Annotated in this window: 82 protein-coding genes and 1 pseudogene; 51 read left to right on the top strand and 32 right to left on the bottom strand. The window is 69.5% G+C overall.

Translation table 11 applies throughout. The features are described from left to right. The first annotated feature begins 256 nt into the window (after positions 1–256). Positions 257–1471 carry an IS110 family transposase gene (locus tag ACIBCM_RS32305; protein ID WP_399249512.1) on the top strand — a complete coding sequence of 405 codons (1215 nt, stop codon included), beginning with the start codon at positions 257–259 and terminating at the stop codon, positions 1469–1471. Positions 1472–2137: 666 nt separating this feature from the next. Further along, positions 2138–2977, top strand: coding sequence for an IS5 family transposase (locus tag ACIBCM_RS32300; protein ID WP_399249510.1), 840 nt, complete (start codon positions 2138–2140; stop codon positions 2975–2977). A gap of 84 nt (positions 2978–3061) precedes the next feature. On the opposite strand, the gene ACIBCM_RS32295 is transcribed toward ACIBCM_RS32300, so the two are convergent. After that, positions 3062–3235: a hypothetical protein gene (locus ACIBCM_RS32295; RefSeq protein ID WP_399249509.1), complete on the bottom strand. Its 174-nt coding sequence runs from the start codon at positions 3233–3235 to the stop codon at positions 3062–3064. A gap of 144 nt (positions 3236–3379) precedes the next feature. Here ACIBCM_RS32295 and ACIBCM_RS32290 point away from each other — a divergent pair, with 144 nt between their 5' ends. After that, positions 3380–4222, top strand: a complete 843-nt coding sequence (locus ACIBCM_RS32290; RefSeq protein ID WP_399249507.1) for a hypothetical protein — start codon at positions 3380–3382, stop codon at positions 4220–4222. A gap of 1306 nt (positions 4223–5528) precedes the next feature. Here the strand turns inward: ACIBCM_RS32290 and ACIBCM_RS32285 are convergent. From ACIBCM_RS32285 to ACIBCM_RS32275, 3 genes are all read right to left on the bottom strand, one after another. Next, positions 5529–6311, bottom strand: coding sequence for an IS630 family transposase (locus ACIBCM_RS32285; RefSeq protein WP_399249521.1), 783 nt, complete (start codon positions 6309–6311; stop codon positions 5529–5531). Then, positions 6200–6640 carry a helix-turn-helix domain-containing protein gene (locus tag ACIBCM_RS32280; protein ID WP_399249505.1) on the bottom strand — a complete coding sequence of 147 codons (441 nt, stop codon included), beginning with the start codon at positions 6638–6640 and terminating at the stop codon, positions 6200–6202. The genes ACIBCM_RS32285 and ACIBCM_RS32280 overlap by 112 nt, the downstream gene beginning before the upstream one ends. Positions 6641–6761: 121 nt before the next feature. After that, positions 6762–9377, bottom strand: coding sequence for a DEAD/DEAH box helicase (locus ACIBCM_RS32275; RefSeq protein WP_399249503.1), 2616 nt, complete (start codon positions 9375–9377; stop codon positions 6762–6764). Between the two features lie 332 nt (positions 9378–9709). On the opposite strand from ACIBCM_RS32275, the gene ACIBCM_RS32270 reads away from it, so the two are divergent. Together ACIBCM_RS32270 and ACIBCM_RS32265 are read left to right on the top strand one after the other, a co-directional pair. Further along, positions 9710–10834 carry an ImmA/IrrE family metallo-endopeptidase gene (locus ACIBCM_RS32270; RefSeq protein WP_399249501.1) on the top strand — a complete coding sequence of 375 codons (1125 nt, stop codon included), beginning with the start codon at positions 9710–9712 and terminating at the stop codon, positions 10832–10834. Between the two features lie 9 nt (positions 10835–10843). Then, positions 10844–11995 carry a hypothetical protein gene (locus ACIBCM_RS32265; RefSeq protein WP_399249499.1) on the top strand — a complete coding sequence of 384 codons (1152 nt, stop codon included), beginning with the start codon at positions 10844–10846 and terminating at the stop codon, positions 11993–11995. A 54-nt stretch (positions 11996–12049) separates the two neighbouring features. Here the strand turns inward: ACIBCM_RS32265 and ACIBCM_RS32260 are convergent, their stop codons facing one another. From ACIBCM_RS32260 to ACIBCM_RS32175, 18 genes are all read right to left on the bottom strand, one after another. Next, positions 12050–12637, bottom strand: coding sequence for a hypothetical protein (locus tag ACIBCM_RS32260; RefSeq protein WP_399249497.1), 588 nt, complete (start codon positions 12635–12637; stop codon positions 12050–12052). Between the two features lie 730 nt (positions 12638–13367). Next, positions 13368–13979 carry a hypothetical protein gene (locus ACIBCM_RS32255; RefSeq protein WP_399249495.1) on the bottom strand — a complete coding sequence of 204 codons (612 nt, stop codon included), beginning with the start codon at positions 13977–13979 and terminating at the stop codon, positions 13368–13370. Continuing rightward, positions 13969–14448 carry a hypothetical protein gene (locus tag ACIBCM_RS32250; RefSeq protein WP_399249493.1) on the bottom strand — a complete coding sequence of 160 codons (480 nt, stop codon included), beginning with the start codon at positions 14446–14448 and terminating at the stop codon, positions 13969–13971. The genes ACIBCM_RS32255 and ACIBCM_RS32250 overlap by 11 nt, the downstream gene beginning before the upstream one ends. 34 nt (positions 14449–14482) lie before the next feature. Beyond that, positions 14483–15328 carry a DUF317 domain-containing protein gene (locus tag ACIBCM_RS32245; protein ID WP_399249491.1) on the bottom strand — a complete coding sequence of 282 codons (846 nt, stop codon included), beginning with the start codon at positions 15326–15328 and terminating at the stop codon, positions 14483–14485. Positions 15329–15377: 49 nt separating this feature from the next. Continuing rightward, positions 15378–15848, bottom strand: coding sequence for a hypothetical protein (locus ACIBCM_RS32240; RefSeq protein WP_399249489.1), 471 nt, complete (start codon positions 15846–15848; stop codon positions 15378–15380). Further along, on the bottom strand, positions 15845–16684 hold the full coding sequence (locus ACIBCM_RS32235) for a winged helix-turn-helix transcriptional regulator (protein ID WP_399249487.1): 840 nt from the start codon (positions 16682–16684) through the stop codon (positions 15845–15847). Before ACIBCM_RS32235 ends, ACIBCM_RS32240 begins: the two co-directional genes overlap by 4 nt. Positions 16685–16718: 34 nt before the next feature. Then, positions 16719–17132 carry a hypothetical protein gene (locus tag ACIBCM_RS32230; protein WP_399249519.1) on the bottom strand — a complete coding sequence of 138 codons (414 nt, stop codon included), beginning with the start codon at positions 17130–17132 and terminating at the stop codon, positions 16719–16721. A 2-nt stretch (positions 17133–17134) separates the two neighbouring features. After that, a complete protein-coding gene (locus ACIBCM_RS32225; RefSeq protein WP_399249485.1) occupies positions 17135–17584 on the bottom strand; it encodes a hypothetical protein in 450 nt (149 codons plus the stop codon). Beyond that, entirely contained in the window at positions 17581–18051 is a 471-nt protein-coding gene (locus ACIBCM_RS32220; RefSeq protein WP_399249483.1) for a hypothetical protein, read from the bottom strand. The genes ACIBCM_RS32225 and ACIBCM_RS32220 overlap by 4 nt, the downstream gene beginning before the upstream one ends. 63 nt (positions 18052–18114) lie before the next feature. Then, entirely contained in the window at positions 18115–18456 is a 342-nt protein-coding gene (locus tag ACIBCM_RS32215) for an SH3 domain-containing protein (RefSeq protein WP_399249481.1), read from the bottom strand. 166 nt (positions 18457–18622) lie between these two features. Beyond that, positions 18623–19345, bottom strand: coding sequence for a hypothetical protein (locus ACIBCM_RS32210; RefSeq protein ID WP_399249480.1), 723 nt, complete (start codon positions 19343–19345; stop codon positions 18623–18625). Positions 19346–19436: 91 nt separating this feature from the next. Then, positions 19437–20765, bottom strand: coding sequence for an IS110 family transposase (locus ACIBCM_RS32205; protein ID WP_399249478.1), 1329 nt, complete (start codon positions 20763–20765; stop codon positions 19437–19439). 237 nt (positions 20766–21002) lie between these two features. After that, positions 21003–22067, bottom strand: a complete 1065-nt coding sequence (locus tag ACIBCM_RS32200; RefSeq protein ID WP_399249476.1) for an IS110 family transposase — start codon at positions 22065–22067, stop codon at positions 21003–21005. A gap of 232 nt (positions 22068–22299) precedes the next feature. Then, positions 22300–22974 (bottom strand): hypothetical protein, encoded by a 675-nt coding sequence (locus ACIBCM_RS32195; protein WP_399249474.1) that lies wholly within the window; start codon positions 22972–22974, stop codon positions 22300–22302. A 41-nt stretch (positions 22975–23015) separates the two neighbouring features. Beyond that, the gene (locus ACIBCM_RS32190; protein ID WP_399249473.1) at positions 23016–23639 is read right to left on the bottom strand and encodes a DUF3631 domain-containing protein; all 624 of its coding nucleotides are present in this window, start codon (positions 23637–23639) and stop codon (positions 23016–23018) included. Continuing rightward, positions 23636–24106 (bottom strand): hypothetical protein, encoded by a 471-nt coding sequence (locus tag ACIBCM_RS32185; protein WP_399249471.1) that lies wholly within the window; start codon positions 24104–24106, stop codon positions 23636–23638. The genes ACIBCM_RS32190 and ACIBCM_RS32185 overlap by 4 nt, the downstream gene beginning before the upstream one ends. Then, a complete protein-coding gene (locus ACIBCM_RS32180; protein ID WP_399249518.1) occupies positions 24103–24741 on the bottom strand; it encodes a DUF4913 domain-containing protein in 639 nt (212 codons plus the stop codon). Before ACIBCM_RS32180 ends, ACIBCM_RS32185 begins: the two co-directional genes overlap by 4 nt. Positions 24742–24944: 203 nt before the next feature. Next, positions 24945–25700: a DNA-methyltransferase gene (locus tag ACIBCM_RS32175; protein WP_399249469.1), complete on the bottom strand. Its 756-nt coding sequence runs from the start codon at positions 25698–25700 to the stop codon at positions 24945–24947. A gap of 540 nt (positions 25701–26240) precedes the next feature. On the opposite strand from ACIBCM_RS32175, the gene ACIBCM_RS32170 reads away from it, so the two are divergent. From ACIBCM_RS32170 to ACIBCM_RS32095, 16 genes are all read left to right on the top strand, one after another. Further along, positions 26241–27347, top strand: coding sequence for a C40 family peptidase (locus ACIBCM_RS32170; RefSeq protein ID WP_399249468.1), 1107 nt, complete (start codon positions 26241–26243; stop codon positions 27345–27347). 109 nt (positions 27348–27456) lie between these two features. Then, positions 27457–27756, top strand: coding sequence for a DUF6112 family protein (locus ACIBCM_RS32165; RefSeq protein WP_389269035.1), 300 nt, complete (start codon positions 27457–27459; stop codon positions 27754–27756). A 1-nt stretch (position 27757) separates the two neighbouring features. Continuing rightward, complete coding sequence (locus ACIBCM_RS32160) at positions 27758–28450, top strand: hypothetical protein (protein WP_399249466.1); 693 nt, start codon at positions 27758–27760, stop codon at positions 28448–28450. Between the two features lie 35 nt (positions 28451–28485). Beyond that, on the top strand, positions 28486–29922 hold the full coding sequence (locus ACIBCM_RS32155) for an ATP-binding protein (protein WP_399249465.1): 1437 nt from the start codon (positions 28486–28488) through the stop codon (positions 29920–29922). 105 nt (positions 29923–30027) lie between these two features. Further along, complete coding sequence (locus tag ACIBCM_RS32150; protein ID WP_399249463.1) at positions 30028–31491, top strand: SCO6880 family protein; 1464 nt, start codon at positions 30028–30030, stop codon at positions 31489–31491. Positions 31492–31860: 369 nt separating this feature from the next. Next, complete coding sequence (locus ACIBCM_RS32145; RefSeq protein WP_399249461.1) at positions 31861–32277, top strand: DUF6238 family protein; 417 nt, start codon at positions 31861–31863, stop codon at positions 32275–32277. A gap of 29 nt (positions 32278–32306) precedes the next feature. Continuing rightward, positions 32307–33821: an ATP-binding protein gene (locus ACIBCM_RS32140; RefSeq protein WP_399249459.1), complete on the top strand. Its 1515-nt coding sequence runs from the start codon at positions 32307–32309 to the stop codon at positions 33819–33821. Between the two features lie 15 nt (positions 33822–33836). Next, positions 33837–34385, top strand: coding sequence for a hypothetical protein (locus ACIBCM_RS32135; RefSeq protein WP_399249458.1), 549 nt, complete (start codon positions 33837–33839; stop codon positions 34383–34385). Between the two features lie 216 nt (positions 34386–34601). After that, complete coding sequence (locus ACIBCM_RS32130) at positions 34602–34841, top strand: hypothetical protein (RefSeq protein ID WP_399249456.1); 240 nt, start codon at positions 34602–34604, stop codon at positions 34839–34841. Next, on the top strand, positions 34838–35041 hold the full coding sequence (locus ACIBCM_RS32125) for a hypothetical protein (protein WP_399249454.1): 204 nt from the start codon (positions 34838–34840) through the stop codon (positions 35039–35041). Before ACIBCM_RS32130 ends, ACIBCM_RS32125 begins: the two co-directional genes overlap by 4 nt. A 43-nt stretch (positions 35042–35084) precedes the next feature. Then, positions 35085–35864 carry a hypothetical protein gene (locus tag ACIBCM_RS32120; protein WP_399249452.1) on the top strand — a complete coding sequence of 260 codons (780 nt, stop codon included), beginning with the start codon at positions 35085–35087 and terminating at the stop codon, positions 35862–35864. 10 nt (positions 35865–35874) lie between these two features. Beyond that, positions 35875–37014, top strand: a complete 1140-nt coding sequence (locus ACIBCM_RS32115; RefSeq protein ID WP_399249450.1) for a hypothetical protein — start codon at positions 35875–35877, stop codon at positions 37012–37014. A 131-nt stretch (positions 37015–37145) separates the two neighbouring features. After that, a complete protein-coding gene (locus ACIBCM_RS32110) occupies positions 37146–37448 on the top strand; it encodes a hypothetical protein (protein ID WP_399249449.1) in 303 nt (100 codons plus the stop codon). 172 nt (positions 37449–37620) lie between these two features. Continuing rightward, a complete protein-coding gene (locus ACIBCM_RS32105; RefSeq protein WP_399249447.1) occupies positions 37621–38829 on the top strand; it encodes an MFS transporter in 1209 nt (402 codons plus the stop codon). Between the two features lie 33 nt (positions 38830–38862). Further along, positions 38863–39327, top strand: coding sequence for a hypothetical protein (locus tag ACIBCM_RS32100; protein ID WP_399249445.1), 465 nt, complete (start codon positions 38863–38865; stop codon positions 39325–39327). Positions 39328–39363: 36 nt separating this feature from the next. Beyond that, a complete protein-coding gene (locus ACIBCM_RS32095; RefSeq protein WP_399249443.1) occupies positions 39364–39861 on the top strand; it encodes a hypothetical protein in 498 nt (165 codons plus the stop codon). Positions 39862–39912: 51 nt separating this feature from the next. Here the strand turns inward: ACIBCM_RS32095 and ACIBCM_RS32090 are convergent, their stop codons facing one another. Beyond that, positions 39913–40482 carry an HNH endonuclease gene (locus tag ACIBCM_RS32090; RefSeq protein WP_399249441.1) on the bottom strand — a complete coding sequence of 190 codons (570 nt, stop codon included), beginning with the start codon at positions 40480–40482 and terminating at the stop codon, positions 39913–39915. A 215-nt stretch (positions 40483–40697) separates the two neighbouring features. On the opposite strand from ACIBCM_RS32090, the gene ACIBCM_RS32085 reads away from it, so the two are divergent. The 28 genes and pseudogenes from ACIBCM_RS32085 to ACIBCM_RS31950 all read left to right on the top strand — a co-directional run bounded on the left by ACIBCM_RS32085 (position 40698) and on the right by ACIBCM_RS31950 (position 74770). Further along, positions 40698–41120 (top strand): hypothetical protein, encoded by a 423-nt coding sequence (locus tag ACIBCM_RS32085; RefSeq protein WP_399249440.1) that lies wholly within the window; start codon positions 40698–40700, stop codon positions 41118–41120. An 8-nt stretch (positions 41121–41128) separates the two neighbouring features. Next, positions 41129–41704, top strand: coding sequence for a hypothetical protein (locus ACIBCM_RS32080; RefSeq protein ID WP_399249438.1), 576 nt, complete (start codon positions 41129–41131; stop codon positions 41702–41704). Between the two features lie 744 nt (positions 41705–42448). Then, positions 42449–43183 carry a hypothetical protein gene (locus ACIBCM_RS32075; RefSeq protein WP_399249436.1) on the top strand — a complete coding sequence of 245 codons (735 nt, stop codon included), beginning with the start codon at positions 42449–42451 and terminating at the stop codon, positions 43181–43183. Next, a complete protein-coding gene (locus ACIBCM_RS32070) occupies positions 43180–43440 on the top strand; it encodes a hypothetical protein (protein ID WP_399249434.1) in 261 nt (86 codons plus the stop codon). The genes ACIBCM_RS32075 and ACIBCM_RS32070 overlap by 4 nt, the downstream gene beginning before the upstream one ends. Before the next feature lie 27 nt (positions 43441–43467). Then, the gene (locus ACIBCM_RS32065) at positions 43468–43881 is read left to right on the top strand and encodes a hypothetical protein (RefSeq protein ID WP_399249432.1); all 414 of its coding nucleotides are present in this window, start codon (positions 43468–43470) and stop codon (positions 43879–43881) included. A gap of 290 nt (positions 43882–44171) precedes the next feature. Further along, a complete protein-coding gene (locus ACIBCM_RS32060; protein ID WP_399249431.1) occupies positions 44172–44561 on the top strand; it encodes a hypothetical protein in 390 nt (129 codons plus the stop codon). Next, entirely contained in the window at positions 44558–45361 is an 804-nt protein-coding gene (locus tag ACIBCM_RS32055) for a DUF317 domain-containing protein (protein ID WP_399249429.1), read from the top strand. Before ACIBCM_RS32060 ends, ACIBCM_RS32055 begins: the two co-directional genes overlap by 4 nt. Before the next feature lie 10 nt (positions 45362–45371). Then, on the top strand, positions 45372–45998 hold the full coding sequence (locus tag ACIBCM_RS32050; RefSeq protein ID WP_399249427.1) for a hypothetical protein: 627 nt from the start codon (positions 45372–45374) through the stop codon (positions 45996–45998). A gap of 28 nt (positions 45999–46026) precedes the next feature. Then, on the top strand, positions 46027–46857 hold the full coding sequence (locus tag ACIBCM_RS32045) for a DUF317 domain-containing protein (protein ID WP_399249425.1): 831 nt from the start codon (positions 46027–46029) through the stop codon (positions 46855–46857). Between the two features lie 206 nt (positions 46858–47063). Beyond that, positions 47064–47444 (top strand): hypothetical protein, encoded by a 381-nt coding sequence (locus tag ACIBCM_RS32040; protein WP_399249423.1) that lies wholly within the window; start codon positions 47064–47066, stop codon positions 47442–47444. Continuing rightward, complete coding sequence (locus tag ACIBCM_RS32035) at positions 47441–48205, top strand: DUF317 domain-containing protein (protein WP_399249421.1); 765 nt, start codon at positions 47441–47443, stop codon at positions 48203–48205. Before ACIBCM_RS32040 ends, ACIBCM_RS32035 begins: the two co-directional genes overlap by 4 nt. A gap of 31 nt (positions 48206–48236) precedes the next feature. After that, positions 48237–50033, top strand: a complete 1797-nt coding sequence (locus ACIBCM_RS32030; protein ID WP_399249419.1) for a TraM recognition domain-containing protein — start codon at positions 48237–48239, stop codon at positions 50031–50033. Between the two features lie 34 nt (positions 50034–50067). After that, positions 50068–50661 (top strand): hypothetical protein, encoded by a 594-nt coding sequence (locus tag ACIBCM_RS32025; RefSeq protein WP_399249417.1) that lies wholly within the window; start codon positions 50068–50070, stop codon positions 50659–50661. Between the two features lie 301 nt (positions 50662–50962). Next, the gene (locus ACIBCM_RS32020) at positions 50963–51826 is read left to right on the top strand and encodes a hypothetical protein (RefSeq protein WP_399249416.1); all 864 of its coding nucleotides are present in this window, start codon (positions 50963–50965) and stop codon (positions 51824–51826) included. Positions 51827–51831: 5 nt separating this feature from the next. Then, complete coding sequence (locus ACIBCM_RS32015; protein WP_399249516.1) at positions 51832–53103, top strand: DNA cytosine methyltransferase; 1272 nt, start codon at positions 51832–51834, stop codon at positions 53101–53103. Then, entirely contained in the window at positions 53103–54215 is a 1113-nt protein-coding gene (locus ACIBCM_RS32010; protein ID WP_399249414.1) for a DnaB-like helicase N-terminal domain-containing protein, read from the top strand. Before ACIBCM_RS32015 ends, ACIBCM_RS32010 begins: the two co-directional genes overlap by 1 nt. Then, on the top strand, positions 54212–55609 hold the full coding sequence (locus ACIBCM_RS32005; protein ID WP_399249412.1) for a DUF317 domain-containing protein: 1398 nt from the start codon (positions 54212–54214) through the stop codon (positions 55607–55609). Before ACIBCM_RS32010 ends, ACIBCM_RS32005 begins: the two co-directional genes overlap by 4 nt. A 1010-nt stretch (positions 55610–56619) precedes the next feature. Next, on the top strand, positions 56620–57924 hold the full coding sequence (locus tag ACIBCM_RS32000) for a helix-turn-helix domain-containing protein (RefSeq protein ID WP_399249410.1): 1305 nt from the start codon (positions 56620–56622) through the stop codon (positions 57922–57924). 9 nt (positions 57925–57933) lie between these two features. After that, on the top strand, positions 57934–59181 hold the full coding sequence (locus ACIBCM_RS31995) for a hypothetical protein (protein ID WP_399249408.1): 1248 nt from the start codon (positions 57934–57936) through the stop codon (positions 59179–59181). Continuing rightward, a complete protein-coding gene (locus ACIBCM_RS31990) occupies positions 59178–62489 on the top strand; it encodes a hypothetical protein (protein ID WP_399249406.1) in 3312 nt (1103 codons plus the stop codon). The genes ACIBCM_RS31995 and ACIBCM_RS31990 overlap by 4 nt, the downstream gene beginning before the upstream one ends. 39 nt (positions 62490–62528) lie before the next feature. Next, positions 62529–65669, top strand: a complete 3141-nt coding sequence (locus ACIBCM_RS31985) for an RNaseH domain-containing protein (protein ID WP_399249404.1) — start codon at positions 62529–62531, stop codon at positions 65667–65669. 137 nt (positions 65670–65806) lie between these two features. Further along, positions 65807–67051, top strand: coding sequence for a gamma-glutamyltransferase (locus tag ACIBCM_RS31980; RefSeq protein WP_399249402.1), 1245 nt, complete (start codon positions 65807–65809; stop codon positions 67049–67051). A gap of 891 nt (positions 67052–67942) precedes the next feature. Beyond that, positions 67943–68590, top strand: a complete 648-nt coding sequence (locus ACIBCM_RS31975; RefSeq protein WP_399249400.1) for a DUF4352 domain-containing protein — start codon at positions 67943–67945, stop codon at positions 68588–68590. Between the two features lie 684 nt (positions 68591–69274). Beyond that, complete coding sequence (locus tag ACIBCM_RS31970) at positions 69275–70519, top strand: cytochrome P450 (RefSeq protein WP_399249398.1); 1245 nt, start codon at positions 69275–69277, stop codon at positions 70517–70519. Between the two features lie 172 nt (positions 70520–70691). Then, positions 70692–71522: an SAM-dependent methyltransferase gene (locus ACIBCM_RS31965; protein WP_399249397.1), complete on the top strand. Its 831-nt coding sequence runs from the start codon at positions 70692–70694 to the stop codon at positions 71520–71522. A gap of 156 nt (positions 71523–71678) precedes the next feature. Continuing rightward, a pseudogene (locus ACIBCM_RS31960) lies at positions 71679–72439 on the top strand (ABC transporter ATP-binding protein); the annotation flags it as partial. Next, a complete protein-coding gene (locus ACIBCM_RS31955; protein ID WP_399249514.1) occupies positions 72425–74602 on the top strand; it encodes an ABC transporter permease in 2178 nt (725 codons plus the stop codon). The pseudogene ACIBCM_RS31960 and the gene ACIBCM_RS31955, both read left to right, overlap by 15 nt. Next, complete coding sequence (locus ACIBCM_RS31950; RefSeq protein WP_399249395.1) at positions 74603–74770, top strand: hypothetical protein; 168 nt, start codon at positions 74603–74605, stop codon at positions 74768–74770. It abuts the gene before it with no gap. A 25-nt stretch (positions 74771–74795) separates the two neighbouring features. Here the strand turns inward: ACIBCM_RS31950 and ACIBCM_RS31945 are convergent, their stop codons facing one another. From ACIBCM_RS31945 to ACIBCM_RS31935, 3 genes are all read right to left on the bottom strand, one after another. Further along, positions 74796–76016, bottom strand: coding sequence for an RNA-guided endonuclease InsQ/TnpB family protein (locus ACIBCM_RS31945; protein ID WP_399249394.1), 1221 nt, complete (start codon positions 76014–76016; stop codon positions 74796–74798). Beyond that, positions 76013–76447 carry an IS200/IS605 family transposase gene (gene tnpA / locus ACIBCM_RS31940; RefSeq protein WP_399249392.1) on the bottom strand — a complete coding sequence of 145 codons (435 nt, stop codon included), beginning with the start codon at positions 76445–76447 and terminating at the stop codon, positions 76013–76015. The genes ACIBCM_RS31945 and tnpA overlap by 4 nt, the downstream gene beginning before the upstream one ends. Positions 76448–76586: 139 nt before the next feature. Beyond that, positions 76587–77243 carry a sensor domain-containing protein gene (locus ACIBCM_RS31935; protein ID WP_399249390.1) on the bottom strand — a complete coding sequence of 219 codons (657 nt, stop codon included), beginning with the start codon at positions 77241–77243 and terminating at the stop codon, positions 76587–76589. Between the two features lie 171 nt (positions 77244–77414). Here ACIBCM_RS31935 and ACIBCM_RS31930 point away from each other — a divergent pair, with 171 nt between their 5' ends. Next, a complete protein-coding gene (locus ACIBCM_RS31930; protein WP_399249388.1) occupies positions 77415–77579 on the top strand; it encodes a hypothetical protein in 165 nt (54 codons plus the stop codon). A 190-nt stretch (positions 77580–77769) separates the two neighbouring features. Next, the gene (locus ACIBCM_RS31925) at positions 77770–78780 is read left to right on the top strand and encodes an acyltransferase domain-containing protein (RefSeq protein ID WP_399249386.1); all 1011 of its coding nucleotides are present in this window, start codon (positions 77770–77772) and stop codon (positions 78778–78780) included. 156 nt (positions 78781–78936) lie between these two features. Here ACIBCM_RS31925 and ACIBCM_RS31920 read toward each other — a convergent pair whose 3' ends face one another. The 6 genes from ACIBCM_RS31920 to ACIBCM_RS31895 all read right to left on the bottom strand — a co-directional run bounded on the left by ACIBCM_RS31920 (position 78937) and on the right by ACIBCM_RS31895 (position 85430). After that, on the bottom strand, positions 78937–79377 hold the full coding sequence (locus tag ACIBCM_RS31920) for a hypothetical protein (protein ID WP_399249384.1): 441 nt from the start codon (positions 79375–79377) through the stop codon (positions 78937–78939). 255 nt (positions 79378–79632) lie between these two features. Then, positions 79633–80076, bottom strand: a complete 444-nt coding sequence (locus ACIBCM_RS31915; RefSeq protein ID WP_399249382.1) for a hypothetical protein — start codon at positions 80074–80076, stop codon at positions 79633–79635. Then, the gene (locus ACIBCM_RS31910) at positions 80073–82181 is read right to left on the bottom strand and encodes a SulP family inorganic anion transporter (protein WP_399249380.1); all 2109 of its coding nucleotides are present in this window, start codon (positions 82179–82181) and stop codon (positions 80073–80075) included. The genes ACIBCM_RS31915 and ACIBCM_RS31910 overlap by 4 nt, the downstream gene beginning before the upstream one ends. Before the next feature lie 235 nt (positions 82182–82416). Beyond that, entirely contained in the window at positions 82417–83019 is a 603-nt protein-coding gene (locus tag ACIBCM_RS31905) for a carbonic anhydrase (RefSeq protein WP_399249378.1), read from the bottom strand. A 355-nt stretch (positions 83020–83374) separates the two neighbouring features. Beyond that, positions 83375–84034 carry a response regulator transcription factor gene (locus tag ACIBCM_RS31900; protein ID WP_361534497.1) on the bottom strand — a complete coding sequence of 220 codons (660 nt, stop codon included), beginning with the start codon at positions 84032–84034 and terminating at the stop codon, positions 83375–83377. Beyond that, a complete protein-coding gene (locus ACIBCM_RS31895) occupies positions 83937–85430 on the bottom strand; it encodes an ATP-binding protein (protein ID WP_399249376.1) in 1494 nt (497 codons plus the stop codon). Before ACIBCM_RS31895 ends, ACIBCM_RS31900 begins: the two co-directional genes overlap by 98 nt. Positions 85431–86690 lie beyond the last annotated feature (1260 nt).

The raw sequence follows: 86690 nt of genomic DNA, 5'->3' as shown, positions 1-86690 counted from the left end.
CCGTTGCGTCGTAAGGCGCACGGCGGGTTCGGCGAGCGGCCTGGGAAAACGGACCGGGAGCAATCCCGGCACCGCGTCCCAGGCCGACTCAACCCGGGTCCGGGGGTGTTCGTCGGAGACGCTGATCAGAGGTCCGGCCACCGTCCGGTCCGGCGCAATGCCGGGCGGTTCGCGGGCGGCAGGTCTGCATAACGTGGATGCGCGAGCACGACACCCGAGCCGAGGCCGGCACCATCAACACCCTGGAAAGAGCGCGATGCTCGAGATCGAAGACGTGGGCGTGTTCCTCGGCCTGGACGTCGGCAAGTCCGCCCACCACGGGCACGGGCTCACCCCGGCCGGGAAGAAGGTCTTCGACAAACCGCTGCCCAACAGTGAGCCGAAGCTGCGGGCCGTGTTCGACAAGCTGACCGCGAAGTTCGGCACCGTCCTGGTCATCGTGGACCAGCCCGCCTCGATCGGCGCCCTGCCGCTGGCCGTCGCCCGCGATGCGGGCTGCCGCGTCGCCTACCTGCCCGGCCTGTCCATGCGACGAATCGCCGACCTCTACCCCGGCGAGGCCAAGACCGACGCCAAGGACGCGGCCGTCATCGCCGACGCCGCACGGACGATGCCGCACACCCTGCGCTCACTCGAACCGACCGACGAGATCACCGCCGAGCTGACCGTGCTGACCGGCTTCGACCAGGATCTGGCCGCCGAAGCCACCCGCACCAGCAACCGCATACGCGGCCTGCTCACCCAGTTCCACCCCAGCCTGGAACGCGTCCTGGGACCGCGTCTCGACCACCGGGCCGTGACCTGGCTCCTGGAGCGCTACGGCTCCCCGTCCGCCCTGCGCAAGGCCGGCCGCCGCCGACTCGTGGAGCTGATCCGCCCGAAGGCCCCGCGCATGGCCGCCCGACTGATCGACGAGGTCTTCGACGCCCTCGACGAACAGACCGTCGTCGTCCCAGGCACCGGCACCCTCGACATCGTCATCCCCTCCCTGGCCGCCTCGCTCACAGCGGTCCATGACCAGCGCCGAGCGATGGAAGCCCAGATCAACGCCCTGCTGGAGGCCCACCCTCTTTCGAAGGTCCTGACCTCGATGCCCGGAGTCGGCGTCAGGACCGCCGCCGTCCTGCTGGTCACCGTCGGCGACGGCACCGGCTTCCCCACCGCCGCCCACCTCGCCTCCTACGCCGGACTCGCCCCGACGACAAAGTCGTCGGGCACCTCGATCCACGGCGAACACGCACCCCGAGGCGGCAACCGGCAGCTCAAACGCGCGATGTTCCTCTCCGCGTTCGCCTGCATGAACGCCGATCCCGCATCCCGCGCCTACTACGACAGGCAACGCGCCCGCGGCAAAACCCACACCCAAGCCCTCCTCCGCCTCGCCCGCCAGCGCATCAGCGTCCTGTTCGCCATGCTCCGCGACGGCACCTTCTACGAGTCCCGAACCCCAGACGTCACCCTCGCCGCATGACCAAGGCAAACAGCCTCAAACCCGGCACCGCGTGCTTGACGAAGGACATAGAGGCACCCCCCCGGCGGTCCAGGTCCCCTACTCCTTCAACTGGCCCACCCGTGTCTGATTCCCCAAATGCCGCTCCAGAAGCGGCGAACACGGCGTTCACCCCGCCACGTCGCCTTATGCCCGCGGTGATTCGGCGGGCAGGGCTGGGTGCCCCTCGCCGCAGAGGCCGAGGGACTGTAAAACGTTTGACAGACCCCCGACGCCGCCTGGCGCGAGCTCGACAGCGTCAGCGACCCGATCCTGCGACGACACATCGCCGAGGCCCTCGTCAACGCCGACTGCGACGCCGCGATGAACGGCCAGCTCCCCCTCGCCGACCCCTGGTCTCTCACGGGCGAGTGAGGGACTGGACCGGAGCGAGTCTTCTACTTCCAGCACCGTGGGCCCTCTGAGAGGGCGTTTGCATAGCTTTAGCCAGAAGAGTGGCTTTCATGAGTGCCCGCATTTGCTCCTATTCAAGCTTTATGCGAACTTCTTTACCTCTCCCTGCCTCAAGCCTGCTTCCCGTTTCGCTGGCTTCTGCTACTGGAAGTCCGTCTGGTTTGAAGATGTGGCAGAACCGCCTGATGGCCAGCGGAACGCCGTCTTCCATCTTTCCCGTGCCAACGCTACGGCGTGAGTCAGCGGAAGCCGTACCCCAGCGACCTGTCCGACGCCCGTTGGGCCCTGATCGAGCCGACCTTGACGGCCTGGCGAAAAGCCCGGCTCGACCGCAGGCCCACCGGCCAGCCGGCCAGGGTCGAACTTCGCGACGTGTTCAACGCCATTCTCTACGTGAACCGCACCGGAATCCCCTGGAAATACCTCCCGCACGACTTCCCGAACCACGGGACCGTATACGCCTACTACGCAGCCTGGCGCGACGAGGGAATCTTCGCCCGGCTCAACTACGACCTGACCGGACTCGCGCGCGTGAAGGAGGGGCGAAGGCCCGAGCCGACCGCCTCGGTGATGGACACCCAGAGCATCAAGACCTCCACCAACGTGCCCGTGACCAGCCAGGGAACGGATGTCGCGAAGAAGATCGTCGGCCGGAAACGCGGCATCCTCACCGATACGATCGGACTCGTCCTCGCCGTAACCGTCACCGCCGCCGGTCTGTCGGAAAACGCCCTGGGCATCCGCCTCCTCGACCAGGCGAAGGAAACGTACCCCACCATCTCCAAGAGCTGGGTCGACACCGGCTTCAAGAATGCCGTCGTCGAGCACGGAGCCACCCTCGGAATCGACGTCGAAGTCGTCAACCGAAATCCGGAGACCCGCGGCTTTGAGGTCGTGAAAAGGCGCTGGGTGGTCGAGCGGAGTATCGGTTGGATCATGATGCACCGCCGTCTCGCACGCGACTACGAGACCCTCACCGTCAGCTCCGAGGCCATGATCCACATCGCCTCGATCGACAACCTCGCCAAGCACATAACGGACGAGACGACACCCACCTGGCGAGGAACGTACTAGAACGTAAACGGCAATCTGCCCACTTCAAACGCCCTCTGAGACTCATCAGAGGGCCCACGGTGCTGCGCAGCCGGCGCGGACGGTCTACGAGCGCATGACCAGATGAAGGAACCCTGCCAGCCCAATCGCGACCGCCACGCCGGCCCCCAGCCCCTCCACGCGGCCGACTGCCACCCCGCCGATCAAGCTCGCCAGCAGGATGACCACCCACCGCAGCGGCAGCCCTTCGCTGCCGGAGCCACCTTCCCCTGCACTCACGCTGCTGTCCTTCCCTGGAACGCCATCGGCCTGGCCTCCGAACTGCCTGTTCAGGAGGTGCCCTTGTGCTTCCAAGCCTTCACGCTGCGGCCGCCAAACACTAGGCTTTGACGGCGACAACACGGAGGGGGGGTTATCACTATCGTGGACGACGAGCCCACTGAAGCGATGTCCATCGCCGGGGACGGAACCTGGGGATGGGTTTACGCCTTCGCCAACGGCTCAGAGGCTGTCGATGTCACCTACTCCGACATCCCAGGCCCCTGGGTCTACTACGTCGAAGGACGGATGGTGGCCGGGAAGCCGGCCATCACCAGGCTGTCGATCGTGCCCCGAGACCCAGAGAAGCCTGAGGCGATCACCCGGGAGACCGTCCGTCGCGCGCCGACAGGAACCATCCTGGGGAGGGTCAAGAGCGCTCTACGGACCAAGTGGAACAACAAGGTCGGCGACCTCTACGCCCAAGCCCGCATTCAGTCGGTGAAGGTCGGTCGATCCTGGCCCGCGGGACACTTCGTCCAGGTCGCGTGGTTCGCCGTCGACGCGGAATTGACGGGTCGGCCTCCTCGGCAGGTCATCCAGGACACGTGGGGAGTCAGCGGGATCACCGCCAGCCGTTGGCTCGCGCGGGCTCGCACCCTGGGATACCTGCCGGACTACCCGCTCACGCCACTTGAGGGCCAGCCGCACGGATACGACTACGTGGCCGCAACGCGGATCCTCGAGGAACAGATCGTCCAGAAGGTGCTCCGCGAGGGACTTAGCCACACCTCCGACCCGGCCACGGTGAGGAGCGAACTCTGGGAAGTCCTCCACCGCGCGGTCCTCGACAACTCAAAGGAGGCCATGCGGCTTCGGACCGAGATCTTCGCCGACATCTTGGCCCAACTGGCCGAGGGCGGCCCTGACGAGCAGATCCAAAAGGCAGCGCAACACCTCCACAACCTCCTGGCAGCACCCGGTGAGGACCGAGTTGAGCGCTTGTAAAGTTCTGTCAACTTGCGTCCACTGTCGTTCATCGGGCGGAAGGCGCCATCGAGGATGAATGCATGGACGGTGATCAGGACCACGAGCCAGAAATCACTTCCCAGGAGCGGAAGGGGTGCTCAGCCTCCGTCACAGCTGCCATCGCTGTGGCCTCGGCCATCGCAGGAGGGGTGGCTCAAGCAGTAGCGGAGAAACTTTTGGGATCGTGATACGACTCACGACAAGTAAGGGGGAAAATTGAGCGGGGGACGACGCAGGAGAATCTCGATGCCAACGGATTCGGTACTGCCACCCGGTAGACATCGCAGCCTGCTCCAAGCGGTTCATGAGGCGTATCAAATGGCGGGATGCCCGGGGACTCGAAAGATCAGCGCGGCAGCCGCAGAGGCATCGTTTGCCGCAGACGTCATTTCGCACCAGGCGGTCGCAAATATCCTGAATGGCAAGAATTTCCCAGTCTGGGTAAAACTACAGGCACTCGTAGCTGCTCTTCTGATTCTTGGCCGAGTCGAATCCATCAGCCCTGAGCTGGACAGGTTTCGCTCGCTGTGGGTGGACGCGCACCTTGGCGATACTGCCTCTGAGGGCGAGTCGATAAACCAACCCCGGCCCGATCGCTCGGATAGTACAGCTACCGAGAGCCCCGCGCCTCCGAAACATGAGCCGCCAAAGTTCGGTACGCCACCAACGGCTCCATACGTTCACGCTGGAGACGCATCATACCCATCGACAGCGACCCCGAGGGACTCCTCGGACGACGGTCGCTTCGCGGAGCAGGAATTCGCGGCCGTGTTCATACAGGCAGCCTGGCCTGGCCCTGACATTTTCACCTCTGAGCACATCGCTGGCAGGCTCGCCGTAAGGCTGAACGTCGCGCACCCCATGGGGGGATCCATCGCAGAAGCCATGGACCGGGATGAGGAGACGGCCCGAATGCTGTGGCTACTACTCCTTTCCTGGGCGCGCATGGAGGATGAAATTCCGTCTGCCAAACAGAGGAGCAGGACTGAAGACATGCGACGCGACTGGGGTCGATACGCAGGTTTCTTTATGGGGACGGCCGACGAAGCAGGTTAAGGAAAACCCGACGTCCAGTCCGGCCGCCCCGAAGCGCTGATCAGCCAGAGGCAAAACTCAAGGGCTTCCGATCGCCGCGCTGCAATGGCCTTGACGGTCGGGAGAGCGCGGGCGGCCGCGGCTGTCGCCCGGTGTAGCACCAGCCCGCGTCGCTGCCGTGAGCAAGGCCTGATGCGGCACCGAACGATGCCAAATCGCGGTATGTGTCGTGGCTAGTAGACTGTCGCGGTTAATGTTTGGGGTAGAGGTGGCGCAGTTTGATGCGTGCGTCGTGGGTGGTGAACTGCCAGTTCACCTGACGTTGGTCGGTGTTGGTGGCGTTCTGCCAGGCCGAGAGTTCGGTGTTGAGGATGTCGAGGTCGCCGATCCGGCGGTCGAGGCATTGTCGGGTCAGCGCGGAGAGTTCGATCTCGGCGATGTTGAGCCATGACCCGTGCTTGGGCGTGTAGTGGATCTCGAGGCGTTGGGCCAGGGCGAAGGCTTCCTCAGGTGCGAATGCCTCGTACAGCGAGGCGATGCCGTGGGTGTTGAGGTTGTCCATCACCAGCACCACGGTCTCGGCGTCGGGGTAGTCCACGCTCAGCAACTGCTCGACCTGGCCGGCCCAGTCGGTCCGGGTCCGCCGGGACAGCGCCTGAACGCGGCACCATCCGCGCAGGGGCTCGGCCCACACGAAGATCGAGCACGTGCCGCAGCGGATGTACTCGCTGTCCTGGCAGGCGTCGTGACCAGGGCGGGCCGGGAGTGGGTCGCGGGCGTGGGCGAGGAGCTGGTAGGGCTTCTCGTCCATGCACACCACCGGACGTGCCGGGTCGTAGGGCCGGGCGTAGACGGCCAGGACGTCTTCCATCCGGGCCGCGAACTCGGCGTTCGCCCGCGGCGGGATGTTCCAGTACTTCTTCAGGTGAGGGCGCAGTTCCGTTTTTTTAGGACCCGTCCGATGGTGGAGTGGTCCAGATCGGGGATGTCCCCGACCAGCGCGACGTGCTTCTCCAGCAGCCGCAGGGACCACCGGGTACAGCCCTGGGGTGGCTGTGAGCACGCCATCGCGATCAGCCGGGCTTCGACCTCACCGGTCACCGGTGAGGGCACGGGCGGGAGGGCGCGCTTCTTCCGTGCGATCGTGGCGTGCACATCGCCACCGGTCTCGGCGAAACGCTTGGCTACCAGCCGCAACGTCTCACCCGAGACCCCGAGCCGAGCTGCGATCACCTCTTTCGGATCAGCCTCACCCACCGAAATATCCAGCGCCAGCAGCACCCGGGCCCGCCTGATCATCGACGCCGGACGCACCCCCGTCGTGGTCACCCGTACCAACTCCTCACGATCTGCCGCGGTCAACGTGACCGGACGCTTCTTCTGCGAAGGCACAACAGTCATCCTGTCCGGCAGAGGGATAGAAGATCCGCCAGACATCAACCTCCCCCAACCCGACACACCGAAACTAAGCTGCGACAATCTACTAGTCTTCCGGCGTACGCCACAGAGGATGTTGTCGGAGCGTGAGGAGCCACTGAGAGGGCAGCGCTTGGTGCTCCCGGAACACCGCCGCTAGTTCGGTGGCACTCGTCATGCCCAGGCCACGGGCCCGCGCATCCTGCCAGGCACGCGTGAGCGTGTCGAACAGCGCAAGAACTTGAGGCGGCCGTACCCAGTAGAGGTTCTCTTCGGCAACGTTGTACGCGCCGTCGTGCACCTTCTTCTTGGGGGAGGCTAGGACGCAGATGGAGTCTCCTGGCGCCACGGCGCCTTCTCTCTTCTCCGTGGTTCGTCGGTGGCCGCCAGCTTGCCGAGCCTGGTCGGCACCGATCTCGCCGGTTTCCATTGCTTGGTTCTTCGCTTCCCAGACGACCCACCGGGCACTGTCAAAGACCCACACGGCATCCGGCTTGGCGGCACTGCCGTCGCGAGGATCTCCATAGCTCTTACTGGCGCCAGCAAGGCGCCCGAGGTAGACCAGGCCGTCCTCGTACGGGTCCGGCTCAGTCTGCTGGAGTCCCGCTCTGCTCGATAGTGCCGCTTGGAAGGCTTCAGGAAGCCACAGGTCCTTCGCAGCCAGGATGGTGTTCATGGCTGCTTCGTCCGTCGGATCGAGTCCTTCCACCGCAGCCGCGAGAGGGGCGGCGACTGGCGCGACGCGGTCGAACCACGTTGCGCCGATGCTGTTCCGCCGCGCTTCTCTGAAGTAGCTGGCTGCAGTCTGCTGGAACTGCGCCTCCCCGGTGGTCTCAGCCAGACGGTGGGCCACGCAGAAACCTAGGTAGCTCCACAGCGAGCTGTACCGCTTCGGCGTCTGAGCGTTGCGCAGCTGGTCAGTCACGCTCTTGATCGAGGCGAGCGCGAACTGGTGGTCTTTGGACCAGAGTGCGTTAGCAGCCGCGACCTCGCTACGGACTGCTTTCTGGAGGGCTGCGGCACCTGGCCCGTCCTGCCGGTCATAGGTTTCTCGGTTTCGGACGATGTCCTCTTCGACCCCCTGCCAATCAGGGCCCTGGTCGTTGAAGATCGCCAGGTTGCTCCACACGTCGTCCGAGGACTGGCCGAGTGATGCATCGACTCCGACCTCCAGCTCAGCATGGATTTCGGGGTGCATCGATGCCTGGATGTCCTGGCGGGCTAGATAAGACGTCAGGCTGCGGCCGAGAACGAGAACTGCAGCGTGATCGCGAAGGTTGCGTGTCGCCCGGCCGGCACCTTGCTGGATGCGTGCACGGATGCGTTCGCGGAGCACTTCATCGGCGCCGACAGACTCATGGAGGAAGCGCTCCTGAAGGTCGCCCTTGGCCGGCAGGCCATTGAACACCACCAGTCGGCAGTCGTCATCCGGGAGGTCTACTCCGTCGTAGCGGTTCGTCAGAACGAGCGCGGCCGCAGGTTGCGAGGTGAAGGCGCCGAGGTCGTCCTCGACCTGCTGCGCGGTGAAGGTGCGGTAGTTCTCCGGCAGGTATTGCTCGCAGAACTTGTCGGCCACTCGGGTCTCAGGGGTCAGTACGACGGCGCGTCCCGCCTGTTTGATGACTCGCCGAACGAACGGCGCGACTGCCGCCGGATCCGAGGCCAGGTCCCGGGCGATCTCCGGGAAGACGAAGAACCTCCGCCCGGTGCCTTCCTTGTCCCAGCCTGCAGGCACCGGAATGCGATGGATCCTAGGCCGCCCGAATGCGCGCTCGAGCTCTCCACCGGCCCCCAACGTGGCGCTCATATAGATGCGCTGCTTTGGACTGTTGAATGCCTCGTGCTGGAACGTAGGGGCGATGAGTGGGCGGATGAGGATCTCGCGGTACGACACGTACGCCATGCAGTCGGCCATGTGAGTCTCGAGAAACTTCCAGGCGTACGTGGCGTCGTCGCTGACCTTGCGGTGAGCAACAGCATCCCGGATGACTGATTCCACGTGGTTAGCCTGGGCAGCCACGGCCACGGGAGAGGCCAGGTAGATCCCCGCTCGGTAGTGGTCCCCGGGATTCTCGGACCGCAGGTGCGGTAGCAGGAGAGGGTCCAGGGCGGAGCTCAGAGCTGCAAGCACATCCTTGTACGCGCTCGCGTGGGAGCGTCGGCTGATCCGCAGGCTCCACGGCTTGGCAACGTAGCCCTCGGCCGCATGGGCATCGTCAAGGATCAATACGTCGGCGGCATCGATCCTCGGCCGCGAGTTGAAGACGTGGCTGTAAGTGCTAACGGCGATCGAGCCCCCGGCCTGAAAGCGCGTGAGGTCGACTTGGTCCCAGTCCTTCGACTGGCCGATCAGAAGCGACGACGGGATACCGTAGTCGTCCAGCTTCCGCGCCGTCTGTACAGCCAGCTGCCGCGTGGGACACAGGTATGCGACTCGCCGCCCTTCCGCCCGTCGCAGATACTCGGAGATCAGACCGCCGACAAGGGTCTTGCCCGCGCCGGTCGGTAGCTCAAGCGCGACGTCACTCTTGTCGCGGAACTCCTTGTGCCAGTGCTCCATGACCTTCGACTGGTGCCCCCAGACAGACGCCGGTCCACGGTTCCCCCGTGCCAGCAGCCGGTACAGCTGCTCCGGATCGCTCGGAACGCCGACCGAGTCCGACTGCCCTCGCTTAAATGCCACGCCACCCCTCCGCCCCGTGATCTTGTCGGGAGATCAGACTCCCGCTTCACCGCGGCCAATTCATAGCACTTCGCACGGCTTACGCATGCGGGGCTTGTAGATCTCCCACTCATCGGGGCACCACGGGCCACAGGAGTGCGGTCGGAGCATGCCTGCTCCGCCTGGGTGCACAGCACCTGTCGACTAGTGGTCCCACTCTGTCCTGCGCCATCGGGACGAGCCACCATCGCGCTGCCACTGTGTCAGGCACTCACGCACTGCATCGAGTTCGGAATATTTTGGAGCACTAGGACGAGGAATGATCGTGTGTATACTGGGCGAGGAGCCTGAGGATGGGAGGGTGGCCGATGGAAGCTCACGAGGACCTGGTGGCCGTACCCGCCATGCTTGCTCTGGCTCGGGAGTCCCGAGGGATGACGCAAGCAGACCTTGCAGCAGCGATGTCGCGACTTGATGGCGCCAACCGGGTCTCCCAGGGGTACGTGAGCCGAGCCGAAGCTGGCCGCCTGCAGGTGAAAGACGATCGCCTCGCTCTGTACGCGGAAGCTCTCGGATACACGCCTGAAATGCTATGCCGCACCACTGACACTCACGGCGTAGGCGTTGGGTTGGTCCATCACCGGAAGCGCGCCTCGATGGGGGCCACGAGCCTCCGCCGCATCCACGCGACACTGGCGTTGACCCGCCTGCAGGTTGAGTCACTCACGGCGCGGCTCACGGACCTCGGCAACCACGGGTTCCGGCATATCGAGGTTGACGACCTGGACACCCCCGAGGATGCGGCTGCCACACTGCGTGAAGAGTGGGACATCAGCGGCGGGCCCATCGACGACCTCGTGTCGGTGATAGAGGCCGCCGGCGCGTCGGTGGTCGTCCGGGACTTGGGAACGGCAGATCTCGATGCCGTCAGCCAGTGGCCGGCTGGTAGCCCACCACTCTTCCTGCTCAACTCGACTGCGCCAGGTGACCGCTTCCGCTTCAGCCTGGCGCACGAGCTTGGGCACGTCACGATGCACAGGGAACCCGGAGAGGGGCGCCTCCAGGAACAGCAGGCCGACCGCTTTGCGGCCGAGTTCCTCATGCCACATGACGCGATCCTCCCCGAGCTGAAGCCGGGCGTTGACTTGCAGAGACTGATGGAGCTGAAGGCCAGGTGGGGCGTTTCCATGGCCGCGCTCATCAGGCGGGCACTCTCTCTCGGAGTCGTCAGCGAGTGGCAGTACCGCAACCTTATGGTCGAAATGTCGGCGCTCGGCTACCGCACCGTCGAACCCGTCACTGTTCAGCGCGAGACCCCGCACTACATCGCTCAGGTCGTAACCCGGCTCGAGCAACAGCACCACCTCGATCCGACCCATGCAGCTCAACTGGCAGGCCTGGGTCACGAGGAGTTCCACGAGATCTACTTGTGCGCTTCCTCTTCGTCCGGGGCCGTTGCGACTCCGGCCCACCTGTGAGGTGAACTCTTGAGCAACCCCGCACCCTTCGGACAGCGCCCGCCTGCTCTGCGGGTACTCGATGCCAGCGTCCCTGCAACTCCGATCCTGGCGGGGCGCGTGTTGCTGCACGAGCACTCACGCTTCATCCCGCGCCAGCGCAACGCAATCGACAACGACCTCGGTGGCGTAGTGATGACTGGAGACAACGCCGAGACCCGCGCCTTCAAGCTTCGGACCGAGGCGGGCTTCACCGGCACCATGCTGATCGACAGCGCCCCGTACACGACCCACACGGCGACCGAGGACGAGCCGTTCCTCCTGCCGCAAGACCAGATGTTCGCGACCCTCGATGACACGCTCGGCTTCCAAAAGGCAGCAGGGGCAAGCGCCGCCCTGACACCCACGGGGTACATCGCACCCGGGGCCTCCAAGCCGCTGAAAGCGGTGATCCGCGCCGCACAACGCATCGAGCGCGTCGACACGGTCGTGACTGTACCTGTCGACGTCACGTGGCTCAGCAATGAGCGCGTCGGCCAGCTCATCGCCGCGTGCCAGCGCATCAACCAGCCAAAGGCCCTCGTACTGGTCGGCCAGTTCGATCCGCTGCAGCACGCCAAGGTCATCCCCGCAAACCTCCGCCGCGTGATCTCCGAGGTCGAGGGCATGATGCTGCTGCGGACAGACCTGGCAGCCCTCGATGCGATGGTCCACGGTGCCCTCTGCGCCGGCATCGGCGTCACAAGCTCCGTGCGACACAGCGTGGCACCCGGCGAGCGAGCCAAGGTCAGCAAGCCAAACGGCCCCGTGTACCCAAGCGTCTTGATGCCGGAGCTCATGTGCTTCAAAGGTGCCGAGTCGCTCGCGAACCGCTACGCGAACGCGGAGCCGGCGACGTGCCTCTGCGAGGTCTGCAACGGGCGTGGACTCGACCGCTTCTTCAAGACCGATGGCGAGACACGCGTCGAGGCTGAGGACCACAACATCCTGACCTGGAGCACGTGGGTCGGCGAGATGGCCAGCCACGAAGCCGGTCCAAAGCGGAAGACCTGGTGGCAGGAGAAGTGTGCAGCTGCCATCAACCGCTACCCGCTCGAGAACCAGCGCATCGGGCTCTCTGCGAAGAGGGGCTTCCAGCCTCCGCCGCCCCTGTCGGCATGGGCGACGCTGCCTGCTTCCTAGCGTGGCCGCTCGGGCCACTTACCAGAGACGTTTTCACGCGGCCGCCACGCTTCACTACGCCAGCTGGGCGTACAAGTCTTCGAGGAATTTCCAGCCAGCAACAGTGTGGCGGCGCTTCACGAAAGGCCGGGGCGGAACCAGGACGTCCAGCTCATTGCCAACCAGAACCAAGAGGCCGATGCCGTAGAAGTCCGCCTGCAGCATCGCGTCATCCTTGCGACGCAAGGGGCGTTCGACAAGTACCGCACGCGCACAGAACGGGGTAAAGAACTCCGCCTTCTCCATTGCCGACTCCCACCCCCTGCCGGGCACGATGGCAAGATCAACCCGCAGGGGCTGGACAGCCTGCCTAGTTACGGTCCGGTTGCTTTGGATGACCGCGCCCTTTGGTGCCGCCTTGAGCGCACGCCGCTCAGGCCCGCTCAAAGCACTGATAGGAACAGCCTCACCCTCGGGTAGCCCCATGAGGAGATCCAGCACATCTGGCCGGGTCAGCGGAGACATACCTGCAACTGCGCGCCTCTGGCACTCGACCGCATCGCGTCGATAGGCGACGACGGCCTGCACGCCGAAGGCGTTCACAGCCTGCAACTTTGACTCTTGCGGAATCAGCGTGCCCGACGGGACCGACTTCGAGAGCACATCGACTGGTCCTCGCGCCGCAACCGCCATGACTCAATCCCGTCCTCACCCGTAGACCTGCCCCGCGAGGGGCCCTAACTCGCGCCAGAGGCACGTCACCACCCTCAGGCGCGACTGCACCTCCCCGCCCTCCGAGAAGCCCCGTCTAGGTCGTTCGGCAACATAGGCCTTAACCGAGCCACCCTGTGCGAGGACACGGAAAATCACACAGCAGCCCTCACGATTGGGCTAGAGCCGAGGGGCTCTCATCAGACCAAGATCGCTGCAACGACCCTAGTGCGGCCGGGAGCAGCACCGCAATGCTCGGGCTTGATGGGCTGCCGACCCGATGGCGCCGCATCCGATCGTAAGGCATCCTATCGAGATTCACTCACATGTTCGATTAGATCGGATAAACCCCGCTCCGGCTCCCGCCGGCTCGCTCTCGCTCGAGCCCCCCTCAAAGCCCCGCGACACGCTGGCGCAACAGCCCTCAGAAGGGGGACATGCCTGAACAGATGAACTTGACGGGGAACTGTAGCCGGGTCCGAACCGGTCGGCCGCGACGGCGGGGGTGCCGGTGGCGAGGGTTCCGGCGACGGCGGCGGCGACCGCCACGGCGAGAGGTCGGCGGACGCCGCAGGTGAGGGGTGCGTGCAAAGGGAGGGTGCTCCTCATCAGGGAAAAGTTGGTGGTGCGGTTCGACGGCGGACGCAGGGGACCGAGCTCGGCCCGTGTCCGGTCATCGAGGTCACCTGGGGCCGGGTGCGGATCTGACCTCGGCCGCGGTCCTCGGCGGTACCTGGGCCGGGCCAGTGGATGTCTGCGGGGTCTTGGGGGTCGTGGTGCGGACGATGGCCGTGATGACGGCGTGGGCCTCGATGTCGGTGAGCTGGTGGATCCGCAGGATGCACGGAGCATCCATGGACGGCGCGGCCAGCTCGACGAGCGCCCAGGCGGAGCCGGACCAGCAGGTGGACAGCTCGCGGGTGTACCACGCGGGGTCCGCGTCGTTCTCCGTGCCGGGAACGGGCCACTTGCTGACCATCCCTATGGCGTCGCCCATCTGCCCGGCGAGCCACCGCGCGGCCTCGCCCTCGTAGTCCTCCGGCAGCCCCGGGAAGGGCAGCAGTCCGGGATCTGGGGTGACGCCGACGGCGTTCAGGGCTGCCGGGACATGTCGTACGGGGAGCTGGTGCATCTCCACCGTGGTGTGGGCGGGCATGTGGTGGTCGAACAGGCGGACCGCGACGTGGCCGAGGGTGAAGGTGGCCTGTGTCCAGGGTGGTGTGCCGGGGCGGTGGCCGGTGACGTGGGGCCGGATACCGTGCGCGTGGAGCTCGCGGAGGGAGCTATCGAGCACGGGCTGCGCTTCCCCGGACCCGTGAGGCGGCGGGGGCTGGCGCCGTGGCGCGCGGGGCCTTGCGGCCGGCGGGGGCGGGGATGCCCCAGATGCGGGCGTAGCGGTGGACCGCGTCGGCGAGGGTGGTGAAGTCGCCGCCCTGCCAGGGGCGGTGTTCTTCGTCGTGGGGGAAGTCGCGGATCGTGGCGTATCCGCTGGTGCCGGGCCGGGTGCCGGTGCGGAGGTCGCGGGCGCGGAAGGTGCCGTGGTCGGCGAAGGACAGGGTGACGGCGTCGAGCTGCCCCTGGTCGGGGTGGATCGCCGAGAGTCGCAGGCCGCCGTAGGTGTGCTGGTGGATCGTCTCGTAGAAGTCGATCCGGAGCCGGATCCCCTGGTCAGGGACCTGAGCGTAGAACGCTTCCCCAATGACGGATCCGTCGAGCTGGTGAGGAAGGACGCTGGTGAAGAACTGCTCGGCGTGCAGGGGCAAGGATGAACTCCAGGACGGGTGGCGAGGGACGGGGTCAGCGTCGGGATGCGGGCCGAAAGGGGCCGGGCAGGGGAGCGGAGGGGGTGCTGGTGGTCCACCGGGGAACGCTGACCGTCTGCAGGGTGGGGGCGGGTCGGCGAGAGCGGGCCATGTCCAGCGGGGTGGGCGCCGGAGGGCGCACTGGTGTGATGGTCGCGCGTTCTCGGGTCATTCGGGAGAGTTCTCCGGGCCAGCGCAGGACGGGTGCCGGGTCGGCGACCGCCGCGGCGGTGGCGGTGATGAGCCGGGTGGGGGTGTGGGTGGAGAAGACGGCGTGCCAGCGGGCTCGGGGTGGGCCGCCCCACATTCCCCAGCGCGTCGTGTTGGTGGTCAGTTCGTCGTCGGGGTCAAGGTTGCCGCGGTCGAACCAGGCTCCCGCGAGGCCGTCGGGCGCGCGTAGCTCCGGACGCGTGGGGTGGAAGTTCGTGGCCAGGGTCCACCCGGCGTCCAGGAGGGGCTGCAGCACGGTTGAGACGGGGTGGAGCCGATAGCCGATGCCGCCGGTGAGGAACTTGTCCCCTTCGGGTTCGTGGAGGGGGACGAGTTCGGTGGTGAAGGCGGTGACGAACTCGGTGGGGCAGTCCGAGCTGAAGGCCGCGGCCCATCGGGGCTTGGCGAACGGCTGCTGGTAGGCGGCGATCTTCCACAGGGCGTCGTCGTCGCCTTCGGGCAGGTAGCCGATGCGGATCCGCTGGTCCGGGGACGGCAGGTAGGCGTTGCCGGCATCGTCGTGGCTGATGGTCCAGCCGGCGTCGAGGGCGGGCTGGAGGCCCGGATCGCCGATGGCGGTCGATCCGGCGAGGTGGCGAGGGCTGACGTACACCTCGTCGTAGTCGGTCATGGGCACATCCGGGCTGAGGAAGGGCGTCTGCGGACTTCGGGGCAGAGGGTCACGCGGCCTCGGGCAGCGACGGGGTGGCGGAGCACGGGTTCGTCCGGGCCAACCGAAGCAGGGCGTCCAGGAGGGGACCGGTCCCGGATGCCGCTGTCTCGCCGTTGCGGGCAATCTGGGCGAGGTAGTCGAGGGTGCTCTGGACGCGGGTGACGAAGGAGGAGTCGCGGGCGGGGTAGTCGTGGGCGCGGGCCCAGCGGGCTGCCTGGTCGTACAGCTCCGCAAGGTCGGTGCCGCGGTCGGTCAGCCGGTAGGTGTGGTGGTCGGTGTTGATGAGTCCGAGGTCGCGGGCGGTGTCGCGGGCGTGGCGGAGCTGGTGGCGGGGCAGGTCCGGGAAGGCCCGGACGAGGGCGGTTGGAACGGGTCCGTGGTCGTCGATTTCGGTGATCAGCCGGATCAGGCCCGGGTGGGACAGGAGTGCGGCGGTGCGGGCGGGCTGTTCGCGGTCCAGGGTGTGGGTGGTGGTCATCGGCGCGGGCCTCCTGCCGGTGCGCCCGCGAGCGCGCGGGCAGGGAGCTTGTGGGAGAAGAGTTCGCCGGCGCGCCATGTGGTCGGGATGGCGGGGGCCGAGAGCCGGGTCTGGGTGCTGGCCCAGGTGCCGGACTGCTGGGACGGGGCCGGGGGCTGTCCCCAGAGCGGATGGGCGGCGGCCTCGGCGAGGGGGCGTCCGGCCGCCCACGCGGTGATCGCTCCGTAGACCGGGGCGAGGGCGCGCCCTGATGCGGTGAGCTGGTAGGAGGAGGTTCCGTCGGCGACGTCGACGAGTCCGTCGGCGACGAGCTGCCGGAGCTTGGGGTAGACGGAGCTGAGGCCGTAGCCGGGCATCGCCTCGCCGGCCACCGTGGTGACAGTGGCGGTGCCGCAGACCTGGAGGGTCCACAGAATCGGGGTGGCGTGCCGGGCAGCGATCAGCACGAGCGTGTCCTCGACGTCACGGGCCCGTCGGAACGCCTCCGACCCGGAAGCGGATACGGGTTCCTTCTCCAGGTGGGTGTCGGCCCAGGTAGCGATGGCGGTCAGGACCGGTATCAGGTCGGTCCCGCGGCTGGTCAGCCCGTAGGTGACGTGACGGACACCGTGCTCGGTGCGGGCGACCAGACCGGTATCGGTGAGCTGGCGGAGCTTGGGGTGGAGCTGGCCGTCGGCCAGCCACGGCATCCGCTGCTTGATCTCCGTGTAGCGCAGCGGCTTGTCCGAGAGGACGAGGAGGAGCTGGACGTTCCAGCGCGGGGTGAGCATGGACAGGGACTCGGTGACGCGCGCCAGATCGGTGCGAACAGCGGGGGACAGACCGGTAGAGGCCAAGGCGGGTTACTCCAGGAACAAGAGGGGGCGGGGATCAGCGCGTCGGCGCGGAGGGAACGGGCAGTGGCGGTGGAGCCGGTACTGCGGGTGGTGTTTCCGTCGCCGGGGCGGGGACGCGGTGCAGGCTCTGCAGGGCGGCGCTGAGGGTCTTGGCGAGGGCGTCGCGTACGGCGACGGCTTCGCTGATGCGGCGGGCATTGTCGAGCAGGTGGCCTGCGTCGAAGCAGCCGATCGAGCGCTCAGGATGCGCAAGCTGCAGCAGGCGGTCGCGGTGGAAGGTGATGCTGCGCTCGGCGAGCTGGAGATCGGTCAGACTGCCGATGAGCGCGGTCAGCATGCTGTTGTGAGGGGCGGCGGCGGAGTGGGCTTCGAGCACGCCGAGCGGCTGCCCGTACAGGTCCTCGATGCGGGCGGCGATGGTGGCGGCGGTCGGATCGGGCTCGTGCATCTTCACGGCCGGCCCGCCGTCGCTTCATCGCTTCGTGCGGGTGCCGGGGCTGCGGGCGGCAGGGCCATAATGATCCGCGGCTGGTTGAACTGAACCTTCTTTACCTCGGCCGCCGGGCCGGGCTGGGGCATGGCGCGCAGCAGGCTGTCCAGGGCGGTGCGGTAGCCGGCGCGGGCCTCCACGGCGGCCTGGAGCCACTCGGCCTCTCTCCGGAGTACGTCCGCGGACAGAGTGTCTTGGTGGAGGCCGGGGTCGGTGGCCGCATGGACACGGTCGCGGACCCAGGCCACCTGCTCCTCCGCCACGACCAGAAACGACCGCAGTTCCAGGGCCCGCCGCAGTGCGGCGGACGCACCGGGCCCGGTGGCGGTGGCGTAGAGCTGGTGGACCGGTGCTCCGAATGCGGCTTCGAGCGCCGGGTGCTGGCTGCTGGGCCGCTCGGTCACGCTCATCGGGCCGCCCCTCGCCTCGCCGGTGCCGACGGCGCTGAGGGAAGACCCGGGGCGGCGGTCGGGAGCGCGGGCTTGCCCTGGCGGTGCGCGGGAACGGCACCGCGCCAGACCGTGGGGTCGGACCCGCTCGGCGCGTTGGGATCGAGGAGGAAGGTCAGGACCTTCGCGCGGCCGTCCCGGATCTGGACGGCTTCGTTGACCCGGTTGGCGAAGAACATGATGCGGTCGTGGTCCTCCGAAAGGTCACCGGGCGCGGTGTCGAGAACGCCGACGAGCGCGTCCTCGGCCCGCTCCAGCGCGCTCTGCGCGGTGGTCAGGAGGCCGTGCCAGCGCACGACCTCTACCGCCGACGGGCTGGCGTGCGGTGCGAAGGCGACCGCGCGCCGCAGCGAGGGCACACTCATTCCGAAGCGTTCCTCGATCTGCCCGGTGAGGACGCGCATCACGTCGTCGTGTTCATCGGACACGAAGTTCCTCTCCAAATAGTTCCGGTGGAAGGAGGACGGGCGGAATTCGCGGTGGGACAGGGGTCAGTTGAGGCACATGCGGACGTCGCGGTAGACGTATGTCCCGCTCACCCAGCCCTTGACACCGGTGGCCTTGTTGGTGATCTGGTGCCAATTCCCGCTGGTTTTGTGGACCGTGAATCGCTGCCCGTTGTAGAGGATTCCGAGAGCCGTCGACTTGGTGGTGGCCTTGGATCGGATGGTGACTGCCTTCGTGCCGATCACCCACGGTCCGGGCCGTTCACAGGGCCGTGAAGCGGTGGGAGCCGTTGAGGGGGCTGCGGCCTGGGCGGCAGGGACGGAAGGCAGTGGCAGGGCGAGGGCGCCGATGACGGCGGCGGTGACGGTGATGTGTCGTGTTCGCATGGGGAATTTGCCCTCCGGCCTGGACGAGTACATAGGGAAAGCGGCCCTTACGGGATGCTGTTCGGGCAATCTCAAGAGTCCGGAGAATCCCCGGTTTCACGAACCGGGAAAGTGCTGCTACCTTGCGCCCACCCGTGGGCGGTGCAGGACGAACAGGCGGGCGTGGTCAGTGGATTCGGCCCGGGGGCGGCGCGGCCGGCGTCGGGACGGCGGGCAGAGCCCCGAGGCTGCTGAGCCTGGTGGGGAGAGCGGGAAGTGCCGGTGCTTCTCCGTCCCAGTGGGCCTCCCACCAGGCGGTGGCGTCCTCGAAAGTGCTGAAGCCGCCTTCGCGGAGGGTGTGCGTCCAGGCCGTGGTGTCGACGCGCTCCAGCAGGACCCGGAACGGCAACGGCTCGCTCTCGTCGACCGCACGGAGCAGCACGGTGATCTCCGGGGTGTCGGAGGTGTCGTGGGTGTAGCTGGCGAGGAGGGCAAAGTGGTCTCCATCGGCCATGAGGCGCTCCTCCAGGGCGCGGGTGGTGTCGTCAGCAGACGCCGCCCCGGTGTCCGGGGGACGGCGGATGCGCTCCTTGGGGCAGCCGCGGGCGATCAGCCAGGACTGCGCCATCGCGGGCAGCGGCACGGTCGTGTGCTGGAAGCGGAAGACCTTCGCGTCGGTGTCCCGCTGGATGTGCAGGGCGACGATCTGTGGCTCGCCGGGGATGCCCCAGGTGACGGAGCCGTCATGGAGGACGTAGTAGCTGTGCTGTCCGTCCTCGGTGTGATGCTCGGCAAGCCCGGTGAAGTCGGTTTCGTGAATGTCGATGTGCTTCCAGAAGGCTTCATCGACCTGATCGGTGGCCGCCTCGAAGTCGTCGAGGCGGAAGTCAACGGCGTGGGGAATGGGCATTCCAGGTGAAGCTGAACGGAAAATCCACCTGCGGATGGGCAGGCGGCAGCATCCGGTCCGCTTGCGGACCGGATGTCGGTGGGTTGGGCGGTCAGGCTGATGTTGGGGTGAGGGCGACCTGGTGGCCGAGGGCCTGGAGCTGGCGGACGAGGTCGCGGGTCTTGCGGGCGGGGTCGAGATGGCGCCGGTGCCAGTCGGAGCCGAGCTCCTGGTAGGAGGCGGCGGGGTCGTTGATCAGGTGCCAGGCGATGACGAGTATCGAGCGGGCGACGGCGACCAGGGCTTTGGCGTGGCCGCGGCGTTTGACGATGCGGCGGTAGCGTGCGCCCAGGAAGGTGTCGGTGCGGGCGGCAGCGTTGGCGGCCTCGCCGAGGGCGCCCTTGAGCCAGGGGTTGCCCTTCCCGGCCGGGCCCGCGGTGTTCTTCGCCCCGGACTGGATGGCGCGGGGACATAGCTTCGCCCACGAGACCAGGTGTTCGGGGGTGGGGAAGCGGCTCATGTCCGCGCCGATCTCGGCGAGGATGATCTGCGCGGTGGTCGGTCCGATGCCCGGAACGGCGTCCAGGCGCTCGGCCAGGACCTGTGCGCTTACCGCGGTGGCCGGCTTGCCCTCGGTGCCCGTGGCGCCTGGCGGTGTGGTGATCTCCTCCAATGTCTCGGCGATGAGCTGGTCGAGTTCGCGGATCTGGGCGGTCAGATGGTCGACGCTGGCCAGCAGCACCCCGAGCAGCCGTGCGTGATGGTCCTCGAACTGCCCCGTCAGAGCCTCGGCCAGGGCCGTCTTCTTCTTGACGAGACTGCCCCGGGCGAGCTCGGCGAGGGCACGGGGGTTGCGTTCGCCGGCGACCATCGCGTCCATCATGGCCCGCCCCGACAGGCCGAACAGGTCCGAGACGGCCCCGGACAGTTTGATCTGCGCGTCCTGCAGAGCCTTGTCCACGCGGTGCTTGTGCCGGGTGCGTTCCTGGACGAACACGGTGCGGGTGCGGGTGAAGTCCCGCAGATGCCGGACCGGCTTGGGTGGCACGAACGAGGCACGGACCATGCCGCGTTCGCCGAGCTTGGCCAGCCAGACCGCATCGAGCTTGTCGGTCTTGGGACGTCCGGGGACGTTCTTCACATCCCGCGCGTTCACGAGCCAGCAGTCCAGGCCGCGGGCTTCCAACAGGTAGAAGAACGGGCGCCAGTAGTTGCCCGTCGCCTCCATCACCACCCGCTCGACGCCCTGGCAGACCAGCCGGTCTCCGAGTTCCAGGATCGCGGTGGTGGTCGAGGCGACATTCCAGACCTGCTGGATGCGCCGGCCCTCGACGGTGTCGTGCGGGACACGCAGGCAGACCATCCCGGACGCCTTCGCGATGTCGATCGCCGCGACCCTGGCGACCGTTCCGTCGTCGTGGTCCTCTCTCAACTCCTCCATGACGTACCCCTCTGTTGCGCTGGCGCGGGCGGGGGCTGCCCGGGGAGCCTGAGGGGAACGGAAAGGCTGATCGGCGTGCTCAAGGCGACAGTGTGCGGCCCCTCGGACGACTCCCTCACCAGACTCCTATGCGGGCTCACAGCCCAAACATCGATCGGCGTCGGCGGACAGCCCCCGTACCGATTTTCACGCCCGCGAGGCGTCATCCGCAGGTGAACGGCTGACTCCTATAGATCGTCAAGCGGTCTGAAGGAGTGGTTTCGGTGTGGTGGATTGGCGGGCGAGGTGCTTGTAGACCTCGCGGGCGATGAAGCGTTTGAGGCAGCGCAGGATGTCCTTCTTGGACATGCCTTGGGCGGTGCGCCGGGCGACGTAGTCCTGGGTGCGGGCGTCGTAGCGCATGCGCACAAGTGCGATCATGTGGAGCGCGTTGTTGGCCTGGCGGTCGCCGCCGCGGTTGAGACGGTGCCGGTTCGTGCGGCCCGAGCTGGCCTGGACCGGGGCTGCCGCGCACAGGTGTGCGAAGGACCCCTCGGACTTCAGCCGGTCGGGGTTGTCGCCGGCGGTGATGAGGAGCTGGGCCGCGGTCTCGGTGCCGACTCCGGGCAGCGCGACCAGCTCGGGCGCTGCCTGGGCGACCAGTGGTCCGAGCTCGGCGTTCGCATCGGTGATCTCCCCGGTGAGGTACTGGTGACGGCGGGCGAGGCGGCGAAGGGCGGTCCTGACCGCGTTGGCGGGGTCGGAGGCATCTGTGCCCGGTCGGGAGCGTGCGAGGTGTGTGATCAGCTGGGAGGCGGACAGTTCCCGCAGTCGTTCGCGGACATCGCTCGGCGCGGTGATGATCAGGCCCCGGATCTGGTTCATCGTCTGGGTGCGGGACTTGACGGCTGACCGGCGCACGACCCGCAGGCAGCGGATGGCTTCCACGATGCCGTCGCGGGTCTTCGGTGTTCCACCGGCGCGGCCTGAGAGCACTGCGGTCGCGGCGGCGTAGGCGTCGACGGGGTCGGACTTGCCGTTGGCCCTGCGGGCCCGGCGGTCGGGACGGTCGACGTCGACCACGGTGACCTGGTTCGTCCGCAGGAAGCGGGCGAGTTCGGCACCGTAGGCTCCGGTGCCCTCGACACCGACCGCCATGACGTCGCCGTGCGAGCGCAGCCAGTCGAACAGCCGCTGGTAGCCGTTGGGTGTGGTGGGGAACGACTCGGTGGCCAGGTGCCGGCCGATGGAGTCGATCACGGCGGCCTGGTGGAAGTCGGTGTGGGTGTTGACGCCGCCGACCACCGCTATCTCGTCTGTCATGCTGGTTGCTGCTGCCCTTCGGTGTGACATGCCGGGGTGGCACACGCCGGTCGGGCAGCAGGACAAGACAGTGACGGGACCTTTGGCCGGGCTCCTATGAGGTCACAAGCTCCCGACCGGCGCAGTGCGTAGTGGCACCGCCCGGACGGTCGACGGTTCATCCGAAGGACAGCCGGAGCGTCAGTCAGTGGCCGGGTCAGACCCCCAAGCGGTGCCATCTACATCCTCACTGTCAGTGGCGGGAGCGGGACGCCGGGGTGGGCCAGGCGCCCGCCCGCTGGGCGTACGCCGTGGACGGCACCACCCGGGGGCGAGGGGCGGACAGGGCCGCGCGGCCAGCGCCGGTGAGGGAGACGGGCTGTCCGGCGTGGAGCGGGTGGGAGGTGTCGCGCTCGACGAAACCGTCCGCTTCCAGGCGCCGGAAGGTCTCGGATCCGATCCGGGTGCCGGACGCCGTGACCACCGACACCCGCTGAGTCAGGAGATGCTCGCGGAGCCTGGCGCCCTGGGCGATGGCCAGCAGCGCGGCCTGGTCCTGCGGCGACAGCTCCACCGCGGTGACGGACGGCGTCGTGCGGGCGGCGGCTTCGACGGTCTCCAGCGCGGCCAGCACCGTCGTCCGCAGACCGTCGCGCTGGGCGACCGCCTTCTCCAGTTGGCCGACGGTGCGGTCGATGCGTTCCAGCAGTGCTCCGTCGACCGGGTACTCACCGCTCGCCAGCCGGTGCAGCAGCACACGGTAGAAGGTGACGCCGGTCACGGCCTGGGCGAGGGCACGATGGGCGTCCACCAGGGCGGCGAGCGGCTCGTCGAGCAGGCTGCGGTCCCGCTGGTCCCACAGGGTGTCGACGCTGCGGCCCGTAGCGGCTTCGATCCGGTGGTCGAGATCGGTGAGGGCCCTCTTCACCGTGGTACAGGCAGAGGTCCTCGTGCCGGGATCGTTGCGGGTCACCGGTCTGCGGCGGCCAGGAGCGCCGACAGCCGGTAGGACTTGCGGCGGCGGCCGTCGGGGAGGGTGATATCGCGGGACTGGACCTCGTACGGGGCAAGGAGCCGAGCAAGTCGGGCGGGGGTCAACTCGGCGTAGCGCCAGCGGCCCTCGGCGGTGCCGGGCAGGGTGCGCAGTGCGGCCACCAGGTCGGCGGAGGCGAGGGCATCGGGATCTCCGAACTCGGCGAAGATCCCGAGCACCGCGTGTAGGACCCCGGGGGGCGGCACCCGGCTGCCGGAGACGAACGCGAACTCCGTCCCCTGAAGCCGCTCGTCGGAACGGTCACCGGTGCCGATGTCGGTCGGGCACGTGCAGGCGCAGGAGCCGGCGGAGAGCAGGCGGGCCAGTTCACGCCCTGCGGTGAGCCGTTCGGCAAGGAGGTCGGTGAGCCGCTTGATCTGCTGGTCGACGGTGAGGCTGTCGTCCAGGGCGGGGCTGTCGGGACCGAAGATCAGCGCGTCCATCTGCTGAACATCGAGGTGGGTGTCGAGGATCGCCCGGTGGCGGGGCAGCTCCGGAGGGAGCTCGGTCTCCAGCAGGACGGCTGCGGCACGGTCGAAATCGGTGGGGAAGGTCGTCAACGAAGGGGTCCCTTCGGGGAGGGGGCGGGTTGGGGAAGTCCCGGCCGCGCCAGAGAGACAGGGCGCGGAGGGAGCACCAGGTGCTGCTGGCTTGGGAGTTGGGGGGAGGAGCTCCGGGAGGCGTGGGCCATGGCGCTGACCGGGCGGGTGAGACCGAGCCGGGCGCGGGCCGTTTCGTGCAGATGGGGTCCGCTAGGCCGTACGGCCACCACATGGACCTCGGTGCGGTGAACCGCGGCGGGCGGCGCCGGACGCTGGGCGTAGACGAGACGCCACGGGGCGCCGTCGCCCAGGGGCAGTTCGCGGAAACCGGCCAGCTCGCCGGGAAGAGAAGTACCGCCGGGCAGCGCCACGGTGGTCAGCTCCGTCAACCGGGTGAGCGCCCGATCGCGCACGGCATCGGAGGCGGCCAGCAGGTCCGCCAGTACTCGGGGGTCGAGGCTGAGCCCGGACGGCGACCCGGTCACGAATCGTCCCCTGGCTCACCCGATGGCCCGGGGACAGACCGCGGGGTGCGGGCGGAGGGCTTCGGGCCGGGCAGCAGCCGGTGTGAGGGCCGGTCCGGATCCGTCATGCAGGCCGACAGCGGCCCGCCGGGCGCCCGTACGGCGGCCATGGCGTGGGTGAGGAAATCCCGGTGCCACACCAGCATCCCGGACAGTCCGGCTTCGGCGTCCTTGTGCTGCTGGTAGGCCATCCACAGGGCATGCAGCCAGGCGGTAACGTCCTGGTGCTCCTGCCACCGCTCGCACCACGGCGCGGCGGTGGTGACCTCCGCCCCGTAGGCGGGCAGGAGGAACCCATCGACCCAGTCGGTCAAGGCATCCAGCTCGTCTTCGAGAGCCTCGCCGCCCAGCTCCAGGATCGGCTTGGGGTCCGGGGGCGGGGGTGGCGGCGGGGGCATGCCGGGCATCCCCGGAAAGCCGGCGGGCAGGCCAAACCCGGCGAACGGCGACGGGCCGCGGCCAAGGACGGGGTCGCCAACGGGGCCGGCGGAGAGGCTGTCGAGCTGCTTCGCCTGCTCAGCGGTGCGGTCCAGGAGTTTCCGGACGCTCGCCTCGATGCTCTCCATGCCGGTATCTGGGAGCCGTATCGGCTCCATCTCTCCCTCATCGAGGGGATCTATGGGGTCAGACAAGAATTCAGGTCTCCTTGACACCGCAAACACTGGGAAGAGAATGCGGTTTCAACGGTCCGGGGAATCCCCGATTTCGCCAGCCGGGGATCGGCTGCTATAAGGCCGACGCGTGCGGCACGGGCAGACCCCAGTGAGGGCAGGCCGGCCCGTGCCGTACGGCCGGCCTGTCAGGCAGAGAGGACGAATTCGTCCTGGGCACGGGTCTGCACCAGGGTCTCGGTGAGCCGGTCGGAAGCGATCTGCGCGTAGTGCTTCGTCTTCTCGACACCAATGAAGTCGCGGCCCTCCAGCAGGGCCGCGACCCCCGTGGAGCCGGAACCGGCGCAGAAGTCGAGCACCGTCCCGCCGTCCGGGCAGATTTGCACCAGCTCACGCATCACCGAAACGGGCTTCTGCGTGATGTGCTTGCGGTCCTTGCCCGACGGCTGCGATGCCGAGTACAGGCCAGGGAGGTAGACGGGGTTCCGGGCAGCGTCGATCGCGCCGTTGCTGGCCCAGATGATGAACTCGCAGTTCTGGGTGAAGCGACCCTTCTGGGGCCTGGCCTGCGGCTTGTGCCAGGCCAGGACACCGCGCCACAGCCAGCCGGCCGCCTGAATCGCGTCCGTCGTGACCGGCATCTGACGCCAGTCGGTGAACAGCAGCGCCGTGCCGCCGACCTTCGTGAGGCGGTGGGCCTCGGTCATGATCTGCGTGAGCCAGAAGCCGTAGCTGCGTTGGTCCATGTTCTCGCCGGTGAAGTCCGGCAGGCTGTGCCCGGCGTCAGCGGAGGTGTACTTCTGGCGCGCGGTGCGGGACGTGCGTTCCTTCGCGGTGCGCCCGCCGGAGTTGTACGGCGGGTCGGTGATGACGGAGTCGACGCAGTCGTCCGGCAGGCCGGAGAGGACGGTCAGGGCGTCGCCCTGGTGGAGGGAAAAAGGCAAAAGGGGACCCCGGATTCGGTCGGGAACAGGTTTGGGGGAATCCGCCTCGGCATCGCAAAGGAGTCCACGGGCGATGTATCGGCAGGGTGAAGCCCGCAGAGCCCGTGGAGGTGGACGTGCGAGGGGAGTACCAAAAACTCTAGGGCACGATCCCCGGTTGACCGCTATCGCCGCTGAACCGGATCCATCGTCGGCGGGCTCGGTGGAGGAACTATTTCGCCAACCGGGGATCGGCGTTTACTGTTTTGGAACCGGGCCGGCGAACACCGCTGCTGCCCCACCCCACCCCTTTCCCTGTCCACGGAGGCTTCGTGTCCCCACACGTCTGATCCCCGCCTCGGCGGGGGCTGCGAGCGGCAACTCGCACCGTCCGTGCAAGCCCCGATTTCGCCCATCACCGGCCGCCTCCCCCTTCCCACCGCTGACGCGGGCACGAGACGGCCGGACCTCACCTGAAGGACCATCCGTGACACACCCATGCCCTGAACCGCCGGGCATCCGGCCACCGGCGACCGACCGCTCCACGGGAGGCGGCACCGGGTGAAGGGCGCAGCCGCCGCCATCGGCGTCTTCTGCCTCTCCCCTCTCCTGATCGCCGGTGTCGCCGTCGTCGCCGCGGCCGGCAGCGGCGCCGCCCTCAACGCCGCCTCCTGCGTACCCGGTTCGGATGTCGACACCGCCGCGGTGGCCCAGCAGGTCGCCGCGATCCTCAACGGTGAGGGCGCCGACGCCGACATCCGCATCGAGGGCCTGGAACTGCCCGACGAGCAGATCCCCCACGCCAAGACCATCGTCGCCACCGGCATCTCCATGAAGGTGCCCGAGCGAGGGCAAGTCGTCGCGCTGGCCACCGCACTCCAGGAGTCCCGCCTCCGGAATTTGAACTACGGCGACCGCGATTCGCTCGGCCTGTTCCAGCAGCGTCCAAGTCAGGGCTGGGGCACGCCCGAGCAGGTCCGCGACCCCGTCTACGCGTCGACGAAGTTCTACGAGGGGCTGCTGAAGGTGCCGGGGTGGGAGTCGATGACGATCACCCAGGCCGCCCAGGCCGTCCAGCTCTCCGGCTTCCCGGACGCCTACGCGCAGTGGGAGCCGCTCTCCCGCGCCCTGCAGACGGCGATCGTCGCCATCCTGCCCGAGGGCGCAACCGCGCCGGACGGGGACAGCCCCGCTTCCGGATGCGTGCCCGGCGAGGACGGGGCCGAGTTCGGGCAGATCCCGCCCGGCACGGTGCCGGCGGGGTATGAGATCCCGAAGGACGCCGATCCGCGGGTGCAGAAGGCGATCCGCTGGGCGATGGGCCAGCTCGGCACCCCCTACCAGTGGGGCGGGACCTGCACGGACCCGCGCGGCCCGGACCCGATGGGCCGATGCGACTGCTCCAGCCTCACCCAGCAGGCGTACGCCGCCGCCGACATCACCCTGACCCGCACCACATACACGCAGGTCAAGGAGGGCAAGGCGGTCTCCGCGAAGGCGCTGAAGCCCGGTGACCTGATCTTCTCCCGCGGCACGGCCGCCGTGCCCGAGCACGTCAGCCTCTACATGGGCTCCGGACTGCTGATCAACGCCCCGCGCACCGGGACCGTGGTCCGCATCGAGCCGGTGAAGGACACCAAGGTCCTCGCCGTGCGCCGCGTCCTCTGACGCCCTCTCCCCCTCTTCGGCCCCTCGGCTGATCCCCCGTTCCGCTCTGCCTTTTCCCGTATTTCCGCAGGCCCGCGCGCCTGTGTACGCAAGGAGTTCCACCACGCCCATGGACCGTACCCACCTCCTCGCCTTCGACCCCGGCATCACCCCCAAGGGCGGCGGCCTGCCCGGTCTCGACGTCCTCCGCGACGTCGTGAGCAGCATCAACATGTTCGGCATCATCGCCGTCGTCGGCGCCCTGGCCGTCTCCCTCGGAGTGTGGGCCTGGGGCCACCACTCCGGCGGCCACCAGGCCGAGGCCAACGGCAAGAAGGGCGCCCTCGTGAGCGCCGGCGCGGCGCTCGGCCTCGGCGCCGCCAACGGCATCGTCCAGTTCTTCAGCGCGCTGGGGACGCAGGTCAACTGACATGAAACGTTCCCGCACCTCCGCGCTCCACCGCCATACCGCCGACTGGTCGGCCAACCGGCGCATCGCCGCCGTCACCATCGTGATCACGCTGCTGGTCGCGGTCGCCGGCCTCGTCGCCTGGGCCACCGGTGACCGGGACCAGCGCCGTACCAACGCCCCCGCCGCTCCAGCGAGCAGTGCCCCGGCCGCGAAGGACCGCCTGGGCACGACCCCGTCGTCGCCGGGGACGGGATCGGTGGCCAAGCCGCCCCGGCTCGATGATCCGCTCGCGTACGGCAAGGCCGCCGCGGCGATGCTCTGGTCATACGACGCCCGGTCCACCGGCCGGGACCAGCAGCTCGCCGGGATGCACGCCTGGATGTCCCCGGAGACGAAGTACACCGACTGGACCGCGGTGCAATCGCAGGTTCCGGATCCGGTGCTGTGGTCTCGGATGCGGGACAACGCCCAGCACGCCACCGCCACCGTCACGGACGCGAAGTTCCCGTCGGCGTTCAAGCAGGCGCTGGCCGAGGACCCGGCCGCGCTGACCGAGGCGTACATCTACGCCGTCACCGTCACCGGCAAGCAGACGATCCGCTGGAAGGACGGCGGGGGCGGCGCGGAGGACCGCGCGGTCACCCTCGCCGTCCAGTGCCGGCCCTCCACGATCTGCGGCCTCGTGTCGATGGCTCCCCGCGTCGCCCCCTAGCCACTGACCTGCATAGATAAGGAGGTCCCGGTTCAGTGGACTTCTGCTCCATCCCCGTCGCGGGCAAAATCTGCGACGCCGCCGACGCGATCGACTTCGTCGCTGACCCCGGCAAAGCCATCACCGAAGGTATCGGCAACTGGATCGCCAAGAGCTCCGGTGAACTCGCCGCCGCCGCTGCCGAACTCGCGGCCGACGCGGTCAACGCCACCACCTCGATCGACCTGAATGCCGGTTGGTTCCGCGACAACTACGAACTGTTGCTGCCCATCGGCCTGGTCGTACTGGTCGGCACTTTCTGCGCCCAGCTCGTCCGGGCCGCGATGAAGCGCGACGGCCAGGCCCTCAGCCAAGCATTCACCGGCACGGCCAGCGGCGTGCTCTTCGCGTTCGTCGCCATCGCCCTGACCACAGTCGCCATCGAAGTCGTCGACGCGCTGAGCGACGGATTGTTCAAGGCAGCGAACACCTCGGTCGAGGACTCCGTCCGCCGCATGGTCAAGGTCAGCCAAATCGGAGCACTGTCCGGACTCGGCTGGCTCGTTCCGACCTTCGCCGCGCTCGGGGCCGCCATCGGAGCGTTCCTGTACTGGTGCGTCATGATGGTCCGCAAGGTCGGCATCCTCGTCCTCGTAACCCTGGCCGTGTTCGCGGCGGCCGGCGGCGGCTGGGAGGCGACCCGCAGGTGGCGCCGCGGCTGGATCGAGGCCACCGCCACCCTCATCGTCTCCAAGCTGCTGATGACGGTGATCTTCCTCCTCGGCGCTTCCGCCATGGGCAACCCCGACCCCGAGGACGGCATCGCCGCCCTCGCCGATGTCATGGCCGGCATCGTCATCATGGCCCTCGTTCTGCTCAGCCCGTACGCGACGTTCAAGTTTGTGCACTGGGCAGCCGAGGGCACGGACGGCGAGTCCATCCACCGCGCCGGTGGAGCCGGCGCCCAGGTCGCCCGCCAGCATGCCGAGCAGGCTGCGCGGAAGGCAGCAGCCGCAGCGTCCGGCGGAGCCGGAGCAGCGGCTGGCGGGGCGGGAGCCGGGGGTGCCGCTCCGCAGGGTCCGGAGGCCGTACCCGGGCAGTTCCCAGGTGACATCGCCTCCTCCTCCGTGTCCACTAGCGGCAAGCCCGGTGGTGGAGACAACCGCAGGCAGGACGGCGGCGGTCACGGTGGAACCGGTGTGTCGCCGGTGGCCGACGCCGCGGTCCAGAGCCTGGAGAAGTCCGTGCGGTCCGCCACCAGCGAGAGCGGGCAGGACGGGACCGGCGGCTCCAATCCGCCCGGCCCGCAGTCCGCTGCCGGATCGGCTGAATCCGCCCCGGACCCGCGCATCGGCTGGTCGACCCTGCCCCCCGCGGGGTCCGCGCCGCCCCCGCAGGGCGCTCCGCCCGCACCGGACGGCGCCGCCCGCCCGGTATCCGGCACCAGCCCCGCGCCCTCTGGTCCCAGCGGGCCGTCGCCCACCGGCGACTGACCCTGCCCCCTCCGTGCCGGGCAGGACACCACCCCTGGCGGTGTCCTGCCCGGCCCGCCACCCCACTCCCGACACCCACCCCGCGCTTCCGGAACGGTCTCCCTCTTGTCTGACACCATCACCCCGCTCACGGTCAAGTTTCCACACCGGTCCAGGCGCGGGATCCTCCTCGGCCTGTCCCTCCCCCAGCTCCTGCTCACCTCCGCCGCGCTCGCCCTGCTCATGGTCACCGTGGTGACCACCGGCCTGACCGGCGCCGCAGCCCTCGCCCCGCTGTGGGCAGCGGTCGCCACCCTCGTCCTGCTCCGCCGCCGCGGACGGTCCCTGATCGACTGGGCGCCGATCGTCCTGCGCTACGCCCACCGGCGCCGCAGCGGCCAGACCCTGTGGCTCGCCAAGCCCGTTTCGCGCCCCCGCCAGGACGGCATCCTCCACCTCCCCGGCACCAGCGCCAGCCTGCGCGTCGTCACCCCGCACGGGTCCAAGGCGGCGGCCGTCTACGACCCGCACCGCCGCACCCTCACCGCCATCGCCCGCGTCTCCAGCCGGGCCTTCGCCCTCCTCGACCCCGCCACCCAGAACGCCAACGTCACCGGCTGGGGACGAGCGCTCGCCAGCATCTCCCGCAACGGACACATCTCGGCGATCCAGGTCCTGGAGCGCACCGTCCCCGACTCCGGCGACACCCTCACCCGCCACTGGACCCAGCACGGCCACCCCGACACCCCCGTCGCCGGGCAGGTGTACGCGGACCTCGTCGCAGCCGCCGGACCGGCCGCCGCCCCGCACGAGGCGTACCTCGCGATCTCCCTCGACCTCCGCGCTGCCAGGCGCCTCATCTCGCAGGCGGGCGGGGGCCTTCCGGGGGCGTTCACCGTGCTGGAGCAGACCACGGCCTCCGTCGCCCAGGCCGTGCGGTCCGCCGGGCTGACCGTGAGCGGCTGGCTCACCGCAAACGAGATCGCCGCCGTGATCCGCACCACCTACGACCCCGCCGCGCTCTCCCGGCTGCAGCAGTGGTCGGAGTCCGGGAAGGCCGAGGCCGACCCGGCTGCCGCCGGGCCCGTCGTCCAGGTCGAGGAACACGACCGCGTGATCACCGACAGCGCCCGGCACGCCACCTACTGGATCGAGAACTGGCCCCGCACCGAGACCTCCCCCGGGTTCCTGCACGGGCTGATGTTCTCCGCCGGTGTGCGCCGGTCCCTCTCCCTTATATACGTGCCGCAGAAGTTGGAGGCCGCGCTGCGTGACGTCCAGCGCACCAAGGCCACGATCATCGCCGACGCGAACGAGCGACGTCGGCGGGGCATGGTCGACTCCGAGGCCGACAGCGTCGAATACGCCGACGCCAAGGCCCGCGAGCGGCAGCTCATCGCCGGGCACGCCGATGTCGACCTGACCGGCCTGCTCACCGTCTCCGCCGAGACCGACGCCCTGCTCGACGCGGCGTGCGCGCAGATCGAAACCGCGGCCGGATCCGCCCAGGTCGACCTGCGGCGCCTGGACTACCAGCAGCCCGACGCCCTGACCACCGGCGCCCTCCCCCTTGCCCGGATCGCTCTGTGACCCCGCCGGACAACCTGCTGGCCGCCGAGATCCGCAACCTGACCGGCCAGCTCCAGGAGATGAGCCGCCGCCACCAGGCACGCTTACCGATCTCGTCGGCACGAAGCTGCCCAAACTGTCGCACTCATAGGCATTTTCAATGACGTCTCACACTACGGGCCCGACATCGTGGTCGTGCCCGAGGCGAGCCACCCCGCACTTCCCCACCCCCGGGACGTTCATCGACCTGCGGCGCGAACAGGCCCACAGCAGTCCAGCCTCACCTCCGCAAGCATCCCCGGGCCCGCTTCCCCCTCTTCCCCTGCAGCCCCCGGCCCGACGGATTCACACCTTCTGAAGAACCCGGATCCGCCTGGCCGTAAGGACACCTTGACCACACCCCCCGACGCCCTGCCCTACCTGCGCGCCGCGACCGCCGGCCTGCGCCACCACGGCCGCACCGGCACGGACCAGCCCGCCGACCGTGCCCACCTCGACACTCTCCACGCCCACCTCACCGCGCTCCACCAGCTCCTCGACCGACTCGCCGAGACAACCCGGCCCCCGCACCCGGCCGCAGGCCGTCACCTCGCCACCGCCCACACCCGCCTCTGGCAGGCGAGCAACGCGGTCCACGACGCCTTCCACACCCTCCCCACCAGCACCAGCACCGCCCCCGGTTCCGACTGCGAACCCCGGCTGCTGCCGGAGGGCCCGCCGTTCCTGACGATCTGCCACCGGCACCTCGCCACCAGCCACGCCGTCCGCCGCAAGACCACCCCCACCGACCACACCCCCGCCTCATGAGCGGAAAGCACCGCCGAAACGGAACCCCGATGTCCCACCGGCCCGCCCGCCGAGCCCGCCGCGCTTCCGCCTCCCCCCTCTTCACCCCGCACGGCACCGACCGGGCGAGCCGCCGCAAGGCCCGCCGACAGCTCGCCGAAGCCACCGCGAAGGCCCGCGCCCGCGCTACCGCCCACCCCGACGGAACCGTTCCCGTCGAGGAGCCGCTGCCCGCACCGCTCTACGGGCTCACCGGCCGCTCCGGCCCCGCCTCCGCCCGCGGCTCCCGGCTCAAGCTCCCCGCTCACAGGATGACCACCGCCATCGCCAGCGGCGCGTACCCATTCCTCGCCGAGGGCGGGCTCGGTGCCGACGGCATCTACATCGGCCGCGACGTCCACGCGGAGGCGGCCTTTTCGTTCGATCCGTTCACCCTGTACGGCAAGGTCGAAGGCTTCACCAACCCGAACGTTCTCCTGGCGGGGGTGATCGGGCAGGGGAAGTCGGCGCTTGCCAAGTCGTTTGCGCTGCGCAGTATCGCGTTCGGCTACCGCGTCTACGTCCCCTGCGATCCCAAGGGCGAGTGGACGCCGGTCGCCGCCGCGCTCGGCGGCACCTCCATAGCCCTCGGCCCTGGCCTCCCCGGGAAATTGAACCCGCTGGATGCCGCCCCGCGTCCGGAGTCCGTACCGGAGGAGGAGTGGGCGGGCGAGATCCGCAAGCGCCGCCTGCTGCTCCTCGGCTCGCTGGCGCGGACGGTCCTCGGCCGGGACCTCGCGCCGATGGAGCACACCGCGCTGGACGTCGCCCTCGACGCGGTCGTCGGCCAGGCCGCCGCCACCTGCCGGACTCCGCTCCTCGGCGACATCGCCACCACCCTCAACAACCCCGCGACCCTGGACCTGATGGGCGGGACCATGTCCGGGCGCCTCGGTGACGCCGCCCGCGACCTCGCCCACGCCATGAGAAGGCTCGTACACGGTGACCTCGCCGGCATGTTCGACGCCCCCTCCACCGTCGCCTTCGACCCCAACTCGCCGATGCTCACCATCGACCTCTCCCGCCTCGGCGGCTCCGGCGACGACACCGCCCTCGTGCTGGCCATGACCTGTGCCTCCGCCTGGATGGAGAGCGCGCTCACCGACCCGAACGGCGGCCGGCGCTGGATCGTGTACGACGAAGCCTGGCGTCTCATGCGCCACCCGGGCCTCCTCCAGCGCATGCAGTCCCAGTGGAAGCTCTCCCGCGGCCTCGGTATCGCCAACCTGATGGTGATCCACCGGCTCAGCGATTTGCTGACCGCGGGCGACGTCGGGTCCCGCGGACGGGCTCTTGCCGAGGGCCTCCTCGCCGACTGCTCCACCCGCATCATCTACCGCCAGGAGAACGACCAACTCGCCGCCGCGGCAGCCCTCCTCGGCCTGACCACCGTCGAGTCCGAGGCCATCGCCCACCTCAACCGCGGCAGAGGGTTGTGGAAGGTCGCCGGACGGTCGTTCATCGTCCAGCACCTCCTCCACCCCCACGAACGGACCCTGTTCGACACCGACGCCCGTATGCACTGAAAGGGCGCCGAGTTCATGAATCCCGAACCCGTCATCCCCGCTGCGGAGCCCGCCGCCCGCCCGCCCACGCCCTCCGGCTGGGTGTACGAGGGCAGCCGCCGCCGACCGGCAGAACTCGCCAACAACCCGGCCTCCCTCCCCGAGAACGCCGCAGACGGCGCACATCACCATCCCGTACGGCCGCCGGCATCCCCTGTCCGCCTCATGTACAACGGACAGCTCCGGGAGCTCAGTGAGCAGATGCGGGCGGGCGGCATTCCGCTCACGGACGCCGCCGCAGTGACCGACCAGGTCCTCCATCCGGAGACCGGACTGCTGGCACACCTCGCCGACATCCTTGAAGCCGTCGCAAAACGGCTGTGTGAGACCGGCACCGACGACGCATTCGACTTCTACGACGGCATCGTCGACACCACGAACAGATTGCACCGGATCGCCGACGACCTGCGCCCCATCAGCGACATGGTCCGGGACCTCTCGCCCTCACCAAAGCAACGCCCCGCCGCCGCGCCCAGCCACATCCCGCCGCCCACATCCCCACGCCCGGTCACCCGTCCCCGCTGACCCCGCCCGGTAAGCGGCGCATTCCCCGGCCAGCCCGGGCCTTGGCCGACCACCCACCTTCTTCTGGAGCCCTTCCTGTCCACTCGTTCGTTCATCGCCCGCCCCAGCAAAGGGGAGTTCGACGGCCTCTACTGCCACTACGACGGCTACCCCGACCACCAGCTCCCTCTCCTCCTCGCCGCGCACCGCTACCGCTTCGCCGGTGACCTCGAAGCCATGACCCGGCACCTGGTCGACGACATACCGGTCGGCTGGAGCGCCCTGGGCACAGACCTCCTCGACGGAGCCCCCGACCACATCCGCGCAGCGCTGTCCCGGCACGGCGAGTACCCCAGTTCCGGGCTCGACGACCTCATCGCCCCCGACGGGTCGCGGCCGGAGCGGATGACGGTCACCCCTGAAGCCACCGCGGGCCTGGACTGGGATACGTCCTTTGCCCTGGGGGGATCGAGGTGATCGCCCTGCGCGCCTACACCCGAGGGCCGCTGGTCGGCTGGGACACCGACCCGCTGTCCCGTATCAGCGGCACCCCCGCCCGGTGGGTACCCGGCCGCGCCGCGCCGGTCATCGCCCCGCGCCCGGAACCGAGGCTCACCACCACCGCCCCGGCGGCAGCGGCCGACCCCGTACCGCAGCGCGCCGCTGCCCGCCGCTGAACCACCCCCGCACCCCCTTCTCCTCCCGTTCCCTGGAGCGTTTGTGCCTCATGACCTGTACGAGGTGAGCCCCCGCTACCTGGCGGCCAGCCCCCTCTCCGAACACCGCGACCACCTGGACACGCTCGCCGCGAGCACCGGCTGGACCCTCACCACCGACGGACCGACGGCAACGGTAACCAGCCCGTGCGAGCGGATCGTCCTGCGCCACGACCGGGCCGCCGAGGGCTGGGGTCCACACCTGGTGATCACCGCCCACACCGGACCCGGCGCCCCGGCCCGGTGGCGAGCCGACATCGCCGGCAACACCCCCGTGGAGTTCCTCGCCACGCTCACCAGCACCATCACCACCGCGCTGGCGACCGACCCGGACCATCTCGTCTACGACATCGCCGCCACCCCCGAACCGATAATCGGCCTCGCGGTCAGTGACGAGCACTGGGGGTTCGTGGACGACCAGGGCCTGGTCGGGCTCCAGGCCACGGACGGACTCGCGGCGGTCCTCAGCCGCGCGCCGGACGCGCCGGGACCGCCTCTGCAGGATGACCCCGGCATCGGCTGGCACCTCTTCGCCATCCACCCCGCCGGCTCGCTGTGGGGGGTGTCCTTCACCCACGGCGTCCCGGTGTTCGTCGTCGCCTCAGCCCTGGAGCAGACGCTGTCGCCCGAGCCGCTCATCCGGCCCGCAGGCATCGCCCGTCATCCGGCCTTCGCGCCTCTGATCACCGCCCGTCCTCTCCCTGCCGCCCGGCCGGGCCAGACGACCACGGGCCTCCCTCCCCAGCCGCCGGGTCCCGTCCAGGGCAGCGCGAAGGCACGGTGACTCGGAGATCTTGACCTCCTACGCCGCCTCGACGCCGCCCGCCCAGATCACCCTGTCCGTGTGCGAGGGTGCGGAGATCGCCGCCATCGCCACCGGCAAGCAGTACAAGTGGGCCCAGAGCGCTCTGGTCGCCGCCGGGTGGGAGCGGACCGGAAACGGCGTTTACACCCGTCTCTTCGGCGACCGGGCCGCCGCCGAGCGGGCCATCTCCACCCTGGTCCACGTCGCCCGGCGGCACCGGACCGCCGTCGTCACCAGCACCCGCCCCTACCTCGGCGACATCGCCGACACCATCGCCCACCAGCTCCCCGGGCCGTGCACCCCGACCGTGGAGGTCTACAGCCACCCGGTGTGGCAGGAGGACCTGGTGCCCTGGCTGTGGGACTCCGGCGAACTCATCCACGCCGTCCAAGCCGGACAGGTGACGCACGCCACCAGGCTCACCAACGAGACTGCGGGCATCGACCTGCTGCTCATCGAACGCCTCGGCCACTCCAGCGGGTACGTGATCGGAGCGTTCGCGCCCGACGGGTTCGACGACAACTTCGAGAATCCGCACGCGCCGACGAGCATCGTCCTGCCCCAGGACCCGTACCGGGCCGCCGGGGAGATCGTGGACCGGTATCTGCCCGCCTACCACCAGGCGCTGCACGCCCGGCGCACGGCGGCCGTCGCCTCCGCCCTGAGCCGGATCCGCGACGAGCACACCGAATTCCAGCACCTCACCGCCACCGAGCCCGATCCGGCGGACGAGGAGCGGTTCGCCGACGTGGCCTGGCACGAGGTCCTCGACATCGTGAGGCATGCTCCGTCCCTCATCGAACGCTGCCGGCGCGGTCCCCTCCCGCTGGAGGACTCCACGGCCATGACCCGCCTCGAAGCCGCTCTCGGCACGGGCACCATGATCGTGGCCGGGTGGCACGGCATGCTCAGCGGCAGACCTGACGCGCCGCGGGCATACCTGAACGAGCACTTCCCCGGGGCCAAAGCCATCCGCGATCGGAGCATCCGTCCGGTGATCGACGCCTGGCTCGCCGACGGTGACACCCTGCTGCGCCACGCCCACGCCCCGGGCCGTGCCCCGATCCCGGCTCCCGCTGCCGTCCCGGCACTGCCTCCGGCGGCCTCCAAACCGGCCCGCCCCCGCTGACGAAGGAGCGCTCCCCTCTGCGCCAGTTCCACATCGGCACCCACCCCGAGCACGGGATCGCCGCGTCCTCCCGCGTCGATCTGCCCGCCTACATCGCCGACTGGTACCTCGTACGCCTCCAGTTCGAGACGGTGCCCGACCGGCCCGGCCTGTACCGGCTGACCGATCCCACGCGGGACGGGCTACGGCGCGCCCGCCAGGCCGTCCACGACCTGCGCGCCCAAGGATTCACCGTCCAGGCCGACTACACCCTCGACCCCACCCCCGAACCCGGCCTGCCGGAACAGCTCCTCATCGCCCGCCAGGCCCGGCTCGCCCGTGCCGCCTCCGCCCGCTCACCCCAACTCCGCACCAATGCGGGCACCGCGCCCGTCCCTGCCGCCGTACCCGTGGCCCCGGCCGTCGGCGGGCCCTCCGCCGCCCGGACCCGATGACCGGACAGACCGCCGGGCTGGCGAAGCAGAACCCAGCGCCCCAACTCCCACCCAACCCCGGCACCTGCCACGCGCCCCTTCCACCACCACGACCCCTCCACCGCTGCCACCCGGCACCGGCCACGGAGCAGGCGGTTCCCGCCGCTAGACCGAAAGCACTCTTCCTCCCCAGTTGTCCCTCACCACCACACCGCCCACGACCTACCGGGCGATTCTGCGCAGCCCGTACGCCGCCCGCCTGCTGACCGGCACCCTGGTCGGCCGTCTCCCGGCCGGGATGGTGCCCGTCGCGATCGTTCTCCTCGTCACCGCCGAGGGCGGGCCCCTCGCCCTCGGCGGGCTCCTCAGCGCCGTGTACGGGCTGGCGTCCGCGCTGGCCCAGCCGGTCAAGGGACGGCTCATGGACCGCTTCGGCCACCTCCGGGTCTCCGGCCCGGCGACCATACTCAACGCGACCGGGCTGCTGTTACTCCCGTGGGCGGTCTCGACCGGACGCCCGGCGGCCGTGGTGGGCGTGGTCGGGCTCGCGGGCCTGTGCACCCCGCCGCTGGAGACCGGCCTGCGACTCATGTGGCCCCTGGTCTTCCCCGACCCCGCCCAGCGCAGAGCCGCACTCGCTCTCGACACCAGCACCCAAGGCTTGATCCACATCGCCGGTCCGCTGCTGGTGGCCGGGCTCGTCGCCGTCCAGGGCCCCGATGCCGCCTTCGCCGCGGCGGCCGTACTGGGGCCGGGCGGAGCCGCCCTCGCACTCACCACCACCCCGGCCCGCATCCGACAGACCGCCTCCACCAGCGGCACGACTCGTCCCGGACGGCTACGGAGCCGCGGACTGGCGCCCGTCTTCGCCGCAGTGGCGGGCATCGGCTTCACGCTCGGCGCGATGAACATGTGGGCCGTCTCCCTGGCCGACCGCCACGGGATGCCGCTGGTGCCCGGTCTGCTGCCCTCTGTCTTCTCCACCGGCTCCCTCGCCGGCGGGCTGATCTTCGGGCGCCGGGCCTGGCCCGGATCACCCACCACTCAATTCCTCGCCACCGCCGGAGGGTTCTGCGCCGGGTTGCTTCCGCTGCTGACCACGCCCAGCCCCGCAATGGCGACCGTCCTGGTGGCGGTGCCGGGTCTGTTCCTCGCACCGGCCATCGCCAGCGCGTTCACCACCACCCGGACCCTCGCTCCAGCCGGGCGCCTCGGTGAGGCGTACGGCTGGCTCATCCTCGCCCTCGGCACTGGACACGCCGCCGGAACCGCGCTCGCCGGACCGCTGACCGACGCCCACCCTCTCGTCGGCCCCGCCCTGCCAGCCGCGGGCGCCACCGCCGCGCTCGCCGTCCTCCTGCTCTCCGCACAACGTCCAGCCCTCGCCGAACCCCGCCCCTGACCTGCTCCGCCTCGCCGAAAGCCCGCTTCCGTCATGCCCTTTACCCATCCGGCCGTCTGGGACGACCACATCGCCGACTGCCCTCTGTGCACCTCCCCCGACCGCGACGAGCAGGCCCTGCTGCGCTGCACGGTCCACACCCTGCTGACGCACGGTGCGTTCAGAACCGCCGACGACATCCCCTTCGCCGAGATCACCGTCGGCGGGGACGACTATCTGCGCTCTCTCGCGAACTCCCCCGGCGGCGACTGCGCCACCCCCGTGCCCGATCCCCGCCAGGGGACCCAGGTGGACGCCGAGGTGCGCCTCGCTCTCGCCCGAGCGGCGGGCCTGGATCCTGCCGGGACTCTCGACCCACGCATCGACCGCGTCCCCGCCACCTGGCCGGAAGCCAAGCGAGCCGACCTGTTCGACCGGGCCGCGGACCTCTTCGCCCGCCGGCACACCCCGGCACCCGACCGCCGCTTCCTCCCGCGCCCGGCACCCCGCCCCCAATAGCCGCCCCTCCCTCCCACGTACAAGGAGAACTCGCCTATGGCCGTTCCGACTTCCTGGGACCTTGTCCACAGCTGTGGGCACGAATGGGCCCACGACCTCTCCGGTCGTCCCGTCGACCAGCGCGCCCCCTTCGCCCGCTGGCTCGCCGGACGGGACTGCACCGACTGCTGGCGCTCCACCCGATCCGCCGACTCCGCCAGCCGCAAGGAGTGGCTGGCTGCCCGGCGCGCCGCCGAGCAGCAGGCCGCCGCCGACTGGGCGGCGCAGTTCGACATGCCGCCACTCGAAGGCCCGCAGAAGATCGTCGGCTGGGGCGAGCGGTGCCGCCATCAGCTCGTGACCACTGCGCACACCGCCCTGGTGGTCGAAGGCGCCTGGGACGAGGCGGACTGGACCGTCCTGGAGGAGAAAGTCCGCACCGTCGCCCGCGCCGGATGGTGGCTCGACCAGCGCGACTCCGACGGCACCGACCTGCCCGAACTCCTCGACGCTGCAGGCGAATCAGACCGAGGAACCGAAAATCCCTACCGGTGACGGCAATAGGGAGGCAAGACCATGCAGCCGACGCGTCCCGGGATCGACCCCTCACGCTGTCTCGTCCTCGGGTATCCGTTCGAAGACCATTCCAATGCGATCGGGTTCCCGCACGATCCTGTAACGAGGAGGCGGCGGAGGCTTGGGCCAGCCCTTCTCACGGGCCTCAGCCACGCTGGACGACGCCCAGCCACGCCACAAATAGACCGGATCGTTCTTACTGCAACTCCAGTAGCGATCAAAAAACCAATCCCTGCGTGACTCGTCCGCAAGCTCCGATCGCACGCCTTCCAATCGGGCTTCCACCTCGTCAATGGCATGGTCGAGCCTCTCCCGCATCCAGTGAAGCCCTTTGTCTCCATAGGGCCAGCCACTTGCCTCCGCGCTGTACTGCTCGTAGGTCAACTGCGCCACCCACGCGAGCAGTCCCTTGTCGCTCTTACCGAGATTGCAGGCTCCGCAGGCCGGAACCAGGTTCCACCAGGAGTCCAACCCATCGCGGTTGAGGGGGACGACGTGATCAATCTCCTGCGACTCTGTGTAGTCGCAGTAAACACAGCGGCCCATGTTGGCGAACAGCACCATCAGCCTGACCCACATGTCCTGCTTCTTGCGCCCCAATCGGCCCTCCTTGCTCCAGGAGGAACGTAGCGGTCATCACTGACAACAGCTCATCGCCGCTGAAGAAGACAGGCAAAGCACTGCGGGACTGGAGCCCTGGCCGGTGAGCACGGCGCTTTATAGCCGACGGCGCCCGGTTCGTGAAATCGGGAAATCTGCGGATCCTGGAAACATCTCCACTGCCACCCCGCACTCCCGTGGAAGGACCTTCTGTCGTGCCCGATGCCGCATCCCGCCCGCCGTACGTTCCCCCCGACACCGTCACTCCCGACCGGGACGTCACCCACGCCCACTTCCGCCCCGGTGACCAGGTGATCATCGTCAAGGGCACCGCCGGCGGAGAGCTCTGGGGCGAGGTGACGACGGTGGTGACCCCGTCGTGGCACACGCCGACGGACGAGGACGGCTGGCGGCTGCGGAACCCCCAGGGCGGCAAACGGAGTTATCTCACAGCCCACCCCCGCTACATGATCCACACCTCCCGGCTCTGCCGGGACTGCCTCACCCACCAGCGGGCCCTGGAGGACCACATCCTGCCCAAGATCCCCGGCACCGACGGGCCGGTGGACTGCGGCTGGTACACCCTCACCGAATTGAACCAGCTCATCCACACCGACGACGCCCGGGGCGGGCGGTGATAGTCCACGTGTGGCCCCGGACCCTCCATGCCGGCGAGCCCCTCGAAGACGCCCTCGGGCACCCCATCGCCCCCGAGGACGAGCGGGCCCTGCGGTCCGTCGTCGCCCACTGGGACGGCCTCGGCTCCTACACCCTGGGCGAGCACCGGCACTGGACCGCCGCCCAGTGGGCCGAGCACCTCGACGACCCCACCCTGGAGCACCCGTTCGCCGCCGACGAGCACGGGATACGGTCGCCGCTGCTCCACCTCACCGCCGAGCTGCACCCGGACACCCGCCATCCGGCGCAGACACAGTGGACACAAGCCGCCCGCCGTCTCGCCCGCGCCGCAGGCCTCACCCCCGCCGGGAGCGAAGAGTGTCGGTGGGTCGCCGTTCAAACCCGCCCCCGGCGTCTCGACCTGATCGCCAACCTGATCCGCCCCGACGGCACCTGGCAGCCCCAGCCCCACCCGCTCCTGCGGCACCTCGTCGCGGAAGGCCGCCGGATCGCGACCAAACTCGGGCTGCGCCCCGGCCGCAACAGCACCGAACCCTCCATCGCCTCCCCCGGCCCGGCATCCCCGCCTCGCGCCCGCCGGTGACACACCACCGAGAAAGGCCCGCTCGTTGCTGCCTCTTGCCGACCGATTCCTGAGCCTGCGGCGCGACCCGCACTCGGAGGAGGTCTTCGCCCGCGGTGGCGGGCCGGACGCCCACGGCATTCTGGAGCGGGCCGGGTTCGTGCCCGTCGTCCGGGTCCACGAGGCGTATCACCGGCTGCCGACCGGCCTCGACACGAACGAGGAGACCCGGCTCGCCACCCGGGGCGTCGCCCGCCTCCGCTCGGCCGGCATCCCGATGGAATGCGACGCCGCATTCGACACCGACGCCCGCGAGGTGGCCGGCCTCGCTCTCGGCGCCGATGTCGGCAACCTCGCCGCCGCCATCCGCAGAGCGACCACCAGTGACGAGGTCGCCGAGGCGCTGGCGGAGGTGACCGCCGCGTACGACGGCATCCTCTCCGGACTCGCCGATGTCCTGGTCGCGACGGCCGACTTCCATCAGGATCTCGGCGGCCCCGCCGACGGTCCGATGGCGGAACGCCTGCGGTACCTCGCCGCCCACGGGCTCGGCGCCGTCGCCGCCGACCTGCGCGGCATCCGCACCGATCTGGCCGACCGCCGCGCAACCCACCCCCGGCGGTCGGTGTGCGGCGGCGGGGTCCCGCTGACCGAGCGTGAGGCGTCCGCGATCTGCGCCTGCCCCCCACCACCCCCGCCACCGGCAGCTGCGCCAGCCGCCGCCCCGGCGCCGCTGCCCTCATTCCCTTCACCCCTGAGGAGCCCATGCACGACCACGATTTCGAGCACGACGTCGAGGGATTCGTCACCGTCCTCGCCAGCGAGCTCCCCGGCCACTGGACCGTGGAGTACCACCAGCACGCCAACCGGGCCGAGCAGTTGGCCCGTGCCGCAGCGGTGTGGGACCTGTATTTGGTCGCCGACGCCGTCACCCGGCACCCGCTGCGGCACGACGCGATCCTCACCCGCGACGACGGCACCCGCCTCTACGTCACCGGACGGCCCCGGTACGAGGACGACTTCCTCGTCGCCGCCATCGCCCCGGCCTCCGTACCGCCGGAAGCGTTCCGGGGAGTCCGGGAGCCGGACGGGATCGCCGTCCCGGCCGATCCGTTCGCCGCGGCCGAGGCCGTCACCACCGGTCTGTTCCCCCGCTACGAGGCCGCCCTCGCCCAGGTCTGGAAAAACTCCGACCATCTGGACTCCCGGACCCCGGTGACCCTGACCTGGGTGGGGCCGGATCTCCATGCCCACGCCGACTCCACGACCGTGGCGGCAATCCTCACCGAGCACGGCTTCGCCCCGACCGATAGCGGACAGAGCCTCATGCTGACCGGCGACGACACGGCCCTGCAGGCCCGAGCGGTGCGCGCCGTGGGAGCCCGGCTGGCAACCCTCGGTATCCACCTCGCCCTGCGCCACCCGGCTGTCCGTCCCGGGCTCGACACCACCACCGTGGCCCTGGCCCAGCACCCCCGGCCAACGGCCCGAGTGCGATGAGCCGTTTCGACGGCGAGCTGCCCCGCCTCACCGGCGTCCTGACCACCGCCTGGGCCGCCTGGTACCAGCGCACGGAAGCCGCAGGGGAGGATCCCGCCCTCGCCAACCAGCTGATGAACACCACCGCCGGGCTGCGCCAGCACTTCTGGCAGATCGAACAGATCCGCAACCAGGCCGCCGCGCCCCTGCCCGCACTGTCGACCCGTGCGGCGCCCGCCCCGCCGTCCCCCGGCACGACCGCGTCCCCGCGCCGCTGAATCCACCCCGAAAGGACCTTCTCTCCCTTGGGCAATCGCGCCGACGAATGCGGTTCCGACGTAGAGATCTACCGCCGTGCCCTCAGCATCACAATCCACGCCGACACCCGCACCGGGGCACCCGAGGAACTGCTCGCCTACCTCGACCAGATAGGTCTTGAGCGTCACACCGTGGAGACCGCCGGCCCTGTCTACACCTGGCATGAAGCCCCCGGCCATCTGACCGAGGACGAGCAGAAGCGCCTGGTCACCCGCGCCGTGCCCGGGCTCCTCCTCGCCGGGTACATCGTCAACATCACCGACGACGTCTTCGACCCAGCCGCCTACCAGGAAGCCGTCGCCGAGATCCGCGGACACCGTAACCCTCAGCCCACGGCTGCGACGGCCGCGTCGACCACACCGGCTCCCGCACCATCGCGGCCCCGGCCACGGACCACCTGAACCGCCCTCCGGGCCCCGACCGCCGGGGCCCGGAGGCGCCGGCCCTCACCTCTTCCTCACCCGGAGAACTTCATTCCCCAGCCCAGCCCCACCCCGCCGCCGGCCGCTGTTTCGCGGCTGCGACGCCTCGCCGCCCGGCTTGCCCGCAGGCGGCAGCACACCCGTACGCCCCACGCCCGCCCGGAGCGGGAGAGCGTGCCGGACCTCCCCACCTTCTGGGGACCGATCTACGAAACCCACCGGCGCCAGAACTTCTGACAGCGCACCACCCCCCTTCATCCAGGAGGACCATGACCGACACCACCCCCGGCCCCGTCCGGCTCGCCGGTGACATCGCCCGCCGGATCGACCAGCTCGCCGAACAGCTCCTCCAGGCGCCACCCCCGCTGGCCGCCCAGATCATCGCCACCGTCCTCGACCCCGAGAACGGCGTCCTCAGCCGGGTCACCACCCTGGTGGCCACAGGCTCCCACTTCGCCAAGAACCACGCCGAGAACGGGCTGCTCCCGCCGGAGGTCTGGCTCGCCCTCGGCCGCGCCGCGAACGAACTGCACGACATCGGACTCGACTTGGACGAGCACACGGACACACTCCGAGAGCTCGCCCGTCCGGCGCCGCCAGGTGCCACCCCGTCGGTGGCGAAGCCCGCCTCGCCCCTGATCGCGAGGCGGCACCGGTGAGCCGCGACCGTTCGACCGAGTGGAACGACCGTCCCCAGCAGCACTACCTAATCGAGCCCCGCTACCTCGCCGGGGCCGGCGACCTGCGGCACGCCACGGAGTTCCTTCGCGCCTCGGGCTGGAAGGACAAGTCGAAGACAGGCGGCCCCATCGTCTTCCACAACCCGGCGAAGACCATCCGGGTCGTCTTCGACCCGATCACCCAGCCCGGCGGCTGGACGATCGAAGGCAAAGCCTCCGGCCACCAGCCCGCCTGGGCGGCGAAGTTCGGCATCCAGACACCCGTCGAGATCATCGCCGGACTCACCGACACACTCACCCAGCCGCCCACCGCCCACGCCCCCAACGTCTGGGCACCCCTCGACACCCAGAACTGGGAAACCCGGCGCGGCCAGCACTTCACCGCCATGAGCCCGGACCGCAGCTCCTTCGTGCAGTTCCACCAGTCCTCCCCCGGACAGGCGCACTGGTGGATCGGCGCCCGCACCGAGCACGGCCGCGCCTGGGACGCCGAACTGTCCCCCACGACCCCGCTGTCGCTGGTACAGGCGGTCACCACCGCGCTGGCCGACCCCCAGCCCGTGATACGCCCCCGCGGTGCCTTTCCCCCCAGCAACCGGATCCGCACCACCTCGGTCTCCGTCCGCCCCTCCGAGCTCGGAGCCTGGCAGCAGGCACGGCTCAACGCCGCCCGCACCGCCGCCTGGGCCCGCAACGCCTGGGCAACCGCCCGCCCCCGCGGACGCAAACCCGCCGCCGCGCCCAGCGCCCCCGCCGGACACGCGACCGGACGCCGCTGAGCCCCGTCCCGTGCACCAATCCCGCATTCGGAAGGAGCCGTCCATCACGACTACCCACTCCCAGAACCATCTCGACCAGCTCGACCGCTTCCTTAGGGCAGCGGCGGACATCATGCTGGCATTCGACAGCGACCCCGCCCAGGAGCAAAGCGAGGGCGGCTGGCCGTGCGACGAACTGGCCTACAGCTGGGCCGCCCACCGCCGCGACCGGAGCATGTGGGAGGCCTTTCTCCCCGTCCGGGGCCACGTCGGGGCACTCCTCGCCACCGCGACTGCGCAGCTCGGCCTGCTCCCCGACAGCTCCCGGGACGCCTGGACGTCCAAGATCAACGGCCTGGACCATGCCACCACGGAGCTGGACCACCAGCATGACCGGACCGTCGAACGGCTGGGCGACCATCTCGCCCGGCCCCATCCGAACCTGGAAACCGTCGACCTGGTCCTGACCGAGTTCTTCGACGAGGCGTGGCCCGCACTCGACGTCTGGGCCGCTGGCGGGCGCGCGGTGATCGAACTCAACGCCACCGTTCACCAGGACGCCGCCCACTCCCATACGCCCAAGACGGCGCTGCGGCTCGTCTCCGGCGGGATCACATCGCCAAGTGCCCCGGGTCGCCCCCGCGGAGGCCGCCGGTGACCCAGCCCGACGGAGCGGGAGGACCCTTTTGCTGAAGCAGGCGCAGTTGGACCTCTTCGCCACCGACCACGCTGACCGCCTTCTCGACGATGTGTCGCCCCGGCACCTGGCCGGCCCCGGGGACGCGCGCCACGTCACCCACGCCCTGGCCACCGCCGGATGGACAGCCCGGTCCGATCCACTCGCGCCAGGGGTCCACCTGGTCGGCCCGGACCGGTTCCACCAGCTCCGCCACGAGCAGCAGCCCGGATCGGAGCGGAGCGCCTGGCGTCTGAACGGCAGTCACGCCGATGGCAGCTGGTACGCCTCCTTCGGTCCCGTCCCCGCCGAGATCCTGGCCGGTTTCACCGACGGCCTCCTCATCCCGGCACCAGCCGTGGTCCCTCCGGTGTGGGGCGTCCTCGCCGACGCCGGATGGACCCACACCCTCCGCACGACCGGCGGCGAAGCCCTCTCCCCGGACGGGACGGTCCGCATCGAGCACCGGCCGATCTGCTCCGAGGTCGACGAGGCCCTCGCGTGGACCATCGAAGTTCGCCCCGCCCCGGACCACGGCCCAACGATCTGGACAGCCTGGATCGCGCACTCCCCTCCACTGCACATGATCCATGGCCTTGTCACCGCGCTGATCGACCCGAACCCTCTCCAGCGCAACTGGCAGGAACACGACGGGCACTACAGCGCCCTGCGCACCGAGAGCAGCGTGTCCCCGCAGGCATACGTCCAGGCGCACCGCGACCGGATCGACACGATCCACGCCCAGGTCCGGGCCGCCCGCCGCCAGGCGAAGAAGGCCCTCACCACCTCCCCCACGCCGCACCCTCCCGTCCCGTCCGCCCCCGTACGACAGGCCCGGTAACCACCATCACCCCCCAGCCCCCTCGCACCGACCCCCGACCCCACGACCTCCTGACCGCCTTCCTCACCCGGATTCAGCAGCTCCAGACAGCGTGGGAGAACTACACCGAGACCCACACCGACCCGAGCGGCTGGCCCTACGACGACGAAGCCCACCAGCAGGCCGAACAGCGGCGGAACGCCGCCGCCTGGGCCGCGTACGAGCAGGTGTCGCTGATCGCCGCCCGGCTGGTCGCCTCGGCAGAGAACCGCCTCACGCGTCTGCCGTCCGCCCCCGACCGGCCCGGATGGACATCACAGCTCGGCATCCTCACCTCGGCCGCCCACGGCCTCGACGCCGTCCGCACCACCTGGGACGAGACGCTCGACGACCTGCCGATGAACGCCGGTCCAGGCACCCCCGCGTACGACACTGCGGCAGCTCGACGGAACAGGGCTGCTTGGCCCCTCCTCGAACTCTGGGCTCTGCACGGCCACACCGTCCTCGACATCCGCACCGCCGCCGAGCCGTCGCGACCACGGCTTCAGAGCACCGCCCCGGTCCCACCGGTGACCAGCACCTCCAGCACCCCGGCAGCGCGCCGGTGACGGCAAAGATCACCGTCGAGCAGGCCCTCGTCTCCCCGCGGACGCTCGCCGGCGGCGGGGACCCGGCCTGGGTCACCGTCCCCCTCCACCGCGCCGGCGGGTGGAGCCACGGGCACGACCCGCTACTGCCACGCGTCCTCCTGTCCAGCCCCGACCAGCAGACCCTGCTGCGCCTGGAGCCGGACCCCGACTACCTCATGTGGTGGTCCCTGCAGCACACCCGGACCAGCACCGCACCTGCCTGGTCGGCCACCTTCGGGGCCCGGACACCGGTCGAGATCATCGCCGGCCTCACCGACGCCCTGATCCAACCGGCCTCCGCTCCGGCCGACCCGGACCCGTACGCCCCGCTGCTGGAGCACAGCTGGACGCCCAGGCCCCACGCCAGCGGTCTCGCCTCCCGGGACGGCCGCACCTCGATCACACGTGCCCCCGAGACGGGCTCCGCCGGCTGGCTCATCACGACCCTGGAGCGGAACAACGGCGTACCCCTGTGGCGCGCCTTCCTCAGCGGTCACACACCCCCGCACCTCGTCGCCGGGTTCACCCGCGCTCTTGGCGACCCTACGCCGCTGGCCCGTGACCCGCGGCACATCCCGCCCGTGGTCCGCCGCTCCCAGACCACCCGGCGCGAAGTGCCCGCGACCGAGGTGGCCCGCGCTCTGGAGCGGCGCGTCCAGCGGCTCACCACCCCGGGCCCATCCCAGCCGGCCACCCGGCCGCAGGCACCGCGTGTGCCGCCGCACCGCCGCACCCGCTGACACCCATCCCCCCCTTCCTTTGGACCACCGCTTGCCCAGCACACCCTCCACCTCGTCCGGCGACGGCACGGACCTCGCCTTCAAGGCACTCCTCGGCGCCTTCGCCGTCGCCGTCCCGGCCGCCAACCTCGCCTGGCTCAGCGGCAACGTGACCGTCTGGATCACCGGTTCGGGCTCCCAGGCCCCCTACCAGCCGGCCGACGCCCTCCTGAATCCCGACCAGCTCTGGCCCGGCCTGGGAGAAACATCCCTACTCATCGGCACCCGCATCGCCCCCGCCGTCGTTCTGATCGCCCTCGGTGTGATCGCCGCCATGGCCTGGAACCGGCACAAGAACGGACCCGGCGGACGCCGTAAGAAGGTCCGCGGTACGGCGAAAGCCAAGGACATCGAGCCGCTGCTCGCCAAAGCGATCACCGCCAAGGCCCGCAGTCTGCGCCCGAGCCTGAAGGACGCGAAGACCATCGCACCGTCCGACACCGGCATCCTCCTCGGCAACCTCCAGGGCACCAGGACCGAAGTGCGGATGGGCTACGAGGACGTCGCCGTCGCGATCATGGCACCGCGTTCCGGGAAGACCACCAGCCTGGCGATCCCGAGCATCCTCGCCGCCCCCGGCCCCGTGCTCCTGACCTCCAACAAGGCGGCCGGCGACGCCTTTACCGCAACCCTTGACGCGCGCTCGGCGGTGGGGCGGGTGTGGTCGATGGACCCGCAGCAGATCGCCCACGCCGAACGGGTCATGTGGTGGAACCCCTTGGCGGACGCGAAGACCCTCGACGGCGCCGGACGGCTCGCCGGGCACTTCCTCGCCGCGTCCGTGGACGCGAGCCAGCAGGGCGACTTCTGGTCCAAGGCCGGATCCAACATCCTGAGCCAGTTGTTCCTCGCCGCAGCGCTCGACAACCGGCCGATCACCGACGTGATGCAGTGGCTGGCCTTCCCCGCCGACCGGAGGCCGTTGGACATCCTCCGCGATCACGGATTCAGTGCCGTCGCCGCCCAGTTGAAGGGCACCGTCGAAGGGCCGCCGGAGACGAGGGACGGCATCTACGAGACCGCCCGCCAGTACGCCGCAGCCCTCCTCAACGCGGAAATCGCCGCCTGGGTCACCCCCCAGAAAGACGTACCGGAGTTCCGGCCCGCCGACTTCGTCACCAGCACCGACACGCTGTTCCTGCTGTCGAAGGACGGCGGCGGCGGAGCCTCGGCGCTCATCGCGGCCTGCGCGGACTCGGTGATGCGGACCGCGACCGCAGAAGCCGAGCGCGCCGGCGGACGCCTCGACCCCCCGATGCTCGCGATCCTCGACGAAGCAGCCAACGTCTGCAAGATCAGCGACCTCCCCGACCTGTACTCGCACCTCGGGTCACGCGGGATCATCCCGATCACGATCCTGCAGTCCTACCGCCAGGGCCAGAAGGTCTGGGGGGACGCCAGCATGGACGCCATGTGGTCCGCCGCGACCATCAAGGTCATCGGATCCGGCATCGACGACCCGGACTTCGCCGACAAGCTGAGCAGGCTGATCGGCGACCACGACGTCGAGACCAAATCCACCTCAACGAGCGACTCCGGCACCTCCACCAGTATCAGCATGCGGCAGGAGCGCATCCTGCCCGCGGACGCCATCCGTGCCCTGCCCAAGGGCACCGCCCTCCTGTTCGGCACCGGTATGCGGGCCGCCATGCTCGACCTCCGTCCCTGGTACCTCGAACCGGGCGCCGACACCCTCTCCGCCGCGTCCGCCCGAGCGTCGAAGGCGATCACCGCCCGCGCCGTCGCCAAACACGCACGCAAGCCCGGCGACCACGACCCCGCCGCGTAACCCACCCCCTGACCCGCTCCATCCCGAGAAACCCTTGTCCTTCATCGATCACCACGACGTGTTCATCGGCTCCACCGACGACGGCTGGACCTTCGCCGTCCTCAACCGCCATCTCCCCCGCGAGGCGCGGCAGTCGCTGACCGATGCCGGGTTCACCGCCCGGGCCCACCAGGGCCGCACCCTCTACCTCTTCCCGCCCGGCCAGCCGACAGCGGAAACCCACGAACGTGCCGGTATCGCCCTGTACGGGCTTCTCGCCCACACCATGGACTTCGCCGACCTTTTCTGGACCACCCGCTGGCCCAACCCCGGGCCCGCGAAAGCCGATGTCCGCATCACCGTCGCCGACGACCAGGTCACCGCCACCGCCCGCAGCACCAGCGCGACCGAGATCCTCGCCCAGCACGGCTTCCTCCCCACCCCCGCAGGACGAACCCTCCCTGCCGGCCTGAGCGAACGCGACCGGGTCGCCGCGATCGTCCGGGCGGAGAGCCACCTCCACGCCGACGGGATCACTGTCCACGTCTCCCTCGGCATCCCCACCCTCAACGCGATCCCGCCTGCCCCCGGCTGGGCCACCGGCCCCACTCCGGGACCCGCGTCACCGACCCGGCCACGCACCCGCTGATCGAATGGGCCCAGGCCAACGCGCACTGGCGCACGCTGCCCGGCACATGGGAGTGGCTCCGGGACGCCACCACCTCTACCCGGCAAGTCGCCGACGACCTCGGCACCGTGAGCGCCGCCTTCACCGCACACTCGGCCCCCACCACCGCACCAGCAACATCCCCGGCGCCACCCCCGCTCGGCGCCAGCCGCCCCGCGCCTGCCAGGCGCTGAATCCCCCGCACCCCACAAGGACCATCACCATTTCCAACACCCCCGCCTTTCGGGCGATATCCCTCGGCGCTGGAATCCAGTCCAGCGCAATGCTCGCCCTCTCCGCCCAAGGTGTTCTCCCCAAGGTCGACTACGCGATCTTCGCCGACACCGGCTGGGAACCGAAAGCCGTATACGACCACCTCGACCGCCTGGAGCGGGAAATCGCCGTGCCCGCCGGAATACCCGTCCTGCGAGTCTCATCCGGCAACATCAGAAAAGACGCTCTAGACCCGGATCACCGGTTCGCCTCGATGCCGCTCCACATCCTCAACGAGGACGGGCGACCGGGAATGACCCGACGCCAGTGCACCGGTGAATATAAAATCAAACCAATAAAGAAAAGAGTCCGCGAACTCCTCGGCTACCCCTATCCCGCCCGAATCCCGAAGGGGATCTTCGTCGAGCAGTGGGTGGGAATATCCACCGACGAGTTCCACCGGGCCAAGGACGCCGACGTCAAATACATGCAGAACCGGCACCCGCTCATCGATCTGGGCTGGTCCCGCGCCGACTGCATCCGCTACCTGAACTCGATCGGACTCGCCGAGACACCGAAATCTAGCTGCCTCGGATGCCCCTTTCACGGCAACGCCCAGTGGCGCGCCATCCGGGACCATTCACCGGAGGAGTGGGCGGATGTCGTTGAATTCGACGCGGCGATCCGCCAAGGCAACGCGCGGGCGAACGCGAACGGGAACCGGCTGCTGGGCCAAGCGTTCCTCCACCGCTCCCGAGTCCCGCTCGGCGAGGCGCCGATCGACCATGTCACCGCCGCCGAATGGGCCGCCCTCCAGGAGGAAATCGATGGACTGGACGCGGCCGAACTGGAGGCAGGGGTGACCGACGGCTGCTCCCCGTGGGCCTGCCGCGGCTCCGACCCGGTCCAGGACGACTTCGGACTCAGCGCGTGACAGGACTGGTGCTCGATCTGTTCGCGGGCCCGGGCGGCTGGTCGCTCCCCCTGTCCCGGTGGGGTGTCAGGGAGGTGGGTCTGGAGTGGGACGAGTGCGCGTGCCGGACGCGGCAAGCAGCCGGGCTTGTGACCATCCGCACCGACGTCGCGCTCTATCCGGTGTGGATCTTCTCCGGACGGGTGGTGGGGCTGATCGCGTCTCCGCCGTGCCAGGCATGGTCCATGGCGGGCAAGCGGCTGGGTCTGGTCGACCAGCCGCTGGTGCACCAGGCTGTCGTCGACCTCGCCGCCGGGCGCGACACCCGTGAACAGCTCCTCACCGCCTGTCGGGACGAAAGGTCCCTGCTGGCCGCCGAGCCGATGCGCTACCTCCACGCCCTCCACGTGGCCGGTGAGCCGGAGTGGGTGGCGATGGAGGAGGTTCCGCACGTCCTGCCGCTGTGGCGCCAGTACGCGGCGATCCTGCGCACCTGGGGGTTCTCCGTGTGGACGGGGATTTTGAACGCGGCGGACTACGGGGTGCCGCAGACGAGGAGGCGGGCGATCCTGCTCGCCTCCCGGGTCCGCACCGCCGAACCGCCCCCGCCCACGCACGCCAAGTCCAGTGAACCGGAGACGTTGTTCGGGCCGGGCCGGGACCGCTGGGTGTCCATGGCCGAAGCTCTCGGCTGGGGCGCCACCGACCGGCCGGTCCCCACCGTTTGCGCGGGCGGCCCGAGTTCAGGCGGTCCGGAGCCGTTCCCCTCGGGTTCCCGCAAGGCCCTCAGCGATGCCCGTGACCGCGGGGCCTGGACCCGGCGGAAGCCCGGCACCGGGATCGTGCTCGCGTCCCGCAGGGAAGGGTCGGGCTGGGCCGAGCGGCACGGCACCCGCGAAAACCGCCCCGCCGACGAGCCCGCCCCCACCTTCACCGCCGAGGCCCACCGCTGGTCGTGGAGCCTGCGCAGCAACAACCAGGCCAACGCCACCGTCCGCCGCGCCGACGAACCGGCGGGGACGCTGTTCTTCGGGCACCGAGCCAACGAGTGCGTCTGGGTCGCCGAGCCCCTCCCGGAAACGCCGGGCGCGCGGGGCGGGGCGGTGGAGTCGATCCGGATCACCGCCGCGGAGGCCGGTCTCCTGCAGACCTTCCCGGCCGAATACCCCTGGCAGGGCAACAAGGGGCAGCAGTTCTCGCAGATCGGCAACGCCGTCCCCCCGCGGCTGGCGGCCCATCTGCTGGCCCCGCACATCGGCCAGACCTTCACGCGCGAAGACTTCACCCTGGCGGCCTGATGCCCGAACCCACCCCCGGCGAGGGCTTCGACCCCGTCCCGCCCGACCCGCCGATCCACCACGCCGAACAGGCCCTCCTCGGGGCGCTGTTGCTCGACCCGAACCGGCTCAAGACCATCGGCCCATTGAGCCCCGACCACTTCGCCAGCCCGGCGCATACCGCTGTCTTCGCGGCCATGACCGACCTCACCGCGCCCACCCCGGCCGTCCACACCGCGGAGCCCGCGTGGATCACGGCCGTCCATGCCCACGCCCGCGCACGGGCGCCCGGCCTGCAGCCCACCTATCTGCACACCCTGGTCAACCTGTGCCCGGTCCCCGAGCACGCTCCGGCGTACGCCCGGATGGTCCGGGCCGACCACGCCCGCCGGACCCTGCGCGCCCAGGCCGAATACCTCGTCCAGGCCGCCACCGACCCGACAACGCCCGATCCGGCCGCCACCGCCCTGGCCCGCGCGGACACCCTCGCAGGGTTCCTCGACGAACTCGCCGGACGGTTCCCCCCGCACCCCGGCTCCCTGCCCCGCACCCCGCTCCCGCCACCACCCGAGCGGGACGGCGGGGACGAGGCGGCCTACGAGGAACGGGTTCTGCTGGCCTGTGCCGTCGCCCGCCCACAGGCCCTGACCGCGATGCGGTGGCTGCACGCCGACGACTTCGCCATCCCGCTGTACGGGCGGCTCTTTCGGTGCGTCGCCCAGCTCGCGCACCGCGGCGATCCGGTCGACCCGGTCACGGTGCTGTGGGAGGCCCAGCACCACGGCCTCCTGGGCCCGTCCCTCCCACCGCGCGAGCTGCTGGACCTGATGGCCACCCCCGCCGGCGCGGCGGAGCACTGGGGCGAGCGGGTCCTGCTCCGCTCCCTGCTCCACCAGGCCCGCACCGCCGGGCTGCGGATCCGCGCCTACACCGACGACCCGGCCACCAGCGTCCACCAGCTCGTCACCGGCAGCCGCCGCGCCCTCGCCGACCTCACCGCCGTCCGCGCCCGCTGGCACCACGCCACCCACCCCGCACCCACCGCACGGCCCGTTCCCCAGTCCGCCTCCGCCCGCGCCGGGCCCCGGCCGCCCCACACGAAACCGGCCACCACCGCGCGGACCGCCCGATGAACCCAACCAAGGCCCCCATGCCCCACCCCGAGCCCGCCGCCCACGCCCACCTCGCCCTCCACCCGACCCACGGGCCAGCGGTCACCGCCACGCTGACCGGCCCGGAGAACGCCTCCGCACGGGAGATCCTCCTCACCCACGGCTTCCGGGACACCCCAACCGGGACCGGGGCGACGATGGTGCTGGCCAGGATCGACCGGGAGGAGCCCTACTACGCCGCCCGGGCCGCCAAGGACCTCACCCGGAACGACCACCGGACCACGATCGAGCCCGCCCTCCAGGAGGAGATCGACACCGAGTGGACCTGGGGCGACTACCCCATGCCCTGGCTGACCCGCGACGAGATACGGGAAGTGAGCGCGGCGGCCCAGGAGATCCACGACGACATCGCCTCCGGCCGCCTCACCATCCACCTGCACGCCCACGACGGGTGGACCACCGTCGCCGTCGGCACCCACGAGGACGGCCGCCACATCCACCTCCACGGCGAGAACCACCTCCGGCAGATCACCGGCGTCTACGACACCGAGACCGAGGCCGTCGCCGACTTCCACCGGCTCTACTCGGTTGCCGTGCGCCCCGGCCCCGCGCCGGCCACCGACACCGAACACGCCGCGGCAGCAGCCCTCACGGCCACGGTCCCGACCCTGGTGAGCAACTCGGACCCGGCCGCTCCCGAGCAGGCCGCACCGGAGCTCGTGCCTGCCCACGCCGCCGATCGTGGGAACCACGAAGCGTTGCTGAACGCGTTCCTGGAAGCCCAGGGCGAGTGGAGCAAGTGGCGCACCTGGTCAGATGACACCACTCACGCGGTACACGAAGACCTGTGCCTGCGCGTCGAGTTCGTGCACGAGGCCGACGACCGAACCGACATCGGCTGGACCGTCGCCGCCTACGAATCCCCCGTCGGGGAGCGCCTGTGGCACGCCACCGCCACCGCCGGCACCCCCGTCGAGATCATGAGCACCTTCCTGGACAGCCTCGCCTCCGAGAACGCCTGGGGCCACGGACCCACGCCGGTCACCGAGAAGGCCATCGCCGAGGCCACCCGCCCCCTCGGCGACGCCGGCTGGACGCACACCGTCACCGGGCACGGGATCACCCTGACCGCCCCCGGCCCCCATCCGGCCGGCGTACGGTTCGACCCCCACATCGCCCACCCGCACCCGGCCTGGAGCATGTGGAGCGGCAACCCCGACCGCCCCGACTGGGCCATCCGACTCTCCCCGTACACCCCCGCAGCACTCCTGCAGGACCTCACCTTCGAACTTGCCTACACCTACGGCGAAGCAACCCGGACACCGCCGACCCGCCCCAAGCCCGAGCCGGCCAGCACCTGGAGCATCGTCCCCGCACCGCCCCAAGGCCCTTCGGGACCAGCACGCGGACGCTGAACAACAGCGGACGTATAGCGGGGGATGCCCGGTTCACGAAACCGGACATCCCCTGGACCATGGATTACTCCGCCGCCACCCAGCGTCCGCACCGCCGGAAGGCCATCAGCGCGATCACCAGCCACGAACGACGACAACCGCCAGGACCGCGATGCACCAGCCTGCCCCTGTGCTCCTACGTAGGCCAGACGGAGCACATCCCCGGCCGCTCCGGGCCGCGCTTGGAGCGGAGCTGGACCTCCAGGTCCCCGGTACCTGATGGCCCAGACGAGTCACGTCCCGGTGACCGGGCACCGGGTCAACCCCCTCCGGGTGGACCTTCACAAGGCGAGGAGCTTGGTCTGCTGGGCCGGTGGGACGGGGACGGAGTTTCGCAACCGCCGGTAGGTAGTGTGCTGTTTGCACCGCACCGCCGCGACACCGCCAACACGCTGAGCAGCATCTCGCCCAGGGACTGGACAAGTCCGCCACCGCTCCCTCGGCCACCCGGCGGCCTTGCGATGCCCCCGACGCCCGCGCCACCCCGCCTGCCGCAGGATCGGCAGCCGGAGCTTGCGGTACTGCCCACGCTGTCGGCTGCCCAGCTGCGAGGCCTTCCCCGCAGTTGCCGAGATCGCCGCCGTCACCCCAGCTGACAAATGCAAGCAAAGCTGATGGTGGGCGGCCGGCCCGGCCGGGGCTCGTCAACGAGCCCGTCCAGCCGGCTGGCGAGGAACCGCCGTCGCCACTTGCGGCCGTGTCCGCAGCCACCCGCAGGTCCTGGGCAACCGCCACGATCGGCGGCACCTCCGGCCCCGCGCACGCCAGCCCAATCCGTGCGCGCAGGGCCGGGGCCTGGGCAGATGCCGCCCGACGTGTCCAGCGCCCCAACACCGCCCGCTCATCAGCGGACAGCAGCAGCGGCTCCAGCTTCGGGCCTCGACGAGGAACAGACGCACCAGCAGCAAGAGTCACGCAGCTACTAGCGATTAACTACTGGCGCAGGACACTAGCTGGTTGTGGCCAGTTGCATGGAACTGTTCCATGCGGTTCCCTGGAGCAGTATGGGCCGAGAAGAGTCGTTCAAGCCCGAGGTTCTTCGGCAGCTGCGGGAGCTAGGGGGAGTGAGCCGTCGTGCGCTCGCCGACGCGGTAGGCGTTACTCAGCGGACTGTCGCCTACTGGGAGAGCGGTCAGCGCAAGCCGGAAGCCCGCCAGCTGCCGGCTCTGATGAGCTTCTTCAAGGTCGATGTCCACTACCTCACGAGCCGCCCCAGGGGTAGCACGACACTCCGCGATCTTCGACGGGAAGCCGGGTTCAGCAGTGCTGATCACGCGGCTCAGGCCGTGTCCGGAAGGAAGATCATGCGTGGCGTCAGCTTCGACGGCAACAAGCTGCTCCGTCTTGAACGCGGCCTGCCTTTACGCGGCGTAGCCTGCTCCACGCCCGAGCACGCTGGCCGCCTGGCCAAGGCCCTCGCCCTGGTGTACAAGATCCCGGAGCACGTGATCGTTGATGCATGGCGCAGAACCCGGCCTGACGAGCCCGCCCCGGTGTTGCCGAAGGCGGGCCCCCGCCCGGACAGCTCCGCCCTCATGGAAACGTGGAACGGTCTCAATGACCGCCAGCGAATCTACCTGGAAGCCTGTTTCCACCAGGACGCAGAAGAACAGTGGGCAGAGCGTGGGCGCAACGCGCGCACCGGCCAGCGCCGCCCGGCCGCCGAGTGGCGGAAGATGACGCTCGCCCTCTACGCCCCGCCGGAGATCACGGGCTACAGCCGTCTTCAGGAACGTCTCCGCGACCGCGGCGTCCACGACCCCGGCACTGGCCCCTCCATCGCGGCGCTGAATCGGCGTGGCCTGATCACGGTGCACCACGACACCGTCACGGTTCCCGGTGCCGGGCTGGTCAAGCGGAGTCGGGTCGAGATGACCAAGCGGGGCAGAGCGGTTGCCCGCGCCGGCCTCGGCATTTCCCGTAGCCGGAGCACTCCCGCCCCGATGATGTCGGTGTGGCTGTGGCGCACATTGGTGCGCGTTGCCTACGCCAGTCAGCACGGCGGCGATTACGACCTGGTCGGCCGGGCTCGCCTGCACTTGACGGTCAAAACCGGTCCTGGTCAGGAGGCGCCCTCTCGGGGCTACCTGGAACACAGACTCCCCGACGGAGCAACCTGGGGGCGGCACGCCTGGTATCCCTCGGCCTCCGGCTGGAGACACATCGCCGACTACCTCTCCCAATACCGCGAGCTGTATCCGACGGTTCCCACCGACGGCCTCGAAGACCTCATCCCGCCGCAGTACCGCCCCCCGACTGTCAGTGGTGGCTCGTAGGCTGCCCGCATGTCCGAGCACAGCGAAGCACACACTGACCAATGGCAGTTCGACGAGACAGTCCTGCGGGCCGCCAGCGCGTTTGTACTGTGCGAGGAGGCCCGCTACAACGACGGTCTCTCCTCCGGGCAGCGCGTCGAGAAGCTAATGGAGGCCCAGGGAGTGATCATGGCGACGGTCGGCCCCGGGCACCGCGTCACCTTCCGGGACCTTCTCGATCGTCTTTCCGGGGACCAGGCCGGGAGCCTCGTCGGTATCTTCCCCGAAGAGGCGCTCATCGGCCCCCTGCGTAGCCTCCGCTTCCTCGACAGTGTGGGCGTGTCCACTCAGGAGGGCTGCGACCTGCTATGGGAAGCGGCGGAGATCTTCAAGATCGCCGACAGGAAGCAGCGACGCGGGGAGAGGTTTACTCACTTCGAGCTCGAGAGTGAGTTCGGGCAGGAGCAAGTATTCAAAGCCATTAAGGGCGGCCTCTACGAGAGGCATCGCCAGAACATTATCGAATACCCTGCCTGCGACAAGGAACAGCTGGAGGAACTCGGATTCCCTCCTGCCGTGGCTCAGGTCTTCTATCAGGACATCCCGTCCTACTGCCTCTACAAGCGGCAATGGTGGTTCGGATGCCCTGCTTGCGCCTATCCCATGCAGGTGATTCCACACGACGACGGCAGGACCTATGCCGTAAGGTGCCTCTACCCGTGGCATCAGGACACCGGGGCCCGCTTCACCTTCACTGCCACCCGCGACCAGGTCCCTGTCCTCCATGCCGAGGACCGCATCTACATCCCCAGCAAGGCCGAGATGCCGCTCTATACGGGAGCATCGCGTGAAACCCCCAAGGCCCAGCCCGCTGAGGGATACCGTGCGCTGGTGCGACGTGTCTGGCGCAGCACCTGCATCCCCGGTCTCCCGGAACTCAGGCTTGCCGACGTCCTCAAGGAAGCCGCTGCAGGGACCCGGTTGACGGTCAAGGTCTGGCCCGACAACGACCGCGTCGACATCGAGGTCAAAGACGGTGGCACCGTCGTCTTCTCCATCGACGTCAAGGACTACACCTGGTCCGGTTCCCTGGCCAAGAAGCTCATCGAGGACCGCGGCGACAAGGGCGGAGCCACCTGGCTCGTAGTACCCGATCACCGCCGCCAGCAGGTCAACTACCTCACATCCGTCATTCACCGTGAACGCATTGACATGACGGCCATGGCCGCGTCCGACTTCCTAGCTCTGTTCACCGACCGCCTGAAGGAGTACATGTGAGTAGCGGACGCTCCCCCGAGCAGGACGCCCTCCTCGCCGCGTTCGCCCTGGCAAGCCACCTCTTCCCGGCAACCAACGACGACGGCACGCCCATCGCGTCCTTCCGGCACGTGGCCCTGCTCGCCGAACGCAAACCCTGGGCGCTGAAGCAATGGGACCAGCTCACCCCGGACGAATACCGTATCTTCGCCCGCGTCGTCAAAAAGCTGCCCTCTTCCTACACGTCGGCCGACGCTCTTCGCGTTGCGTTCCGGTCCATGCTGGGCGACGACAGCGAACATTCCGTGGACCTGACCGACGGACTGTTTGAGCTGCCCTCCGACGGAACGACCGAGCATGTGCTCTGCTACCTGCCCGAGCCGCCACTGGACTACGCCTGCAGCATCATTCGCGGCTACTACTCCATGGGCAAACGCCCGCGCGCGCTGGCATTCGCCGGCCCGGGCCACTACACCACCCGCGTCGCCTACCTCGGCAAGGATCTCGGCCGGGCCGCTGTCGGCCTCACCTTCCCCTCAGCCCCGGGCTTCGACGAGGCCCCTGGTCACGCCGCTCTTCCTCAAATCGTCACCGTTCCTGAGGCACCCGAGCTCTCGTTCAGCAAGAAGGAGATCCTGGAGGTTGCCGAACTTCTCAGCCGTCCCGAACGCAAGGCCGGGACCAAGTACATTCGTCGGACCGTGAAGAAGTTCCTGAAGAAGCTCCGCTGCCCCAGCGGCAAGGTCATGGCCCTTGAGCTGATGAATGGGAGCTTCCAGATCCTCAACGCGCCCACAGGCAGCGGGAAGACGGTCCTGGTGCGCGTGCTGGCCGGGTTGATGGCCAAGCGGGACCTACGTCTGGGGATTATCGTCCCGGACGTCAAGGCAACCTTGAAGATGAAGCGGGACATCGGCAGCGATCTCGACTGGCTGTACCAATTGAAGGAGCTCCCAGAGCCCAAGACCTGCGCTGCGTTGATGTCTCCGGCCAAGCGCCACGAACGTGCCTTGGAGTACGGGGCGCTCATGAAGGACACGCCCATCGAGCAGTGGGACGGCAAGAACCTGGACGATCTCGCCGAGGTGGGCTACGCATGCGCCCAGAAGGCGTACATGACGGTCCAGGACCCGTTCCCGGCCGGCGAGGAGAACTGCCTGACGCTGAGCAAGCCCGGAGAGAGTGGCACCTACGCCTGTCCGTTCATCCCGGTGTGCGACAAGTTCCGGCCTCTCTACGAAGCGACCCGCGCCAGCGTCATCATCACCAACCACATGAATTTCGTTGAAGGAACTCTGCGAACCGGAGTCGTCTTCGACGACGACTCCTTCCAGAACAAGCCCCGAGGGACCCGAAGAGCGTCCGTGTTCGAAGCAATGGCACGCATGTGTCACTTGCTAGTCGTGGACGAGGTGGACGCCCTCCAACTGAGTGCCATCAAGGGATGCGCCAAGGAAGCGGTCCTCGCGTCCCTGATGAAGAAGTCGCTGCTGGACATCGTCGATGACGACAGACGCAATCTTCCGCCACACCTGCGCGAACTGCTCGCGAACCCCCTCAGCCACGCCCGCATGACCGCCGAGAACCTGCTTCTGTGGCTGGCGAACAAACAGTTGATCCTCAACCCGCCCGCGCTCAGCAAAGCCCGGGACGACAAGGACGACGCCTACCGCGACAACAAGGGATGGCGGACCCCAACGTCCCGGGACCGGGAGATCATCAACTACCTGTTCCCCGACGACCACGACGTCGACGAGCCGATCCCCGATCAGCTGTTCACCCTCCTCAACCAGCTCATGCCCGGCAAAGACTCTGACGAAGGCCAGCCTGTCGAGCTGCTGCCGATGCCGGAGGGAGCCGACTGGGAGCGTCTTGCCGACCAGCTCTACGACCTCGTCTCTCCACGCGGCCGGAACAACCTGCTTCCCATAAAGCAGGCTATGCACGAGTCCATTGAGGAGACAGTCGCCGAGGACACCGTACGGGCCCGTCTCGTCAACCTCATCACCGTGCGCGCCATCCTGCTGGAACTGGGACAGGCACTTTCTCTCCTGCGTGAACAGGCCCAGAAGGTCCAGGACCACGACAGTGCCGCAGCCCGGGACATCCTCGCCATGACCTACCGGAGCACGGTCTCCAAGCTGTACCCAACCGGAATGCTGGGCCGCGACATCCACGGATACCAGGTGACCGGAATCGGTGACGACAGCAAGCCGACAGCCGAACTCCGCGAGAGCGCCACCATCGGTGACCCTCACACGTTCATCAGCGAACTCGGCCGTCTGACCTCGCTGATGGAGGCCGGGGTACGACGTCCCGTCCTTGGCCTGTCAGCCACCGCGTTCTTCCCCCATGCCTCCGGAGAGCACGTCCATGCCCCTGTGGCCTGGTGGATGCCCGACGTCAATGAGTCCATCAGGGCCAACAGACTGCCCGTCACCAACAGCGACGTGCCAGGCGGAGAGGGAATCCAGATCGCTGGTCTCTACGACGAGCACAAGCTGTCGGCGCTGCGGGAGATGGGCCAGGCGATCTACGAACAACAGCTTCGGGGGCGTCTGGACTGGCTGGCCCGCAACGACCGCGACCGAGCCCGCTGCATCCTCCAGGTCAACGGCTACAAGCAAGGGCTCTACCTCGCCATCGGCATGGCGCAGGCGGAAGGGATGACACATCGCGTATGCGTGCTGCTGCGCCGCGAAGATCTCGCGGAGTACAGAAACATCCTCCCCAAGGGCGTGCGCGCGATCGTCGCCGAGGAACTGGAGGACTTCCACGAGTTCGGCGACATCCTCATTGCCCCCATGGCCCGGATCGCCCGCGGCCTGAACATCGTGGTCGAGACCCGCTCGGCCATCAGCGACGTCTACCTGTGCGTCCGACCAGTCCTCAGCATCGAGGACCCAGCTTGGATGCATGGCAGCGTCAACGCATGCGGCCAACGTGCCGCGCGCTCCTTCAGCGGGGACGACCCCTACGAGGCGATCGAGCGCGCCCGTACCGCAGCCCGTGCACACCTGGTGAAAATCCTGCGTTCTCCCACGCGGTTCTCCAGCATGCATCAAGATCTTCAGATGGAGTTGATCAGCTCGATGCTCGTGGAGCTGATCCAACTCGCCGGACGGGCACGACGCGGCGACACCGACATGGATCTATTCGTGGTCGATCAGGCCGCGTTGGGCACCAAATACACGACGGGACTCGCAGAGGTCATCCAGCTCATCTACGATGCTTGGTCACCGGAGGAATGCGAGATGATGAACCGGCTGTACGGCCGAGCCATTATCGAGTTCCTGCGCTACGCCGAGGTCTCTCACACGTTCTCCTGACCCCGGCCGGTCTGATCGAAGAGAGGCTCCGGCAGCCGCATGGCCAAGCTCACCACCATCTACACCTCTTCCCTCCTCCTGAACGACGCTGTACTGGCGGGCCAGTACGCGTACGTGTGGTCCTTCCACGACTGGAGCGACTTCGGCGGAGAAGGACAAAAAGACAAGCCGGAGATCCTCGTCGAGTGGCGCAAGTATGGTGCGTTGGCTGGGGAGAGCCGGAAGAACAGGAATCTCCCCGAAGGCGTGGACGTGGCGATGCTGTGGCCGCTCAGTATCGCCACCACCGCGCTGCAAGCCCTCGCCGAGGGCTACGTCCACCTCGACAAGCACTTCCGCTACATGATCTCCCTTAAGGAGATCGACCCCCGCAAGCTCGCCAAGTTGTTCACCTACCTCGAAGCCGCGGTCAAGGGCAAGTCACTCGACAGCGCCTCCGGCACTGGGAAGTCCACGCTACCGGCCCTTGTCCGGGCCACTACGCCGGCGAAACTCTCCCTGACCGATGCCATCCTCAACCGCAGCAGCCTGGCTCCCAACCCACCTGGATGGGCCTACCAGGCCGTGCGCTGGTGCATGGCCGACAAGTTCGCCGGGACTCCCTTCACCGAGTACGCCATGAAGCCGGTGATCCCGAAGAGCAAGGAGTCCGAACAGGCAGAGGATGAGAGGGAACCAGAGGAGACGGCCAAGCCCCGCCAAGCGGGTTGGGCAAAGGACACCGAAACCGCCGCCAGTCTCGCCTACCGGCCACTCAGCGACGGCAGCGTCATCGCCTGGGACCACCCCTTCGGACCCGCCTTCGCACACATCGGGCACCCCCCAAGCGCCGAAGCGACCCAACAGATCGCTGACAACTGGCCCGAACTCCCCGATGGCTGGAGCGCCCGAGACTACGCGCTCTCCCGCGTGGACACCAAGATGGCCACCTTCACCGGCTACCCCAACCCCGTCGTCCACTTCCACGGCAGCAACCGGCGCATCAGCAACGCCGTCATCTACGCCAAGACGGCCATGGTCGACTGCGGCGGCGACAAGCCAATACTCTCCCTCAAGCTGGACGGCCCCCGAGGCTTGAAGTCCGCCAACCGATACGGACTGGAGATCGCCGCCCGTCTGGACGTCGACCACACGGGCCTGCTCGCGGTCCAGACCCGGGCCAATACGGAGATCGACAATCGCGGCAGCGGCAAATCACTCACCATGGAGGCGCCCGGCAAGGTCCGGCCCCTGCACGCCACCATGCCCAAGAGCAACGGTGTCGGCACCGGCACCGGCACCCATCACCACCGTCTGATCATGGAGCACCTCCACGCCTCCTTCGCCCCGGAACTGACCGGGAACAGCGAAAGCGGCGCGGTACCCGTGATGACCCTGGTCAGTGACAGCAAAGGCTTCGGCAAGCGGTATTTGCAGGACACATCCCACCTGCAGTGGGCGCAGGGGAAGGCAAGCGACGACGAGAACAGCAAGAAGGCAGCTGCGCGTTTCCAGGACAAGGTCGGGCTCCCCTCCCCGGACTCCATCCAGCGTTCCATCGAAAAGCAGGGTGAGAACAAGCTGGTGTACCTCGGCCTGTGGTATCGGTACCCCACGCGGCAGCGCATGGTGCAGGCCCTCGCCTGCGCCTACGGCATCGATCCCGAAACGATCAAACCCTCGCGCAGCGAGATTGAACTCCGCCCCGGTATCAGCCTGGTGCTTCACAAGGCAGAAGCACTACTTCAGCACGGCACAGAACGCGCCGGCATCCGCCGCACCGAAGTCAACACGATCATCAACCGCTACAAGGATCCGGGGACCCGCCTGGTCGTCTGGTGCGAAACCGAGATGCCCCGCACCGACCAGGACGGTGCAAACCCGCCAGCCAGTAACAGCCGCACGGCCCGGAAAAGGGCTGAGGAAAACGAAAAGAACGACAAGGACGCCAAGCACGCAGTGCGTGGACTCCTCGCTGAAGCACGCGTGCCCAGCCAATTCACCTTCGGCGCCAGGTCCCAGCACCGCAAGGGGATGATTGAACCCGTCCTGACCGAGATTCAGCCCCAGAAGAAGGAGTACCACAAGGACCACGCCGCGTTCGCCGCCGTCCTTGACATGCACCGCAGCCTCGGCGTTGTCGACGACCGATACGAGGCCATCCTGCACCCCGAAAAGAACCCGCTGCCCCGCATCGCCTACTGCGGCCTGCACTGCCGTATGCAGACCAAGAGCAACCTCTACCGGGGCGAGCCCCTCTGGATCACCACTGCTGCCGCGCTCATCCCACCCATCAAGCCCGGCGGTGTGTGGACCATGCTCGGCTGGAGCAACATCACCAACACCTGGGCCCCGTACTACGACGCGAACACCGCCTTCCACGCCAAGAACTACCCCCTGCACAACGAAAAAGACGCGAGCAAGACGCGAATGGACCGGTGGTGCGAAGTCGGCAGCGACGCGGCCCGTGCACTGGTGCAGCTCCAGCAGAGGCCTGAAATGGCCAGTCTCGATCTCGCCGTCATGCTCGATGGCCATGCATGGCGTCGCATTTACCCTGGCTTCCACAACAGGAGCTTCGGTCTGACCCCCAACAGCCTGCCCGAGGACGACAGGCGCCTGTGGACTCCAAACCAGGACATCGCGGACGAGCGTCCGCACCCGATCAGCTATATCCGGGTCAACACCATGCAGGACGAGCTTCCCCGCTTCGTCTACGCCGAGAAAGAGGGCATGACTAAAAGCCGGCTGGCCAAGGGACTCGACCCCTTCATCAAAGTCAGCCAGTATCTCGCCTGGCCCGGCCACCGGCCCGAGGGACACCCCTGGTTCCTCTTCAGCGAATCCCGTACCCACAACCGCAGCCGCCTTGGGGACGACCGCACCCGCTGGCGCGCCAGCGACGAGAGGGACACGCGGGGTGAGAGTGAACTCAACGGCAACTGGCACTCCATCACCACCCGAGAGGTCAATCCCATGTTCACCAACTCCCGCTACTCGCGGGAAGACCTCGCCCGAGCCACCGCCTGCCTCTCCCACCAGGCCATGGCCTGGTCCGAGCGCACCCGCTACCCCGCCCCCTTGCACGCCGCACTCCAGATGGACCTCGACCACCCCCAATACAGGCGATCCGCCCCCAGCAACAGGGAAGCCGACCAGGAACAGAAGGACATCATCGACTCAGCAACCGGAGCCTGCTGAACACCAGCACACACGAGCGCTCCGCGCCCAGAGCCCCAAAAGCGACCGAGTCCAACCAACCGCGCAAGGTTGACACGAGGAGAGTCCCTTCGAAGCCATGAAGTGTCAATGAAGGCAGACGTGCCACAGTGACTGGCATGATTCCCGCACACGTGAGCGATGCGCCGCCTCCCGTCTACGCCGACAGCCTGGACATACCGGTGCTGTTTCGCGATGGTCCGGCACGGCGCCCCTATCCTCAGTGGCGCACCGCCCTGCACGCGCCCTGGGAATCGGCGGCTGCCTTCCCGGCCAGCGACGGGTGGTACGCCCCCACCACCACCTGGCGGGAGATCATCAAAGCCGCGACCGAGGCGGGCCGCGACGTCACGCCGAACCTGCAGCAGGTTCCGCAGCTCGCGCGGGGTGAACTCGTCGCCCGGGTCTCCCCGCTCTATGCCTATCTCGGCCTTCACGATGTCACTCCCAAGCACCCTCTCCCGCACAGCGTGGGGCGGCGCCTCACCCTCAACGCGGTCTACGAATACGGCACCGAGCGGACCGCGAAGAACGCCCTCGGCTACCGGCTGGGCATGACCATGGCCGAGTGGGCCTGCCGCTCGCTGATGGGCCTCGGACAGACATGGCACTTGGAAGACGGTGGTCCCGACCCGGCGCTCGCCGACACCTTCAAGGACCCCACCCGGCGCCTTCCGGACCTGTGGGGCCTGCACGATGCGGAGAACACGTACTGGCTCGTCGAGGCGAAGGGCGGCAACGTCGGCAAGACGACTCTTAGGGATGGCTGGAAGCAACTGAGCGAAGGAAGCAAGATCCTCCATGCCTACGCGCACCGCAACATCCTGGTCGGTGCAGCAGTACAGCCCCAGGGCGACCTTTTCCTCACCATCGACCACGACCAGCACCCCGGCCAACCACCCCTGAATGCCGCTGGCGTATCCCCCGCACCGGCGATCCCCGGTAGCCCCGAAGACCGCCTCGGCTCGAGCGACGATGCCCTCATGGGCACAGCCCGCACGCAGATGCTGGTCTACCTCGCCCTGCGCTCCGCGCCGCCATCCCAACTACGCACCATCGCCGTCTCCGCCGACCGCACCACCCGCCGCCGTCGGAAGGAGGGGATCACCACCCCCCTGGAACGAGACGACGTCACACGCACCCTGCGCGCGGACGCCCGCGGTGCAGCCGGCAACCTGGACGACGAGCAATCCCTCCGTGAGGGGGTGCGCCTGATGGGCCTGGACGACTTCCTCACCTGCCGTATCCCGGGCACCGAAGTGCACCTGGGCATGTCCCGTCGGCTGTTCGCCGCATGCGCACGGCTGCACTGCGAGGACCGGATGATCGCCGAGCACACCCCTGGTCTGCGCGCCGAAGATTAGCGTCTCGCCGAAGAACCAGCTGCCGAGGAGGCTGAAGAGGAGCGCCGCCGCACCGAGCGGCGCATCTTCCACGAACAGCAGGAAGAGGCCCGCCCTCGGGTCCAGAGGCTTGTCCGCCAGGCTTACGAACAGGGCGCGGGCCGCGAGTGGAGCGACCTTCTCCCGGAGCATCAAGAACCCCGGCTCGACCTCGATGACCATCCGGACCTGCTCGAAGCCGCCACCCCGGAGACCTACCTCGCTCTGCGCCAGGACGACCTTCCCCACCGCCGCTGAGTGCCGCGCCCTGCGTGCGCTGACCGATTGTTGCTGCGCATGGTCCCGTCTCAACCCATGCATCCCATCCGTCCCAGAGATGCTCCGTCCCACATACATCCCACAAAACCCCTGACAGTGCGTCAGCGAGAAGTGAAGTGGCAGGTCAAAGCGCCTGCCGACGAGATGCGCCAGGCGCCTTCTAAGCGCTTGGCCGCAGGTTCGAGTCCTGCCGGGGGCGCACACATGGCCTTACCTGCGAAAACGCCGGTGAGGCCGAAACTGTACGGAGCACGGCGCACCCGTCGCGGAAGTGCCGGGTACGGATCGCCACCGGGCCGGCGTCCCCGCGCCTCCGCCGCGGCCCGTCGAGGGCGAGCCGACCCGTACCCGGCTCCGGCCGTCTCGGCGAATTCCCGCACCTCCCGGTGTACGCCCGGTACGCGGGCCGGGTGGGTCAGGGGCAGCGAGGGCCCCAGGACGCGATGTGGCCACCCGAACCCTGGCCGGAACTCGACGGCAAGGGCTTACCCCAGCACACCGCGTACCGGGGATGTAACAAACCGTCTCCGCCGTTCTTGTCGATCCGCTCCCGCCGATACATTCGCCGCCCAGACCAAAGGGGGGCACAACCAGATGAATCAGCAATACCCCGGGCCGCAACAGCCCTACCAGCCGTACCAGGGCCCGGCGCCCTACCAGCCGCCGCAGCCGCCGAAGAGGGGCCGGTCCACCGGAGCGACCGTCGCCATCGTGATCGGCAGCGTCTTCGGCGGCCTGATCCTCCTCGGCATCGTCGGCGCCGCCCTCGGTGAGGACCCCGACGACACCGCGAAGGGCACGGCGAAAGCCGCCCCCGTCGCCGAGGCTCCCGCCGCCCCGCCGGCGCAGAAGGCCCCGGCCGCGGAGCAGGCCCCGGCCAAGGCCGCCGAGCCCAAGCCGCAGGCCGCCCCGGAGCCGGATGTGAAGGTCACGGCGGTCAAGACGGCCTTCCGGCCGAGCATCCTGCACGACGGGGGCGAGTACACCAGCGTCAAGGTGACGGTCAGGAACGGCAGCGGCAAGAAGATCGACATCAACCCGCTGTACTTCACGATCACCGACACGGACGGCACCAAGCACACCGCCGAACTCGGCATCGACGAAGGGCAGATCGACACCTTGGACCTCGCCCCCGGCGAGAACGTGAGCGGTGTCGTCACCGGCAAGGGCCGGTTCACCCCCAAGTACGTGACGTACACGGACGGCCTGTTCGGTGAGGACGTGCGCGCGAACGTCAGCTGACCAGGGCCGCAGGAGCAGTCCGGGCGCGTCCCGCACCATGGGGGCGCGCCCGGAGAGCACGCGGGGGCCCGCCATCGGGGAATTCGAGGGGTACGGACCCGGCGCGCCGCCCATGCGTGAAGGCCGGTCCTCCCCGTGCGGCCGGCCGGTCATGGCGTTGACCCCGAGGCGGGTTCGCGGCCGCGCCCGGGGCGGGAACGGGCCGGGAAACCCCCGGCAGCAGCGCGCTCCGGCCGAGGGCCCCGGCCGCAGGCGGCGAACAGCAGGCAGCGGGCCCGGAGTCACCGCGGGCGGCCGGAGGTCGTCGCGTGGGCGCGGGAGGGCGGGGGCTCGCGGTGTCGGGGGGTTCGGATACGTCCGGACGCCCGGCGGTTTCAGGGCCGGCGCGTAGTCGGCGGGGGACGATCCGAGGCCGGGGCCCTCCCCCGTACGGCCCAGGTCTCCTCGGCCGTACGGCCCGGGTGTCCCCGCGCGTCGCCGGGAAGCAGCAGATCGCCGCCGTCCCCGGCGGGACGGCGGGGTCCGGAGCCCGGATTATCCGGCGGGCGGCCCGGGGCGGGAGTCCCGGTAAAGGGCGTACGCGCGGTCTGGTGCCGGGGCCGGGGGTCCCTTTTCATGAAGGGGCAGGAAACGCGCCTCGTCCCGGAAAGTCCGCAGATTCCGCACGGCCACGGGAGGTACTCCATGACCAGCCCCCGCACCCATGAACCGGTGAGGCTCGACAGCAGTGGCGGCCGGCGTATGTACGAGCAGACGGACCGGCTCAGGGAGGCCGGGCCGGCGGTGCGAGTGGCTCTGCCCGAAGGGGTGGTGGCATGGTCCGTGACGCGCGGGGACGTGATAAAGCGGTTACTGACCCACCCGGGTGTCACCAGGGACGCGAGGAAGTCCGTACCGGGGTACCGGCCGGGAACGGTGCAGTGGCTGTTCCCGTGGGTGGACGTGGAGTCCATGTTCAACGCCGAGGGGCAGGACCACACACGGCTCCGGAAGCTGGTGGGACCCGCGTTCGCGCCCCGGCGGATCGCGGCGATGCGCCCCCGCGTACAGGCGATCGTCGCCCGTCAGCTGGACACCCTGGCGGCGCGTGCCGGTGAGGAGCCGGTGGACCTGCGGGCCGGGTTCTCGTACGGGGTGCCGACCGAGGTGATCTGCGACCTGTTCGGGGTTCCGGGCGGCCGGAGGGCCGAGATGATGGAGGTCTTCGGCAGGGTCGCGGACACGGGTGCCACGCCGGAGGAGGCCGCCGCCGTCAGCCGTGAGCTGATCTCCGTGGTGCGGGCGCTCGTCGAGCTGAAGCGGCGGGAACCCGGCGACGACATGACCAGTCTGCTCCTCGCCGCGCGCGAGGAGGACGAGGACCGTCTCAGCGAGCAGGAGCTGCTGTCCACGCTGTTCCTGATGATCGGCGCGGGCAGCCAGACCGCGATCTCCCTCATCGACAACGCGATACGGGAACTCCTGTCCCACCGCGAGCAGCTCAAGGCCGTCCTGGCCGGGGAGATCCCGTGGTCGGAGGTCATCGAGGAGACCCTGCGGCTGCACTCCTCCGTCATGCATATGCCGATGCGCTGGGCGACCGAGGACATCGACCTCGGGGAGGGGATCGTCATCCGGACCGGCGAGTCGATGCTCATCGGGTTCGGCGCCCCCGGCCGTGACCCCGGGGTCCACACCGATCCCGGCAGCTTCGACGCCGGCCGCGAGGACAAGGCGCACCTGGCCTTCGGGCACGGCGTGCACTACTGCCTCGGGGCACCCCTGGGACGGCTGGAGGCCGATGTCGCGCTGCCCGCGCTCTTCGAGCGCTTCCCCGGGATCGAACTCGCCGTGGATCCCGGGCGGATACGGCCGCAGCGCTCCTTCATCGGCAATGACGTCGTCGACCTGCCCGTGCGTCTGCGGCCCCGGGACCGTACCGCGGACTGACCCGGCGCGGGGCCGCCTGATCACCGGAGACCGCACCGGCGCCCTCCCCTGAACGCCCGCCGCCGGATGCCCGCCGGCACCGGGGAGCCCCGGCGGGGAGCCGTGCCGGGGCCATCGAACGCGCGCGCCCCTGGACTCCCGAACCATCCGCGGAGCGACGGGAGTTGCGGCGATGGCAGGACACGACGGGGGCGCGATCGACCGGACCGGCGCGATGGACCGGGTCGACACGACACGGGCGCACACGGCCCGCGCGTACGACTATCTCCTGGGCGGCAAGGACCACTACCCGGTGGACGCCGAGGCGGGCGCCGCCCTGATCGCGGATTGGCCCGCGATCAGGGTGACAGCCCGTCAGAACCGGCTGTTCATCCAGCGCGTGGTGCGGTATCCGGCGCGGGAGGCGGGCGTCCGGCAGTTCCTCGGCATCGGGACGGGCCTGCCGACCTCCCCGAATCTGCACGAGGTCGCCCAGCGGGAGCGGCCGGACGCGGTGGTCGTGTACGTGGACAACGACCCCATCGTGCTCGCCCACGCGCAGGCGCTGCTGACCAGCTCCCCCGAGGGCCGTACCGCCTACGTCGACGCGGACATGCGACGGCCGGAGACGATCACCGAATCGGAGGCGTTCCGGAAGCTGCTCGACCGGAAGCAGCCGGTCGCCCTCACGATCATCGGGATGCTGCACTTCATCGAGCCGCCCGCCGACCGGCTCCTGGTCCGGCGGCTGCTGGACCCGCTGCCCTCCGGGAGCTTTCTGGCGATCTCCGCCGCGACCGCCGACTTCGCCCCCGACGAGGTCGACCGGGCGGCGGCCCGGTACCGGAGCAAGGGCGTTCCGTTCGTCACGCGCGACCGGGAGCAGGTCGCGGCGTTCCTCGACGGCCTGGAGCCGATCGAACCGGAGGTGGCGCAGCTGCACCGCCGGCGGCCCGGGCCGGAGCAGACGGCGGTCGCCGCCGCCGACATCGGATCGTACGGGGCGGTGGCCCGCAAGCCCTGACAGCCCGTCCCGTCGCCGTGGAGCCCTCCTCCGGGAGGGCTCCACGGCGTTCTCCGGTGTAGCGGGCTACACCACCGATACGGGATACAGACGGTTCGTCCCGGCCCGCCCGCCCTTCCTAGCGTGATCCCGAAGGCAAACGAAGGGCGTGAATCGATGACAACGGCTTTCCACTCGTCCGCGAACGCGGTGGACACGGGCGGACCCGCACTGCGGCTGGAGTCCGTGACCAGGATCTACGGCACGGGGGACACGGCCGTCACCGCGCTGCGGGATGTCACCCTCGGGGTGCGGCGCGGGTCGTTCACCGCGGTCATGGGGCCGTCCGGATCGGGCAAGAGCACGTTCCTGCACACGCTCGCCGGGCTCGACCGGCCGACCTCCGGGCGGGTCTACCTCGGGGAGACCGAGCTGTCGGGCCTGAAGGAGTCGGCGCTGACGGCGGTGCGCAGGGAGCGGATCGGCTATGTGTTCCAGGCGTACAACCTGATGTCGGCGCTGTCGGTACGTCAGAACATCACGCTCGTCCCCCGGCTCGCCGGGAAGCCCGTGGACGAGGAGTGGCTGCGGGAGGTCGTCGGCCGGGTCGGGAGAGCGGCCGGCTCGACCGCAGGCCGCACGAGCTGTCCGGCGGGCAGCAGCAGCGGGTGGCCGTCGCGCGTGCGCTGGTGACCCGGCCCGACGCGCTGCTCGCGGACGAGCCGACGGGCGCCCTGGACACCGCGACCGGTCAGGAGGTCCTGAGGCTGTTCCGGCAGATCGTCGACGAGACCGGGCAGACCGTGCTGATGGTGACGCACGACCCGGTCGCGGCCTCGTACGCGGACTCGGTGGTGTTCCTGGCCGACGGCCGGCCAGCCGGGGAGATGGTCGGGCCGACGGCCGAGCGGATCGCCGACCGTATGACGCACCTCGGGAACCGGCGAACGGCCGTGTTCGACATCGCGTGGAGCACGATCAAGCATCGCAAGGGCGGGTTCGCCGCCGCCTTCGCCGCCCTGTTCTGCGGGGCCGCGGTCGTCACGGCCTGCGGTGTCCTGCTGATGTCGGGGCTCATGTCCGGGGTGTCGCCCGAGCGGTACGCGGACGCGACCGTCATGGTCGGCGGACGGCAGCACCTGGACGTCGCCGAGGACTTCGACCCGGCGCACGCCGAACGGGTCACCGTGCCCGCCGGGCTGGTCCGCGAGGCGGCCGGGGTGCCGGGTGTCCGGGCCGTGGTCGCCGATCGGGCGGTGGAGATGGGCATCGCGGACGGGCGGGGCCGCCCGGTCCCGCTGGACGAACCGCTGTACGGGCACGGCTGGTCGTCGGCCGCGCTGGGGCCGTTCCGGCTGACGGAGGGCGGTGAGCCCCGTACCGCCGGGGACGCGGTGCTCGACGCCTCTCTCGCGCGGCGGGCGGGGCTCGGGGTCGGTGACACGGCGCGTCTGTCGGTGGGGACGACCCCGGGCTCGTACCGGGTCGTCGGCCTGGTCTCCGGGGTGGACCGGCAGTCGGCGGTGTTCCTCACCGACGCCGAGGCCGCGGCGCTCTCACCGGATCCGGGCCGGCTCACGGCGATCGGTGTGCTCGGGGAGCCGGGTACGGAAGCCGGGGCGCTCGCGGAGCGGCTCGGGAAGGCGCTGCCCGGCACCGAGGTGTACACCGGGCAGCGGATCGGCGATCTGGAGTTCCTGGACGTGGGGCAGTCGCGCGGCTTCCTCGTGGGGCTGTCCGCGGCCTTCGGCGGTACGGCCCTGGGGATCGTGGTCTTCGTGGTCTCCTCCACCCTGGGTCTGGGCGTGCACCAGCGCCGCCGGGAGCTGGCGATGCTGCGGGCGATCGCGGCCACGCCCCGGCAGATCCACCGGCTGATCGGCGGAGAGACCCTGCTGGTGTCCCTGGCCGGTGCGCTGCTGGGGTCGGCGCAGGGGTACCCGGTCGCGGGGTGGCTGCGGGACGCGTTCGCCGCGGCCGGGGCGATGCCGTCCGACTTCCCGCTGTCGTACCACCCGCTTCCGGCACTGGCGTCGGTGGTGCTGTGTGTGCTGGGGGCGCGGCTGGCGGGGTACATCGCGGCGTTCCGTATCGCCGGGACCCGGCCGGTGGAGGCGCTGGGCGCCTCCCAGGCCGACACCGGGCACGTGGGGCGGGTACGGCTGAACGCCGGGCGGCTGCTTCTGCTGCTGGGGCTCACCGGCTCCGTCGCGCTGCCGCTGGCGGTGCCGGGGCAGGCGGCGCCGGCCGCGGCCGGCGGTTCGCTGCTGGTCCTGATGACCGGCACGGCGCTCCTCGGCCCCCGGCTGGTGGCGTTCGCGGCGCGGGCGGCGGGCCCGCTGCTGGCCCGGTCCCGGGTCAGCGGGTATCTCGCCGCCGCGAACAGCGCGGCGAACGCCCGCCGTCTGAGCGGCGCGGTCGTTCCGCTGGCGCTCGCCGCGGCGATGGCGCTGCTCCAGCTCTCCACCCTGTCCACCGTCGAGGCGGAGGCGGCGGAGCAGACGGCCCGGGGGGTCGTCGCGGACCATGTGCTGACCGCCGACGGACCCGGGCTGTCGCCGGAACTCGCCCGTTCGGTCCGGGAGATCCCCGGGGTCTCGGCCGCCACCGCGGTGGCCCGCTCCCAGGTGATGATCGAGTTCAAGGACTTCGACCAGCGGCGGACCGAGTCGTTCGGCGCCCAGGGGGTCGATCCGGCACGGCTGTCCCGGACCCTCGATCTCGATGTGCGGGAGGGCTCGCTGGACGGGCTGACGGGTGAGAGTGTGGCGCTGAGCCGGACGGCCGCCGGCACGGCCGGGCTGGATGTCGGCGACAGCGCCGATGTCCATCTGGGCGACGGGGTGCGCAAGAGGCTCCGGGTGGTGGCGGTGTACGGCAACGGTCTGGGCTTCGGCGATGTCACGCTCCCCCGCCCGCTGCTGTCCCGGCACACCACCGGCGGACTGGACTCGGCGCTGCTGGTACGGGCCGGCGAGGGGGCACGGGCGCAGGTGCGTGCGGCACTCGACGGGCTGGCCGCCCGGACGCCGGCGCTGGAGGTACGGGACGCGGAAGCCTTCGCCGCGCTGCGGCAGGGGCAGGTCGTCCAGGGGTCGTAAGTGAATCTGATCGTCAACGCGCTGTTGCTGCTGTACATCCTGATCGCCGTGGTCAACACACTGGTGATGGCGACGAGCGCGCGCGGCCGGGAGTTCGCGATGCTGCGGCTGATCGGCACGAGCAGACGGCACCCTGCGGATGGTGCTGATGACTCCACCCAGGACTGAAGTCGCGGGCTTCCTGGTTCGGTGGCTAAGCACCGTCGCAGAGGACCAGCCCGGCCCTGTGCAGGACGTTCAGCGCACCCACGCGGTCGGCGTTCTCAACGAACCCGCACGCGGTGCACTCGAACTTCGCTTGGGTGACGCGGTTCTCCTTCGCGACGTGCCCGCAGCCTCCGGCGGCCGGCGGGCAGGTGCGGGAGGTGTTGCGGGCGTCCACCGGGATCACTCGGCGACCGGCACTCTCAGCCTTGTTCGCCAGGATTCCGAAGAACTGCCCCCAACCCGCGTCGAGGATGCTCTTGTTGAGCCCGGCCTTGGCGGCGGCACCGTTCGGCAGGAACGCGCCGTCGTTCTCGGGGTCGGGCTTGGGCGCGGGCGCCTTGGTCATGCCCGCTGTGTTCAGCCTCTCGTGCCCGACCATGTCGTGCTCTCGGACCAGGGCGAGCGCCTGCTTGTGGTGGTGGTCGAGCCGCTGACGCCGGATCTTCGCGTACAGCCTGGCGACCTTCCGGGCGGCAGCGCGGTGCCTCTTCGTCCGTCGGCGGGTGCGCTTGGGGAACGTTGCAAGGTACTGCTGGGCTGCGGTCAGCTCGGCGGCCATCTTGTCGAGGAACTTGGGATTCTCGACGTGCACGCCGTGGGAGTCGGTGAAGAAGTGCACCGTTCCCATGTCGATGCCGACGATACTGCCCGCGGTCGGAAGCGGTTCGGCCGGAACGTTGTCGCAGACGAGGACGACGTACCAGCGGCGCCCTTCCCGCTTGACACTGATCGTCTTCACGCGGCCCTTCACGGGCCGGTGCCGGTGCACGCGAATGTGCCCCACGCCTTGCAGGCGCACCCGGACCTGCTGGTCGTGCGGGGTGGAGTCCCAGCCGCAGCCGTCCCCGTCCCTCGGGAACGTGACGGTGCCGAATTGCCCGACGCCTTTGAAGCGCGGGTATCCCGGCTTCTCCCCGGCCTTCACCCGCCGGAAGAACGCGGCGAACGCCTTGTCCAGACGGCGCAAGGTGGCCTGCTGAGACGAGAACGACCAGCGGCCCTGGCGCTCCGGGTCGAACGTCCGGATCTCCTTGAGCTGCACGGACTGGTCCCCGTACGTGATCGAGGTCTTCGAGCTGTGCCGCCAGGCGTCCCGGCGTTCCTGCAAGGCCCCGTTGTAGAGCGAACAGTGGTCGGCCAGCATCGCACGCAGCGCGGCTTCCTGCCCGGCCGTGGGCCTGAGAAGGAACTTGTAGGCGCGTATCAACCCTGCGCCTCCTTGTCCTTCTTCCAGGGCCGTTCCCACTGGGTGTGGATGTACTTCTCCACCGTCGCCGCACTCACGGCACCGACCGAGGCGGCGAAGTACGACGACGACCACAAGGTGGGCATCCGCGACTTCAGGTGCGGGAACTCCGCCCGCAGCATGCGGGAGGTGAAACCCTTGAACTGGTTCGCCACGTACGAGGCCGACGACTTCGGGTCGTGCTTCACGAACAGGTGCACCTGGTCCGGCATCACCTCAAGCGCGATGATCTCCCACCCGCGCTCGTCTGCCTTCTGCCGGATCAGCTCGTCCAGTCGTTCCGCGACCCGGCCACCGAGGACCGGACGGCGGTACTTCGGGCACCACACCACGTGGAGCCCGAGATCGTACACGCCGCCGGAGAACCGGCGAACCTTCCTGGTCACAGCCACGCGATCACTATACACACGCAACAGGTCTAGTGCGGCGGAGAGGTGGTACAGGTGAACAGTGCAGATCCGTGCACCGAGTTGAGGTCAAAGCAGCCCAGAGAAGCCATCCCCCACCCCGCCAAAGCAGGGCGTCCCCTGGCTAGGTCCTGATGGAGAGGGCGACCAGCCGGGCCTGGGTGCCGTCGTGCAGATCGCGTTCGATACGGCGCAGTTCGGCGCCGTGGGCGGCGACGGCCCCGGCGCGGGTGACGGTCAGCTGCTCGACCCGCTGGGAGAGCTCCGCGCTGCGGCGGGCGTCGGGCGAGGGCTCCAGCAGGGCGCGCGACCAGGACTGGTCGAGACGGGCGAGGCGTTCGACCATCGGCAGTACGACCGCCCGGCGGCCCAGGGCGCCGCACCACATCCCGTCGACGATGAGCCCCGCGATCCAAACGATCAGCGCCACGAAGACCAGGAGCCAGCCGTACAGGAAGTGGGCGCCGAGCCAGCGCAGATCGCGGTAGGTGCCGGGGTCCCGGAGCGCCGCCCGCACCCGCTCGGCGAGGTCCCCGGTGAGCGGCGGATACGCCTCCGGGACCGGTTCCCCGGTCCAGGAGCCGGTCAGCCGCCGCTTGTAGCCGGCGACACGGCGCAGCAGGAGAACCGTTTCGGGCAGCACGCCCGCGCCGATCACGATGACCGTGGCGACGACGGTGAACATCAGGACCGGGAGGAAGAAGGACGACAGCAGGGCGAGTACGGCCGTCGTCAGCAGCCGGCCCGTCGCCAGGCCCGCCCGCCGTACCGTCTCGTCCACGCCGACCAGCGTAAACGACCGGATCGGCGGTGAACCGGGAGAGGGCACCCGGTGCGTGGTGGAGCCCGCTCCACCACGCACCGGGTGGGCGGCCCCCTCGGCCGGGCCGTTCCGGAAATGCCATCGTTGGCCGTGGAGATCAACAGTGTTCCCGTTCCGGAAGGACCCCCGATGAAGCGCGTGCTCTGGTTCCTGCTCTCGGTCGGCCTGGCCGCCAATATCTGCGGCGGCTTCCTCTTCGAGGGCGGCACCCGGCTCGCGGTGAACCTGAGCACCGCCCTGGTGGCGGTCGGGTCGGGGGCGGGGCTGTTCCTGATGAGGAAGAGGCCCGCGTGAGGTCCCGGGCGCCGGGGGCCTCGGGTCCCATGCGCCCCGCGTCCGGTGTCCCGGCCGGCCGGGAGCCGCAGGCGTTTTCCGGTGCGTCTCCGTGCCTCGCGGGACCATGCGGGCGCGTCCTGGGCGGAATCGACGGCTTCCGTACGTGTCGGTGGAGCGCCGACCGGCCCGGGGCCCCAGCCTGGAGGGCATGACACTCCTTCATCGGCGCTCGGTGGTCCTGATGTTCCCGGGGACGGGGGCACAGCATCCGGGCATGGCCGCCGGGCTGTACGGGCACGAGCCGGTCTTCACCGACGCGGTCGACTCCGTCCTCGGCCTGCTCGGCCCGGAGTGCGAGGCCGCGCGGTCCGACTGGCTGGCGGGCGATCCGGCCGAGGCGCTCGACGCCGACAGCCGGTCGGCTCCGCTGCTGTTCGCGGTCGCCTATGCGATGGGGCGGCTGGCCGAGAGCTGGGGGCTGCGTCCGGACGTGTATCTCGGGCACAGCATGGGCGAGTTCGTCGCGGCCACCCTCACGGGGGTCTTCCGGCTGGAGGACGCGGTACGGCTGCTGTGGGAGCGCGTACGGATGCAGCGTACGGTCCCCGCGGGCGGGATGCTCGCCGTGGTGGCCACCCCGGACGAGCTGGCGCCCTATCTCGGGGACGGTGTGGTCGTCGGCGCGGTCAACGGGCCCCGGCACACCGTACTGTCCGGGTGCGACGAACCGCTGCGCGCGGTGGCGCGCCGGCTCGCGGCGGACGGGCTGACGAGCCGTCCGCTCGCCACCCGTACCCCATTCCACAGCCCGGCGCTGGCGCCCCTGAGGGAGCGGACCGAGTCGCTGATCCGCGAGCTGGGGCCGACGGCCCCGCGAAAGCCCCTGTACTCCTCGTACACCACCCGGCCGCTGAGCCCGGGCGAGGCGGCCGATCCCGCGTTCTGGGCGGGCCATCCGACGGCTCCGGTGCTGTTCTGGCCGACGCTGGAGCGGATTCTCGCGGACGGTGAGCGGCTGCTCGTCGAGGCCGGTCCCGGGCAGAGTCTGTCGGTGATCGCACGCGGCCACGAGGCGGTACGGTCCGGCCGCAGCGCGGTCCTCCCGCTGCTGCCGGGTCCGGGGGCGGGTCCCGGCGAGGACCGCCGCTCGATCCGTGCGGCCCGCGCCCGTCTCACTCCCCGTCCGGGGAGGCTCCCGGCGGATCTGCCGGTCTCCTGAACGGCACCGGAGCCGGACGGTTCCGACGTGCGCCGCCCCCGGGAGCCGTCGGACGGCCCGCGGAGAACTCCGGCCGGGGCGCCTCCCCGACGCCCGGGACCGGCAGTTCCCCCCTTCGGCGCTCCGCTCCCCGGAGGGCGTATCGCGGGGTGTTCCTCACCCGTCCCGCTCCGGGGACTCACCGGCCAGGGAGCGGGCGGCGGCCGTTCCGGGCCCGTCCAGGCCCCACTGCCCCTCGTCCCGGCGCTGCTCGGACTGCTCGTCGATCCAGCGGCTGTGGGCCTCCCAGGCGGCCTGCTTGCTGGTACCGAGGGCCGCGCCGATCTGGGACCAGGAGGCGCCCGCGCGGCGGGCGGAGCGCACGGACAGCTGGCGGCCGTATCCCGCCTTACGGGCGATCAGCTCGCCCAGCGCGAGGAGTTCCAGCGCCTCGGCCCGGGTGAGGGGGCCGGCGTCCGGGTCGAGCGGCCCGGTGTCTTCGGGGTCGTCATGGCCGCCGGGCGGTGTCGCGAGGGCGTCGCGGGTGCGCAGTGCGTCATAGCGGGCGACCGCGGTCAGCAGGGTGAGGTGGCGTTCCAGCTCGTCGGGAGTTGCCATGGGCTCAGCATGAACGTCAGGCTGCCTTGACGTCAAGCCCTCCTCACGTCAAGACAGCCTGACAGCTGTGGTTCCGCCGGCCGGGCGGCGGCCGGGCGGACGGATGAGAGCCCCCTCCCTGCACGGGGGACAGTGGAAGGGGCTCTCAAGGGCCTAGTGGGGGAAGCGCGTTACCGCTCAAAGGCCCTGGGGGTCGCCCACGGACCCTGGGGATAGTCGGTTCCGTGGGCGACGCTCTGGAAGCCGCCGGCGCGTCTACGGCTGGTTGCCGTCGTCCGCCTTCCGGTCGGCGCGGCCCACGGACTCCGCGTGCTCTGCGGAGTCCGTGTGGCCTGCCGTCGCAGCGTCCTGCGGCGCTGTGAGGAACTGGTGCATGGACTTCAGGAAGAGGAACAGGGTGTCCTCCTCCTGTTCACCGGAGCCCTGCCCCGTCCGCCGCCGGCCGTCCGTGTGGAAATCGCGTCCACGGCGGTCGCCGTCCGTCTCGCAGCGGTCCGGGGTCCGGTAGTCCGTGCCCGGGTGGTCGGCCCGTCGGCCGTCCTCCTCCCGCGCCTCGGCCCTCTGGAGGGCGAGACCGCAGGGTTCCATGCCGCACCCGGACCGGCCGTGCTGTTGCCGGTGGTGCCGCAGATCTCGCAGTTCCCGTAGCTCCCGGAGGTACAGGGCATCCGCCAGGGCCGTCCTCAGGGGGCGCTTCATCGGCGCGTCCCTTCGCCGTACGCCTGGACAGCCCAGTCGTCCTCCGGTCCCCAGTAACTGGCGTCACCGGGCTGGCCGTATCCCTGGGGCTGCGGTTGCTGGGGGTAGCCCTCGGTCATCGGCTGGCCCTGCCCCGGGTACTGCTGGCCGGGGTACTGCCCCTGGGGAGGCGGCCCCTGCTGGTACTGGGGCTGTTGCTGGGCCTGGTGCTGCGGGTACTGCTGCTGGTGGTGGTGCTGGTACTGCGGGTACGGCTGGCCGTGCATCGCGTGCGCCTGGTGGGGCAGGTGCACCTGCTGGGAGTGCTGAGCGTGCTGGGGCTGTGGGTGTGCCCCTCGGCCGTACGTTTGGGCGCCGTGCTGATGCTGCTGGGCGTGCTGGTGCTGCCGCGCGTACTGGGTCCCGTACGGCATGTGTCCGTGTGCGTATCCCTGCCCCATGGAGTGCTGGAACTGGAAGCTCGGCTGGGCCTGCGGCACATACGGCCGGAAGGTCTCCGGCTGCGGGTGCTGGTGCTGCCCCGGGTGCGCGTACTGCCCCGGGTGCGGCTGCTGTTCCTGGCCGGCGCCGGCACCCGTGTCCGCACCGGTGGTCTCGGCACCGACCGAGGCCGGTACGCGCTCCTGCTCCAGGGTCTCGGACGTCTCCTGCTCCTCGGACTTCTCGGCCGCCTTCTCGGCCTCCTCGCCCGGCATGAGCAGTTCCAGGTTCTCGTGGCCGGACTTGCGCTGCTGGTCGGCCCACTCCTGCAACTGGGCCTTGCAGGCCATGTCCAGGTGCGAGATGCCCCGCGCGTCCACGACGATCCGGCCCTTGTCGGCGACGGACGCCAGCGCGTCGATCAGCTTCGGCATCCGCAGGAAGGTCGCGTTGCCGTGGAGCTCCAGGCGGGCGCTGTCCCCGTCCGTGGTCTTGCGGATGGTCATGTGGGACATGCGCAGCGCGGTGAGGACGACGGCGACCGCGAGACCGCCGATCACGCCCTCCAGGAGGTCCGTCATCACGATGGCGCCGGTGGTGATGAACATGACCAGGCCCTCGCCGCGGTCCGTCTTCCACATCTTCACGAAGGCGGGCGGGTTGAAGAGCTTCCAGCCCGCGTGGAGGAGGACACCGGCGAGGACGCAGATGGGGATGAATCCAAGCAGGCCCGGCAGCAGCAGGGCGAAGGCCAGCAGCCAGAAGCCGTGCAGAATGCGGGAGAGCTTGGTCTTCGCTCCGGCGTTGACGTTGGCGGCGCTGCGGACGATGACCGCGGTCAGGGGCATCGCGCCGAGCAGACCGGACGCCGTGTTTCCGACGCCCTGGGCGAAGAGTTCCTTGTTGTACTCGGTCCGCGCGCCGGTGTGCATACGGTCGACCGCCGCCGCGCTGAACAGGCTCTCGCAGGAGGCGATGACGGTGAAGGTGACCACCATCGTCAGTACCTTCACATCGAACAGACCCGCCATGTCCGACGGCCCGACGAAGTTGATGGCTTCGGTCAGGTTCTCGACCTTCACCTTCCTGACTTCCAGGGCGGGCAGCGCGGCGATCGCACAGCCGGCCATCACCACGACCAGCGGCGCGGGAACCTTGCTCAGCGGAGCGGGAACCTTGTACCAGAGGAAGCAGACCACGACGGCCATCACACCGAGGAGCAGTGCCCCGACCTTGTGCGGGTCGTTGAGGACGTCCGAGGCCAGCTCGGGCAGACCGGCGATGTTCTTCGGAGCCGTGCCGTGCTGCTTGGAGTCGACCAGTGCGTACGTCTGGCTGAGCATCAGGGGAAGACCGATACCGGCGAGCATGCCCTGGACGACCGACAGGGAGATGGACTGGAAGGCCCGGCCCATCTTGAGCATCCCGAGGCCCATCTGGAGCAGCCCGCTCATCAGTACGACGGGGCCGAGCATGGCGACGGTGTGTTCGGTCACGAACTCCAGGACGAGCACGGCGAGTCCTGCGGCGGGACCGCTCACCTGGAGGGAACTTCCGGGCAGGAAGCCGACGACCAGACCACCGATGATGCCGGTGATGATGCCGAGGGCGACGGGCACGCCCGAGGCAGCCGCGACGCCGATGCACAGGGGCAGGGCGACGAGGAAGACGACGACAGAGGCCATGAAGTCAGTGCTGAAGGAACCGCGGGCGGAGGCCTTCTTGGGGGAAGTCGGCGACGGGCTGGCGCCGGTGCTCCTTCGCGCGTGTCGCCCCGCACCGGGACGTATTCGTTCAGTTGACACAGTGTTCCTTTCGCCGCATCCGGGACCGGTGCGCCGGGTAAGTAGCACCCGGAGGGTTCGCGACCGGCGATCCGATGCGAGTGGGGGGTGTGAGATCCGGGTTGGGGCCCGGGAATCAGTTCCGGTGGAACACTCCGTGGAGCTCGTCGAGCTCAAGGACCTCCGCGGTGTCGACGCGGTAGTACCAGCCGTGCAGCTTCAGGCGGCCGGCATCCACGGCGGCCCGGACGCTCGGGTAGTTGCGCAGCGTCTCCAGCTGCGCCATGACGTGCCGCTGGACGAACTTGGCGAGCGTCGCGTCGTCCGGCGGCGTTCCCAGCATCGGGGCCAGCGCGGGCCGTGCGAAGGCGACCCACTGGGCGACGCTGGGCAGTGCGGTCAGGTCCTGGTCGTTGGCCAGGGCGCCGACGGCTCCGCAGTGCGAGTGACCGCAGACGATGATGTCCCGGACCTTCAGGACCTGGACCGCGTACTCGATGGTGGCGGCCTCGGCGGACTCCCGCTTGGGCTCGTACGGGGAGATGATGTTTCCGGCGTTGCGCAGCTCGAAGACCTCACCGGGGACGGCACCCGTGATGAGGGCGGGGATGACCCGGGAGTCGGAGCAGCTGATGAACAGCGTCCCCGGGGTCTGGCCGGCGGCAAAACGCCGGAAGGTCTCGCTCTCGGGGGCTACACGGTGGCGGAAGTTACGGGCGTTGGTGAGCAGTCGCTTCATGTCACGCTCCTCGCTGATCCAGCTTGGGCAGCTGGGATGGCAGAGACATCCGGGGTGGATGTCTTGGCCGTGAAGCATGCGCCCGCGTCATGAGCCATCTGTGAGATCACAGTGAGAGAGTTCTCACCGCTGTGACAACGATGTCAGGCAGGTGGGCCGGGCCCCGTGAACGGGGCTGCCGACCCACACCCCGGCAGGTCACAGGGCCATCGTCAAGGTAAAGAGATGGACATCGTCACCTCGGGCGCGAGCCCGATTTGCCGCGGATCAGGAAACAGATGAAGCGGTAGGAATCATATGACACCGGTAGTGCGGGAAATACAGTAAAAAACAGGTACTTGTCGATACGCCGGACTCAGGCCCGGAGCCGGTATCCGACCCCCCGGATGGTCTCCACCCGGTCGGGTCCGAGCTTGCGCCGCAGATACCTCACATATACATCGACGATGTTCGACCCCGGGTCGTAGTCGAACCCCCAGACGCGACTCAGCAGTTGCTCCCGCGTCAGGACCTGGTCGGGATTTCGCAGGAATACTTCGGCCAGAGCGAACTCACGCGCCGAGAGCTCGGCCACCCGCCCCTCCACATGGACCCTGCGCGTACGCAGATCGAGGACGAGGTCGCCCACCCGGAGCACGGATGCCTCGGGTCCGCCCTCACCGCGCAGCCGCAGCCGCACCCGTGCCAGTAATTCCTCGAAGGCGAACGGCTTGGAAATGTAGTCGTCCGCCCCTCCTTCGAGTCCCGCCACGACGTCCGAGACGCTGTCCCGGGCCGTCAAGATGACCACCGGAAGTGTGACGCGAAGCTCACGAAGCTTGCGCAGGACGGTCAGGCCGTCGACCGCGGGAAGCCCGAGATCCAAGATCATCAGGTCGCAGTCACCGGCTCTGGCGTGCTCATATGCCGACAGGCCGTCACTCACCACCGCCGTGACGAACCCGTTGCTCCGCAAGCCCTTTTCGACGAAGGAAGCGATTCCTGCCTCGTCCTCCGCTATCAGAATCCGTTGCATGATGTCCTCTCTGCCAAGGGAAGTAAGCCGGCAAGTCCAGTACAAAACGGGCACCACCGGTATCCGCGTCCTCCACCCACGCGGTCCCGCCGTGCGCCTGGGCGATCTCCCGCACGATCGCGAGCCCCAGCCCGATACCGGTACCGGCCTGGGCGGGTGAGGTGACCCGGCCCGCCTGGACGAACCGGCCGAAGATCCGTTCGCGGTCCACGGGTCCCACTCCGGGTCCGGTGTCACGGACCCACAGAAGCACCCGCCCCTCCCGTACCGCCGATCCCATCTCGATCAGGTCGCCGTCCAGCGTGTGCCGGACCGCGTTGGCCGCCAGCTGGATCAGGCCCTGGGTGAGCCGCTGTCCGTCGACCAGGACGGTCGCCTCGGAAACGGCCGCCACCCGCCAGTGCCGGGGGCCGAGGGCGCGCGCCTTGGCGACCACGTCCACGATCAGATCGGTCAGATTGGTCTCCCCCACGGTGAGGAAGTCCGGGCGCTCCGCCCTGGCCAGCAGCAGCAGGTCGTCCACGATCCGGCTCATCCGGTCGAGTTCGTCGACCACGAGCGCGCGGGTGGTGTCCCACTCCCTCGCCCAGTCGCCCGAGCCCTGCTCCATCAGCTCCAGGTGTCCCCGTACGACGGTGATGGGCGTACGCAGTTCGTGCCCCACCTCGTCGAGGAACCGGCGCTGCGTGGTGAAGGCCCGCTCCAGCCGGTCCAGCATGTGGTTGAAGGTGTGCGCCAGCGCGGCGACGTCGTCGTCACCCCGTACATCGAGCCGCTGGGTCAGATCCGACTCGCTGATCCTGGCGGCCGTCTGCCGTACCAGCCGCACCGGGGCCAGGATCCGTCCCGCCACCAGCCAGCAGGCGAAGCCCGCGAGCACCAGTGCGCCGAACCCGGTGATCAGCAGCAGCTTCGCCAGCTTCCGCTCCTCGCTGAGCTGACGGTCGCGGAACTCCAGGATCACCAGGCGTACATCACGGTTGTCACCGGCGACCTTCACCGGCACGACGCCGTAACGCACCTTGCCCGCGGCCGAGTCGAGCCAGCCGACCCGGGTGTCCCGCCCGCCTCTGACCGAGGACAGTTCGCGGACGACCTCAGGGTCCTTGTCGAGCCGTACGGGGGCGTCATCCACGTTCGGGCTACACAGATCGGCCCTGCCGTCCACGATGCTGAAGAACGTCGCGTCCCGGTTGGGGAGGTAATTCATCATGTAGGTGCGCAGGAGAGTCGCGCTGTCGGTACCCGGCTTCCGCGATTCCACCCGAGCGTGTGTACGCAACTGTTTCACCTCCTGCTGGAGCTGGGCGTCGACCTTGTTGTCGAGCTGTGCCTGCCAGACCACGGTGAGCCCCACCGTGGGAGCGGCCAGTGCCGCTCCCACCAGAAGGAGCATCCAGCCGACGATCCGTGATCTCGCGCTTGCTGTGCGCCGCCGCACGTCTACCTCTCATCGCTTGTCATCGGAGTCTCCTCCGCTGCCGCCACCGCCACCGCCACCGATGCCTCCGTCATCGCCGTCGTCACCGTCGTCGTCCGAACCCGAACCAGGACGGGGAAGCGGCGTGGACGGTGTGGGCTCGTCCGTGCTGTGCGGCGGAGTGGGGGTTCCCGCAGGGCTGCCCCCGGACCCTTGGGAGAGCGGGGGCTTGGACGGTACGTACGGGGGCGGGTCGTAGGAGGGTGGTGGTGAGGATGTGGTCGGCGGTGGGGGGGCCGAGGTTCTCGACGTCGCCGACGGCAGCGGCTCGGAGGGCTCTTCCGGCTGCGGGCTCGTCTTCTGCACGATGATGACGGGGCCGAGGTCCAGAGGTTCCGGATTCCCTGCCCAGACACGTCCCGCCACCATCCCGGCGCCCGCGAGGGCGCACACCGCCGTGATCACCAAATTCGCTTTTCTCAGCCTCATGCGGAGAGTCTGCGCGGTGGATCGAACGGGTGAATGAAAGAGGAGAGCATTCTCATTTCCCGCCCTGTGGCGTGCCTTCACGCGGCTGGACGGGGTCGTTCCGGATTCCGCTTCCGAGTCGGAGTCCGCGCCTGTCGGATGGGGTACGGCGGGCCCCGGGCGCGCGCTCGCACCGGGGCCCCCTCGTTGTCTGGTCCGGTGTCTGCTTCTGTGAGAACGCAGCGCCGCGATGACAGAACGGAAGGGCATCCTTCGTCACCTTTTCCTGTCGGTCGTGGGGGGGGGTGTTGTCGTCGTTGCGGTGGCCGCCGCGGCACGGGCGGTGGTGCCGGCGGCGGGGTCGGTGGGGGGAGTCGGCCAGGTGGTTGGTCAGCTCGTTGGTCGGAGGGCTTGAGGTCGGTCGGCTTGCCCCTGGTCGCATCAGTCGGTCGCCGGGAGATACGGCACAACGGCCCCGAAAACTCAGAAGGCGTCCCAGGCAACACATGTGGAACCCTCCCTACGCAGAGAAAAGTGCCAATTCAGGCTGATATGCAGAGGTTTACTCCGGGGTTCGGAGGTGTCGCAGCGCACTCACCGGGTTCGCTGAGACGCCTTCAGAGCGCAGCCCGGGGTACGTCGGCGAAGGGCCCGGTGGTTACGACGATCCGGTGGGGGGGGTGCCCCTATGGGTTTGGTCAAGGTGGTCGGGTCGGTGTCGGGGGTGAGTCCGGCTGGCACTCTGGCTGTCATGAGCGATGGAGCGTC

This window comes from Streptomyces sp. NPDC051018, assembly GCF_044456085.1.
Taxonomy (GTDB): domain Bacteria; phylum Actinomycetota; class Actinomycetes; order Streptomycetales; family Streptomycetaceae; genus Streptomyces.
Note: the sequence above shows the minus strand (reverse complement) of the source record. Positions and strands in the feature narration are given on the sequence as shown.

Excerpts from the sequence above, each read along its gene's own strand:
- ACIBCM_RS32305 (WP_399249512.1), top strand. The coding sequence starts at position 257 with ATGCTCGAGATCGAAGACGTGGGCGTGTTCCTCGGCCTGGACGTCGGC.
- ACIBCM_RS32270 (WP_399249501.1), top strand. The coding sequence starts at position 9,710 with ATGGGAGGGTGGCCGATGGAAGCTCACGAGGACCTGGTGGCCGTACCC.
- ACIBCM_RS32245 (WP_399249491.1), bottom strand. The coding sequence starts at position 15,328 with ATGACCGACTACGACGAGGTGTACGTCAGCCCTCGCCACCTCGCCGGA.
- ACIBCM_RS32240 (WP_399249489.1), bottom strand. The coding sequence starts at position 15,848 with ATGACCACCACCCACACCCTGGACCGCGAACAGCCCGCCCGCACCGCC.
- ACIBCM_RS32230 (WP_399249519.1), bottom strand. The coding sequence starts at position 17,132 with ATGCACGAGCCCGATCCGACCGCCGCCACCATCGCCGCCCGCATCGAG.
- ACIBCM_RS32225 (WP_399249485.1), bottom strand. The coding sequence starts at position 17,584 with ATGAGCGTGACCGAGCGGCCCAGCAGCCAGCACCCGGCGCTCGAAGCC.
- ACIBCM_RS32215 (WP_399249481.1), bottom strand. The coding sequence starts at position 18,456 with ATGCGAACACGACACATCACCGTCACCGCCGCCGTCATCGGCGCCCTC.
- ACIBCM_RS32210 (WP_399249480.1), bottom strand. The coding sequence starts at position 19,345 with ATGCCCATTCCCCACGCCGTTGACTTCCGCCTCGACGACTTCGAGGCG.
- ACIBCM_RS32205 (WP_399249478.1), bottom strand. The coding sequence starts at position 20,765 with ATGGAGGAGTTGAGAGAGGACCACGACGACGGAACGGTCGCCAGGGTC.
- ACIBCM_RS32200 (WP_399249476.1), bottom strand. The coding sequence starts at position 22,067 with ATGACAGACGAGATAGCGGTGGTCGGCGGCGTCAACACCCACACCGAC.
- ACIBCM_RS32180 (WP_399249518.1), bottom strand. The coding sequence starts at position 24,741 with ATGGAGCCGATACGGCTCCCAGATACCGGCATGGAGAGCATCGAGGCG.
- ACIBCM_RS32165 (WP_389269035.1), top strand. The coding sequence starts at position 27,457 with ATGGACCGTACCCACCTCCTCGCCTTCGACCCCGGCATCACCCCCAAG.
- ACIBCM_RS32160 (WP_399249466.1), top strand. The coding sequence starts at position 27,758 with ATGAAACGTTCCCGCACCTCCGCGCTCCACCGCCATACCGCCGACTGG.
- ACIBCM_RS32140 (WP_399249459.1), top strand. The coding sequence starts at position 32,307 with ATGTCCCACCGGCCCGCCCGCCGAGCCCGCCGCGCTTCCGCCTCCCCC.
- ACIBCM_RS32135 (WP_399249458.1), top strand. The coding sequence starts at position 33,837 with ATGAATCCCGAACCCGTCATCCCCGCTGCGGAGCCCGCCGCCCGCCCG.
- ACIBCM_RS32130 (WP_399249456.1), top strand. The coding sequence starts at position 34,602 with ATGACCCGGCACCTGGTCGACGACATACCGGTCGGCTGGAGCGCCCTG.
- ACIBCM_RS32100 (WP_399249445.1), top strand. The coding sequence starts at position 38,863 with ATGCCCTTTACCCATCCGGCCGTCTGGGACGACCACATCGCCGACTGC.
- ACIBCM_RS32095 (WP_399249443.1), top strand. The coding sequence starts at position 39,364 with ATGGCCGTTCCGACTTCCTGGGACCTTGTCCACAGCTGTGGGCACGAA.
- ACIBCM_RS32075 (WP_399249436.1), top strand. The coding sequence starts at position 42,449 with ATGCACGACCACGATTTCGAGCACGACGTCGAGGGATTCGTCACCGTC.
- ACIBCM_RS32070 (WP_399249434.1), top strand. The coding sequence starts at position 43,180 with ATGAGCCGTTTCGACGGCGAGCTGCCCCGCCTCACCGGCGTCCTGACC.
- ACIBCM_RS32060 (WP_399249431.1), top strand. The coding sequence starts at position 44,172 with ATGACCGACACCACCCCCGGCCCCGTCCGGCTCGCCGGTGACATCGCC.
- ACIBCM_RS32020 (WP_399249416.1), top strand. The coding sequence starts at position 50,963 with ATGCTCGCCCTCTCCGCCCAAGGTGTTCTCCCCAAGGTCGACTACGCG.
- ACIBCM_RS32010 (WP_399249414.1), top strand. The coding sequence starts at position 53,103 with ATGCCCGAACCCACCCCCGGCGAGGGCTTCGACCCCGTCCCGCCCGAC.
- ACIBCM_RS32005 (WP_399249412.1), top strand. The coding sequence starts at position 54,212 with ATGAACCCAACCAAGGCCCCCATGCCCCACCCCGAGCCCGCCGCCCAC.
- ACIBCM_RS32000 (WP_399249410.1), top strand. The coding sequence starts at position 56,620 with ATGGAACTGTTCCATGCGGTTCCCTGGAGCAGTATGGGCCGAGAAGAG.
- ACIBCM_RS31995 (WP_399249408.1), top strand. The coding sequence starts at position 57,934 with ATGTCCGAGCACAGCGAAGCACACACTGACCAATGGCAGTTCGACGAG.
- ACIBCM_RS31985 (WP_399249404.1), top strand. The coding sequence starts at position 62,529 with ATGGCCAAGCTCACCACCATCTACACCTCTTCCCTCCTCCTGAACGAC.
- ACIBCM_RS31980 (WP_399249402.1), top strand. The coding sequence starts at position 65,807 with ATGATTCCCGCACACGTGAGCGATGCGCCGCCTCCCGTCTACGCCGAC.
- ACIBCM_RS31975 (WP_399249400.1), top strand. The coding sequence starts at position 67,943 with ATGAATCAGCAATACCCCGGGCCGCAACAGCCCTACCAGCCGTACCAG.
- ACIBCM_RS31970 (WP_399249398.1), top strand. The coding sequence starts at position 69,275 with ATGACCAGCCCCCGCACCCATGAACCGGTGAGGCTCGACAGCAGTGGC.
- ACIBCM_RS31965 (WP_399249397.1), top strand. The coding sequence starts at position 70,692 with ATGGCAGGACACGACGGGGGCGCGATCGACCGGACCGGCGCGATGGAC.
- ACIBCM_RS31955 (WP_399249514.1), top strand. The coding sequence starts at position 72,425 with ATGACGCACCTCGGGAACCGGCGAACGGCCGTGTTCGACATCGCGTGG.
- ACIBCM_RS31930 (WP_399249388.1), top strand. The coding sequence starts at position 77,415 with ATGAAGCGCGTGCTCTGGTTCCTGCTCTCGGTCGGCCTGGCCGCCAAT.
- ACIBCM_RS31925 (WP_399249386.1), top strand. The coding sequence starts at position 77,770 with ATGACACTCCTTCATCGGCGCTCGGTGGTCCTGATGTTCCCGGGGACG.
- ACIBCM_RS31920 (WP_399249384.1), bottom strand. The coding sequence starts at position 79,377 with ATGGCAACTCCCGACGAGCTGGAACGCCACCTCACCCTGCTGACCGCG.
- ACIBCM_RS31915 (WP_399249382.1), bottom strand. The coding sequence starts at position 80,076 with ATGAAGCGCCCCCTGAGGACGGCCCTGGCGGATGCCCTGTACCTCCGG.
- ACIBCM_RS31910 (WP_399249380.1), bottom strand. The coding sequence starts at position 82,181 with ATGGCCTCTGTCGTCGTCTTCCTCGTCGCCCTGCCCCTGTGCATCGGC.
- ACIBCM_RS31905 (WP_399249378.1), bottom strand. The coding sequence starts at position 83,019 with ATGAAGCGACTGCTCACCAACGCCCGTAACTTCCGCCACCGTGTAGCC.
- ACIBCM_RS31900 (WP_361534497.1), bottom strand. The coding sequence starts at position 84,034 with ATGCAACGGATTCTGATAGCGGAGGACGAGGCAGGAATCGCTTCCTTC.
- ACIBCM_RS31895 (WP_399249376.1), bottom strand. The coding sequence starts at position 85,430 with ATGCTCCTTCTGGTGGGAGCGGCACTGGCCGCTCCCACGGTGGGGCTC.